Annotated in this window: 114 protein-coding genes (1 of these 114 running past the window's edge); 60 read left to right on the top strand and 54 right to left on the bottom strand. The window is 62.6% G+C overall.

From position 1 onward, the window contains the following. The 3 genes from FB009_RS18310 to FB009_RS18300 all read left to right on the top strand — a co-directional run. Positions 1–805: the 3' portion of a TRAP transporter large permease gene (locus tag FB009_RS18310; protein ID WP_011969451.1), read on the top strand. Its footprint begins 461 nt before the window's first position; only the last 805 of its 1266 coding nucleotides appear in the window; the start codon falls outside the window, past its left edge; its stop codon occupies positions 803–805. A 29-nt stretch (positions 806–834) separates the two neighbouring features. Beyond that, positions 835–1830 (top strand): TRAP transporter substrate-binding protein, encoded by a 996-nt coding sequence (locus FB009_RS18305; RefSeq protein ID WP_011969452.1) that lies wholly within the window; start codon positions 835–837, stop codon positions 1828–1830. A gap of 132 nt (positions 1831–1962) precedes the next feature. After that, on the top strand, positions 1963–3177 hold the full coding sequence (locus FB009_RS18300; RefSeq protein WP_018209517.1) for a TIGR03862 family flavoprotein: 1215 nt from the start codon (positions 1963–1965) through the stop codon (positions 3175–3177). Positions 3178–3193: 16 nt separating this feature from the next. Here the strand turns inward: FB009_RS18300 and FB009_RS18295 are convergent, their stop codons facing one another. The 4 genes from FB009_RS18295 to FB009_RS18280 all read right to left on the bottom strand — a co-directional run bounded on the left by FB009_RS18295 (position 3194) and on the right by FB009_RS18280 (position 7961). Further along, positions 3194–4222, bottom strand: coding sequence for an ABC transporter permease (locus FB009_RS18295; protein WP_011969454.1), 1029 nt, complete (start codon positions 4220–4222; stop codon positions 3194–3196). A gap of 1 nt (position 4223) precedes the next feature. Beyond that, entirely contained in the window at positions 4224–5804 is a 1581-nt protein-coding gene (locus FB009_RS18290; RefSeq protein WP_020493273.1) for a sugar ABC transporter ATP-binding protein, read from the bottom strand. 88 nt (positions 5805–5892) lie between these two features. Next, positions 5893–6894, bottom strand: coding sequence for a substrate-binding domain-containing protein (locus FB009_RS18285; protein ID WP_011969456.1), 1002 nt, complete (start codon positions 6892–6894; stop codon positions 5893–5895). Between the two features lie 80 nt (positions 6895–6974). After that, positions 6975–7961, bottom strand: coding sequence for an ABC transporter permease (locus FB009_RS18280; RefSeq protein ID WP_011969457.1), 987 nt, complete (start codon positions 7959–7961; stop codon positions 6975–6977). 369 nt (positions 7962–8330) lie between these two features. Here FB009_RS18280 and FB009_RS18275 point away from each other — a divergent pair, with 369 nt between their 5' ends. The 4 genes from FB009_RS18275 to dhaL (FB009_RS18260) all read left to right on the top strand — a co-directional run bounded on the left by FB009_RS18275 (position 8331) and on the right by dhaL (FB009_RS18260) (position 12920). After that, on the top strand, positions 8331–9323 hold the full coding sequence (locus tag FB009_RS18275; RefSeq protein ID WP_011969458.1) for a dihydroxyacetone kinase subunit DhaK: 993 nt from the start codon (positions 8331–8333) through the stop codon (positions 9321–9323). Positions 9324–9332: 9 nt separating this feature from the next. Next, positions 9333–9974 (top strand): dihydroxyacetone kinase subunit DhaL, encoded by a 642-nt coding sequence (gene dhaL / locus FB009_RS18270; protein WP_011969459.1) that lies wholly within the window; start codon positions 9333–9335, stop codon positions 9972–9974. A gap of 114 nt (positions 9975–10088) precedes the next feature. Further along, a complete protein-coding gene (locus tag FB009_RS18265) occupies positions 10089–12176 on the top strand; it encodes a bifunctional sugar-binding transcriptional regulator/dihydroxyacetone kinase subunit DhaK (RefSeq protein WP_011969460.1) in 2088 nt (695 codons plus the stop codon). A 105-nt stretch (positions 12177–12281) separates the two neighbouring features. Further along, positions 12282–12920 (top strand): dihydroxyacetone kinase subunit DhaL, encoded by a 639-nt coding sequence (dhaL, locus tag FB009_RS18260; protein WP_011969461.1) that lies wholly within the window; start codon positions 12282–12284, stop codon positions 12918–12920. A gap of 89 nt (positions 12921–13009) precedes the next feature. On the opposite strand, the gene FB009_RS18255 is transcribed toward dhaL (FB009_RS18260), so the two are convergent. Together FB009_RS18255 and FB009_RS18250 are read right to left on the bottom strand one after the other, a co-directional pair. Next, on the bottom strand, positions 13010–13237 hold the full coding sequence (locus FB009_RS18255) for a hypothetical protein (RefSeq protein ID WP_011969463.1): 228 nt from the start codon (positions 13235–13237) through the stop codon (positions 13010–13012). Positions 13238–13497: 260 nt separating this feature from the next. After that, positions 13498–14088 (bottom strand): hypothetical protein, encoded by a 591-nt coding sequence (locus FB009_RS18250; protein ID WP_011969464.1) that lies wholly within the window; start codon positions 14086–14088, stop codon positions 13498–13500. A 163-nt stretch (positions 14089–14251) separates the two neighbouring features. Between FB009_RS18250 and FB009_RS18245 the strand changes: the two genes are divergently transcribed. Then, positions 14252–14413 (top strand): Thivi_2564 family membrane protein, encoded by a 162-nt coding sequence (locus tag FB009_RS18245; RefSeq protein WP_011969465.1) that lies wholly within the window; start codon positions 14252–14254, stop codon positions 14411–14413. Positions 14414–14451: 38 nt separating this feature from the next. On the opposite strand, the gene FB009_RS18240 is transcribed toward FB009_RS18245, so the two are convergent. The 8 genes from FB009_RS18240 to FB009_RS32775 all read right to left on the bottom strand — a co-directional run bounded on the left by FB009_RS18240 (position 14452) and on the right by FB009_RS32775 (position 22676). Next, entirely contained in the window at positions 14452–16383 is a 1932-nt protein-coding gene (locus tag FB009_RS18240; RefSeq protein WP_011969466.1) for an adenylate/guanylate cyclase domain-containing protein, read from the bottom strand. Positions 16384–16616: 233 nt separating this feature from the next. Then, complete coding sequence (locus FB009_RS18235; protein WP_011969467.1) at positions 16617–17525, bottom strand: N-acetylneuraminate lyase; 909 nt, start codon at positions 17523–17525, stop codon at positions 16617–16619. A gap of 13 nt (positions 17526–17538) precedes the next feature. Continuing rightward, positions 17539–18474: a dihydrodipicolinate synthase family protein gene (locus FB009_RS18230; protein ID WP_018209515.1), complete on the bottom strand. Its 936-nt coding sequence runs from the start codon at positions 18472–18474 to the stop codon at positions 17539–17541. After that, a complete protein-coding gene (locus FB009_RS18225; RefSeq protein ID WP_011969469.1) occupies positions 18471–19751 on the bottom strand; it encodes a TRAP transporter large permease in 1281 nt (426 codons plus the stop codon). Before FB009_RS18225 ends, FB009_RS18230 begins: the two co-directional genes overlap by 4 nt. After that, complete coding sequence (locus FB009_RS18220) at positions 19751–20269, bottom strand: TRAP transporter small permease (RefSeq protein WP_011969470.1); 519 nt, start codon at positions 20267–20269, stop codon at positions 19751–19753. The genes FB009_RS18225 and FB009_RS18220 overlap by 1 nt, the downstream gene beginning before the upstream one ends. 93 nt (positions 20270–20362) lie before the next feature. Then, a complete protein-coding gene (locus tag FB009_RS18215) occupies positions 20363–21334 on the bottom strand; it encodes a sialic acid TRAP transporter substrate-binding protein SiaP (RefSeq protein ID WP_011969471.1) in 972 nt (323 codons plus the stop codon). A 126-nt stretch (positions 21335–21460) separates the two neighbouring features. Beyond that, positions 21461–22162, bottom strand: a complete 702-nt coding sequence (locus FB009_RS18210; protein WP_011969472.1) for a transcriptional regulator NanR — start codon at positions 22160–22162, stop codon at positions 21461–21463. A 154-nt stretch (positions 22163–22316) separates the two neighbouring features. Continuing rightward, positions 22317–22676, bottom strand: coding sequence for a DUF2188 domain-containing protein (locus FB009_RS32775; RefSeq protein WP_018010239.1), 360 nt, complete (start codon positions 22674–22676; stop codon positions 22317–22319). A 336-nt stretch (positions 22677–23012) separates the two neighbouring features. Between FB009_RS32775 and FB009_RS18200 the strand changes: the two genes are divergently transcribed. Both FB009_RS18200 and FB009_RS18195 read left to right on the top strand, forming a co-directional pair. Beyond that, the gene (locus FB009_RS18200; protein WP_011969474.1) at positions 23013–23996 is read left to right on the top strand and encodes a TAXI family TRAP transporter solute-binding subunit; all 984 of its coding nucleotides are present in this window, start codon (positions 23013–23015) and stop codon (positions 23994–23996) included. 212 nt (positions 23997–24208) lie between these two features. After that, complete coding sequence (locus FB009_RS18195; protein ID WP_011969475.1) at positions 24209–26722, top strand: TRAP transporter permease; 2514 nt, start codon at positions 24209–24211, stop codon at positions 26720–26722. 7 nt (positions 26723–26729) lie between these two features. On the opposite strand, the gene FB009_RS18190 is transcribed toward FB009_RS18195, so the two are convergent. After that, positions 26730–27725 (bottom strand): substrate-binding domain-containing protein, encoded by a 996-nt coding sequence (locus FB009_RS18190; protein WP_024312389.1) that lies wholly within the window; start codon positions 27723–27725, stop codon positions 26730–26732. 153 nt (positions 27726–27878) lie between these two features. On the opposite strand from FB009_RS18190, the gene FB009_RS18185 reads away from it, so the two are divergent. From FB009_RS18185 to FB009_RS18175, 3 genes are read left to right on the top strand one after another with little or no spacing between them, the layout of a single operon-like run. Continuing rightward, a complete protein-coding gene (locus FB009_RS18185) occupies positions 27879–29228 on the top strand; it encodes a uracil-xanthine permease family protein (RefSeq protein WP_011969477.1) in 1350 nt (449 codons plus the stop codon). 12 nt (positions 29229–29240) lie between these two features. Further along, entirely contained in the window at positions 29241–30641 is a 1401-nt protein-coding gene (locus FB009_RS18180) for an amidohydrolase family protein (protein ID WP_127581384.1), read from the top strand. After that, positions 30638–31345 (top strand): sulfite exporter TauE/SafE family protein, encoded by a 708-nt coding sequence (locus FB009_RS18175; RefSeq protein ID WP_011969479.1) that lies wholly within the window; start codon positions 30638–30640, stop codon positions 31343–31345. Before FB009_RS18180 ends, FB009_RS18175 begins: the two co-directional genes overlap by 4 nt. 20 nt (positions 31346–31365) lie before the next feature. Here the strand turns inward: FB009_RS18175 and FB009_RS18170 are convergent, their stop codons facing one another. Then, positions 31366–32445, bottom strand: coding sequence for an NAD/NADP-dependent octopine/nopaline dehydrogenase family protein (locus FB009_RS18170; RefSeq protein WP_145161871.1), 1080 nt, complete (start codon positions 32443–32445; stop codon positions 31366–31368). A gap of 155 nt (positions 32446–32600) precedes the next feature. Here FB009_RS18170 and FB009_RS18165 point away from each other — a divergent pair, with 155 nt between their 5' ends. From FB009_RS18165 to FB009_RS18130, 8 genes are all read left to right on the top strand, one after another. After that, entirely contained in the window at positions 32601–33641 is a 1041-nt protein-coding gene (locus FB009_RS18165) for a LysR family transcriptional regulator (protein ID WP_018209513.1), read from the top strand. Continuing rightward, the gene (locus FB009_RS18160; RefSeq protein WP_011969482.1) at positions 33638–34738 is read left to right on the top strand and encodes an extracellular solute-binding protein; all 1101 of its coding nucleotides are present in this window, start codon (positions 33638–33640) and stop codon (positions 34736–34738) included. Before FB009_RS18165 ends, FB009_RS18160 begins: the two co-directional genes overlap by 4 nt. Positions 34739–34869: 131 nt before the next feature. After that, positions 34870–35853 carry an ABC transporter permease gene (locus FB009_RS18155; RefSeq protein ID WP_011969483.1) on the top strand — a complete coding sequence of 328 codons (984 nt, stop codon included), beginning with the start codon at positions 34870–34872 and terminating at the stop codon, positions 35851–35853. A gap of 10 nt (positions 35854–35863) precedes the next feature. Further along, positions 35864–36655: an ABC transporter permease gene (locus tag FB009_RS18150; RefSeq protein ID WP_018209512.1), complete on the top strand. Its 792-nt coding sequence runs from the start codon at positions 35864–35866 to the stop codon at positions 36653–36655. 2 nt (positions 36656–36657) lie between these two features. Next, positions 36658–37728: an ABC transporter ATP-binding protein gene (locus FB009_RS18145; RefSeq protein WP_011969485.1), complete on the top strand. Its 1071-nt coding sequence runs from the start codon at positions 36658–36660 to the stop codon at positions 37726–37728. 78 nt (positions 37729–37806) lie between these two features. Next, entirely contained in the window at positions 37807–39273 is a 1467-nt protein-coding gene (locus FB009_RS18140; protein WP_011969486.1) for an NAD(P)-binding domain-containing protein, read from the top strand. A 36-nt stretch (positions 39274–39309) separates the two neighbouring features. Further along, on the top strand, positions 39310–39813 hold the full coding sequence (locus FB009_RS18135) for a CMD domain protein (protein ID WP_011969487.1): 504 nt from the start codon (positions 39310–39312) through the stop codon (positions 39811–39813). 1 nt (position 39814) lies between these two features. Then, positions 39815–40393 carry a peroxidase-related enzyme gene (locus FB009_RS18130; RefSeq protein WP_011969488.1) on the top strand — a complete coding sequence of 193 codons (579 nt, stop codon included), beginning with the start codon at positions 39815–39817 and terminating at the stop codon, positions 40391–40393. Between the two features lie 66 nt (positions 40394–40459). Here the strand turns inward: FB009_RS18130 and FB009_RS18125 are convergent, their stop codons facing one another. Both FB009_RS18125 and FB009_RS18120 read right to left on the bottom strand, forming a co-directional pair. Continuing rightward, positions 40460–41803, bottom strand: coding sequence for an aspartate aminotransferase family protein (locus tag FB009_RS18125; RefSeq protein ID WP_011969489.1), 1344 nt, complete (start codon positions 41801–41803; stop codon positions 40460–40462). Beyond that, positions 41800–42690 (bottom strand): MurR/RpiR family transcriptional regulator, encoded by an 891-nt coding sequence (locus tag FB009_RS18120; RefSeq protein ID WP_011969490.1) that lies wholly within the window; start codon positions 42688–42690, stop codon positions 41800–41802. The genes FB009_RS18125 and FB009_RS18120 overlap by 4 nt, the downstream gene beginning before the upstream one ends. A 90-nt stretch (positions 42691–42780) precedes the next feature. Here FB009_RS18120 and FB009_RS18115 point away from each other — a divergent pair, with 90 nt between their 5' ends. The 4 genes from FB009_RS18115 (at position 42781) to FB009_RS18100 (ending at position 44430) form a co-directional block, all read left to right on the top strand. Beyond that, positions 42781–43638 carry a BKACE family enzyme gene (locus FB009_RS18115; protein ID WP_011969491.1) on the top strand — a complete coding sequence of 286 codons (858 nt, stop codon included), beginning with the start codon at positions 42781–42783 and terminating at the stop codon, positions 43636–43638. A 164-nt stretch (positions 43639–43802) separates the two neighbouring features. Then, on the top strand, positions 43803–43988 hold the full coding sequence (locus FB009_RS18110) for a hypothetical protein (protein ID WP_018209511.1): 186 nt from the start codon (positions 43803–43805) through the stop codon (positions 43986–43988). Between the two features lie 13 nt (positions 43989–44001). Further along, the gene (locus FB009_RS18105; RefSeq protein WP_018209510.1) at positions 44002–44190 is read left to right on the top strand and encodes a hypothetical protein; all 189 of its coding nucleotides are present in this window, start codon (positions 44002–44004) and stop codon (positions 44188–44190) included. A 51-nt stretch (positions 44191–44241) separates the two neighbouring features. Then, positions 44242–44430, top strand: a complete 189-nt coding sequence (locus tag FB009_RS18100) for a hypothetical protein (RefSeq protein ID WP_011969493.1) — start codon at positions 44242–44244, stop codon at positions 44428–44430. 69 nt (positions 44431–44499) lie between these two features. Here the strand turns inward: FB009_RS18100 and FB009_RS18095 are convergent, their stop codons facing one another. The 11 genes from FB009_RS18095 to FB009_RS18045 form a co-directional block, all read right to left on the bottom strand. Further along, positions 44500–45708, bottom strand: a complete 1209-nt coding sequence (locus FB009_RS18095) for an MFS transporter (RefSeq protein WP_011969494.1) — start codon at positions 45706–45708, stop codon at positions 44500–44502. Positions 45709–45925: 217 nt separating this feature from the next. Next, the gene (locus FB009_RS18090) at positions 45926–46357 is read right to left on the bottom strand and encodes an OsmC family protein (RefSeq protein ID WP_011969495.1); all 432 of its coding nucleotides are present in this window, start codon (positions 46355–46357) and stop codon (positions 45926–45928) included. Positions 46358–46434: 77 nt separating this feature from the next. After that, positions 46435–47463 (bottom strand): trans-3-hydroxy-L-proline dehydratase, encoded by a 1029-nt coding sequence (locus FB009_RS18085; protein WP_011969496.1) that lies wholly within the window; start codon positions 47461–47463, stop codon positions 46435–46437. Between the two features lie 62 nt (positions 47464–47525). Next, positions 47526–49217 carry a cis-3-hydroxy-L-proline dehydratase gene (gene lhpI, locus FB009_RS18080; RefSeq protein WP_011969497.1) on the bottom strand — a complete coding sequence of 564 codons (1692 nt, stop codon included), beginning with the start codon at positions 49215–49217 and terminating at the stop codon, positions 47526–47528. Continuing rightward, on the bottom strand, positions 49214–50215 hold the full coding sequence (locus FB009_RS18075; RefSeq protein WP_011969498.1) for a 4-hydroxyproline epimerase: 1002 nt from the start codon (positions 50213–50215) through the stop codon (positions 49214–49216). The genes lhpI and FB009_RS18075 overlap by 4 nt, the downstream gene beginning before the upstream one ends. A 14-nt stretch (positions 50216–50229) precedes the next feature. Next, positions 50230–51471: an NAD(P)/FAD-dependent oxidoreductase gene (locus tag FB009_RS18070; protein WP_011969499.1), complete on the bottom strand. Its 1242-nt coding sequence runs from the start codon at positions 51469–51471 to the stop codon at positions 50230–50232. Beyond that, positions 51472–52194 (bottom strand): amino acid ABC transporter ATP-binding protein, encoded by a 723-nt coding sequence (locus FB009_RS18065; protein WP_011969500.1) that lies wholly within the window; start codon positions 52192–52194, stop codon positions 51472–51474. Beyond that, entirely contained in the window at positions 52187–52840 is a 654-nt protein-coding gene (locus FB009_RS18060; RefSeq protein WP_011969501.1) for an amino acid ABC transporter permease, read from the bottom strand. Before FB009_RS18060 ends, FB009_RS18065 begins: the two co-directional genes overlap by 8 nt. Positions 52841–52850: 10 nt before the next feature. Further along, positions 52851–53516: an amino acid ABC transporter permease gene (locus tag FB009_RS18055; RefSeq protein WP_010975155.1), complete on the bottom strand. Its 666-nt coding sequence runs from the start codon at positions 53514–53516 to the stop codon at positions 52851–52853. A 66-nt stretch (positions 53517–53582) separates the two neighbouring features. Further along, entirely contained in the window at positions 53583–54389 is an 807-nt protein-coding gene (locus FB009_RS18050) for an ABC transporter substrate-binding protein (protein WP_011969502.1), read from the bottom strand. Positions 54390–54572: 183 nt separating this feature from the next. Then, positions 54573–56090 carry an aldehyde dehydrogenase (NADP(+)) gene (locus FB009_RS18045; RefSeq protein ID WP_018209508.1) on the bottom strand — a complete coding sequence of 506 codons (1518 nt, stop codon included), beginning with the start codon at positions 56088–56090 and terminating at the stop codon, positions 54573–54575. Between the two features lie 315 nt (positions 56091–56405). Here FB009_RS18045 and FB009_RS18040 point away from each other — a divergent pair, with 315 nt between their 5' ends. The 3 genes from FB009_RS18040 (at position 56406) to FB009_RS18030 (ending at position 59062) form a co-directional block, all read left to right on the top strand. Next, the gene (locus tag FB009_RS18040; protein WP_011969504.1) at positions 56406–57443 is read left to right on the top strand and encodes an Ldh family oxidoreductase; all 1038 of its coding nucleotides are present in this window, start codon (positions 56406–56408) and stop codon (positions 57441–57443) included. 151 nt (positions 57444–57594) lie between these two features. Beyond that, positions 57595–57972 (top strand): YkvA family protein, encoded by a 378-nt coding sequence (locus FB009_RS18035; RefSeq protein ID WP_011969505.1) that lies wholly within the window; start codon positions 57595–57597, stop codon positions 57970–57972. Between the two features lie 97 nt (positions 57973–58069). Then, a complete protein-coding gene (locus FB009_RS18030) occupies positions 58070–59062 on the top strand; it encodes a C45 family autoproteolytic acyltransferase/hydolase (protein ID WP_024312247.1) in 993 nt (330 codons plus the stop codon). A gap of 185 nt (positions 59063–59247) precedes the next feature. On the opposite strand, the gene FB009_RS18025 is transcribed toward FB009_RS18030, so the two are convergent. The 3 genes from FB009_RS18025 to FB009_RS18015 form a co-directional block, all read right to left on the bottom strand. Next, positions 59248–60210: a dihydrodipicolinate synthase family protein gene (locus tag FB009_RS18025; RefSeq protein WP_011969507.1), complete on the bottom strand. Its 963-nt coding sequence runs from the start codon at positions 60208–60210 to the stop codon at positions 59248–59250. A 120-nt stretch (positions 60211–60330) separates the two neighbouring features. Further along, positions 60331–61041: a GntR family transcriptional regulator gene (locus tag FB009_RS18020; protein ID WP_011969508.1), complete on the bottom strand. Its 711-nt coding sequence runs from the start codon at positions 61039–61041 to the stop codon at positions 60331–60333. Positions 61042–61198: 157 nt separating this feature from the next. Continuing rightward, the gene (locus FB009_RS18015) at positions 61199–62251 is read right to left on the bottom strand and encodes an adenylate/guanylate cyclase domain-containing protein (RefSeq protein ID WP_024312246.1); all 1053 of its coding nucleotides are present in this window, start codon (positions 62249–62251) and stop codon (positions 61199–61201) included. 206 nt (positions 62252–62457) lie between these two features. Between FB009_RS18015 and FB009_RS18010 the strand changes: the two genes are divergently transcribed. The 5 genes from FB009_RS18010 (at position 62458) to FB009_RS17990 (ending at position 66479) form a co-directional block, all read left to right on the top strand. Further along, positions 62458–62907: an SRPBCC family protein gene (locus tag FB009_RS18010; RefSeq protein ID WP_127581390.1), complete on the top strand. Its 450-nt coding sequence runs from the start codon at positions 62458–62460 to the stop codon at positions 62905–62907. Positions 62908–63014: 107 nt separating this feature from the next. Further along, positions 63015–63563, top strand: coding sequence for a DUF1003 domain-containing protein (locus FB009_RS18005; protein ID WP_024312245.1), 549 nt, complete (start codon positions 63015–63017; stop codon positions 63561–63563). Between the two features lie 100 nt (positions 63564–63663). After that, the gene (locus FB009_RS18000; protein WP_011969512.1) at positions 63664–63939 is read left to right on the top strand and encodes a hypothetical protein; all 276 of its coding nucleotides are present in this window, start codon (positions 63664–63666) and stop codon (positions 63937–63939) included. 49 nt (positions 63940–63988) lie between these two features. Further along, a complete protein-coding gene (locus FB009_RS17995) occupies positions 63989–65053 on the top strand; it encodes a polysaccharide pyruvyl transferase family protein (RefSeq protein ID WP_101799260.1) in 1065 nt (354 codons plus the stop codon). Next, the gene (locus tag FB009_RS17990) at positions 65040–66479 is read left to right on the top strand and encodes a Coenzyme F420 hydrogenase/dehydrogenase, beta subunit C-terminal domain (protein WP_033043268.1); all 1440 of its coding nucleotides are present in this window, start codon (positions 65040–65042) and stop codon (positions 66477–66479) included. Before FB009_RS17995 ends, FB009_RS17990 begins: the two co-directional genes overlap by 14 nt. On the opposite strand, the gene FB009_RS17985 is transcribed toward FB009_RS17990, so the two are convergent. From FB009_RS17985 to FB009_RS17975, 3 genes are read right to left on the bottom strand one after another with little or no spacing between them, the layout of a single operon-like run. Next, entirely contained in the window at positions 66377–67354 is a 978-nt protein-coding gene (locus FB009_RS17985; protein WP_011969515.1) for a glycoside hydrolase 5 family protein, read from the bottom strand. The two genes, FB009_RS17990 and FB009_RS17985, sit on opposite strands and share 103 nt — an antisense overlap. Positions 67355–67395: 41 nt before the next feature. Then, a complete protein-coding gene (locus FB009_RS17980; RefSeq protein ID WP_011969516.1) occupies positions 67396–67992 on the bottom strand; it encodes a histidine phosphatase family protein in 597 nt (198 codons plus the stop codon). Further along, positions 67989–69092 carry an inositol-3-phosphate synthase gene (locus tag FB009_RS17975; protein WP_011969517.1) on the bottom strand — a complete coding sequence of 368 codons (1104 nt, stop codon included), beginning with the start codon at positions 69090–69092 and terminating at the stop codon, positions 67989–67991. Before FB009_RS17975 ends, FB009_RS17980 begins: the two co-directional genes overlap by 4 nt. A gap of 149 nt (positions 69093–69241) precedes the next feature. Here FB009_RS17975 and FB009_RS17970 point away from each other — a divergent pair, with 149 nt between their 5' ends. After that, positions 69242–70990 carry a hypothetical protein gene (locus FB009_RS17970; RefSeq protein ID WP_011969518.1) on the top strand — a complete coding sequence of 583 codons (1749 nt, stop codon included), beginning with the start codon at positions 69242–69244 and terminating at the stop codon, positions 70988–70990. A gap of 103 nt (positions 70991–71093) precedes the next feature. Here the strand turns inward: FB009_RS17970 and FB009_RS17965 are convergent, their stop codons facing one another. After that, complete coding sequence (locus FB009_RS17965; RefSeq protein WP_011969519.1) at positions 71094–72119, bottom strand: Gfo/Idh/MocA family protein; 1026 nt, start codon at positions 72117–72119, stop codon at positions 71094–71096. Continuing rightward, on the bottom strand, positions 72112–73104 hold the full coding sequence (locus FB009_RS17960) for an MDR/zinc-dependent alcohol dehydrogenase-like family protein (RefSeq protein WP_011969520.1): 993 nt from the start codon (positions 73102–73104) through the stop codon (positions 72112–72114). The genes FB009_RS17965 and FB009_RS17960 overlap by 8 nt, the downstream gene beginning before the upstream one ends. Before the next feature lie 331 nt (positions 73105–73435). Here FB009_RS17960 and FB009_RS17955 point away from each other — a divergent pair, with 331 nt between their 5' ends. The 8 genes from FB009_RS17955 to FB009_RS17920 are packed head-to-tail and all read left to right on the top strand — an operon-like array spanning position 73436 to position 81976. Continuing rightward, positions 73436–74542, top strand: coding sequence for an NAD-dependent epimerase/dehydratase family protein (locus tag FB009_RS17955; protein ID WP_011969521.1), 1107 nt, complete (start codon positions 73436–73438; stop codon positions 74540–74542). After that, on the top strand, positions 74539–75660 hold the full coding sequence (locus tag FB009_RS17950) for an NAD-dependent epimerase/dehydratase family protein (protein ID WP_011969522.1): 1122 nt from the start codon (positions 74539–74541) through the stop codon (positions 75658–75660). The genes FB009_RS17955 and FB009_RS17950 overlap by 4 nt, the downstream gene beginning before the upstream one ends. Next, the gene (locus FB009_RS17945) at positions 75657–76808 is read left to right on the top strand and encodes a glycosyltransferase family 4 protein (RefSeq protein WP_102046071.1); all 1152 of its coding nucleotides are present in this window, start codon (positions 75657–75659) and stop codon (positions 76806–76808) included. The genes FB009_RS17950 and FB009_RS17945 overlap by 4 nt, the downstream gene beginning before the upstream one ends. A 4-nt stretch (positions 76809–76812) precedes the next feature. After that, entirely contained in the window at positions 76813–77943 is a 1131-nt protein-coding gene (locus FB009_RS17940) for a CgeB family protein (protein ID WP_011969524.1), read from the top strand. Next, positions 77940–79025: a CgeB family protein gene (locus FB009_RS17935; RefSeq protein ID WP_011969525.1), complete on the top strand. Its 1086-nt coding sequence runs from the start codon at positions 77940–77942 to the stop codon at positions 79023–79025. The genes FB009_RS17940 and FB009_RS17935 overlap by 4 nt, the downstream gene beginning before the upstream one ends. Beyond that, on the top strand, positions 79022–80140 hold the full coding sequence (locus FB009_RS17930; protein ID WP_011969526.1) for a CgeB family protein: 1119 nt from the start codon (positions 79022–79024) through the stop codon (positions 80138–80140). The genes FB009_RS17935 and FB009_RS17930 overlap by 4 nt, the downstream gene beginning before the upstream one ends. Before the next feature lie 19 nt (positions 80141–80159). Continuing rightward, on the top strand, positions 80160–81200 hold the full coding sequence (locus FB009_RS17925; protein ID WP_011969527.1) for a UDP-glucuronic acid decarboxylase family protein: 1041 nt from the start codon (positions 80160–80162) through the stop codon (positions 81198–81200). Positions 81201–81202: 2 nt separating this feature from the next. Continuing rightward, entirely contained in the window at positions 81203–81976 is a 774-nt protein-coding gene (locus tag FB009_RS17920) for a TIGR04290 family methyltransferase (protein WP_011969528.1), read from the top strand. A gap of 32 nt (positions 81977–82008) precedes the next feature. Here the strand turns inward: FB009_RS17920 and FB009_RS17915 are convergent, their stop codons facing one another. Continuing rightward, on the bottom strand, positions 82009–82305 hold the full coding sequence (locus FB009_RS17915) for a Rossmann-fold NAD(P)-binding domain-containing protein (protein ID WP_018209503.1): 297 nt from the start codon (positions 82303–82305) through the stop codon (positions 82009–82011). Here FB009_RS17915 and FB009_RS33930 point away from each other — a divergent pair. Further along, complete coding sequence (locus FB009_RS33930) at positions 82222–82677, top strand: Gfo/Idh/MocA family protein (protein WP_408021738.1); 456 nt, start codon at positions 82222–82224, stop codon at positions 82675–82677. The two genes, FB009_RS17915 and FB009_RS33930, sit on opposite strands and share 84 nt — an antisense overlap. Before the next feature lie 167 nt (positions 82678–82844). On the opposite strand, the gene FB009_RS17910 is transcribed toward FB009_RS33930, so the two are convergent. The 6 genes from FB009_RS17910 to FB009_RS17885 form a co-directional block, all read right to left on the bottom strand. Further along, a complete protein-coding gene (locus FB009_RS17910) occupies positions 82845–83036 on the bottom strand; it encodes a hypothetical protein (RefSeq protein ID WP_050578898.1) in 192 nt (63 codons plus the stop codon). 56 nt (positions 83037–83092) lie between these two features. Beyond that, complete coding sequence (locus FB009_RS17905) at positions 83093–83437, bottom strand: hypothetical protein (RefSeq protein ID WP_011969530.1); 345 nt, start codon at positions 83435–83437, stop codon at positions 83093–83095. Positions 83438–83652: 215 nt separating this feature from the next. Then, positions 83653–84618: a DUF3618 domain-containing protein gene (locus FB009_RS17900; protein ID WP_011969531.1), complete on the bottom strand. Its 966-nt coding sequence runs from the start codon at positions 84616–84618 to the stop codon at positions 83653–83655. After that, a complete protein-coding gene (locus tag FB009_RS17895) occupies positions 84615–85034 on the bottom strand; it encodes a phage holin family protein (RefSeq protein ID WP_011969532.1) in 420 nt (139 codons plus the stop codon). Before FB009_RS17895 ends, FB009_RS17900 begins: the two co-directional genes overlap by 4 nt. Continuing rightward, the gene (locus FB009_RS17890) at positions 85027–85599 is read right to left on the bottom strand and encodes a hypothetical protein (protein ID WP_018209502.1); all 573 of its coding nucleotides are present in this window, start codon (positions 85597–85599) and stop codon (positions 85027–85029) included. The genes FB009_RS17895 and FB009_RS17890 overlap by 8 nt, the downstream gene beginning before the upstream one ends. A gap of 119 nt (positions 85600–85718) precedes the next feature. Further along, entirely contained in the window at positions 85719–85892 is a 174-nt protein-coding gene (locus FB009_RS17885; RefSeq protein WP_011969534.1) for a hypothetical protein, read from the bottom strand. A 162-nt stretch (positions 85893–86054) separates the two neighbouring features. Between FB009_RS17885 and FB009_RS17880 the strand changes: the two genes are divergently transcribed. After that, the gene (locus FB009_RS17880) at positions 86055–86750 is read left to right on the top strand and encodes a BON domain-containing protein (protein ID WP_011969535.1); all 696 of its coding nucleotides are present in this window, start codon (positions 86055–86057) and stop codon (positions 86748–86750) included. A 52-nt stretch (positions 86751–86802) separates the two neighbouring features. Here FB009_RS17880 and FB009_RS17875 read toward each other — a convergent pair whose 3' ends face one another. Beyond that, positions 86803–87306, bottom strand: a complete 504-nt coding sequence (locus FB009_RS17875; protein WP_011969536.1) for a DUF4142 domain-containing protein — start codon at positions 87304–87306, stop codon at positions 86803–86805. 178 nt (positions 87307–87484) lie between these two features. Here FB009_RS17875 and FB009_RS17870 point away from each other — a divergent pair, with 178 nt between their 5' ends. The 4 genes from FB009_RS17870 (at position 87485) to FB009_RS17855 (ending at position 90550) form a co-directional block, all read left to right on the top strand. Continuing rightward, positions 87485–87664 carry a hypothetical protein gene (locus tag FB009_RS17870; RefSeq protein WP_011969537.1) on the top strand — a complete coding sequence of 60 codons (180 nt, stop codon included), beginning with the start codon at positions 87485–87487 and terminating at the stop codon, positions 87662–87664. Positions 87665–87869: 205 nt separating this feature from the next. Continuing rightward, positions 87870–88271, top strand: coding sequence for a cupin domain-containing protein (locus FB009_RS17865; protein ID WP_011969538.1), 402 nt, complete (start codon positions 87870–87872; stop codon positions 88269–88271). A gap of 216 nt (positions 88272–88487) precedes the next feature. Continuing rightward, a complete protein-coding gene (locus tag FB009_RS17860) occupies positions 88488–89225 on the top strand; it encodes a response regulator (RefSeq protein ID WP_011969539.1) in 738 nt (245 codons plus the stop codon). Then, positions 89225–90550 carry an ATP-binding protein gene (locus FB009_RS17855; protein WP_011969540.1) on the top strand — a complete coding sequence of 442 codons (1326 nt, stop codon included), beginning with the start codon at positions 89225–89227 and terminating at the stop codon, positions 90548–90550. Before FB009_RS17860 ends, FB009_RS17855 begins: the two co-directional genes overlap by 1 nt. Positions 90551–90630: 80 nt before the next feature. On the opposite strand, the gene FB009_RS17850 is transcribed toward FB009_RS17855, so the two are convergent. The 3 genes from FB009_RS17850 to FB009_RS17840 all read right to left on the bottom strand — a co-directional run bounded on the left by FB009_RS17850 (position 90631) and on the right by FB009_RS17840 (position 93500). Next, positions 90631–91290 carry a VOC family protein gene (locus tag FB009_RS17850; RefSeq protein ID WP_011969541.1) on the bottom strand — a complete coding sequence of 220 codons (660 nt, stop codon included), beginning with the start codon at positions 91288–91290 and terminating at the stop codon, positions 90631–90633. A gap of 212 nt (positions 91291–91502) precedes the next feature. Further along, a complete protein-coding gene (locus FB009_RS17845) occupies positions 91503–92549 on the bottom strand; it encodes an alpha/beta fold hydrolase (RefSeq protein ID WP_127581749.1) in 1047 nt (348 codons plus the stop codon). A 276-nt stretch (positions 92550–92825) separates the two neighbouring features. After that, positions 92826–93500: a type 1 glutamine amidotransferase domain-containing protein gene (locus FB009_RS17840; protein ID WP_011969543.1), complete on the bottom strand. Its 675-nt coding sequence runs from the start codon at positions 93498–93500 to the stop codon at positions 92826–92828. Positions 93501–93696: 196 nt separating this feature from the next. Between FB009_RS17840 and FB009_RS17835 the strand changes: the two genes are divergently transcribed. From FB009_RS17835 to FB009_RS17825, 3 genes are all read left to right on the top strand, one after another. Beyond that, the gene (locus FB009_RS17835) at positions 93697–94644 is read left to right on the top strand and encodes a LysR family transcriptional regulator (RefSeq protein ID WP_011969544.1); all 948 of its coding nucleotides are present in this window, start codon (positions 93697–93699) and stop codon (positions 94642–94644) included. Positions 94645–94766: 122 nt separating this feature from the next. After that, positions 94767–95480, top strand: coding sequence for an SDR family NAD(P)-dependent oxidoreductase (locus tag FB009_RS17830; RefSeq protein ID WP_011969545.1), 714 nt, complete (start codon positions 94767–94769; stop codon positions 95478–95480). Between the two features lie 46 nt (positions 95481–95526). After that, positions 95527–95766, top strand: a complete 240-nt coding sequence (locus FB009_RS17825; RefSeq protein WP_011969546.1) for a tautomerase family protein — start codon at positions 95527–95529, stop codon at positions 95764–95766. Positions 95767–95812: 46 nt separating this feature from the next. On the opposite strand, the gene pqqE is transcribed toward FB009_RS17825, so the two are convergent. From pqqE to FB009_RS17795, 6 genes are all read right to left on the bottom strand, one after another. Then, positions 95813–96940: a pyrroloquinoline quinone biosynthesis protein PqqE gene (gene pqqE, locus FB009_RS17820; RefSeq protein WP_127581755.1), complete on the bottom strand. Its 1128-nt coding sequence runs from the start codon at positions 96938–96940 to the stop codon at positions 95813–95815. Further along, the gene (gene pqqD, locus FB009_RS17815; protein ID WP_011969548.1) at positions 96937–97233 is read right to left on the bottom strand and encodes a pyrroloquinoline quinone biosynthesis peptide chaperone PqqD; all 297 of its coding nucleotides are present in this window, start codon (positions 97231–97233) and stop codon (positions 96937–96939) included. Before pqqD ends, pqqE begins: the two co-directional genes overlap by 4 nt. After that, the gene (pqqC, locus tag FB009_RS17810; protein ID WP_011969549.1) at positions 97230–98000 is read right to left on the bottom strand and encodes a pyrroloquinoline-quinone synthase PqqC; all 771 of its coding nucleotides are present in this window, start codon (positions 97998–98000) and stop codon (positions 97230–97232) included. The genes pqqD and pqqC overlap by 4 nt, the downstream gene beginning before the upstream one ends. Then, on the bottom strand, positions 97997–98908 hold the full coding sequence (pqqB, locus tag FB009_RS17805; protein ID WP_011969550.1) for a pyrroloquinoline quinone biosynthesis protein PqqB: 912 nt from the start codon (positions 98906–98908) through the stop codon (positions 97997–97999). Before pqqB ends, pqqC begins: the two co-directional genes overlap by 4 nt. Positions 98909–98949: 41 nt before the next feature. Further along, positions 98950–99045, bottom strand: coding sequence for a pyrroloquinoline quinone precursor peptide PqqA (gene pqqA, locus FB009_RS17800; RefSeq protein ID WP_003528714.1), 96 nt, complete (start codon positions 99043–99045; stop codon positions 98950–98952). Between the two features lie 371 nt (positions 99046–99416). Then, complete coding sequence (locus FB009_RS17795) at positions 99417–100358, bottom strand: LysR family transcriptional regulator (RefSeq protein ID WP_011969551.1); 942 nt, start codon at positions 100356–100358, stop codon at positions 99417–99419. A gap of 101 nt (positions 100359–100459) precedes the next feature. Here FB009_RS17795 and FB009_RS17790 point away from each other — a divergent pair, with 101 nt between their 5' ends. Genes FB009_RS17790 through FB009_RS17750 form a run of 9 tightly spaced genes read left to right on the top strand, consistent with a single transcriptional unit; the run spans position 100460 to position 109672 of the window. After that, entirely contained in the window at positions 100460–101509 is a 1050-nt protein-coding gene (locus FB009_RS17790; protein ID WP_011969552.1) for a class 1 fructose-bisphosphatase, read from the top strand. A gap of 10 nt (positions 101510–101519) precedes the next feature. Then, positions 101520–102389, top strand: a complete 870-nt coding sequence (locus tag FB009_RS17785) for a phosphoribulokinase (protein WP_011969553.1) — start codon at positions 101520–101522, stop codon at positions 102387–102389. Positions 102390–102399: 10 nt separating this feature from the next. After that, a complete protein-coding gene (gene tkt / locus FB009_RS17780; RefSeq protein ID WP_011969554.1) occupies positions 102400–104487 on the top strand; it encodes a transketolase in 2088 nt (695 codons plus the stop codon). Positions 104488–104489: 2 nt separating this feature from the next. After that, positions 104490–105569, top strand: a complete 1080-nt coding sequence (gene fba, locus FB009_RS17775; RefSeq protein ID WP_011969555.1) for a class II fructose-bisphosphate aldolase — start codon at positions 104490–104492, stop codon at positions 105567–105569. Between the two features lie 30 nt (positions 105570–105599). Then, a complete protein-coding gene (locus FB009_RS17770) occupies positions 105600–107060 on the top strand; it encodes a form I ribulose bisphosphate carboxylase large subunit (RefSeq protein WP_011969556.1) in 1461 nt (486 codons plus the stop codon). Positions 107061–107083: 23 nt separating this feature from the next. Then, on the top strand, positions 107084–107473 hold the full coding sequence (locus FB009_RS17765; RefSeq protein WP_011969557.1) for a ribulose bisphosphate carboxylase small subunit: 390 nt from the start codon (positions 107084–107086) through the stop codon (positions 107471–107473). A gap of 10 nt (positions 107474–107483) precedes the next feature. Then, on the top strand, positions 107484–108419 hold the full coding sequence (gene cbbX / locus FB009_RS17760) for a CbbX protein (protein ID WP_011969558.1): 936 nt from the start codon (positions 107484–107486) through the stop codon (positions 108417–108419). Beyond that, positions 108416–109102, top strand: a complete 687-nt coding sequence (gene rpe, locus FB009_RS17755) for a ribulose-phosphate 3-epimerase (RefSeq protein WP_011969559.1) — start codon at positions 108416–108418, stop codon at positions 109100–109102. The genes cbbX and rpe overlap by 4 nt, the downstream gene beginning before the upstream one ends. A gap of 3 nt (positions 109103–109105) precedes the next feature. Next, on the top strand, positions 109106–109672 hold the full coding sequence (locus FB009_RS17750; RefSeq protein WP_127581758.1) for a thioredoxin family protein: 567 nt from the start codon (positions 109106–109108) through the stop codon (positions 109670–109672). Positions 109673–109967 lie beyond the last annotated feature (295 nt).

The following is a 109967-nucleotide window of genomic DNA, read 5'->3' as shown; positions in this document are numbered from 1 at the left end:
CGTCGTCTACAGCGTGCTGGCGCAGGTTCCGGTCAGCGATATGCTGGCCGCCGGAATTGTGCCCGGCGTCCTGCTGACGGTAGCATTCTGCCTCGTCATCGCGGCGATGGGACTCGTCTACAACTATCCGCGCGGCGAACGTATGAAGCTCAAGGATCGTGTCCGGATCGTGCTGGACGCGTTGCCGACGCTTCTCATACCCTTCGTCATCGTCGGCTCCGTTCTGTCCGGCCTTGCCAATGCGACGGAGGCCGCTGCGGTCGGAGCGGTCGCAGCAGTGCTCGTCGGCCGCTTCTGGATCGGCGAACTCAGATTCGCCGACCTTCCGCGGATGATGCTGCGGGCCGGCATCTACTCGGCGGTGGTCCTCTTCCTCGTGGCGGCGGCCGCGGTCTTTTCCTGGGTACTCGTCTACGGAATGGTGCCGCAGCAGGTAGCCGGCTGGGTCCAGACCGTCGCATCGGATCCGGTCACCTTCATGCTGCTCGTCAATATCATCCTGCTCATCATCGGCACGGTGATCGACGGCGCGCCCGGTCTCATCATGACGGTGCCCATCCTCCTGCCGATCGCCACCGAGGTTTACGGCATCGACCCCATCCATTTCGGCGTCGTCGTCGTCGTCAACCTCGTTCTCGGCTTCCTCTCGCCGCCCGTCGGACTTTGCTTCTTCGTCGCCGCAGCGGTCACCGGTGCCAAGCCCGGCAAGATGTTCCTGGTCACACTGCCGTTCTTCTTCGTTTCCTGCCTAATGCTCGTGCTTCTCTCGCTCATTCCGTCACTTTCCACCTTCTTCGTCCGGTAAATCAAAACGAACCAACCAGAGGATCTTCCATGACAGTTTCCCGCAGAACTTTCCTTGGCGGCATCGCCGCCGGCACAGCACTCTCGCTCGCTACGCCATCGCTCGTTCGCGCACAGGAAACGCGTACGCTTCGCCTTGGTATCGTCACGCCGCCCGGGCACCCGTGGAACAACGCCGCTCTCAAGGTGGGTGAAGGTCTCAAGGCTGAAACGAACGGCCGCCTTTCGCTCTCGGTCTTCCCCGCCGGCCAGCTCGGAAACGAAGCGGCCATGCTGCAGCAGATGCAGAGCGGCGCGCTCGATCTCGGCTGGATCATGACCGCCGAACTCGGCTCGCGCATTCCGGCGATCGCCGCGATCAACGCGCCCTGGGTGGTGGATTCGACCGCCAAGGTCGCAAAACTCGTACGCGAGCCGCTCGCTATGAAGCTCCTCGATGTTCTGCCGGCCGAGACCGGCACGGTCGGCCTTGCATGGGGCATAACCACCATGCGCGTCGTCTTCTCGGCCAGGGAGATCGCCGGCCTTGACGACATCAACGGTATGAAGTTGCGCATCAATACGACGCCGGCCTACCGGGATTTCTACCAGCTCCTCGGCGCCGCACCGACGCCCATCCCGACACCTGCGGTTTTCGACGCTATGTCGAACGGCCAGGTGGACGGTCTGGAGGCGGACCTCGACTTCTCCTGGAACCAGCGCTTCGACAAGGTTTCGAAGACCATGCTGAAGATGAATGCCATCTTCATGCCCTGCGTCGCGCTTGCCTCGGGCCGCGCCTGGCAGACCCTTTCCGCCGCCGACCGCGAAATCATCACGCGTCTCACCAAGGCAGCCCTTGATGAACAGATCGATGCAACGGTCGCCAACGAGCCGGCGCTCCTCGAAAAATTTGCCGGGGCAGGCATTCCGATCAAGGATATCACCGTCGCCGACGCCAGCCGCATCATCGCTGAATACGACAAGATCTGGCTGCCGAAGGCACCGGTTCTCGCCGAGTTGCGCAAAGTCGGCGCAACCCTCTGACTTTTCGATCAGTTCAGCGCCAGCCGGCTACGGCTCTCCGTGGCCGGCTGTATTTTATCTGCTTGCACCTTATCGTCGCACGCGCCAAGAGTGCCCGTGATCAAGAGTGCCCGTGATCATTGGACGTAGCGGATGCAGAGTAGTGAAATTGCGATTATCGGCGGCGGCCCCGCCGGCCTGATGGCGGCGGAAATCCTGTCACGCTCCGGCCACGCGGTGACGATCTACGAGGCGATGCCGAGCGCGGCGCGCAAATTCCTGCTCGCGGGCAAGTCCGGCCTCAACATCACGCACTCCGAACACAGCAAGGCTTTTATGCAGCGGTTCGCCGATGCGTCCGCAAGGCTGCAACCGGCGCTCGACGCTTTTGCTCCGAAAGACGTTCGCGCCTGGGCGGATGAACTTGGCGCGGAAACGTTTGTCGGCTCCTCCGGGCGCGTCTTTCCGAGAGCCATGAAGGCTTCGCCGCTGCTGCGCGCATGGCTTCGGCGGCTGGAGGCGCAAGGCGTCCGGCTCCTCACCCGCCATCGCTGGTCGGGCTTTGCCGAGGACGGTTATGTTTTCGACACGCCGGAGGGCAGGACGCTCGTGCGTTGCGACGCGGCTCTCATGGCGCTCGGCGGCGCGAGTTGGCCCCGGCTCGGATCCGACGCTGCCTGGGTGCCCCTGCTGCGGGCAAGAGGCGTACCGATCAGGGATCTCCGCCCCGCCAATTGCGGGTTCGACGTCGCATGGAGCGGGGCCTTCCGTGAGCGTTTTGCCGGTCAGGCGCTGAAAGCAGTTACCGCCACATCCGGCGCCGGGACCATCCCGGGTGAATTCGTGATGAGCCGCCACGGCATCGAAGGCAGCCTCGTCTATGCCCACGCGGCTTGCCTGCGCGACCGGCTGGAGCAGGACGGAAAAGCCTCCCTCATGCTCGACCTTGCGCCAGGCAGAACGGCCGAAAGGCTCGCGCGGGATCTCGCCCGGCAGGATCGCAAGGCGAGCCTCTCCAACCGCCTGCGTAAGGGCGCCGGGCTCGACGGTGTGAAGGCGGCATTGCTGCGCGAGCTCTCGCAGGAGGCAACCAGGATAGCTCCGGAGCAACTTGCTGCACTTATCAAGGCCTTGCCCGTTCCAGTGCTTGCGGCGCGGCCGATCGCGGAGGCGATCTCGTCGGCCGGCGGTGTCCGCCTGGACGGCGTCGATGAACGCTATATGGTGAAGGCCGTACCCGGCCTCTTCGTCGCCGGCGAGATGCTCGACTGGGAAGCGCCAACGGGCGGCTATCTCCTTACAGCTTGCTTTGCCACGGGTCGCGCGGCCGCGCGGGGCGTGAAGGCATGGCTGGACGCCCGTCCGTGACGCTGCCGGTCAGTTCTCAGCTTTTCGGCCTGATGGAGAACATGGCACCGGCTGCCAAAATGAAGAGCCCTATGATCGCGAGTTGAAGGGTGCTTGGGATGCCGACGAGGATCAGCACGTTGTTGACGAGCGTGATTAGCAACACGCCGAGCAACGTTCCAAGCACCGTACCCGAGCCCCCGGTTATGCGCGCGCCACCGAGGATGACCGCAGCGATGACGTCCAGTTCCGACCCCGCCAGATCGAACGGATTTGCGAGGCGATTGCTCGAAACGTGCATGATGCCAGCAATTCCAGCCAGTAGGCCTGCATAGGCGAAGACGAACACATGCACGGTGCGCAGATTGTATCCGAGCCGCGAGGCGATGCCGGCGTTTCCCCCCACCGCATAGAGCGCCCGACCGATCAGGGTGCGGTTGAGGATGTACCAGGTGACGGATGCGGCGACGACCAGAACGAGGAAATAGGCCGGCAATGTCGCAACCGCACCATTCGCTCCTTCATATCGCAGAAGCGCAAGCTTCCCGAACGCGTCCATGGACTCGGGAATGTTCATGAACAGCGCGGTTCCGATGAACGTCAGCAGGAAGCCGCGGATCGCATATTGCGTGCCGATCGTCACGATCAGCGAAGGCGCCTGCAATGCGTGGACCAGCAAGCCGTTGCAGATGCCGAGGATGGCGCCGCTGGCGGCGGCGATGCCGAGAATGGGCCAGATGGACAGATCCGGCGCGTAATTCGTGACCAGCATGGTGATCACATACATCACGAGTGCGGCAATGGCGGTAAAGGACACATCGAGCCCGCCGGATGCCAGAACCACGAGAACGCCAAGCGCGAAAAGGCCGCGCACCACGGTGGAGCGCGCCATATCGAACAGGTTGGACACCTGCCAGAACCCGGGATTGATCGTGCCCACGACGATGCAGAGGATGACGACCAGAAGGAAGGTGACGGCCGGAGGATGGCGGATGAACCAGCGCATGATCCGGATTGCGGCGGGGACATCCCGCATTCCCGCGACGGTCGCTGCGGCATTGGCCATGTTATTGAACTCCTTGGCCGGCTTCGGCCATCATCGATTTGTAGATTACGTCTTCCTCAAGCCCTTCAGCCGTGAAGACATCGGCGACCCGGCCCTTGCGCATGACCATGACGCGATCGCAGTTCTGTAGGAGCTCGGGCAGGTCGTCGCTGATGATAATGACGCTCATCCCATCTCCGGCAAGACGCTGGATGATGCGAAAAATCGTGTCCTTCGACCCGACATCGACACCGACGGTCGGGCCGTGCAGGATGAGCAGGCTCGGCTCGATGGTCAGCCAGCGGCCGATCAGAACCCTCTGCTGGTTGCCCCCCGAGAGAGACGTGACGGGATTGTCGATATCCGGCGTCGCGACCTGCAGATCGTCGACGGTCTTCTGCGCCAGTGCCCTCGCCCGGCGGCTGTCCAGCAGACCGAATGCGCCCCGGAGCCGGTCGAGGACCGCCATGACGATGTTTTCGCGGATGGATTTTCCAAGAAAAAGCCCTTCCGACAGGCGATCCTCCGGGACATAGCCGATGCCGGCCGCAATTGCCGAGGCCGGAGAAGACAGGTCTGCCGCTTTGCCGCCCATCAGGACGGAGCCGCGCCGCGCCGGTTCTACGCCGGCCAGCGAAAGCGCAAGCTCGTTCCGCCCGGAATCCAGCAGTCCCGTGATCCCGAATATCTCGCCCTTGGCAACCGCGAAGCTGACATTGTCGAAGCCGCTCCCCCCGAGTTGCTCGACCGAAAGCAGCGTCTCGTCCCCGTGCGCGTCGACGCGATAACGCGTCTCGTCCAACTTCTTGCCCGTCATCCAGAAGCCAAGTTCGCTCTTCGATTGGGTGGAAACGTCGCATTCGGCGACCTTGAGGCCGTCGCGCATGATGATTGCCTGCCCACCGATGGCCTTGCACTCGTCGAGCTTGTGCGTCACGAAAAGGACCGACACGCCTTTGGCATGCAGGCCGTGAACGACGCGAATGAGGTTATCAACTTCGCGCCGCGTCAATGCGGTCGTCGGCTCATCCATAATGACCAGACCGGCATCGGAAGCGATAGCGCGAGCAATGGCAATGAGCTGACGCGTCGCGATGGGTAGTTCTTCGACCGGCGTCGAAAGAAAGGCGGGCTCCGTCGGCAGGCCGACCTCCTTCAGCGCACGGATCGACGTTTCCCGCAGAACCTTGAGATCGAGACGACGCGCAAGCCTGCCGTTGGAGGCGACCAGCTGCTGAGTCAGCGCGACGTTTTCCTCTACACTCAGATTGGGAAGAAGCGACAAATCCTGATAAACCGTCTCGATTCCTGCCGCCAAGGCGCCGATCGGCGTCAGGCCTTCGGTTTTCTTGCCATTGATCGCAAGCTCACCGCCATCGGCCGGCTGGGCGCCCGAGATGATCTTGATGAGCGTGCTCTTTCCGCATCCATTCTCGCCCATGAGATGGTAGGTACGGCCGCGTTCTATCGTGAAGCTCACGCCCTTGAGAGCGCGAACGCCGCCGAAGCGCTTCTCGAGGTTGCGAACTTCCAGGAAGGGCGTCCCACCGCCCTGCGCCTCGACAGAGGGCATCTTTTGCTCGGCAATGATAGTCGACTGCATTGGCATGATCCGGAGTTACGGTCTGTCGCCGGCAGGGCCATCCCTGCCGGCGGAAGCGGCTGCAGCCGCGGATCCGTTCGACGTGTGATCAGAACGGATACTGGCTGTAGTTGGACTTATCGACGTCAACCCAGGCTTCGCCGACGACGATGATGCCTTCGCCGGGACCCTGCTTCACGGACACCTTGTTGTAGCCCGGGACTCCGAGATCCATACCATCGGTGATTTCCTTGCCCTCGATCACGAGCTGAGCAACCTTGTTCATCACATAACCCGCATCCTTCGGGTCCCAGAAGGAAATGCTCTGGACCGCACCGGATTCGAGGTACTTGGCGGTGTCCTTCGGCAGCCCGAGGCCGACGACGCAAACCTTCCCCACAAGGCCGGCTTCCTCGACGGCGCGGCCGATTCCGATGACGTCAATGGCCGAACCGCCCTGGAAGCCTTTGATGTCAGGATACTTGCGAAGGATCTCGCGCGCCTTTTCGTAGGCCTTGTTGGCGTCGTTGAAGGACTCGTTCTTCTCGGAGACGAGTTCCATTTCCGGATATTTCTTGGCGTTCTCCGCGCCGCCGTCAGCCCATTGTACGTGCGTCAGGCTGCCGAGCGACCCGACGAATGACGTCCACTTGCCGGACTTGCCCATGCACTCGGCCAGTTTCTCGTTGAAGCGCGCGCCGAAGACCTTGTTGTCGAAGGCTTCGATATCGACCTGCGTATTCTTCAAGCTGTCGGCTTCGTGCGTGACGATCTTGATGCCGCGGTTCATCGCGCGCTTGAAGACGCCTTCGAGAGCAGAGGGGTCCATCGGCACGACAGCGATGGCGCTGACATTCTTCGCGACGAGGTCTTCTATGAGGCGCAGCTGCTGGGCGGCGTCCGCCTTGGCGGGACCGATCTGGCTCGTCGAAACGCCCGTATTGTCCTTGCCGTAGGCAACAACGCCTTCCTCCATGCGCGTGAACCAGTTTTCGCCGGTCACCTTGACGACCGTCACGACCGGGGGCGCATCCTGCGCGACGGCAATCTGGGCAGCGCAAAGCGCACCCAAAGCGACCGTGCAGGTAGCAATCTTCTTGTAGACAGACATGAGTGTCTCCTCATCACTTGTTGTTTGCCCGACCAAAAACTGACGGCGGGGGGCATTGCGCCGATCTTGGGACCTCGCGATCAACGACGAGGCGAAATAAATGCGCGCAGATCGACACGCGACGTCGCCAGGAACACGATCAGGAGCAGGCCCCAGGCGCAGTCGCGGAAGAAATTCGAGATATCGAGGAAATTGAACAGGCTCGACAGCATCTGGAGTGCCGTAGCGGAAAGGACGACGCAGACCGTCCGCCCGTATCCGCCATCGGGGCGCACACCTGCCATGACGACGATCAGAATGGCGATGAGGACGTAGGAGCTGCCATAGTCCCATTTCACGCTTGATGTGCGCGCGGCGATGATGATCCCGGCGACGGAAGCAAGCACCCCGCAGACGGTATAGGTCAGAAGAAGTATCCGGCGCTGGGGGATGCCGGCGTAACGTGCAGCCTTGGCATTGCTGCCCATCAGATAGAGCTTGAAACCGAAGGGCGTGTAACGCAGCACCACGCCGATCAGAACCGCGATGGCGACGAAGAGCGTGAAGCACATCGGCAAGCCGAGCACCGGGGTGTTGCCGAAATTGTCGAGCGGCTCGATGTAACCGAGCGTGATCGCCGAGCCGTTTGTGAACGCGACGGCGAGTCCCGTGAAAAACAGCTGTGTGCCAAGCGTGGCGATAATCGGCGTAAGCCCTGCAAACGCGATCAATGCGCCATTCAGCATGCCGCCGGCGAGACCGATCAGCAGTGCAATCAACGCAAATAGCCACGAAAAGGCGAGAGGGACTTCGTCGACTGAAACCCAGTCGCGCATCAGCAGGTAGGAACCCACGCCGGCGAGGTTGGCGAGAGCAATGCCCGAAAGATCGATGCCGCCGTTTCCCGCAATCATGGCGAGCATCACGCCGAGAGCCAGCAGGGCAAGCTCCGGCACCTGCGCGGACATCGACTGGAAATTGTAGAGGCTGAGAAAGGTGTCACCGGCGAAAACGACCGCCAGCGCGACCACCAGGACATTGGTCGCCACAAGGAAGTTGAATTGCCGGTCGGCGAACACGCTCTTCATATCAGCCTCTCCAAACCCATTACCGGGACACTCAGCGCCCCACCGGCTTAAGCCGCTCCTGACCGCACGCTTTCACCCGCCCAAAGGAGCACGGCCGACAAGCCCCGGAAAACATAGAGGAATCGCGGTCAGTAACCGCCTTCTCCCTCCGAAATTTTTGGGCAATCTATCGTGAATGTTGACATTTGTCGAGCCATGTTTGAATTATGTAGAAAATTGACGCTCTGGAGTGAGCGAATGCGCACCGGGGGGACGTTTTTGAGTAAGGGGCCGCCAGCCGCAGATCCGGGTCTGCACCGGAGACGTCGTTAGATTCAACGTGCTGTTGCGCTGGCGCAAATCGCCAGCCACGGACAAAAGAGGACTTCCATGCAAAGGTTCATCAACAATCCGGACGAGGTCGTCGAAGACACCGTCAAGGGCTTCGTCAAGGCGCATGCCGATATCGTCCGCCTCGGCGAAAATCCCCGCGTCATCGTTGCCAAGAATGCACCGGTCGCCGGCAAGGTGGGCGTCGTGACGGGCGGCGGCTCCGGCCACGAGCCTGCCTTCATCGGCTATACCGGGAGAAACATGCTGGACGCAGTCGCCGTAGGCGAGCTCTTCTCTTCGCCTACGGCCAAGAGCTTCCACGACGCCATGCGCGAAGCGAACGGCGGCGAGGGCGTCGTCTGCCTCTACGGCAATTACGCCGGCGACAACATGAATGTGAAGATGGCCGTGAAGCTCGCGGCCAAGGAGGGCATCGAAATCGCGACGGTGGTCGCCAATGACGACGTCTGCTCTGCGCCGCCCGAAGAGCGCGAAAAACGCCGCGGCGTTGCAGGGGAAATCTTCATGTGGAAAATCGGCGGGGCCAAGGCAGCGGCGGGAGCACCCCTCGAAGAGGTCCGTGCGACTGCCCAGAAGGCGATCGACAATTGCCGCTCGATCGGCGTCGGGCTTGGTCCCTGCACCCTTCCCGCCGTCGGCCATCCCAACTTCCGGATCGAACCGGGCACGATGGAGGTCGGCATCGGCCATCACGGCGAGCCTGGCCTGCGCGTCGAGGCGCTGAAGACCGCGGACGAGGTCGCCAAGGACATGTGCAAGATCGTGTTGGATGATCATGGCCTGCCGGACGGCACGGAGGTGGCGGTGCTCGTCTCCGGCCTTGGGGCAACGCCGCTCAACGAGCTCTACATTCTCAACGATACGATCGAGCGCGAGATCAGAGCCCGTGGCCTAAAAATTTACCGGACCTATGTCGGCAACTACTTCACCTCGCTCGAAATGGTCGGGGCGACACTGACGGTGATGGCGCTCGACGACGAACTCAAGGCGCTCCTCGATGTCGAGGTCCGCTGCACCGCTGTTTTCTGAGGAAGTGCCATGCAGACGTTTGAAAATGCAAAAGCCGGCGATATCGTCCAGGCCCTCGCCGAACGGATCATCGAAAACCGTGCTTATCTGAGTGAGATCGACGGCAAGATCGGTGACGGCGATCACGGCGTAAACATGGCCAAGGGCTTCGGCCTTGCCGCGGAACGACTGAAGGACAAGGACGCCTCGCTTGCAGAGGCGCTCGAAACGCTCGGCACCGTGCTGATGACGGAGATCGGCGGCTCGATGGGCCCGCTCTACGGCGTGATGTTCACCGAGTTCGCCGAGAAGATCGAGGCGGTCGACGCGATCGATGCGACCGCCTATAGCCGCATGCTTCACGCCGGACTGGAAGGCATCCAATCCATCGGCTCCGCGAAAGTCGGCGACAAGACACTGCTCGACAGTTTCGTGCCGGCCGTCGAAGCTTTCGACGCGGCGATCGCCGCCGGCAGGTCTTTCGCCGAAGCGCTCGAAGCGCTCACAGCGGCAGCGGAAGCCGGGCGTGATTCGACCCGCGATCTGGTTGCAAAGATAGGCAGGGCGAGCCGCCTGGGCGAACGCTCCCTCGGCGTGCTCGACGCGGGCGCGACCTCCTGTGCGATTATCCTGAGGGAGTTGTCGGGAGGGGCCCGCGCCCGGCTCCGCTGACGCCCCCAGGGCGAATTCCCCTACAGGGCAGCATCGGCGCAATTCCCGCCCCATTGCAAAAGCACGGCGTTGCTTCCATCCTCGCGGCCGAAACAAGGGGAAGTACACGACTGCATGACGATGAAGACACCCTCACCGCGCAAAGGCGGAGCCAACCGAGGCGGCACGATGGACGGCTCGGACGCGATCCCCTTGCGTTACGGTGACGATCCTTATGTCTGGGCCTGCTGGCTTTATTACGAAGACGGCATGACGCAAAGCGAGATCGCGGAGGCGATGGGTGTGTCGCGCGCGACGGTCAACAGCTATCTGGCCGACGCCCGTGAAAAGGGCATCGTCAACATTTCGATCGAGCCGGCGCGCCTGGCGTCGCTCACGGTCGCACAGGAACTGAAGCGGCATTTCGGCCTGACCGATTGCCTCGTGGTTCCGAGCGACGACAATGCGCGTCCGCTGATCGATCGCCTCGGGGCGGCAGGAGCGCAGGCGCTGCCGAAGCTCCTGAAATCCGGCGACACGCTTGCCGTCGCCTGGGGCCGCACCGTTCTTTCGGTTGGCGAACACGCCGGAATCACGTCTCTTCAGGACATGACCGTGGTTCAGGCGACAGGAGGCACCACGGCGTCCTTTCCGTATACGCCGGAACTTTGCGCCTCTGCCGTGGCGCGGGCAATCGCCGCCCGCTGCGTCAATATCACCGCGCCGGCTGTGGTCAGGTCGCCCGAGCTCCTGCAGATGCTTCTGGACGAACCCCTTGTGCGGGAACAGTTTGCGACCTTGGCGCGGTCAAACCGGGTGCTCTTCGGCATATCGTCGCTTAGGCCGAATTCCACCATCCACACCAGCGGCTTCTTCGAATCGGTTTCGTTACAGGACTATCTCGCGGCCGGCGCGGTCGGCGTCGTCGCCGGCCGCTTCATCGACGAGCGCGGCCGCCCGGTTGCGGGGCCGCTCGACCACCGGACGGTGGGCATCTCCCTTGACCTGCTTCGCAGGATCGGCACGCGCATCGCAGTGGCCGGCGGCTTTGACAAGGTTCCGGCGCTGCTGGCGGCGTTGCGCGGTGGCTATGTCAACGTGCTGATCACGGACGCTGCGACAGGTCACGGTATCTTGCGCGCAGACGGCGGCACGGCACTCGACAGCAGGCTTTCGCACCGTCCAAAACTCGTGCAGACGCTGAGCACCTACCGCAGCCATGTCAAGAAATTCCTCAACAATCCGAACGAGGTTGTCGAAGAGATGCTCGACGGCGTCGTCAAAGCGCACGAGAAATATCTTAAGCCGATCAACGGATCGCATCGAGCGCTCGCCGCTCGCAGCGGGCCGCGGCCGGAAAAGGTCGGCCTCGTCATCGGCGGAGGCACGGGTCACGAACCGTGCTTCCTCGGCTATGTAGGCAAGGGTCTTGCCGATGCGGTTGCCGTCGGTAACATCTTTTCCTCGCCGCCGCCCGATCCGATCGTACAATGCGCCGAAGCAGCGTCCGGTGGAGCAGGTGTGCTCTTCGTCTACGGCAATTACGCCGGCGACGTGATGAATTTCGAGATGGCCGCCGAGATCGCCGAAGAAAAAGGCATTCGCGTGCAGACCGTCCTGACGACCGACGACATTGCATCCTCGCCGATCGAGGACCGCGAAGGCCGACGCGGCGTCGCCGGCAACTTCTTCATCTTCAAGATCGCCGGCGCGGCTTGCGACCGTGGTCTTTCGCTGGAAGCCTGCGCGGCGGTTACGCGCAAGGCGAACCTGCGCACCTACACGATGGGGGTCGCGCTCGAGCCCGGCGCAATGCCGCAGACGCGCCGGCACAATTTCGAGATAGGCCCGGAAGACATGGAGGTCGGTATGGGAATCCACGGCGAGCCGGGCGTGACACGCGAGCGCATCAGATCGGCGGACGAGATAACCGACAGCGTCATGGACCGCGTCTTCAACGAGATGAAGGCAGCACCCGGCGACCGCGTTGCCGTGCTCGTCAATTCCTTTGGAGCGACGCCCCTGATGGAACTCTACATCCTGTTTCGGCGGGTTCAGCAGCGCCTGGCGGCAAAAGACATTCTGATCGAAGCCAATTGGATCGGACACTACTGCACCTCGCTGGATATGGTCGGTGCTTCGATCACCATCCTCCATCTCGATCAGGAGCTGTCAGAACTGCTTCATCACCCTTGCGAAACGGCATTCCTGAAGATCAACTAGGGCGTTTCCGGAGAAAATGTGTAACGGTCCCCCGTGCAAGTCATAAAGGGCTGGAGCGCTGCAGATGGTAGAGTTTCTAGGCGCCAAGGGCCGCGGGAGGAAATGATGTCGGAAATCGCGGTGCGCCGCCTGATCGAAATGTTTGACGCGATCTCCAGTGACATCGGGGCGGAGAGAGATCGCCTGTCTGAGCTTGACGGCGCGATCGGCGACGCCGATCACGGGATCACCATGGCGATCGGCTTTTCTGCCGTGACCAGCGAACTTGCGAGAACGGATGCAAGCAGCGCCGAGCTGAGCAGCGTCATGACGGCGGCCGCAAGCGCATTCCTGAATGCCGTTGGCGCTTCCACGGGTCCGCTTTACGCCACGGCCTTCCGCCGGGCGGCGCAGGCTCTGGAAGGATGCGATGCGCTGGATCTCGGGACTTGCGCCCTTCTTGTCCAGTCGATCGCATCCGGCATCCGCGAGCGGGGCAAAGGCCAGCGAGGCGACAAGACCATGCTCGACGTCTGGCTTCCGGCCGCCGACGCTGCTGCGCAGGCGATCGCTGCCGGCAAGCCCGCCGATGCGTTCTGGGCGGACGTCACAGCGGCTGCCCAAAACGGCGCCAACGCGACACGTTCCATGGTTGCGACAAAAGGCCGTGCGGCCCGGCTTGGAGAACGCTCGCTCGGCCACATGGACCCCGGCGCCGCCTCGGCCGTCCTGATCATCGGCGCCATGGCGCGAACTCTGCGGTAGAGCGAAAGCCTCGCGGGAATACTCTTCCCGCGGCCAGGGACTCGCCTCTGCCGCACCTCGCGGCCACAGCGGCCGGTAAATCTGACGCGCTACCCCGCCTCGGGCGCAGCCGGCCCATCACCCGCTGTCAGCATCTGCATCAGCGCAAGTTCGCTCCTTACGCCTTTCTGGTAGAGGTGAAACAGCATTTTACCAACTTCCGCACCGTGTTCGCTGTCCGGCTCCAATTCCCTGAAGGAGCAGGCATAGGCATGAACGCGTCGCAACATCGAGATTTCGTCGTCGCCCATGGCGATATCCGAGAAGCGCAACCACATTTCCTTTGACCCTCCGATCAAAGCAGGTTTGTTGATGATCTGACATCATATTGGTGCGGATGTCGCGCAAATCCAGAGGCCGCGACATTCTTCTGAGGAGGCATTCATGTCACGGCGCACCAACCGTTTCAAGGATGCTGAAGCGCCCTCTGCTTTTCACAGAGCCAGAGCAAGTCCTTGGGCTGAAAAGACCCCTTCGCGCCGCAGACGCGGCGCTGCTTCATCCTGTGACGAACACAGAGATGCCCCCGATACGCGACCTAAAGCTCGAAAGGGTCGTTGGCGCTCTTTTTGTCCGGCGCGGCCTCGAATGGGTCCTTGGGCGATTGGGGCGTGCTGCGTGCCGAGGCGGCAGCATTGACTGACTCCTGACAATTGATCATTTCAGTGACTGCACGTGCCGAACCCTTAAGGCCAAGGGCCGCTACCTCGCGACCGTTGAAGGTCGCGCGCATTCCTAGCTTCCGGCTGAACTCCTCGGCGAAGTTCGTGTCGGTGGTAGAAACCGACAGGAAGTTGATGCCGCCAAAATCGATCCCCTGGGCAGTGGCGTTCCAGACGGGATTTCTGTCGAACTGGATTTGGACCGGGTAATCCTTGCCCACCTCGAGAGACTTCCAGTCGCTGTTTCCGAGTGCCAGGTAGATCTTCGTCTGGCTTTGGAAGAAATTGAAGCCCAGGCGGAGGATGGTGCCGTCCTCATACATCGTCGAGATGAAACAACCATTGCCAGTGGAAGGATCTATCAGGACGCTCCACCCGCTGACATCTTTCCAGGGAATGGTTTGCGCAGCACAAACCGGTGCCGTCAACAACAGACCGCCGAATATTAACGCCGATGCGCCCCTCATGCATCTCTCCCTCTGGTTGCAGAGGTTACGATAGGCAACGAGAGGAAAAAGGCAACCGTCCTAAGACCACGACAAGGCTACGTTTTTTTCGCCTTCCACTTGTCTTTTGACCTGCCTCCTATAGTTGAAGTGCAGACAACGCCTCCGCGAAAGGACAAAAGACATGTCGGTATTGATCAGCATCCTGATCACCTTCCTCGTCGTCATTCTGGTTCTCTATCTCGTCAACCGCCTTTCCCTCGATGCGCGCACCAAGCAGATCGTTCAGGCGATCGTGATCATCATCGGCATATTGTCGCTGCTGCGGTATCTCGCGGTGTTCTGACGCGTGCGACAGCAAAAACGCGGACGCCGGAGCAAGTGTTACAGACTGTTGGCCGTCTGAATGCGTGCTTGAGGGGGCGGCTGAACGAAGCCACTGGTAACGTCCGGAGCGTTTGCCTCGGAAAGCTGCGACAGGAATTGCTCCATGAGCGCGGTGTCGCCGAACCGGCGCAGGGCGCGCTCGCTGGCCAGGGAAAATTCGGGATCTGCTTCGGTCAGCCGCGCCATGGTGCGCTGCGCCCCCTGGGCGTCTCCACGCTGGCTCAGGACGGCCGTCTGGATCAGCAGGCAATCCGGTTCGCGCGGCGCCCGGATCAGGCATTCGCGCAAGACCTCATCGGCTTCATCGAGGCGGCCGGCAGCATAAAGCGCCTGGCCGTACACATAGGTATAGTATTCCGGCGCCATCGGATGCAGCCGCCGGGCCCGCTCGGCGTTTTGCACAGCCTCGTCATAGCTGCCGAATCTGACCTGCGCCTTGGCCAGTGCCATGAGGCTGTCCGGATCGTTGGGATTGAGCTCGACCGCGCGTTGTGCCGCCTGCATGGCGCCGGGATAGTCCCCGGTGGCCGAGAGGCCGAAGCTGAGCACCTGGTACCCGACTGCGAGGTTCGGATCGAGGCGGACGGCCTGCCGCGACTCGCTAAGCCCTGTTTCCACATCGGTCACGGTCGCCCGGCCGGTGAGGTTCTGCACGAAGTCTACGATGTAGGTCATTCCGAGACTGGCGCGCGCTGCGGCATAGCCAGGATCGAGTTCGAGTGCCCTATGAAGCAACGCACGAGAAGCGATCAGCGCCTCGGCGTCTTTCGAACCATGCTTGTAACGGTTACGCGCCTGCAGGACGAGATCGTAGGCTTGAAGGTTCTCGGTGGGCTGTTCCGCCGCGTTCGATACTTCCGACTCGCGCACATAGGAAACGAGATGCGACACGATCTCGGCCGTCAGCTCGGTCTGGACCGAGAAAATGTCCTCGACCCGGCGGTCGTAACTGCGCGACCACAGATGCGCACCGCTGCGCGCATCGATCAACTGCGCCACGACGCGGAGCTGGTCTCCGGCGCGCCGGGCACTGCCTTCCACCACATAGCCGGCGCCAAGCCTTTCGCCGATCCGGCGAATGTCCTCGGCCTGGCCGCGAAGGGCGAAGGTGGAATTGCGGGCGATCACCTGAAGCTCGCGATTTCTCGCGAGATTGGCGATTATGTCTTCCGTAAGCCCATCGGCGAAATAGGCCTGATCGGCGCCGCCGCTCATATCATCGAACGGCAGAACCGCGACCGTCGGCCTTGCATCGGCAAGCTCCGCACCGGTCAGACGTCCGAAGCTATCGACCATGTCCGCGCCGATCGCTCTCACCGCAGGCGCCTGGGTGGCAGCGGCGATAAGGACAAATGCTGCGGCTCCGATAGCATAGGGCAAGGCGGCGCGGCGCCCGCGAGCCGTCCGTCCAAACCAGCCGCTGGGGCTTTCCTCATCCGCCCCAAGCCGCACGGCATAGACGGCGAGCGGCTCGGGAATGTTCTTCGCCTGCCTTCGCCCGATGCTGTAGAAGAGCTTGCTTCGGTTCCGGTCAGCGCTGCGAACCACGGCTTCGCTCACAAAAATGCCGCCGGGCTCGGCCATGGCTTCTAGCCGCGACGCGACATTCACGCCGTCGCCGAACATGTCGCCATCGACTTCAATGACGTCACCGAGATTGATGCCGAGGCGCATGTCGAAGGGCCGATCCGCAAATCCGTTCTGGATCTCGATTGCGGCGTCAAGGGCCTCGTTGACGCTCGGAAACGTCGCGAGAAAACCATCGCCCGTGGTCTTGAATGTTCGGCCGCCGTGCTTCTCGACCGCAGGTGTGATCAGCGCGCTGAAAACCTCCCGCAATGCGGAATAGGTCGAGGACTCGTCCTCGGACATCAGCCGGGTATAGCCGACGATGTCGCCTGCTACGATTGCTGCGAGTTTGCGTTCCATCACGAGCCTCGACAGTCTTCACGCGCATCTTTATGGGACCGAACCCGCCCGTCCACTCAAAACTCCGTGTCCGAACGTCGCCTGAGCCCATCCTGGAGATCGACGCGTGCGCTCCCGATTGCCGCTGACGAAAAACTGTACGAAGGCCGTGAGAGGAATGCGAAGAAGGCAGGATGCGAACGGACTGACCCATGCTGCACATGGATTGCGGCCTTTGGGTGGCACAGTTCACATCAGCCGGTCAGCCCGCTCGCAGCCCTGCCGCTTTCACGCCAGGCGAGGACAGGCGCCAAGGCTTCGCGAAGTGCTGCGAGATCCGCCTCTTCGACCTTGCGGAAGGGGCGCCGCGATCGACCGGACGCAATGCCCATAATGCCGAGCAACGCCTTCGACCCCGGCATGACACCGACCTTGATCAGCACCTGGATCACGCGGTTCGCCATGGCCTGCAGCTGCCGCGCCTCCACTATCCGCCCCGCCGCTGCACAGGCCCTGAGCGAGACAAACACATCGCCCATGAAGTTATAGGTTGTGCCGATCGCGCCCTGTGCGCCCATAGCGAAGCCGGCGAGGCACATTTCGTCGTAACCGTTATAGACGATTGCATCAGGGGCAGCATTCCGGAGACGTTCGAGCTGGAACATGTCGCTCGACGTGTGCTTGATTCCGATGATGTTGGGATGCGAGAGAAGCTCGACCAGTTCGGGCAAAGTGAAGCCGCTCGTGCGGGCCGGGAAATTATAGACGATGAGAGGCAAGGCGGAAGCGTCTGCCAGCTCGCGGTAATGCGCCATGACCTCGGGGCGGGAAAAATCGTAATAGAAGGGCGGGATTGCCGAGATCGCCTGATAGCCGGATTTGGCCGCGTGCTGCGATAGGCTGAGCGCATCTTTCGTCGCGATCGTGCCTATGTGAGCGATCAGCTTCAGACGGCCGGCGCCCGCGGCCGCGACGTCGGAAAGATAGTCGGCCCGCTCGTCGAGCGACTGCAGCATCGCTTCGCCCGAGCTGCCGCCGACATAGACCCCATCTATGCCCAGGCCGACCTGGAAATCGACGAGTGCTCCGACGGCCTGCCGGTCGATGGCTTCGTCTTCAGAGAACGGGGTGAGGAGGGCTGAAAAGATCCCTTCGAGTTGCATCGTTTTGTCGCTTTCACTGGTTCATGGAAAAAAGTTCGGGCAATTGCCGGCGGGCGGCGCCGCCAAGCTCGGCAACCGCTTCCTCGGGGGCGCAACTGTAGGGCCAGAGCAGGTGTGGCCCCATGGAACACCAGCGGCCGGCTGCAGCCAGCGCCTTGTCGAGCGCGGCATTCGACAGGCCATAGCGTACTGCAAGCGGCAGGACCTGCTCGTTCATGAAGGCGATGACGCGCGACTCGAACGCCAGGGCGCCCGCCGGGTCTTCGCGAAGCTGACGCCACCAGCCGACAGCGCCGGCGGGGCTCAGACAGGCGACATTCGAATAGGAGCCCCGGCCGCCGGCGAGGCAGCCGCTGGCCATGAAATGCCCGGGAATAAAGACGGAAAAGTCCGGAAGTTTGCGCCGAAGTTCCTCGTACCAGAATTCATCACCGCCCGGCAGCTTGGCGCCGATGAGCGTAGGGATCGCAGTCCTGAGCTTTGCGATCTCGCCGTGGCTCAGCCGGCGCTTGGCATGGGGCGGATTATAGAGGACCAGCGGAACCTCGGGCGCCGTTGCCGCCATTCCGGCCAGAAAGGCCTCCGCCTCTTCGTAGCTCGGCGCCCACCAGTCGGGCAAAGTGACCTGAGCGGCGTCGGGACGCAGAGACGCGATGCGGGCCAGCCGTTCGCGCGCAACTCGGGCATTCGAATGCGAAACGCCGATCTGGAAGGGCAGAGCGACGAGACGGCAGAACTCGGCGACCAATTGGCTCAGCCGATCGAATTCCTGCTCGGTCTGGCTGTGGAACTCGCCGGCGGTGCCGTTTGTGTATATGCCCTCGAGCCCGCTTTCATGAAGTGTGGATAGCTGCTCGTGCAAGGCGGACCATTCAATCTCCCCGCGTCGGTCGATCGGCAGGAGCACCGCTCCCCAGATGCCTTCAGGCCGTTTGGCGCAGATGCTCATCGGGCAGCTCCGAGCATCTGGTCGGGTATGAAGGTGACGAGCGCGGGGAACAGGGTGATCAGTACCAGGACGAGGACGAGCGGAACGAGCAGAGGCAGGATGCCGCGTGCAAGCAGGCCGAAGGGAATATCGGCGACCTTGGACACGACGAAAAGCGCCACACCCATAGGCGGCGTCAGAATGCCGATCATCAGGTTGAACACGACCATGACACCGAAATGGACGGGATCCACCCCGAACTGAAGCGCGGTCGGCACCAGTACCGGCACGATGAGAAGCAGGATGGCGAGCGCCTCTATGAAGGTTCCGAGCGCGAGAAGCATGAGATTGACCAGGATCAGAAAGGTCAACGGGTCATCGGCATACGCAAGGAAGAACGCGGCGACGTGCTGAGGCACCTGCTCCCGTGCGATCACATAGCCGAACAGCGACACCCCCATGATGAGGAGGCCGACGGCGGCCGTATGGCTGACGGTCTCACGCAAGACAATCACCAGTTTGGCGAAGGTAATTTCACGGTAGACCACGACCCCGAGGAAGAGAGCATAGCTGGCTGCAACCACCGCGGCCTCGGTCGGCGAGAATATCCCCGCAAAGATGCCGCCGATAATGATGAACGGGGTAATGAGCGGAAGCAGCGCACGCCAGAAGGTGGACCAGATCCGGCGAAGGCTGGAGCGCTCTTCGGTCGGGTAGTTCCGGCGCCAGGCGATCACATAAACCATGACCATCAGCGAGATTGCGCAGAGGAGGCCCGGCACGATGCCGCCCAGGAAAAGGCCGCCTATCGAGGTATTGGCGATCACCCCATAAACCACGAGGGGAATGGAGGGTGGAATCAGCGGACCTATGATCGCCGATGCGGCGGTCACCGAACCGGAAAACTGCTCGTCATAGCCGGCGTCACGCATCGCCTTGATCTCAAGCTGGCCGAGGCCCGCCGCATCGGCGACTGCCGAACCGGACATGCCGGAGAACATTACGCTCGCCATGATGTTTACATGGCCGAGCCCGCCCCTGACATGCCCGACCAGAGCCTTGGCGAAGGCGAATATGCGCTCGGTCACGCCCGAAAGATTCATCAATTGCGCGGTGAGAATGAAGAAGGGAACGGCAAGCAGCGGAAAACTGTTGAGGCCGGCAATCATGCGCTGGCCGGCAAAGTTCAGGCCCGTTCCCTGCCAGAGCATATAGGCAAGCGCCGCCACGATCAGCGTAAAGCCGACCGGCATACCGGCGACCAGAAGGGCAAACCAGCCCCCAAAGAGCGTCGTCATCAGAGATACCTTTCGGATGGGGCATCGACGGCCGGGCGGCCGCTGTCGAATAGCAGCCGCACATCCCGCGCCATGACAAGCAGTATCCGGATAGCAGCCAGCAGCCCGAAGACTGGCAAGGCGCCGTAAAGCCACGATTCCGGCACGCCGATGGCGATCGACATGACCTTGTGGGCACGCATGGCGCCGAAGATGCCGTAGTAAACGAGGACGAGCAGCGCGGCGAGCACCACGAGATCCAGAACGAGCCGCAGAAGCAGTTGTACGCGCTCCGGGAGCATACGCGGCACGATATCCATGGTGATGTGCGTCCGTGAGGTGACGCCCTCGGCGGCCCCGAGCGCCACGAGCCACACGAAGGCATAACGCGCAGCTTCCTCCGTCCAGAACATCGGATCACGGAAGACGAAGCGGGTGACGATCTGCAGCGCAATCACAACGAAGGCGAAGACCAGAAGGATCGCAGCCAATGTCTCTTCGATGTGGGCAAGGCTCCGCCGGCGGCTTGAAGCAGCCATTGTTGAACTCCCTGGAATGGAGAAGGCGTGGCGACCAGCCGCGCCTGCGGGGTGGCTGGCTACAGGTCGGCCCCGACCTGTAGCCGTCGCTATTTATCGGAGATCGAGCAGCGTCTGTACCGTGCCCGCGCCGAACCTCGCATCGAGATCGGCATAGACGGGCTTCATCGCCTCCTGGAAAGCTGCCTTGTCGGGTTCGACCACGGTGATTCCGCGCTCACGAAAATCGCTGACGAGACTCGTTTCCTTATTGGCAACCAGCTTGTCGTTGAGGGCCCCGCCAGCCTCGAATGCCTCCATGACGAGTTTCTGATCGGAGGGATCAAGCGCATTCCACGTATCCTCCGACATGAGGACGACCTGGTCCTGCACCAGATGCCCGGTCAACGAAACATGGGTCTGCACCTCGGTGAATTTCATCGAGTCGATGATCGGCAGCGGGTTTTCCTGACCATCCACCTGATTGGTCTGGAGCGCCAGATAGACTTCGGCGAACGCGACCGGGGTCGGGCTCGCGCCCATTGCCTTCGCCCAGGTCAGAAGCGGCGCGGAATTCGGTACGCGCAGCTTCATGCCGTTGAAATCCGCAGGCTTTTCGATGGGCTTCTTTGCCGTCGTGTGCCGCGTTCCGAAATACCAGGAGTCGACCATGCGCCACTTGTGCTCGGTTCGCAATTCGTCGACGATCCCCTTGCCCCAGTCCGAGGCGATGATCTTTTGAAGATGCTCGAAGTCGCCGACGACATAGGCAGTACTCGCCAACACGGCCCGGGGAACCCAGGCATCCATGCCCCCGAATGGATTGAGCGTGAAGTCGAGTTCGCCGAGTGTCACCTGCTCCATCATCTCGGTAAAGGTGCCGAGTTGCGAATTGGGGAAGATTTCCAGCGTCAGCCGACCGCCGGACTTTTCCTTGATGATGCGCGCGGCCTCGGTGACACCCTCGAATTGCGGGTCCCCGGCCGTGCCTTGCATCCCCAGGCGCAGCGTGCGCGCCTCTTGAGCCATGGCTTGCGAAGCCATGAGCAGCCCCGCAAGCGCGAGCGAAATCAATCCTTTTTTCATCGACTACTCCTCCCTTTATAGGCCTCCCGCATCGGCCCGAAATCGGTTTCGATTTTCGCGAAGCACGATGCGTCGGTTCAAATGGATTAAAGCGCCTGCCGCACGTCCATTCGCAGGCACGGCGCTCTAAGGGTTCGTTTGCCTGTATTTGCGCGCGGCACTCTCCAGGTGCTCACGCATGACACGTCCGGCATGCTCCGGATCGCGTGCTCGGATCGCCTCCACGATCGCCACGTGCTCGTCGAAACTCTCTCTGTTCGAAATCTCCGGTTTGGTCGGCAGCGGCCTTTGGCCGATCAGCCAGTCGACAAACGCGTCGTGTACCGCGACGAAAATCGGGTTCGAAACCATCTGGGTCAGCGTGCGGTGGAAGGCGACGTCGGTTGCGGCAAAGGCGCGAGCCTTGCCGATCGCAGCCTCGTTGCGAGCAAGCGCCGCGTCGATCGCCGCAATCTGCTCCGCCGTGGCATACGCCGCCAGATGCCGCGCGCAGCCCTCCTCGAGAAACAAGCGCGCCTGTTCGAAGTTCGCCACACCCTCCGGGCGTCCGAGAAGCATGCGCGCAGCACCCGCAAGCGAAGTCAGGAAATGGTCCGGCGTCGGGCGCGTGACTTTGGCGCGCTCGCCGGTGCTGATCTTCACGAGCCCCATGCGCTCCAGCGCATACAGCGCTTCGCGGATCGAGGGGCGCCCGACGCCGAACAGCTCCATCAGATCCCGCTCGGAGGGAAGGGTGGAATCGAGAGGATAGATCTCGTCGCGGATCATCTCCTCCAGCTTCAACCGGACTTCATCAGAAAGCTTCTTGCGGACTGCGAGTGTGCTCATGGTATAATTGTTAAGCTGTTATACCAGCGAGAGTCAAGAGGGCATCGGGCCGCGCTTATTGACCGAGCACGCGGAGAGTGGCGCTCGGCATCAACGGCGCACGTCTTCCACTCAGCGGCTCGCGAATAGCTCCTTGGGCAAGGCGCCGCGAGCTTCAATGCCGACGAACAAAATATCCGATCGCGAGGCCGAGGCCGGCGAGTAACAAAAAAGTCTGGAGGGAGCTGCGAGGTTCGGCGGCGCTTGGGCGCTCCCCGACATTCCTCTCTTCCGGCGTATCAACGACCTTGGTGTGCGGACGATCGAAGCCGGACGCAACCTGCTCATGCCACCGGCCGTCGGTATCCTGAAACTCGATCTCCTCGGTCGAGCCGGGAAGCTCATGATGGCGCGCGGCGATCTCGGCTGCAGCCAGAGCATCGGCGTGAGTGGCGAAAGCTTCGGAAAAGACGTCGTCCACTTTGTAAGCCCAGCCCCCGTCGTGCTCTACAATTTCATATCGTATTGTTGCCATGGCGGTGCTCCCGTTAGATGGGAGGAAACATCCTGACATGGCCTTGGTTCCCCCAACGCCGCATTCCGGCGGACCGATTATGGGAGATTGCCCCGGAAATTCGCCACGGCTATCGAGAGAATGCCACCGATCGGCTGACATCCGGCAACACGCCGATTTACGCAAATACCCCCCTTGCTTGATAAAGCGCAACGATCGTAACATGCGCGCACGTGCCCTTCTGCGTGTAATGCAAACTGCCGCTGCGACCTTTACGCGTCCGATAAGGCGCGTGGCACTGCAAACACAAAATTCGGAACGGCTGCAGCGGCACGCGAGATACCAAGGGAGAAATAGATGAGACATGAACGGATTACGTTGCGAGGAGCGCAGATCGCCGCCCTCTCGGCTGCGATGTTTTTTTCGGGCAGCGCGGTGGCGCAGCAGAAATTCGTGACGATCGGCACTGGCGGCGTCACCGGCGTCTATTATGCAGCGGGCGGCGCCATCTGCCGGCTCCTGAACAAGGACCGCAAGACGCACGGAATTCGCTGTTCGGTCGAATCCACCGGTGGATCGGCGTTCAACGTGAATACGATCAAGGAAGGCGAGCTCGATTTCGGCACGACACAGTCCGACGTCCAGTACAACGCCATGAAGGGCGAGGAATCGTTCAAGGAAGGCGGCGCGCATACCGACCTCAGAGCGGTATTCTCGATCCATCCCGAACCATTCACCGTACTGGCTCATCCGAATGCCGGCGTGACCAGGTTCGAGGATTTCAAGGGCAAGCGCTTCAATGTGGGCAATCCGGGCTCCGGCACGCGCGCTTCGATGGAACGTCTGCTCGGCGCGATGGGCTGGACGCTGGCCGACTTCTCCCTCGCATCCGAGCTCAAGGCCGATGAGCACGGGCCGGCGCTTTGCGACGGCAAGATCGACGGCTTTTTCTACGGCGTCGGACATCCCTCGGCCAATATCCAGGATCCGACGACCACATGCGGCGCAAAGCTGGTGCCGCTGACCGGCGAAGTCGTCGACAAACTGGTCGCCGAAAACCCCTATTATGCAAAGGCGACCATTCCCGGCGGCCTCTACAACGGCAATCCGGAAGACACGGAAACGTTTGGCGTTCTTGCCACGCTGGTCACATCGGCCAATGTACCGGAAGAGAGCGTTTACGAACTCACGAAAGCGGTTTTCGAGAACTTCGACGAGTTCAAGTCGCTGCACCCGGCCTTCGCCAATCTCGATCCCGCCAAGATGATCAAGGATGGCCTCTCGGCGCCGCTGCACCCCGGCGCGGAAAGATACTACAAGGAAAAGGGCTGGCTGAAGTGAGCCTCGCCAGCTAATGGCTTAAGCCACACCCGTCCGGGCGAAAACCGGTAAACAGGTCCCTGGACGTTATTCTACCGGCGGGCAGAGCGCTGTCCGCCGGCAACATTCAATGTGGGGAGGGTGCCACGAGCGAGCTTCAAGAACGAAAGGTCGATGTCGACCTCGAGCAGCTGGTTGCCGAAGCGGATACCGGCGGACGCAACGCCAAGGGGTTGACGGGGCTGATATTGCTCTGCACCGCTGTCGCCTGGTCGCTGTTCCAGCTCTGGTACGCGTCCCCACTGCCCTTCGTCTTCGGTTTCGGCATCCTGAACGATACCGAAGCCCGCGCCATCCATCTCGGTTTTGCGCTGTTCCTGACCTTTCTTGCCTACCCCGCACTGAGAAGCTCGCCGCGTGACCGGGTGCCGCTCGCCGACTGGGTGCTGGCGGCACTCGGCGCCTTTGCGGGCGCCTACCTGTTCATCTTCTACGGCGATCTGGCCGGACGACCGGGCCAACCTTCGACACTCGATCTCGTCACCGGCACCATCGGCATCCTGCTCCTGCTGGAGGCCACGCGTCGCGCGCTCGGCCTGCCAATGGTGATCGTCGCCGGCGTCTTCATCTTCTACACCTTTGCCGGCCAGTACATGCCGGACGTTATCCAGCATCGCGGCGCCTCCCTGGTGAAATTCATCAATCACCAATGGCTGACGACGGAGGGCGTGTTCGGCATTGCGCTCGGCGTTTCGACGAGCTTCGTCTTCCTCTTTGTCCTGTTCGGAACGCTGCTCGAGAAGGCGGGGGCCGGCAACTGGATGATGCAGATTTCCATCGCATTGCTCGGACACCTGCGCGGCGGCCCCGCCAAGGTGGCCGTTGTCTCCTCGGCCCTGAACGGCGTCGTCTCCGGCTCGTCGGTGTCCAATGTCGTCTCTGGCGGCATCTTTACCATTCCACTGATGAAACGCACCGGGCTTTCCGGCGTAAAGGCCGGCGCGATCGAGGCCAGCGCCTCGATAAACGGTCAGATCATGCCGCCGGTCATGGGCGCCGCCGCATTTCTCATGGTCGAATATGTTGGAATCCCCTATTCGGAGATCGTCAAGCACGCGTTGCTGCCGGCCGTCTTCTCCTACATCGCGCTTCTCTACATGGTGCATCTGGAGTCCGTTAAGCTCGACATGCAACCGATCCCCCAGCGTCCGACTCCGGCGCGCGAGCGGTGGATCCGCATGGGCCTAGGGCTCACCGGCAGCGTCCTTGCAGTCTGCCTTCTCTATTACGGGATCCTCGGCATACGGGCGGCCTTCGGGGCAAACGCACCCTTGCTGCTCGCAATCGGAGGCGCGGCGCTTTACATCGCAACGATCTGGTATTCGTCGCGCTATCCCGATCTGGAGCTCGACGACCCCAACGCGCCGATACTGGAGCTGCCGCGGGCATGGGACGTAACGCGAACCGGCCTCGACTTCCTCATTCCGATCGCCGTCCTGCTCTGGTGCCTCATGGTCGAGCAGCTCTCGCCCGGGCTTTCCGCCTTTTGGGCCACCGTGACGATCCTCGCCATCGTCGCCACCCGCAAGCCGCTGATGGCGATCTTCCGCAAGGAGGATTTCGCAAGCTCCGTCGGCGCCGCTGCATGGGACCTCGTAGACGGCCTGGCGCTTGGCGCGCGCAACATGATCGGCATCGCCGTCGCCACGGCGACTGCCGGCATCGTCGTCGGGACGATCACGCTGACAGGCCTCGGCCTGATGATGACCGAGCTGGTCGAATTCATCTCCGGCGGCAACGTCATCATGATGCTTATTCTCATCGCCGCAATCAGCCTTGTGCTGGGCATGGGGATTCCCACCACCGCCAACTACATTCTGGTAGCCACCCTGATGGCGCCGGTCGTCGTCGAGCTCGGCTCGCAGGCGGGCCTCGCCATTCCGCTGATCGCGGTGCATCTCTTCGTCTTCTATTTCGGCATCATGGCCGATATCACGCCGCCGGTGGGGCTGGCCTCATTTGCCGCAGCTGCAATTTCCAAGGAAGACCCCATCGCGACCGGTTTCCAGGGCGCGCTCTATTCGCTGCGCACCGCGATCCTGCCGTTCGTCTTCATATTCAATCCGGCGATCCTGCTGATCGGCGTCGATACCTGGGCGCACACGATCTGGGTTGCCGCCATCTCGCTCGCCGCTATCCTGCTCTTCTCGGCCGCGACGATGAACTGGTTCGTGACGAAGAGCCGCTTGTGGGAGAGCGCGGTCCTGCTTCTCGCCTGCTTCTCGCTGTTCCGGCCGGACTGGTGGGTCAATCAGATCTCGCCGCCTTACGAGGAATTGCCGGCTTCCGAGTTCCTGAGGACGGTGCAGGAGGCTCCCGCAAAAGCTCGAATCAACTTCGTGGTTCAAGGCATCGACCTTATGGGTGACGACGTTCGCAAGACCGTCAACGTGCCGCTCGGCGAACCCGGCGAACCGCTGCAGCGTCTGCGGGCGATCGGCCTCACGGTCACACCGGCGGGCGACAGTTTGATGATCAGCAATGTCGCCTTCGGATCCTATGCCAAGCGCATCGGTCTCGATGTCGGCTATGACGTCGTCGCAGTGCTGAAGAAGGCCGATCAACCCTCGACCGCTATCCCGGTGAGCATCGCGCTGATTCTGACTGCAGGCATTGCCGGCCTGCAGTTCGCACGCAAGAGGGCCGATCGCAGCGGAGCCAGCCTGCGGGGAACCGCACGCAAATAAACGGCAGTCATGTCGCCGAGGATTCGCGCACGACCAGTAGCGGCGGTGCGATCGGGCGCCGCTCGGGATCCTTGCCTTCCATCACGGCGATCAGCAGGTCGATTGCCGCTTCCGCGACCTGATCAAGATGCAGGTTGACGGCAGTCATTTGCGGCACTGAGAGCTTTGCCCGCATTCCGTCATATCGGGTCGCGAGACGCAGCCCGAGAGGAACGGAACGGTTGAGCGACCGGGCAGCAGTGAGAACGCCCGTTGCGAATGCGTCGACCGGGACACACAGCGCATCGATATCCGGATTGCCTCGCAGGAGCGTTTCGGCAATGGCTGCCGCCTCACCTTCGCCACCGCTTTCGTTGACGCGCAACGCGACGGGCGTATAGCCGTTCTCCGCCGCGAAAGCCGCGTAGACGGCTTCGGTTTCGATGTAGGAATTTCGCCGTTGTTCGCCGGTGATCAGGCCGACGCGACGGTTATTCGCACCAAGATGCTCCAGCATCAGCCGGGCCGTCGCCGTGCTTTGGATATCGACTGACGGGATGTCGTCCCGCCCCGGCGCTCTGCCGATCGAGACAACGGGAACGCCGCGGGCGGAGAAGAATTCCAGCAGCCTGTCGTCGGACGTGGGTTCGACTATAATGGCACCATCGACCTCCAGCGCGTCAAGGTTGGAGTCCGGCTCCAGAGGCGGCACCAGGCAGAGGGCGAGATGCCGCGAAAGGGCCGTCACGGCGGCCGCGGCGGCGATCTCCATCAGGAAGCCCAGCCTGGCAGGACCGGCCGCGATCGCAAAGGGCATCGACGATGCAAGGGCGATGATCCCTGCCCCGCCGGTTCTGAGCCTGCGGGCCCGCGGATTGGCCCGGTAACCCATTTTGTCCGCCAGCGCCACGATCCTGGCTTTCGTCTCCGGGTCGACATAGCGCCGTCCGCTGAAGGCGTGGGAAACCGTGGTCGGCGATACGCCTGCCGCCCGCGCCAGCTCAACGATTGTGGATCTTGCCATCATTCACCTCGACTCTGCACCGCCCGGATCGTGGCACCCGCGCGCGAATATAGCAAATCGATTTGCCAAACGCGACAAATGTGCTATTGCTTACTATGCAAAACGATTTGCATAGCCGGCGGGAGAGAGGCTGGCGTGGAGGAGATCAATCAAATGACCGGGAAAAAAATCGATTCTATCGACCCGACAGACCAAGCGCTGCCACCACGCAGCCTGATCCTGTTCGGTCTGCAGCATGTGCTGGTAATGGCGGCGTCACCGATAACCGCCGTGTTTCTCGTAAGCAAGGCGCTCGGGTTTTCCGATGCGCTTACGGTATCGCTGATCAGCGCGACATTTCTGATCTGTGGTTTGGGGACAATCCTGCAGAGCTTCGGCCCGGCGGGTTTCGGTGCGCGACTGCCCTTTATCATGGTGCCGGGCGGGGCGCCGATTGCGATCTTTCTCGCTATCGCCCAGCAAACCGACATACAGACGGCAGTCGGCGCGGTGATCCTCACGGCCGGCTTCTATTTCCTGGCGCTGCCGGTATTCCGGCGGCTGCTGCGCTATTTTCCGCCCATCGTGGTCGGCACAATGCTCCTGCTCGTGTCGGTGAACCTCGTTCGCATCTACGGCGGTACGATCACCGGGAAACAGGGGAGCGAGGGTTTTGCCGATCCGATGAATGTCGGGCTTGCCCTTGCGACGATCGCCCTGACGGTGATCTTCGCCAGGATTTTTACAGGCACGTTTCAGCGGATTTCGGTGATGCTCGGGCTCATAGCAGGTTCGATGATCGCCTTTGGAGCCGGCTATATGGACCTCTCCGGCATCTTCGACGGACCGGTCATTGCCGTGCCCGCGCTTCTTCCGTTCGGGATGCCGAAGTTCGACATCTTTGCCGCCCTCCCGCTCATCGTGTTTTCCATCATATCGATGGCCGAAGCGACGGGCCAGACCATCGCCACTGCCGAGATCGTCGGGCGTCGCGGCGATGCGCACGCAATCGTGCCAGCGACCATCCGCGGCGATGCCGTCGCCTCGCTTGTGGGCGGCCTGTTCGGAACATCGCTGATCATCACCAGCGGCGAAAACGTCGGCATTGTCCGGGCGACCAACGTGAAGTCGCGTTACGTCACCGCAATGGCTGGCGTGATCCTGGTCCTCATTGCCCTGCTTGCGCCGGTCGGTCGGCTGGCCAATGCCCTGCCCGGCCCTGTCGTCGGCGGAACCGCGGTGATCGTGTTCTCGATCATCGGCGTCATCGGGATCGATCTCCTGCGTCGCGTGGACCTGCGCGAGCATGGCCCGATGTTCACACTGGCGGCGGCACTATCCATGGGCCTGCTGCCTATCCTTGTTCCTGGCGTCTACAGCCAGTTTCCGCAGTGGAGCCAGATGATCCTCGCCAATGGCCTTGCCGCCGGCACGATCACGGCCGTGATCGTCAACGCTTTCTTCCAACACATGCCCTCCGGCTCGGCTCAAAAGGCCGCCGCCGGCGTCGAGGCTGAAATTTAAGGGAATGCAGAAGTGACGGATTTGCGCGACAGGTTTCTGGGCAACGGTGATTTCCTGCTTCACCCCGGCAAGGTCCTCTTGCCGGAAGGCCCTCGATCCGGAATCGGGATAGTGGTCCGCAAGGGGCGCTTCTCGGAAATCGGTGCCGCAGGACTTGTCGGCAGCCGGAATCCCGACCTGAGGCCGATAGAGTTGCCGCATCATCTTGTGATGCCAGGCTTCATCGACACCCATACCCATCTGACCCAGTCCCTGGGGAAGTCGCTCGTCTTCGGCGAGCCGTCCGAGATCTTTCGCCGTATCTGGGTGCCGCTCGAAGGCAGTCTGGATGAACGGATGGTCTATCTTTCGGCAAAGCTGGCGGCGCTTGAATGCCTGCGCGGCGGCTTTACCGCCGCAGTCGATGCGGGCACGCGTTCCGCGGGCCACATGGACGCGCTGATACGGGCGGCGCGTGAAACCGGCTTGCGTAGCGTCATAGGACTTATCTGCAACGATCTCGGCGGAGCCGCGGTGGTCCCCGACCGCACGACGATCCTCAGGAATGCGGCCGGACATCTGGCCGCATTCGAGGGCGATTCGCTCGTACATCCCTCACTCGCCATTTCCATTCCCGAGGCGGCCAGCGACCACATGCTGGCTGACGTCTCCAGCATGGCGCGGGAAGCGGGTGTCATATTCCAGACCCATGTCAACGAACACCTCGTCGCAGTCGAGCGCTCGCTGGTTGCAAACGGCCGCCGTCCGCTGGAGCATCTCGCTCATCTCGGGTCACTCGGCCCGCATGTGCTGATCGCCCATTCCACGCTGGTGACACCGCACGAACTGAACCTGTTGCGCCACAGCGATACGGCGGTCGCATACAATCCGGTGGCGAGCTTGTGGAAAGGCAATGCCATCGCACCCGCGCTGCAAATGGCCGCACTCGGGATCCGCTTCGGACTGGGAACCGACGGCACCCGCGCAGACGGTTTCCGCCTCATGGATGCCGCCGAGGGCCTGCAGCGCGCCGGCTTCGGGCTTGCGACGGGCGACTCTTCCTGTGGAGGCGGCTGGCTCTGGATCGACCGGGCAACAGCCCAGGCGGCGGATGCCGCAGGTCTTGGCTGCGTGACCGGCGCGATCCGCGAGGGGCTTGCGGCCGATTTCCTCCTGGTGGATCTCGACCGTCCCGAATTCACGCCCTCCCACGATCTCATGTGGGAACTCGTGCGCTACGGCAACCGCGACCAGATCGACGCCGTCTTCACCGCCGGAATGCTTCGCCTCTGGCAAGGCTGGCCGGTCCAATGGGATGCACGCGCGCTTCTTGCCGAGGTGCGCGAGGTCACGGCCGATGCCATAGCAAGGGCGCCGATCCAGCGCGTACACAAGCCATCGGCGGAGCACCGGGCGCTGGGGCATTTCGCATGACACTCAGCCTTTTTGCGATTTTGAGCGCGGTCACATTGGTCTCGGCATTTATCCAGGGTGCTCTCGGCATCGGCTTCGCGCTCATCGTGGCGCCGGTCGTCGGCATCCTGCAGCCCGATCTCCTGCCGGTGACGCTGCTTCTCTTGATGCTGCCTCTCAATCTCCACGTCGCCTGGCGCGAGCGGTCGGCCGTCGATTGGTCCGGCGCGAAATGGATCAGCCTCGGCAGGTTCGCCGGCACCTTTGCCGGCGTGTGGCTGCTCGCCGCCTTGTCGAGCCAGCAGCTCGACCTTGCCGTCGGCTGGTTTACGGTCATTGCCGCCGCCGCAGCGCTTTTCGCCCCCCCCTTTGCGCCCGGTCGACCGAGCGCGCTCGGTGTCGGCTTGTTCACCGGCGTAACCGAAACGGCGACCGGCATCGGCGGGCCACCGCTCGCTCTCCTCTACCAGCACGCCAAGGGCCCGATACTCCGGGCGACCGTGGCGGTGTGTTTCTTCGTGGGGGAAATCATGTCGCTGGTCATACTCGCCATTGCCGGCCGCATCGGAGCGGACCAGCTTCTGGCCGCTCTCTACCTCGCACCGGCGGTCCTCCTCGGAAGCGCCCTGTCACGCCTGACGCACGACCATATTCGCGGCCGCGGCCTGCGCTTGGGCGTGCTTATCTTCGCGCTGGCCAGCGGAGCGTTTCTGATCGTGCGGTAGACGGAGCAGGACTCTTGCGGTCAGGCCGTGAAGCCGCGGTCGCAAAGTTCCCTGAGCGCGCCGGGAGACAGTCTTTCGAGCGCCAGATCCGGCAACAGATTGTTGTCGGCGGCAAGGTCGCGGCTCATCGCGGCCGAAAACAGGCTCGTTCCCGCCTCATGGAGAATTGCCGGATGGCCGGCGATCCGCCCGAGCAGACTGGTAGGAACGAGCCCGAAAGGCACGTCCTCATAGATGTATCGGCTGTCGGCCGTAGCCGGGCCGAAGCCGCCCCGGCCTTCGAGGTGCATCTGCTGGTTCATCTCCGAGACCGAACCGATCGGCACATGGAAGGACAAGGAGAAGTGCTCGCGCACGGTCCGTACCGACAGTCCGAAGCTTTCGGCGATTTTGAGCCGCTCCGCGTCGAGCGCTTCGATCAGCTGCCCGACGGCCGGGGTCACGTGCTCGCCCTGCCCCCATTTCTCGCCCTTCTCCATCCGCGTCAGGTTGAGTAGCGCGATGCCAAGATGGTTTTGCGGGTTGAGATTGGAAAGCGCGATCGCCAGAAGCCCGTCGCGCTCGACGAATCGGTCGCCGAAAAGCTCGCTGCAGAGCGCCTCGCCCTCGGCCGCAGCAGCTTTCGGCAGGGTGGCGACATCGACCTTCTGACGGACCGTGTTGACGGATACGCTTACGCCATCCGGCTGCTGGCGGCCGGTCAGAAGCGTTGTACCCCAGACGATGATCGGCAGCGAAACGCCGCGCTCGGCGAGCCTCTTTGAGAGATAAAGCGCGCCGAATGAGCTGTGCGAACTGACGATGACGGGCTGGCCCGGCTTCAGGTGCGGCAGCGCCGCATCGAATGCCATTCGATGGCCGTTCGCCGGCAGAGCAATGACGACCGCATCGACATCGGCGACCGCCTCGCGGCCATCGCGAGCTATCGCAACCGGGCCGGAAAACTCGACGGCGCCCGTCGCGGTCAGCGGCTCTCCCTCGGCCAGTTTACGCGTGCGCGCACCCGAGGGAGACCAAAGGACCGGGTGATGACCCGCTTCCGCGAGGAAAGCCGCCATGCCGAAGGCGATCGCCCCGGCGCCGAGAATACCAATACGCATCGTTGTCGTTCTTCCTTTCGTCCATCGGGCCAGAATCCGGGCGCCTCAAACCACATATTTTTCAATGCCTATCACCGAAAAGAAAAATTGTCCTTTGTCACTGGCGCTCAAGATACGTTTTATGCAGTATGACAGAGTTATGATGCAATGGGCGCATGATCATCATGGAGATACGGGAGCTCGAGGCGTTTCTTGCAGTGATGTCGGCAGGCAGCATCACTGGCGCCGCCCGGCTGCTCGATCGTTCCCAGTCCCAGGTCACGCGCCTCATCCAGGATCTTGAGACTTCCGTCGGATTCGCGCTCTTCGATCGCAACGGCCCGAAGATCGCTCCCAGCGAAAAAGGGATAGCATTCCACGCGGAAGCCGAACGCTTCCTCAGCGGCATCGGCCATTTGCGGGAGCGGGCAAGGACGATCGCCGAAAAGGAGCCGCAGCCGATCGAGATCGTAGCGATCGCGGCTTTCGCGAGCGGCATCATCCCCATGGCGCTGGCGGCGTTGCCGGAAAGGCTCTTGCCGCGAAAGGTCCATCTGCGCAGCCTGCCGGCAGAGGCAGCGGTTCAATCTGTTCTGGCCCGCACGGCGGATTTCTGCGTCACGTCGCTGCCGGCCGACCAGCCAGGGCTGGAGGTACACGGTGTATTTCAGGCACCTTGCGTCGCCGCGGTGGCGCCGGACGACCCCCTCACTGCCCGCGAGGTGATTTCGATCGCCGACCTTGCCGGACGCAATATCATTACGATGGCCAATCCGTTCCGGCTGCGAAGCCGCGTAGACAAGGCTCTGGAGGCGGCCAACATCCGCCCGGCCAGGATCATCGCGACCAGCGTTTCGGTCAATGCGGTAAGGATTGCGTCGACGGGGCTCGGCGTTGCGATCGTCGAGCCCGCGACGGCCTATGGCTTGAAGCTGACCGACGTCACGATCCGGCCGCTCGACGTCGACATCCCCTTCCTTTGGGCGATCCTTTCCGCCGCTGCACGCCCGTTGTCCGACAGCTCGCGCGAACTGATTCAGGCGATCATCCGGGTCTCTTCAGCCTGCATACCGGGATTTACAGCTCACGACCCGCGCCACGCCAATCGCGCTGCTGAAATGATGTTGGGAGAAGACCAGACAGATCGAGACGCGCGCTGGCGCGACTATCCGTTGCATAACAACAAAACGCAGAACCAAAAGAGGAGAATGACATGAAAGACTTCATCGCAAGCCGCCGTTCCACGCTGAAGCTTCTGGCTGCCGGGACCGGCGTACTGGCAGCGCCGGCGATCATCCGCCCGGCATTCGCCCAGTCCAAGGTCGTGAACATCACCACCTATGACAAGTTCGTTCCGCAGTCCTTCATCGACGCGTTCCAGAAGGAGACGGGGATCGAAGTGCGCATTCGCCTCACCGACGACCAGGGCAAGCAGTATAACGTGCTCTCCGCCGAAGGCGCGACGCCTTCATCGGACATCGTCACGGTCACCGGTCACCGCCTGTCGCAGTTCATCGGCTCCAACCTGCTTTCGCCGCTCGACACCGGCCGGCTGAAGAACTGGGGCAATCTCGCTCCCGCATACAAGGGCGCACCGCAGCTGACCGTCGACGGTTCGGTCTACGGGGTGCCGCTGCTTGCCGGTTTCGAAGGCCTTGCCCGCAATACGGACTATACCAAGGCCTCCGACAGCTGGGCCATCATGTTCGACAAGGAATACAAGGGCCTGACGTCTTATATCATTTCCGATTTCCTCCAGATCACCATGCGCTATCAGGGTAATGACGGCGACTTCGTCACATATGAAGGCAAGCCGGAGGAGGCGCAGGCCGCAACCAACAAGGCACGCGACTACCTGATCCAGAACAAGGACATGGTCCGCAAGTACTACGACGCCGGCTCCGAGGTGCAGCAGATGTTCGTCAACGAGGACATCTATGTCGCCCACAGCTGGTCCGGCCCCGCGGCAAAGCTGATCATGGACGGACATCCGATCGAGATATCGGTTCCGAAGGAGGGGACCTATGGCTTCCTCTACTCCTTCAACGTGGTGAAGAACGGACCGAATACGGATGCGGCTTATACATTCCTCGACGCCATCCTCTCCTCTCCGGAAATCGGGGCAGCGATGAGCCGTCAGTCGGGCTTCGCCTCCGCATTCGGCGGCGTGGACAAGGTGCTGAACGACAAGGAGCGTGCTGCCATGGCCCTGCCGCAGGAACAGACCGAGCGCATCCAGTTCTTCAGCTCCGTCAACCGCGACATGAAAAACGAGATGGTCGACAAGGCAGTCGCCGAGATCAAGGCAGCCTGACCCATCGTCTCGGACCCGAAGGACACGGCCGGCGCCACTGCATGTTTCCTTGCGTCGAATCCGATGCAGGAACAAAGACATGCGGCAGGCGACGGCCGTGAAAAGGAGCTTCTTTTGAGCCTGGAACCACAATGGTAGATACGACGACAATACGCACCCGAACCGCCGAACCCCTGCGGGTGCCCCGATATGCCGGCTGGATCGGCAAGACCGTCGGTTCGGGTCTCTATCGCCATACCATCGGCCGGCTTGCCGACAGCCGCCCTGTTCGCCTGGCGCTGCTTGCCGGCGTCCCCCTCTTCTGGATCGCAGCGCTGCACATCGGCCCAATCTTCCAGATGGGGCGGATCAGCTTCATGGCAGACTATCCGCCATCGCCGGATGGAGGCTCCGCCTACACGCTGGCCAATTACAAGCTGTTCTTCTCCGACCAGCTATACTTCGTGCCCTTCCTCCGCAGCCTCGTCTTCGCGGCAGTCGTCACGCTCTCGACGCTGGTGGTCGTCTATCCGGTCGCATATTATGTCGCGAAGATCGTCCAGCCGAAGAACCGTGTGCGTGCCCTGCTGCTTCTCTTGATTCCGTTCTGGGCGGGAGAGCTCATCCGCACCTTTTCGGTCATCATGCTCCTGGCCAATCGCGGCGCGGTCAACGTCGCGCTGCGCGAACTCGGCTTCATCGATCGGCCCATCCCGATGCTCTACACCTCCTTCTCTCTGAGCTTCGGCGTCATCTATCTGCTGGCACTCTATATGCTGCTGCCGCTCTATTCGGCGATCGAGAAGATACCGACGCAGCTCGTTCACGCGGCGGCCGACCTCGGGGCCAGCCCCTTTCAGCGCTTCCGCCGCGTGATCCTGCCGCTGTCGAAGGACGGCATCGTCTCTGGCTGCAGTCTCGTATACCTGACCTCGGTCGGCGTTTTTGCGGCACCGCTCCTGCTTGGCGGCCCGAATACCGTCATTTTCCCCGAGGTGATCGCGACCCTCTTTCACTCCTCGAACGACAAATGGCCCGAAGGCGCCGCCTTCTCCATGCTGCTGCTCGCGGTTTCGCTAACCACCGTCGGCCTGTTCATGCGGGTGATCGGCGGCCGGTCCGTCCGGCTGATGTGAGGAGGTAATGATGCGACCCTATTTCGCCGATCTCCCCAAGACCGCGCTCGGCGCTGCCTACTGGCTGTTTGCGGTCTATCTCCTGCTACCTTTGGCGCTGATGACCGCCATGAGCTTCAAGGATGCGAGCTTCATCGCCTTTCCGATCACGGACTGGACGCTCAACTGGTATGCCCAGGTGCTTCAGGACAAGCAGTTCATCGAGGCCTCGCTCTATTCGATCGGGATCGCGCTGGCCACGACCGCTGCGGCAACCGTCATAGGCGTCTGGATTGCGCTTCTGGTCACGACAGAAGGCATATGGGGCAAGGCGATCATCTTCGCGCTCGCATGCCTGCCCGCAGTCGTTCCTGGCCTCATCAACGCCATCTCCATGCGGATCTTCATCCGCACCGTTGACATCCCGACCGGCACGACGGCGATCATCCTGTCGCATTCCGTCCACGCGGTGCCTTTCGTGGTCATCATGGTGCTCACGCGACTGCGGTCCATGCCGGCCAATCTGGTCGACGCCGCTCGCGACCTCGGTGCCGATCCCTTCGTGGCCTTTCTCAGGGTCACGATCCCCTACCTGATGCCGGCGCTCCTCGGCGGCATGATCTTCTGTGTGCTCACCAGCATAGACGATTTCGTCCGTACCTTCTTTCTCGGCGGCTACAAGCCCACGCTGCCTATGCTCATCTTCGCAAAGGTACAGGGCGGCATGTCGCCGGAAATCAATGCCATGGCAACGATCGTGCTGATCGTGACCGCCGCTGTCGGCCTCTATGCCGAGCGCCTCACCCGCCGTTCAAGGAACTGACGATGCAGCCTGTGGTCCAATTCGAAAACGTCAACAAATATTATGGCGCCCTGCCCGCGGTCGATGGGCTGAACCTCGCCATAGAACCCGGCCAGTTCGTGACGCTGCTCGGCCCTTCCGGGTGCGGTAAGTCGACCACGCTCAGGATGCTCGGCGGTTTCGAGCAGCCCTCCTCAGGCGAGATCTATCTCGAGGGCAAGGCAATCTCGCATCTGCCGCCGAACAGGCGCAACGTCAACATCGTCTTCCAGGACTATGCTCTCTTTCCGCATCTCAATGTCGGCCGCAACATCGCCTTCGGACTGGAACTGAAGGGACTGTCTTCCGACGCCATCCACAAGCGGACGATGGAACTGCTCGCCCTCGTCAAGCTCGAGGATTTCGCCGGCCGCATGCCCGACCAGCTTTCGGGCGGTCAAAGGCAGCGTGTTGCTCTGATGCGCGCTCTTGCTCCCGACCCGAACGTGCTTCTGCTAGACGAACCCCTGTCGGCGCTCGACGCCAAGCTGCGCCAGCAGATGCAGATCGAACTGAAGACCATTCAGCGAACCACCGGCAAGACCTTCATCTTCGTGACTCATGATCAGGAGGAAGCGCTGACCATGTCCGACGTCATCGTGGTGATGAATAAAGGCCGGATCGAGCAGATGGGGGACCCCAACGAGCTCTACTCGCGGCCACGCAGCCGCTTCGTCGCCAATTTCATCGGCCAGAGCAATTTCCTCGAAGGCAAGGCACTCTCGGTAGATGGTACGGTCGCAACGATCGACTGGAACGGAACCGCTATCCGCGCCGATGTCAACGGAACGCAGCCTGCCAAGGATAGCCCGACGACCGTCGCGCTGCGTCCAGAGGCACTCTACTGCCTGGCGGAGCAGCCGCAGGACCGATTCGCCTTGAAAGGCCGTATCGTCCAGCGCGTCTTCAAGGGCGCCCATACCGCGCTCACCGTCGATCTCGAAAACGGAGCGCAGCTCCACCTGCAGCTCGACCCCGTGGCGCTGTCGCACATCGGGACGGACGAGATTTGGGTGGGCTGGCGCGAGCGTGATGCGGTGGTTCTGGCCGACTGACACCTGATTAGAGCGGATCATTTTGAGGGGCGGCGGCGAAGGCGGCCCCAAAACGGAATTTCTGGAGCAAAGACTATTATGGCGAACGAACGGAACGTGCGGCTCGCGGAACTGAATGCGAGGGTCAAACAGGACCTCGACTATCTGAATTATCCTGCCGCCAACTGGTCGAAGCCGGTCACGATGGCTGATGGCCAGCCCGTAAGCGACGTCGTCATTATCGGCGGCGGAATGTGCGGTATGGTCGCATGGCTGGCCCTGACCCGCGCCGGCATTGCCAACCTCCGGATTGTCGACCGGGCCCGAAAGGGCCAGGAAGGCCCCTGGGTCACCTTTGCCCGCATGGAAACCCTGCGCTCGCCGAAGAACCTCCTTGGTCCCGCGCTCGGCATCGCCTCGCTCACCTTCCGGGCCTGGTATACGGCGCTCCATGGCGAAGCGGCGTGGGAAACGCTGTTCCGCATTCCCCGACCGATGTGGATGGATTACCTGAACTGGTACCGCGAGGTCCTTTCCATTCCCGTCGAGAACGACACGGATGTCACCCGTATCCGCCCACGCGATGACGGGCTCGTCGAATTGGAGATCGCCGGCGGCAACCAGCCTTCCATCATCACCCGCAAGCTGGTCATGGCGACCGGCCGCGAGGGCCTGGGCGAGCCGGTCATTCCGGATTTCGTCAAGGGCATGAAACGCCACACGTCCTGGGCGCATTCCGCCGACCCCATCGATTTCGACGCGCTCAAGGGCAAACGCGTCGTCGTCATCGGCGTCGGCGCTTCCGCCGTCGACAACGCGGCCGAAGCGCTTGAGTCCGGTGCAGGCGAGGTACGCCTGCTCGCGCGCCGCAAGGAGATGCCGACTATCAACAAGCTGATGGGCATCGGGTCATACGGGGTGACAGCCGGCTTCGCCAGGATCGACCCGGAGTGGCGCTGGCGGATCATGGACTATTCGGTAAAGCAGCAGACGCCGGCTCCCCACAATTCGACCCTGCGCGTCAGCCGCCACCCCAACGCTTTCTTTCATTTCGACTGCTCGATCCGTTCGATGCGCGAGGAAGGCGGCGAGGTGGTGCTCACCACGACCAAGGGCCGCGTCTTCCGGACCGACTTCGTCATCCTCGGAACCGGCTTCACGGTCGACCCGCTCAGCCGCGATGAGCTCGCGCCCTATCAGGACAGGATCGCCTGCTGGGAAGACCGCTACACGCCCCCGGCGGGCGAGGAGAATGCCGGCCTCGGACGCTTCCCCTGGCTCGATGACGATTTCTCCTTCACGGAGAAGGAGCCCGGCACCGCGCCCTGGCTCAAGGACATTCACTGCTTCAACTACGGCGCCTCGATCAGCATCGGCAAGGTGAGCGGCGATATTCCGGCGATCAGCGAGGGCGCGCTCTGGCTTGCGCGCGGGATCGCCGCCTCGCTCTTCATCCGCGACGTCGATTACCACTGGGAAGCGCTGCTCGCCTACGAAAAGCCGGAACTCGATGGTTCGGAGTGGACGGATGCTGATGCCCCGCAGCCCACGCACCGAACCGCCTGATTTTTTCGTCGAGTATTGCCAAACGGAAGGATTGCCATGACCGTTTCCACGAAAGTCGATGTGATCGACGCAGTTCTCGGCCTGGATTCGTCCTCGCCCGTTCATGCGCTGCGCGAGCGGCGCGCCAAGCTCAAGCATTTCACGCAGACGAGCTATGAAGCCGCCTTTACCCCCTCGGATCCGGGAAACTTTTCTTTTGCCATGCGGGCGGCCCTGGCGGCGCGCATGGCTGGCCTTTGGAGATCGGCTGAGCTCCAGGCGCACTACAAGGAGCTGCTGGAAGAGAGGGGATCGACACCCGGCCTCCAGGCGATTGCCGATCCGGGTGTAGTACCCGAGGGCGACGAACGGCTCGCAACGATCCTTGCACATGTGGACCTGGTGACGCTCAAGCCCAGGGAAGCGACGCGCGCGAACATCGAAGCGCTCTACGCCGTCGGGCTCGACGACCGCGATATCGTGACCCTCGCAGGTCTCATCGCCTTCGTGAACTATCAGGTGCTGGTCGTGGCCGGTGTTAAAATGCTGAGGGACAACTGACATGTCGGAGGCCGTACACGAATTCACCCTCGAACCGCTCGACTGGCAACCCTATGTCAGGCCCGTGAAGCTCGACGAGGCAACGACCGAACAGCTCGAAGCCCTGAAGGTGACACCCTCCAACACCAAGGTTTCGAATTATGTCCTGGTGCTGGCCAATGAAGCGGAGATGCTCGCCGAGCGCACGCCGCTTTTCAACGACATCATGTACAGCGAAGGCGGCCTGTCGCGTGGGGGCCGCGAAATTGGCGCCCTGGCGGCCTCCTTCGTCAACCGCTGCATCTACTGCGCCTCGGTGCATGCCAACCGCTATATCCAGCTCGAAAAGCGCCCGGAAGTGGTCGACGAGATCTACAGGCGCGGACTAGACGCGGATCTGCCGGATTTCGAGCAGGCACTGTTCAATTTCGGCGCCGACCTGACCGCGCATCCGGACAATGTCGGCGTCTACCAGTTCTACCATCTTCGCGAAATCGGCCTCGACGATCTGGAGATCCTCGACCTGATCCATTCGATCGCGATTTTCGGCTGGGCGAACCGCCTGATGCATACGCTGGGCGAACCCCACCTGAAGGCGTGAGATCACGCCTTCAATCGCCCGGCGACAGACCGGGCCGAGGCCGGAACGCGCGCACTTCATCCCGCTCTAACCGGCGGCTCGTGAGAGTGAGGCTATGGCTGCATCCACGGCATCGCCGAGGCGCTCGACGATCTGGTCGACATCTTCACGGGTAAGGATAAAGGGCGGGGCCAGGAGAACGTGGTCCCCCCGCTGCCCGTCGATCGTGCCGCCCATCGGATAAACCATCAGACCTCGTGCCATGGCTTCCTTCTTGATCCGTCCATTGAGCTTCAGTCCGGGGTCGAATGGAAATTTCACCGCCCTGTCGGCGACAAGCTCGATGGCACGGAAGAGACCTCGGCCTCGGATGTCGCCGACATGGTGGTGGTTGCCGAGCCGCTCGACGAGGCATGTCTCAAGATAGTCGCCCATCGTGACGACGTTCTGGAGCAACCCGTCCCGGCGGATGATCTCCTGGACGGCGAGGCCTGCCGCCGCAGCCATCGGATGCGCCATATAGGTGTGCCCATGCTGGAAGAAGCCGGATCCTTCGGCGAAAGCCTGGAAAATTGCGGACGACAGCAACACAGCGCCGACGGGCTGATAACCGCCGCCGAGGCCCTTGGCGATGGTCATGAGATCCGGAACGACGCCGTCCTGCTCGCAGGCATGCAGCGTGCCGGTGCGCCCCATGCCGCACATGACCTCGTCAAGGATCAGCAGGACGCCGTATTTGTCGCAGATCGCCCGGACGCGCTTCAGATAGTCGGCGACCGGCGGCACTGCTCCTGCGGTCGCGCCCACGACGGTTTCGGCGACGAACGCGATCACCTGATCGGCACCGAGCTCCAGGATCTTCGCTTCCAGCTGTCCCGCCGCACGCGCGGCATAATCCGCGTCGCTTTCGCCGCTTTGCTGCAGCCTGTAGGCAAAGCACGGATCGATATGGTGGGTTTCGACGAGCAGCGGCCGGAATTGAGCACGCCGCCATTCGTTGCCCCCGGCGGCCAATGCGCCAAGAGTATTGCCGTGATAGCTCTGACGTCGGGCAATGATATGCCGGCGCTGCGGCTCGCCCTTCTCCACGAAATACTGCCGCGCCATCTTCAATGCCGCTTCGATGGCTTCCGATCCGCCGCTCACCAGATAGACATGATCGAGCCCATCGGGCGCATCGGCGACGAGCCGGTCGGCAAGCCGTTCCGCGGCCTCCGTGGTAAAGAAGCCGGTATGCGCATAGGCCATGCGGTCGAGCTGCGCATGGAGCGCTGCAAGCACATCGGGATGGGCGTGGCCGAGGCAGGAGACGGCCGCTCCGCCGGACGCATCGATATAGGCCCTGCCTTCGGCGTCGAAGAGCCGGACGCCTTCGCCACGGACGGCGACGGGCAGCTTCGCATGAATGGCACGGTGTAGAAGATGGGTCATGACGCTCTCTTGGAGTTGCGGGTTTGGAGGTGGGTATCGAGTGCGGCCAGTTGCCCGTCGAAGCGTTTCAGCGCTTGGAGCGCCGCTTCGCCGCCCCGCCCGGCGACGAGGGCGCCGAGCACTTCGGCGATCGCGAAGGCAGGCGTCATGGCGTGCAGGAAGGAGGGGCTTTCGGTCGGCACGATGATTATCGCTTCGGCGATCTGCGCAAGCGGGGCCACTTCGCTGTCCGTCACTGCGACGATGGGAACGCCGCTGGCCCGGGCGTATTCGGCAAGTTCGATCGTCGCCCGTGTATAGGGCAGAACGCTGGCAACGAGCAGAACGTCTGCGGCCCCCGCACGCCCGATGGCATCTGCGCCGGTTCCGGCGATGCCGTCGAGGATCACCGACTTTTCTCCGACCAGCGAGAGAATATAGTGGACCTGCCAGGCGACCGCATGGCTGGAGCGTAACCCGAGGCAGTAGACCCGCCGGGCTCCCGCAAGCCGCGTTGCAGCCTCCACGATACGGTCGAGCGACGCCGGCTCCGAAAGCCGTGAAATCTGCTTTCCGATCGAGCCCAGCATATCGGCCGCAAGCGCATGATCACCCTTGAGCTTTTGGCTCCGTGCCTGCTCGCCGGCCCTTTCGGCGAAGCCGCTGTCGCCCTCCCGGAGGGCTTCGGCATAGCGGTCACGGAGTTCGTCATAGCCGTCGAAGCCGAGATGTTTGGCAAGGCGCGTCATCGACGCGGGCTGCACCCCCGCCCGGCGCGCCTGTTCGCGCATGGAGAGAAGAGCCACCTCGCGGGGATGGTCGACGACATAGCGCGCCGCCGTCTGCAACTGCGTGGAAAGGCCGTCAAAGGCGGTGATGATCCTGTCGCTGAGCGGTCCCTTGTCCATGCCTCATTCTACAACGCGACATGGCGATTGCAACATATGTTTCAGTATGCAAGATTATGAATCATCTAAATCAAATCCTCGGGGTATGCGATGTCCGTCGACGCTTTGCAAGGGGTCTCGATCACGGTCGCGCCCAACGGGGGGCGCCGGACGAAGGCCGATCATCCCGCCATTCCGCTGACACCGGAGGAGCTTGCGCGGACTGCGCGCGACTGCCTGGAAGCCGGCGCCGCGATGATTCATGTGCATGTGCGTAAGGCGGACGGAAGCCATCTTCTCGATGCGGAGGCCTATCGTGCCGCCATAACCGCGATCCGCAAGGCTGTAGGCAAGCGGTTGGTGATCCAGATGACCAGCGAGGCGCTGGGCATCTATTCGCCGGCCGAACAGATTGCAGTCGTGAGGTCGGTTCGCCCCCAGGCCGCTTCGCTTGCGCTCAGGGAGCTGGTGCCGGACGAGGCGCACGAGGCGGCTTTTGCCGATCTCCTGTCCTGGGCGGCGCGGCAGGAGGTCATGCCGCAGATCATTCTCTACAGTCCTGAGGAAGCGGTACGTCTGGCCGACATGCGCCGCCGGGGCCTGCTCTCCCGCGACGACATTCCGGTGCTCTATGTGCTTGGCCGCTACACGCCGGGACAGACGTCCCTTCCTCGTGACCTGCTGACCTTTCTGGCGCCGGAGATGCCCGTTTTCGCCCACTGGAGTGTATGCGCGTTCGGCCGCCATGAAGCGGCCTGCGTAACCGCCGCGGCGCTCGCCGGCGGACATGTCCGCGTCGGTTTCGAGAACAATCTCCGGCTTCCGGACGGCACGCCCTCCGGTTCGAACGCGGATCTCGTTCGCGCCGTTACGGCAGTACTTCGCCCCCTTTCGATTCCGTTGATCGACGGGCCGGCGCTTGCGGACATGCTCTCCCGCATCGGCGCCGCGGGCATGCACAGAGACTGATTCCTTCATTCCGTGGCCCGTAGCCGGAACCGGTTAACGCCGGTTTCGTTCTCCCATTATCAGAGCAATTCCAGGAAGTCTGTGTAGCGGTTTCCCTCCGGGATTGCGGAAGCAAGAACATTTCCGCTGTTCGGAGAAAAGGCGGGAATGTCCGGGAGAGCATCATGGTGACCCATGACAACAGCAACATGCCCGAAAGGCGCGCCACCGCCGCATTTCCGATAGGCCTCATACTGCTGGCGATCTGCGCCATCTTCGCCTACCTGGCGATTGGCGGAGCACTGCTGGAAAGCGAAACGGAAACGGTCGTCTACACGCCACCGGCCGCAGACGCGCCTGAGCCTCGTTGAAGGGAGACCCTCAATGATACCCGACCCAATCGGCCCCGGCCCCGGGCCGGGGATAATTCCGCCGAATCCGGTTCCTCCGCTCGGCATTCCAGACCCGCCACCGAACGAGCCGCAACCCGACAAAGGCCCCGACGACGAGCCGCAGAAGCCGCCGGACGAGGAGGAGGAACAGGCGGCGGCACGCGTTCTGCGCGAAGCTTGACTCTTGCCGATCGGAATGAGAACATACAGTGAACATTCTGGAGATTCTCTCATGACGCATGCAGAGGAAGTCATCGAACGAGCCATGGCCGCGGTCGCTCAAGCGCGACGTCGCCGGGAGCGCGAGCAGGAATGGCGCAGGCAGACTTTCGGACGAATTCAGGTCGGCATGCCGCTCCCGCCCTTGAAGCGCGGTGGCGTGCAGCTTTCGCTGCAGCTCGAGCGTCCGAATGCACGATGACACCGGCGACCGGGACGGTCCGGCCGAGGCGGACGAGGAAATCCGTGGCACGGTTTCCCTCTGGCCGGTTCAAGCGGCCGCCGCTGCCGGCCGTCGTTTGGGGAAAGGCTTGAAGGTCAGCGCGATCAGGAAAGCACCGATGCCGATGCCCCAGGCGCCGATATAGAGCCAACCGTAGCTGGCGAAAACATCGTAGATCACGCCTCCGGCAACCGGGCCGATCGCCATGCCGAGGCTGCCGGCCATTGCCGTGCCGCCGATTACGGTGCCCATCATACGCAGCGGGAAGTTTTCTCGGGCGATCACCGCGTAAAGCGGCATGACGCCTGCATAGATAAAGCCGAACAAGGCAGCCACTGCATAAAAAGCGCCGAGGTCGCGCACGAAGAAATAGGCGAGCGCGCCGAAAGCCTGCAGCAGCAGACCCGATACGAGAATACGCTTCGCGCCGTAGCGGTCTCCGAGGATGCCGAAGGCAACACGGCCGCCCATCCCCGCCAGCCCCTCGAGGCTGTAGATGGAAACCGCGGCCATCATCGGGATACCGCAGCTCACGGCATAGCTCACGGTGTGGAAAATCGGGCCCGAATGGGTGGCGCAGCAGAAGAAGTTCGTCAGCAGCAAGATGACGAATTGCGGCGATCGCAAGGCCTGGCCAAGCGACATGTCCGGTTGTCCCTCGCTTGCAGGGCCGGCATTCGGATCTTCCAGGACCGGCGGGCGACGCAGCAGCATCGCGGCTGGAATCATCGTGACGGCGGCAATGGCGGCTATGATCTGCAGCGATGTGCGCCAGTCGTAGATCGTTATCAGCCAGCCGGCCAGCGGAGACATGGTCATGGGCGCCATCCCCATGCCGGCCGATACCAGCGATACGGCAAGGCTCCGATGCGTATCGAACCAGCCCGTAACGCAAGCCATCATCGGCGCGAATATCGCCGCGCAGGCACCGCCGACGAAAACGCCGAAGATGAGCTGAAATGCGATGAGCGAGGTCACGAAACTCGAAAGAGCCAGGCTGGAAGCAAGGAGCGCCGATCCGATGAGCACGACCGGGCGCGGCCCCCAGCGATCCGAGGCGCTACCCCAGACCATGCTTGCGAGCGCCATGGCAAGGAAACCCACGGTCATGGCGCTCGAGATGCCGGTCACCGACCATCCGGTATCGCGCGAGATGGGGACGAGGAAAACCGGCAAGGAAAACATGGCACCGATTGCAATACACCCCAGCAGGCCGCCTGCAGCAACGATCACCCAGCGATAATGCGAACTGATCATTTTCATGTCTCCGCTCTGGCGATCCGGCGTGGCATCTTTCAGCCCAACGCCAGGCTTGCCGGGTCAAAACAAGGCATTCTCCCGTCTGCGGCTATGCCGCGCCTACAATAGGACGAGCGGCGTCTCGGTACGCCGACATGGGGGTGAAAAGATTTCTGCAGGATATAGCGCGTCGTGTGCAATCGAGTTCAGGCGGATGAGAGGCCGGTGCGCCCTCTCAGCCCGCCATGATCGATGTATCGACGACCTCGAAATCATGCGTGATGGTCGCCGTCTTTGCGAGCATAGCCGACGCCGAGCAGTATTTTTCGATGGACAGGGCAACCGCGCGCTCGACCTTCTTGGCGGCAAGGCCACGGCCTTTGACGATGAAATGCATGTGAATGCGGGTGAAAACGCGCGGGTCCTGCTCCGCGCGGTCTGCGTCCAACTCGACGACGCAATCCTCGATTGCCTCGCGGCCCTTTTCGAGGATGTGGACCACGTCGAAAGCCGAGCAACCGCCGGTGCCGATCAGCACCATTTCCATGGGGCTCGGCCCCGGTGTGGGGCCGTCCGGGCCGGTGGCCGTGCCGAGCACGACCTTGTGCCCGCTGCCGGATTCGCCGACGAAGGTCCTGCCTTCGACCCATTTGATGCGTGCCTTCATCCGATTCTCCCTCCTGAACCGCATTCATCATAATGCGTGTGAGACAAAACGCGCACATTTTCCGCAGAGCCGTCCGCTCAGCGCGCACCCCATGTATCGCTCAGCCGATAGCCCTCCGGCCATGGGTCCGAGGGGTCTAGCATGTGCTGATGGGTGCCGGTGATCCAGCCGCGCCCCGAGATTTCCGGCAGCACCGCGGGGCGGCCGCCGACCTCTGTCGTGCCCAGGATCCGGCCGGAGAAGGTCGACCCTATCAGGGATACCGCCGTCAGACGGTCCGAGAGCCCCATTTCGCCGCGCGCATGCAGGACGGCCATGCGCGCCGAGAGCGCCGTGCCGGTCGGCGAACGGTCGACCTTTCCAGGCTGGATCGCGACCGCCGCGCCTGCCCGCAGACCTTCCGCCGTCCGTTCGACTGGACCGGCGAAGAGGCAGAAGGAAAAATGCCGCCAGTCGGGGTTTTCAGGGTGGTGAAAGCCAAGCTGGGCGTTGGCCGCGTTGGTGATCCTCACGCCAAGCCGGGCGATGTCATGCGCCTCGTCGGGCTTCAGAGAGAAGCCCATCGCGGCAGCATCCAGGACGACGAAGCTGTCGCCACCATAGGCGGCGTCTACGGTGAGCGTACCCAGACCTTCGACCTCCAGCTTCGCGTCCAGCCGGTCGGCAAAGCTCGGCAGGTTCTGCACGAAGATGCGCTCGGCCTTGCCGTCGCGGCACTCCGCACGCACACGGACGAGGCCGCCGGGTGCCTCTAGCGTGATCTCCGTCACCGGCTCCTTCATCGGCAGGATGCCGCTGTCGAGCAGCACGGTGGAAACGCAGATCGAATTCGATCCCGACATGGGTGGCGTATCTTCCGGCTCCATGATGATGAAGGCCGCATCGGCCTCCGGGTTCTTCGGCGGCACCAGCAGATTGACGTGGCGGAAGACGCCGCCGCGCGGCTCGTTCAGGACGAAATTGCGCAGGGTCTGGTCGCCCGCGATCCAGCGGCTCTGTTCCCAGATCGTATCGCCCGGCGGCGGCGTGACGCCGCCAACGATCACGTCGCCCACCTCTCCCTCGGCATGGGCGGAGATGACATGAATGGTCTTGGTACTACGCATCGAAAACTCCTCGAATCGATAAGCGAGCGCGGCTGCGGGTGAAAACCCGCTTATTATCCGCCCTATGAAAGCCAATCCGGCAAACGCGGCGCAACGCGCCCGGTCAAGGCCACCGCGACGCAATCGGCAAGGCTGCCGAAACGCACCGCACGGCCGGACAGCCCGGGGCCATAATGGGCGTATTTGCCGGAATTGGTCATCACGGCACGGGTACGCGCGGGGAAAACCGGCTCTGAAATGGAGCACCAGCAGAGATCGGGCAGCACCTGCACGCCGCTTTCTTCGAGCCGCGTCAGCGTGCCTTCGTGTTGCGCCTTTGCGATAACTTCGTGTCCCGCCGTGACGATCACGGCGACATCCGGGTGCCGTCTGCGGCCGTCCAGCGCATCGGCGAGCGCCCGACATTCGGTAAGGGAGGCGTGCGGGCTGCCGATGGCCACCAGTTCCACCTCCTCCGGCCCCCCATTCAGGGCCGACCAGGCCGCTATCATCTCGGCACGCTTTATGGCCAGGCGGTCGGCGCCCTCGGCTGCCGCACCGTCCGCTTCCGGCGTCACGCCTTCGACATGCAGCATAGGTGCTGCCGAAGTGGTGCCGAAGGCGGCACAAAGCGCCTTGAGGTCGTCACGCGAGGGCCGCGCCGGAGCAAGCCCGCACAGGAGTGGAATGCGGTCGGGCGCCGCGCGCCCGGCAAGATAGCCGATCAGCGGCCAGAAGGCATCGTCCACACCATCGGGCAGTTCCACGTCGATGACCCGCCGGGCCCTGCGATGTGCGTCGAGATAGACGCCGGAGAGCGGCGCGCGCCCGGTGAGCGCGATGCAGAGATCGAGGAAATCGGGATGCTTCGCCGTTCGCGCACCGAGAACGCTGTTGGCGAAGATCACCGCATTGGATTCCGCCCAGGCGATCGCTTCGCCCGGTACCGGCGCGCTGTCGAGCAGATAGGGGGAACAGGTGAAGGTCGGTCGGCAGCCCATGCGGACATAGGCATCGGCGAGCCGCGCCGCGGGACCTCCGAACGACTCCGGCACGCCCTGCGTCCGCCAATTATCGCGATCGACCGAAATGGCATTCATCGTCGTCGGCACCCGGACCTTAGCTCCCATATCGGCCATCTTCTCGGCAAAGGTCAGATTGGCGGGGCTCGCATAGATGCAGCCGTCGATATGGGCCTGCACCACGTCCACAAGGCCTTGCGCCCCCTGCTGCGCCGCCATGGCCGTTATGATGCGCATGGCCTGTTGCACCACGACCCCGTCTTCCCCGTCCAGCATGGAACGATCGGCCTCGGTAAGGCCGAGCGCCGCCGTCGCCGGTGGAACGACGGGGAGTGTCAGCCCCTCTGCCTCTATCGCCGTGCTGCCGATCCGCGCCGTCTTCGCTCCGGCAAGCGCCGCAAAAGCCTCCGGTCCAAGGCGCAGCACCGGCAGCGGCTTGCCGAACATCTCGAAGGCGACCAGCGCGCCGAGCGTCAGCACGTCCTCCGGTTGGGAAAATACGAGGGCAGCGGGACCGCGGCCGGTCAGCAGGAGGTCGAGCAGCACGCCCGAACCCGTGCAGGAGCCGCGGCTCGAGGGCATCATCAGGATGGCACCGGTGAGCGAGACGCCATGCTGCGGGTGGTGCACGTCGATCACGCAGCCGGTATCGGGATCGACCCCGCCCCAGAAGCTCAGGGCCTCCGCCATATGGATGACGGGACCTTCGGCCGAACCCTGAAGGATGCTGCGGGCGCGCTCGAGGGCGCTCATTTTACGACGAAGCCATGGGCGAAGGGGTCGCGGTCATCGATAAAAATGGTGTTGATGCCGGTCATCCTTGCCCAGCCGGCAATCGATGGGATGATCGCATCGCGATCCGCGACCTTCGCGGCCGCCTCGACGCGTCCCTTGAAGAGCGATCCGATGATCGACTCGTGAACGAATTCGTCGCCCACCTTCAGCTTTCCCTTGGCGGCGAGCTGCGCCATGCGGGCCGAGGTGCCCGTTCCGCAGGGCGAGCGATCGATGGCCTTCTCGCCGTAGAACACCGCGTTGCGGGCGTGTGCCTCGGATTGCGTCGGCTTTCCGGTCCACTGGATATGGCTCAAGCCCCGGATCTCCGGGTGCTCGGGATGGACGAACTCGTATTTTTCGTTCAGCGCGGCACGCAGCTTCGGGCTCCAGCCCACCAGTTCCCCCGCCGTATGATCGGCCATGTCGCGGAAGTTTTTCTGCGGCTCGACGATGGCGTAGAAATTGCCGCCATAGGCAACGTCCACCACGATTTCGCCCAGGCCCTCGACCTCGGCCGTCAGCCCTTCGGCATAAAGGAAGCCGGGAACATTGGTGAGGCGCACTTCCTCGACGAAGCGGCCTTCCTGGCGGTAGGTGATGTCCACCTTGCCGGCGGGGGCATCGATGGAGAGCCTGCCGGGCTCACGCGGTGTGATCAGGCCGTTCTCGATCCCCATGGTGATGGTGCCGATGGTACCATGGCCGCACATGGGCAGGCAGCCGGAGGTCTCGATGAAGAGCACCGCGACGTCGCAATCGGGCCGCGTCGGCGGATAGAGAATGGAGCCCGACATCATGTCGTGACCGCGCGGCTCAAACATGAGGCCGGTGCGGATCCAGTCGAATTCCTTGAGGAAATGCGCGCGCTTTTCCAGCATGTTCGCGCCTTCCAGGCGCGGCCCCCCGCCAGAGACGAGGCGGACGGGATTTCCGCAGGTGTGGCCGTCTATGCAGGAGAAGGTGTGGGTGGCCATGATCGAAACCTCTGTCAGAAGCGTTGCGGCGAAAAGGATGCAATGTCGATGGCCGGTTGCCGGCCGGTCAGGAGATCGGCGACGATCCTTGCGGTGCCCGCCGATTGGGTCAATCCGAGATGGCCGTGGCCGAAAGCGTAGACAACCCGAGGCGTAGCGACGGCGCGGCCGATCGCGGGCAGGCTGTCGGGCAGCGAGGGGCGGAAGCCCATCCACTGTACCCCGCCTTCCGGCTTCAGCCCCGGCAGGAAGCCCTGCGCTTTCTTCAGCATCGCTTCCGATCGGTGGAAGTTCGGCGGTAGATCGAGCCCCCCGAGTTCGACCGCGCCACCGACGCGAATGCCGGTCGACAGCCGGGTCACCACGAAACCATGGCCCCCGAAGGTGATCTGAGTACGCAGGTCGAAAGCGCCGGCGGGGAGCGTCGTATTGTAGCCGCGTTCGGTTTCGAGCGGAATGCTCTCGCCGATAGTCCGGGCGATCCGGTGCGAGAAAGCGCCGGCCGATAGCACCACCTGTGCCGCCCGCTGAATCTCGCCGTCGGTGGTCAGGACGTCCACTCCGCCGTCTACCGGCCTCAGGGCCGTAACCTCCGCTCGCTGGACTTTCCCGCCGATCGTCCGGAAGTGATCGGCCAGCGCAAGCGTATAGAGCTTCGGATCGGCGATCGAGTACCAGCCGGGTGTGAAGGTGCCATGGGTGAAGCGGGCGGCAAGGCCCGGCTGGATCCCGCTCATCGCAGCAGCGTCGAGATGATGGAACTCGATACCGTGATCCTCCCGCGCCTTCCACCCGGCAAGCGAGGCCTTGAATTCCGCCTCGCCCTCATAGACCTGGAGGTTGCCCTCCTTGCGCAGCATGGACGCCGTTCCGGTTTCCTTGAGAAAGGGTTCGAGTTCCGCCTTCGAAAGGTCCATCAGCGCTGTCTGCGCCGCGGTCGAATGCGCCACGCGTCCCGGCTGACACGCGCGCCAGAAGCGGAACATCCATGGCGCGATCTTCAGCGCGTAGGCGGGCGGCACTGTCAGGGGCCCAAGCGGATCCAGGAGCCATTTCGGCGCTTTTCTCAGGATGCCCGGCGAAGCGAGCGGCAATATATCGGTGAAGGCGAAGGCCCCGGCATTGCCCGCGGAGGCCCCGGCCGCCGGACCCTCGCGGTCCAGCACGGTGACGGACAGGCCGCGGCCAACGGCGGCAATTGCAGCCGAAAGGCCTACGACCCCGGCACCGATAACAATGACGTCCGGTTCGGCCATCTAACGCACGCTCGCCAGAAACTTTTGCGTCTCGGCGTTTTGCGGCATCGCGAAGATCTGGTCAGGCGTGCCGATCTCGGCCATGACCCCCTGATGGAAAAACGCCACGCGATCCGACACATCGCGGGCGAAGGCCATTTCATGCGTGACGCAGATCATCGTCATTCCCTCTTCCGCGAGCATCTTCAGCGTGTCGAGCACCTCGCCGACCAGCATCGGGTCGAGAGCCGAGGTCACTTCGTCGAACAGCATATATTCCGGCGACATGGCGAGCGCCCGGGCAATCGCCATGCGCTGCTGCTGGCCGCCCGACATGCGGTTCGGATAGACCTTGAGTTTCTCGGCCAAGCCCACATGGGTCAACTGCTTTACCGCGATCTCCTCGGCCTTGTCCTTCGCCAGGCCAAGCACCTTTCTCGGGGCGAGCATGACGTTTTCGAGCACCGTCAGATGCGGGAATGCGTTCCACTGCTGAAACACGATCCCCACTTTGCGGCGCAGCTTGTTGAGATCGGTGCCCTTGGCGTGGACATCGGTTCCGTCGATCCGGATCCTGCCGGAGTCGATCGGCTCCAGGCCGTTGATGCAGGTGAGCAGTGTCGATTTCCCAGAACCGGAGCCGCCGATGATGGTGACCACTTCGCCCTTGTCGACAGTGAGGTTGATGCCCTTGAGAACCTCCAGCGAACTGAACGATTTACGGACGTTTTCGATCTCAATCATTGGGGGACCACCGTTTTTCGAGATACCCGCCAAACCGGGCGACGGGGAAGCTGAGGAGGAAGTAGATGGCGCCGCAGATCAGCAGGATGAAGAGCGGCTCCTGCAGCCGGGTGACGAGAATCTGCGAAGCGCGCAGAAGCTCGACCAGACCGAGCCAGAGCACCAAAGCGGAATCCTTCATCACGCCCAGCGTCAGGCCGATCCACGACGGAAGCGATACCCGGGTTGCAAGCGGCGCCACGATATAGCGCATATCCTGCCACCAGGTCATGCCGAGGGAGCGCGCCGCACGGCGGGTCGTCACCGGCACGGAGGAAATGCCGCCGCGCACGATCTCAGCACAAAATGCCGCCGTATAGAGCGACAACACCACGCCGGAGGTGGTGAAGGCACCCCAGCCAAGCTTTACGATGGACTGAAACGCACTGCCGAGCACGAGCTGGATCAGCAGCGGCACCGAGCGGAACACGTCGAGCAGCAAAGTCAGCGGCGCGGCCCAGTAGGGCCCGAGCTGGAATCGTATCACTCCAAAAAGAATGCCGAGCAGGGTGCCGGCGGTAACGGCCACGGCGGTTACCGCAAGCGTCATCCCTGCGCCTTGCGCAAGGAAGGCGAGATCGTTCCAGGTGAGCGCAGTATTAAACATCTCTCACCTCTCAGTAACGGAACATGCGCCAGGCGAAAGCCCGGGCAGCGAGCGTGACGGCCTTGGCGATCAGGTAATAGATCACCGCGGCGAGCGCGAAGAATTCGAAGGTTCGGAAGGAGCGGGCATTCAGCTCCTGCGTGATTCCGGCGAGATCGGTGTTCATGCCGACGGTGACGCCGAGCGACGTCATCAGGATCGCCCAGACCATCTGGTTGGTCGCAGGCAGGAAAGCGACGCGCAGCATCTGCGGCAGAACGATCAGTCGGAATGCCTGCAGGGAGGTCATGCCGAGCGACCGGCCGGCGCGGGCCTGCGTGTCCGGAATGGCCTTCAACGCACCACGGAAATTCTCGGCCAGATAGCCGGCATTGTTGAAAGCGATCCCGACCAGGAGTGCCGTGTAGGGGCTCAGGTGAATGCCGAAATTGCCAAGGCCGAAATGGGCCATGTAGATCTGGAACAGCGCCGGCGTGTTCCGCGCGACCTCGACCCAGGTCGTGGCGATGCCGCCTAGGATACGGCTGCCGGACAGGCGGAACACCGTGAGCGCGATTGCGCAGGCGACGCCGATGACCATCGACAGCACCGCGACCTGCAGCGTCACCACCGCGCCGTCGAGCATCTGCGGCAGTGCCCTCAGCGCCTGGTTCCAATGGAAGGTGTAATTGAACATTCCCGTCTCACCCCTCGGAATGCAGCGACGGTGCGGGTTGCCCCGCACCGTCAGACGATCCTCGGATCAGCGGTAAACGCCGTTCACCGCGAGCGACGGAGCCTCGCCACCGACCCACTTCTCGTAGAGTTCGGCATAGCGGCCGGTGCGGACCTGCTGATTAACGAACAGGTTGAGGTAATTGATGAAGCCGTATTCCTCACGATTGGTGAAGAGGGCCACGTAATCGATATCGAAGGGCGCCTTGTCGACCACGGAGATACCGGGAAACTTGCCGCCCTTGACGTTGGACTGCGCGACGGTCGAAGTGGAGACGGTGGCGTCGAGCTGGCCCTGGCTCAGCGCCAGGAAGACGTCGGCCTGCGTCTGATAGGGGCGGAACTCGCCCTCGCCCCAGGCCTTGACCTGGTTTTCAAGTGCGATGGCTTCATAGGTGCCGGCGGTGGCGCCGACGACCTTGCCCTTCATGTCTTCGAAGGACTTGATCCCGGACTTCTCGTTGGCGGTTACCGCCATTTCGAAGGCGAAGTAGGGAACGGTCATGCCTACGGTCTTGGCACGCTCAAGCGTATCGGAGGTGGAAGCGACACCGACGTCGACACGGCCGGACATCAGCGCCGGGATACGCTCGGGAAACGGCGTCTCGACGATCTCGGCAGTGACGCCGAGCGCCTTGGCCAGATCGTTGCAATAATCCACGTCGAAGCCGATCGGCTCGTTGTTCTCGTCGCGCGAGCCCATCGGCGGGAAATCGAGCACCACGGCGCAACGCAGCGTTCCGGAAGCGATGATGTCGTCCAGCTTGTCGGCATGAGCGGGGCTCGTCAGAGCGGTGGCGGCAACGAGGCCGAAGGCGAGGATCGAGGTCTTCATTATTGTTCTCTCCCTGAGTTGTCAGCCGGTGTGACGGCGCGCGCACTATTCCGCGTCGGAGAGCACAAATCAATTCAAAAATACAACTAGTATACAAAACGTATATAACGGGCCGCCTTTCGCAATGGAAAGGGGCTTTCCCTTGTGGAAAAGCCCCTTTTATTGCGCGAACGGCAAGCTGAATCAGGCGAGGAAGTCCTCGGGCAGCAGGTCTTCCGGCATGTTCTGGTAAGCCACAGGGCGCAGGAAACGTCGAATCGACATCGTCCCGACGCTGGTTGCGCCAAAATTGGTCGAGGCCGGATACGGGCCTCCATGCACCATGGAGTCGACGACTTCGACGCCTGTCGGGAAGCCGTTGACCAGGACCCGGCCGGCTTTCCGTTCGAGCACGGGGCGCAACCGGCGCGCGGTTTCCAGATCGCCCGCATCCATATGAATGGTCGCGGTCAGCTGGCCGGCGAAGCCACGTGCGAGCTCTTCCATCTCGGCCGGCGATCCGACCCGGACCACCAGGCCGAGCGGGCCGAACACTTCTTCGCCGAGCGCGTGGTCGGAGAGGAACTGCTCACCCGTCGTCTCGAAGAGATTGGGGGACGCATCACGGCCGGACGACTCGGTTGCAAGCAGCGGCTTTACGGCGTTGCGCGTCGCGAACCGTTCCTGACCGTCGCGGTAGGCCTTGGCGATCCCGTCGGTCAGCATGGTTTGCGGCGCCACCTTGGCAAGCGCCTCGGCGGCGGTGGTGGTGAAGCGGTCCGCGTCGGTTCCTTCGATGACGACAGCTATTCCCGGATTGGTGCAGAACTGCCCGGCTCCCATGGTGAGCGACCCGGCCCATCCCTGCCCCAAAGCTTCGGCCCGCGCCTTCAAGGCTTCCGGAAGCAGGAACATCGGATTGACCGAGCCGAGCTCGCCGAAGAACGGGATCGGCTCGGGACGCGCGGCGCAAAGATCGAACAGTGCACGTCCGCCGGCGAGCGAGCCGGTGAAGCCGACGGCCTTGATATTCGGATGCTGAACCAGAGCGTGACCGACATCGCGGCTGCCGCCCTGGATTAGCGAGAACACGCCGGGATGAACCCCCGTCTTGCGAATTGCGGCGTCGATCGCCTCAGCCACGATCTCACCGGTGCCGGGATGCGCCGAATGACCCTTTACCACGACGGGGCAACCCGCTGCGAGCGCCGCCGCGGTATCGCCGCCGGCGGTCGAAAAAGCCAGCGGGAAATTCGAGGCACCGAAGACGGCAACCGGGCCGACCGGGCGCTGGATCAACCGGATCTCCTGACGTGGCGCCGGCTGGCGGTCAGGCAGCGCGGCATCGACGCGGCGATCGAGATAATCACCCTTTTCGATATGATCGGCGAAAAGCCGGAGTTGTCCGGTGGTGCGGCCCCTTTCGCCATTGAGCCTTGCCTCCGGCAGCCCTGTTTCCTGGCTGCCGATGTCGGTTATAGCTTCCGCACGGGCCTCGATCTCGTCGGCGATGGCGCGCAGGAAGGCGGCGCGCTCTTTGCGCGAGGAATAGCCATAGCTCCAGAAAGCCTCTTCGGCAGCGTCACAGGCCCGGTTTACCAGCTCCACGGTGCCTACGGCAAAATCATGCGCCGGGCCGTGCGCCGGAGCTGAAGCGAAGGTGCCGGCTCCGTCGAGCCATTCGCCCGCGACGAGGTGTTTTCCTTTGGGGGTGAAAACCATCTGAACTTCCTTTCTCTGAAACGCGGCGATCTCGTTCGATTCGGTACAAGATCAGAAGACGCGTCGAATCTGCTGCCCAGCGCCTCTTATCAGATGCGCAAAGATCGCTCTATGTTTTAAAGGCGTTGCATGCCTTGCCCTTCGGTCGGGTACGATCAAAGGAAACATGCAGACCCGGCAGAAAATCGCATACACTCGCATTTCCGCAACCGGATGCTTCGGAACGCGAATTGCACTTGCCGGAGCTTTGTATACTCTATGTATGCAGAACATCAACCGCCTGCCCTGCGTAAGGCATACCACGAGAGAGACGACATGAGCGAGACAACCACCCTGACGACCACCGCGCTTCACGAGCGCGTCGAGGCGATCTTCCGGAAGGGCGGCCTTAACGTGGTACAGGCGGGCGCTCTCGCCCGGGTGATCGTTGCCGGCGAGCGGGATGCCTGCAAGTCGCACGGTATCTACCGGATCGAAGGCGCGCTGCGCACGGTGAAGGCCGGCAAGGTTAAGCCGGACGCGATACCGGAAATCATCGCGCAGGAGGCCTCGGCGATCGTCAAGGTGAACGCCGGAGGCGGCTTCGCCAATCCCGCCTTCGAGCTCGGCCTGCCGGTACTCGCCGAGCGCGCTCGTACGCAGGGCATCGCGGCGCTCGCCATCAACGACTGCACGCATTTTTCCGCGCTTTGGCCGGAAGCGGAGGCGCTCACGGGAGAAGGGCTTGCCGGCCTCGTCATGTGCCCGAGCTATGCGACGGTCGCGCCGACCGGCGGCAACAAGCCGCTTCTTGGCACCAATCCTTTCGCCTTCGGCTGGCCCCGCGCCGGCAGACCACCCTACGTCTTCGACTTTGCAACCTCCGTCGCGGCGCGCGGCGAGATCGAGCTGCACCGCCGCGCCGGCAAGGCTCTGCCCGACGGCTGGGCGATCGATGCTAAGGGCAATCCCACGACCGACCCCGAGGCCGCGCTCGCGGGTGCCATGCTGCCCTTCGGCGGACACAAGGGCTCGGCTATCGGTACGATGATCGAACTCCTGGCGGGAATCATGATCGGCGACCTGACGAGCCCCGAAGTGCTCGACTATCTCGGAACCACCACGCTCGCGCCGTTCCACGGCGAATTGATCATCGCCTTCTCGCCGGAGGCTTTCGCCGCAGGCCGACCAGGAGACCCCTTTGCCCGCGCCGAGATGTTGTTCGAGGCGATTGTCGGCCAGGGCGCCCGCCTGCCTTCGCAACGCCGCTTCGCTGCGCGCGCGAAGTCGGAGGCCGAAGGCATCACCCTGACCGCAGCCGAAGTCGAGCAACTCGATCGGCTCCTTACGCTCGGGCTCGACGCCGTGGCGTAATGCAGGCACGATGAAACTCCTTCCTCCCTCGTCACTGTGCCTGTAACGGGGACGAGGGAGGGCCGCGTCTGCGGTGCGGAAATCTATCTCCAGCCCAATGACCTGGCCGACTGAATTCCTGTGAAAAGCGCGGAAACGCAGGACAACAGACATGAACCGGCTGGATCGGGCACGCCGATGGGCAAGAGACATCAAGCGGGACGTTATCGTGCTGTGGCTGGCGGCGCGTGACAGCCGTGTACCATGGTATGCGAAACTGGCGGCTGGGGCGATTGCTGCCTATGCACTGTCCCCGGTCGATCTGATCCCGGACTTCATCCCGATCCTCGGATATCTCGACGATCTCGTCATCGTCCCCTTGGGCATCATCGCGGTGCTCAGGCTCATCCCGACCGACGTTCTCGCGGAGCTGCGCATCGAAGCGCTGAAACAGGTCGAGCGCCCGGTCAGCAGAGCCGGGATGGCTGCGGTGATATCGATCTGGCTTATCTTTGTAGCGCTGATCTCCTGGATGGCGCTTGCACCCTGAAGGGGAAAGGCACCTTGGAGGCAGAACGGCCAAAGGGTGGCGATCGACAGTGTCGGCGTTGCCACGCAAGCGGTTCCGTTCTTATACTCCTCGTGTCATGTACAAGACATTCGTCGCAGCGCGAGAGGACCGGCCCGGAGAAGCTTGGCTCTCCAGGTTTGCGGCCGGGCGAGCCGAGGCGGAGAGGTGGTATTTCGGGCAGGCGCCAATGGCGGCGAGCCCAAGTGCCAAGGAGTGTCGTGCCGCTTTGATGCAGCACATGCCTGAGCTCGTCCCTCACTACGAAAGCGCCTGTGATCTCGTCGGAGATGATGAGATCGCTCATCGGCTGCTCAGCCACTACCGTCCCGCGCCGGAGCGCTATGGCTGCAGTCAGTCTGTCTGGCTCGGAAAGGAAGGCCCGGCGCTGATCCGCAACTTCGACTACCCACCGGATATCGTCTCTGACCGCTTCGAGATGACCGATTGGTCTGGCGTGAAGGTGATCGCGAAGATGCAGCGGCCCTGGGGAGGTTGCGTGGACGGGCTGAATGAGGAGGGACTGGCCGCAAGCGTGACTCTCGGGGGTGGCCGCTCTCAGGGTCTCGGCTTCTCGATCATTCTTGTGATGCGCTATTTGCTTGAAAATTTTCGTGAGGTCGGCGAGGCGGTGAAGGCGCTTTGCCGAATACCCGTGGCGCTCGCACAGAATGTCACGGTGCTGGATCGTGCTGGCAGCTACGCAACGCTGTTTCTTGGTCCGGGGCAGCGGCCGGTCATCACGCGCCTGAAGGCATGCACGAACCATCAGCGGGGCGGAAGACCCTCATCGTCTTCTTTGGCGCGACAGCAATTTGTTCTGCAAGCACTGGAAGACCCATCGATGTCGCTCGAGAAGCTGACCGACCGCTTTCTCCAGCCGCCGCTCTATTCCATGCGTCTTCCCCAACCGACCCTGTACACGGCTGTCTACCGACCTGCGGAAGGGCGGGTGGATTACATCTGGCCAGGGAACCACTGGTCGCAAGGTTTCGACGGCTTTGAGACAGGCGAGTACACCCATCGCTATGGATCATCGGGCGGCCCGCTGGCCGAAAGTCCGGCATCTTAGAGCATTTCCGCTTTCTCCGATCCGGAAACTCTCCAACCCCTTGTTTTGTGCAATTCCGGACGAAAAACCGCTGCGCACTTTTCTGGAATTGCTCGAGATCGCGATGCGTGAGACGCGGTATCATCCCGCTCCACGGAGAAAGGCACGCCCGACCGGGGTGCCCTTCTCCATTCTTTATCGCCTGATCATGCGCGGTATTTCTCGACGGCGCCCGGAAGCTTGCACCATTCGGCATACCAGGTGTTGAAGAGCCTGAACTGCGCCTCGACGTAGCCACGCTGGCTTTCGGTCAGGGCATCGGTCTCGTTGAAATGGAGCGTGTACTCCTTGTCTCCCTTCAGCACCATCATGTGCTTGAAGTAGAGAACGAGGTCCGGCCCTTCGTCGAAGGAGGAAAGCACGGCAAGCGCCTGCTCCAGCTCCTGCGCCCGCTGGCGCGCATCCACATCGCCCGCAGCTGCCGCCTGCGAGAGATTGCAGAGATGGATCACTTCCTTCGGCAGGACGTTGCCGATGCCGGTGATGGCACCGGTCGCGCCGCAGTTCACGAACCCATGGAAGACGGCCGTATCGACGCCGATCATCAGCGAGACGCCGTCGTCGCGGCTGGTAATGTTCTCGGCGGCATAACGCATGTCGGCGTTGCCGCCGAACTCCTTGAACCCGACCAGGTTCGGATGCTCTGCGCGCAGCGCGAAGAACAGGTCGGCGCGGGTCGCGAATCCGTAATAGGGGCTGTTGTAGATAACCGCCGGCAGGTCCGGCGCGGCAGTCAGGATCGCCTTGAAGTGTGCCTTCTGGGCGACGATCGAAGGGCCGCGCGAAAGCACCCGTGGGATCACCATCAGCCCCTGCGCGCCGACCTTCTGGGCATGCGCCGCATGCGCGACCGCCGCGGCGGTGTTGACGGCCCCGGTGCCAACGATGACGGGGATGCCGGCCTTGGTCAGACGCTCCACGCCTTCCATGCGCTGCGCGTCGGTCAGGAGCGGCCAGTCGCCCATCGAACCGCAATAGACGACTGCCGACATGCCGTCGGCAATCAACGCTTTGCCCTTGCGGACCAGAGCGTCGAAATCGGGCGTGCGGTCTTCCTTGCAAGGTGTCATCAGGGCGGGGATTACGCCCGAGAATATCTTGGCCTTCATTTCAAACTCCTATTGGCCTGACGGATGGCAGAGACGTGAGCCGAGATCGGCGCCTTCGTCCGTGCTTCGACAATGAAAATACCACTTGTATTTTATTTGTCGACAAAAATCGCTCTAAGCTCACAGGGCAATTTCCAGCCGGTCTTTGCGGGCGAAAAGCTTCTGAATCTGCTCGACGATCTGCTCGGCGTGGGTTCGCGCCAGCCGATCCGCGGCCTCGACATCCCGCGCTGCGATGACCGCGATCATGTCCTCATGCTCGTCGACGAAACGCTGCGGCAGCCGATCGTCGTAGGACTGGTAATAGAGCCTGAGGATTCGCCGTCCCTCGTCGAGGAGCCTGTTGAACAGGCCAGTGAAATAGGGGTTGCGGCCGGCCTCGGCGATGGCGGAATGGAAGGCGGCGTTGGTGGCGATCATTGCCAGCGCATCCTGCGCCTGAACGGCTGCAGCAAATTCCGCCTGACGGGCACGGATCACCTCCAGATCCTCCTGACGGTGGTGTTCGGCCGCCAGACGCGTCGTCACACGGTACATCAGCACCAGTGCGTCGAAGAAGGTATGCAGGTTCAGGAAATCGATGTTCGACACCATGGTCGACCTGTTGGGCAGCGTAGCGATCAGCCCCTCGCCGGCCAGCCGCACCAGCGCTTCGCGGATCGGCGTCCGCGACATCTTGAACCTCTCGGCAAGCTGTACCTCGTCAATCGGGCTGCCGGGCGGCAGAACCAGATCGAGGATTTCGTCACGCAGCAGGTCATAGACCATCTTCACGCCGGAACCGCGCTTGCGCTCGGGAGCTGAACTGGCGTCTGAATCCTTGTCGGTCATGCGGCCTCCTTCTTGTCGACAAAAGAAATACTTGTACGAACCGACCAGATCAACCGACTCTCCCATGTTTCGCGGATTCGAATAGGTTTTACCGATAAAAACTCAGAATCCGGCTTCTCCGAGGACATGGGCTGAGAATCCAGCAGCTGGCGTTTCCTCAGGCATCCGGCAGGGTAAAAACGGTGCAGGGCGCTGCGATGCCGCGAAGCGCGTGTTTCCCGAGAGACACCAAGGGCGTCTCGGTTTCTGCGGCAATTGCGCCGGAAATCAGCACCGAGCGCCCGAGCGGCCGGCACAGTCCTTCCAGCCGGCTCACCAGGTTTACAGCCGGTCCTATGGCGGTGAAGTCCAGCCGGTCGATCGACCCGACATTACCCCACAATATCTCGCCGAGATGCAGCGCCGCACCGAAGCGAAGTGGCGGCAGTTCCTGCTCCTGACGCAAGCTGCCGAGATGCGCCATGCCCGCACGGGCGGCAACGACCGCGCGCAGCGCCTGCTCGCATGCCTCCGCCGGCGCACCCGTAACCGGAAAGATTGCCAGCACGCCATCGCCGATAAACTTGAGCACCTCGCCGCCGAACGCATGAACCGCTCCTGCAACGCGGTCGAACCAGGCATTGAGCGCCGCGATCACGCGCGCCGGTTCGTTCTCCTCGGAAAGGGCGGTGAAGTTGCGCAAATCGGCATAGAGGAGGGCAGCGCGAATGCTCTCACCAGTGCCCCGGCTGAGCGCGCCGGCCTGCACGCGGGCGGCACTGCGGCGGCCGAGATAGGCCTCGAGCAGGGCTGCGCGCGTCGCCCGCTCCCCGAGGACAGCCAAGGGCGCGGCGGCAAAGCGCGCAATCTGACGCAGCCGCGCGACTTCGGCGGGATCGAACGGCCGCATCCCGGCCCAGCCGATGATCACCTTCTCCGACCGACCGACGATATCCTCCTGCACCGGACCAAGCCCAGCCAGCCAATCGGCGGCACTGTCGACCGGCCCTTCGGCAAAGCCGAGCGCCTCGATGACCGCCCCGTTCTCCGCCCGCCAGAGCCAGGTGCGCTGCGCGATAATGGGATGCCGCACCGCCAGCGTCAGAGCACCGCCTGCCAGCGGCAGTCCGTCGGCAAGCAGCCGATTTCCAAGCTCTGCCAGGAACGCGTCGGGGCCGGACGAGGTGCCTGCCTCATCCAGAAGCCATTCGAGAGGTGCGGGCAGGTCCATGCTGCGATCATAGTGCAGTTTCTGAAAAAGTGCGAAACGGTTTCCCTGCAAAAGCGCGTCCTTTCGAAGGACGGATCGTTCGGTGCCACAGCCCGGCTTGACAGGCAGTGGCGCAGCGGACCTGGCCGGGATATCATCGACCCGTTCTGATCAGGCGTCCGGGACCTTCACAGCCGGTGCGCCATGGCAAGCCGAAGGGGAGTCCGATGCAAGAAACCCTCGTCGTCCGCCGCGAGACGCATGTCTCGGCGCCGCCCGCCGCGGTTTTCGCCCTGCTCACGGATCCGGAAAAGATCCTGCGATGGATGGGAACGGAGGCCGAGGTCGAGCCGAAGTCGGGCGGGCTCTATCTCGTCAATGTGACCGGAGCTCGATTCGCCCGAGGCTCCTTTCGCGAGGTGGTCCCGGTACATCGCCTGGCTTACAGCTTCGGCTGGGACGGCAGCGATGTCGTGCCGCCGGGTTCGAGCCTGGTGGAGATCGACCTGGTCGAAGAGGCGGACGGAACGCTGGTGCGCTTGACCCATTCGGGTCTTCCCGATGCGGAGCAATGTGCCGGCCACGCGGAAGGCTGGGCCCATTACCTCGATCGCTTGTCAGCGGCGGCGGCCGGACGTGATCCCGGGCCCGATCCGTGGCACGGCCGTACAGGATAAGGCTCGCGAACCGCTGCCTCTTCACTTCTTCGCGCGGAACTTTGCAGAGCCTGATGTGTTTGCCGGTTGCCGTTCGTGCAAGGGCGGCTCACAAGGCGTCGCGAGTGATGATATCGACAGGGAAAAGCGCTGAGCAACGGTCCGCCGCTCGAACCATGCCGAGACTCGAGCGCAACATAAGCGCCATCCTGAAGCGGCGCGAGGAGGAAGAGCGCGGGCGCCACGCGCATGACAGGCTCGCTCAGGCGATCACGACGTTTGCGGGATCCATGACTTTCGTCTGCCTGCACGTCCTGGTGTTCGGCGCCTGGATCGCAGCAAATCTCGGGCTGGTTCCAAACGTACCGGTGTTCGATCCGACCTTTGCAATCCTCGCCATGATCGCTTCGGTCGAGGCGATCTTCATCTCCACCTTCGTTCTGATCAGCCAGAACCGGATGGCCGAAAAGGACGACGAGCGTTCCGATCTCAATCTGCAGATATCACTCCTTGCAGAGCAGGAGGCGACCCAGTTGCTCACGCTGCTTCGCGAGATTGCCGGTCGGCTGGGCGTGAAGGTGGACGGCGAGGAGGATATCCGTGAACTCTCAAAGGAAGTCACGCCCGAAGAGATCCTCAATCGGCTGGAAGACCAGAAGGTCCGGTCGGGCGAATAGCTTGTCGCCGCGTCAAGGAAAGCTGCGGAAGCCCGCCCCCGAGGAACAATTGCCGCCTGCACGCTATTAGATCACGATGCCGACAGCGAAGGAGACCGAGATGGAGGAGTCACAAGCTATTTCCCGTCCGCAACGCCCGTCCGACTATTCTGGCCGCCAAATGGACTGCGTCGCCGCTTTGCGGCCGGCCGTTTCAGATCTTGCGGCGACGTCCCAGGAGAGCATCGTGGCGGCGATGAGCGGGGAACTGACCGACGAGCTGCTTGCGCTCGCCAAACGGGCGGAACGGGCCGGCTGGACGTTCGATGAGGCATCGGCTGCAATCCAGGAACTTGCGCGCGAATATGAGGGCGCCAAAGGAACGATCTTCGACTGAACCCGGTTGATCTGCCGACCTGCTTCCCATGACCAGGAGATAAGGGCCTTTGGCGAAACTCGGCGTTTTGACCTTTCACCGATGTATCAACTACGGATCGTTCTGGCAGACGCGATGTCTCGTGCATGGCCTTCGGTCGCTTGGCACGGACCCCGTCATCCTGGATCATCAGTCCACCCGTGTGACACGGGCCGAGTGGCGCTGCGCGATGCAGCCGCTCCTGCCCGCGAGAACCGCACGCCCGGATATTCCACTCTACGCTTCGAAGATCAGAAAGTTTCAAAGCGCGCTGGCCTCATTGCCGACCAGCGCGTCCTTCGCGCTTGACGATCCAGCCGGCGCCGAAGAATGCGATATCCTGGTCGTCGGCAGCGACGAGGTCTGGAACTTCCGGCATCCCTGGTACGGCGGCTGTTCACTTTTTTATGGGGAAGGTCTCGCCGCTAAGAAGAAAGTTTCCTACGCCGCGACCTTTGGAAATCACCCGGCAGCGAACGGCCTTGAACCCTACTGGGCCGAACGGCTGCGGAACTTCGATGGGATCTCCGTGCGCGACGAGAATTCAAGGGCGATCATCGAAAAGGAAGTGGGGCGCGAGGCGATACTCGTCCTCGATCCGTGCCTGCAATTCCCCGAAACGATTTCCTTTGGCCCGAATGCTTCCGCTCCGCGTCCCTATATGGCCGTCTACGGCCATTCGTTTCCCTCATGGTTCCAGAACGCGGTACGCCTATGGGCCGGGGCGCGCTCGCTACCGCTGGTCAGCGTAGGATATCGCAATGAATGGGCGGACGAACAGTGGCTCGATGCCGGCCCCTACGAGTTTGCGGCCTGGATGGCCGGTGCGGAGGCCGTCGCGACGAATTTCTTTCATGGCTGCGTATTCTCCCTGCTGAATTCCAAGCCCTTCGTCACGGCTCTCTCCGACTATCGCTCCAACAAGATCGCCGATCTTGCACGCACGGCCGGCGCCGAACGGCACGTGATGTCGCAGGAGACGCGACCGGCCGAATACGAGGCGGTCCTGGCAGAAGGCCTGGATCCGGCCATCATTCACCGGCTTGCCGAACTTCGTCGCCAATCACGGATCTATCTCACAGATGTCCTCGCCTGAACGCACAGCATCGGCCTCGGTCAGCCCAATGCTCTCGCCCCAGCGAATGGTGAAATCGGGCCTTTGCATCGGCTGCGGCACGTGCATGGCGGAGTCGGGCGACGGCGCTGCGATGCATCTGGACCGGTACGGCCAGCTCAAGCCGGACAGATCAAATAATCCGGCAGGATTTGCCGAATTGTGCCCCTTTTCGCCCCACGCCCGAAGCGAAGATCAAATCGCTCTGGCTCGTTTCGGATCGGCGCGATTTTACGATTCCCGGATCGGGCGCTTCGAGGCTGCCTATGTCGGGCATGTCCTCGAGGGCAGCTTCCGAGTGGACGGCAGTTCAGGCGGCATGGCCAGTTGGACGGCCGCGGAGCTTTTGAGAAGAAAGCTTGTCGACGCCGTTGCGCATGTCGTTCCGCGCGAGGGAGACGGTGAACGTCTGTTCCGATATCAGCTCTCGCGGACCGCGGAAGACCTGCGCAAGGGCGCCAAGTCGCGCTACCATCCGGTGGAGCTATCCGGAGTCGTCGCCGAGATGAAGCGCCACCCGGGCCGCTATGCGGTCGTCGGCATCCCCTGCTTCATCAAGGCGCTCCATCTCCTGAGCCTTCAGGACCCGGCGCTCAGGGAGCGACTTGCTTTCACGCTCGGTCTCTTCTGCGGGCACATGAAAAGCACGCGCTTCGTGGAGAGTTTCGCCTGGCAGATGGGCACGGACATGAACGCCGTCGCGGGCGTCGACTACCGGCTGAAGGACCCCCGGAGACCGGCCAACTGGTACACCGCCCATCTGCGGCTCAAGGATGGAAGCACCAGAAGCAAGGACTGGTGGCATCTGGTCGACGGCGACTGGGGAGCCGGGTTCTTCCAGAATTCCGCATGCAATTTCTGCGACGACGTGGTTGCCGAAACTGCCGATATTTCCTTCGGCGACGCCTGGGTAGAACCTTATTCCTCCGATGGACTCGGAACGAATGTCGTCATCGTTCGCTCACCGCTCCTGCAGGCGCTCGTTGCCGATGCGGTCAAAGAGGGAAGGCTCGAGCTTCGCGAGGTCGACAGCGACTTCATCGTCGAGACGCAGGCAGCCGGCTTCCGGCAACGCCGCGAGGGGCTTGCCTTCCGGCTTGCCTGGCCGCGTTCCGGCGTACAGCCTAGAAAGCGCGTTGCGCCGGCGTGGAAGGGTTTGCCCGCACGGCGGATGCTTGTCTACGGATTGCGCAGCGCGATCAGCGCTGCCAGCCACCGCGTCTTCTGGTTCGCCAGGACCATGAAAATACCTGCCGCCTATATTCACTGGGCATCGGCGATGCTCGCGCTCTACCAGGGTGTGACCTATTCACGCGGCTGGATCGGCAAGCTCGTCGATGGCGTCTCGATGCGCGGGCGCAAGCGTTCGAAGGACGAGGGTTCGAAGGACGAGGGGGCGGGCGCATAGCGCGCGGTCATCTCGGCGCAGAATTCCGCGAATTCATCCGGAACGAGCGGCGCACTCGTATGGTGGGGTGCAAGTCCCCGGTGCTCCGGCGTAAAGCAGAAAGTGACGGTCACATCGAAGTCTTCGAGAGCCTCCATCTGCCGATCGAACCAGTCGAGCGCGTTCGGACGGAAGCGGTCGGCCCAGGAGAGCCCGGTCCGCAGATAAGTTACTCCGAGGCGCTTCATCCAGGCGACCGCGTCGTCAAGGCGCGGGTCCTCGAAATGGAACCACTGCACGAGCCCGATATCCGGCGTGTGCCGGGCAAACTCATCGAGCGCCAATTTTGGCGAGCCGTCCTCGCGCAGCAGACCCATGTAAAAGTGCCGGTAGTAAGATGAGCCTTCGGCCTCCCTGTGTCGCGTTGTCGCCGGCCAGGCCCGCGGCAGGTCATAGAGACTGTACCATTGGATCCGCTCCGCGCGGCCCTTGAGCAGTTCCGCGGTTTTCTTAAGCCCCCAAAGCTGCACTTCCTCCGCGCCGAAGGTAGAGACGCCGACCTCGCTGACCCAGACCGGCAGCTCGGTAACGCTGCGCAGCTCCTCGAGCTTCTGCGGCCATTCGTGGATTTGCCAGAGGTTCCAGTCGAGCGGGAAACCGTGGGCGGCAACGGCATCGAGATGGTCGAGCACGCCCTGGGACTTCATCAGGGCGAGGAAATTCGGATCGATCGGCGAAATCCCGCCCAGCACCCGCGTTAGCCCGGGATTGACCTCCCGGATCGCATTTGCCGCCAGCTTCGCCATATGGGCAAAGCGGCTCCAGTCCGGATCGATTTCCGGATCCCAATGCGACTTGTTGTTCGGCTCATTCCAGATCATGGCGGCTTCGATCATCAGTACCTCCGATTTGCCGAGAAGATGCGCCGGAAGGCCGGCTACACGTATTCGTTCAGCGTCAGGATTTTTGCGCCCCAGTCGCCCATCGCGACTACCGAAATCGAGGCCGGCGCAATGTCGAAGCGCGGCCAGGCGTCAGCCGAGAGGCCGAGGACATGACAAACCACGGTCTTGATGACGTCCGCGTGGCTCACGAGGACGATCTTCTCCTGCCCGTGCCGCTGTGCCAGGGCAGCGACAAGTCCCACTGCCCTGCTTTGCACGTCGAGCATCGTCTCCCCGCCGGGCGCGCGAACGAGGCTTCGCACGGCGTTCCAACGTCGCCAATGCGGATCCTCGTCGAGAACGTCGAAGGTCTTGCCAGACCATTCTCCGAAATCCACCTCGTCGAGCGCCTCTGTCGTCAGGACCTCCGAGACGTCGGATACGGCGGCGATCGCCTCGGCCGTTTGCTGCGTGCGCTTGCGCGGGCTCGCGTAAATCGCCCTTATGCCTTGGCCGGAAAGGCGCGCCGAAAGCCGCTGGGCCTGCTCCCTCCCGGCGGCACCGAGCGGCACGTCGCCGGTCCGACCGGCGAGGTAGCAGCCGACGTTATCATGGGCGGCATGCCGCACCAGAAGGAAAGTCGTCGTCACTCGGCCGCCCCCAGGAGTGCGCCGGTCTCGCCTGCGATGAATTCCTCCAGCCGCCTGCGCGCCTCCGCATCGGTAAATTGCTGCGGTGGCGACTTCATGAAATAGCTCGAAGGAGCAATGAGCGGCCCGGCAATGCCGCGGTCGATTGCGAGCTTGGCGCAGCGAACAGCATCGATCACGACACCCGCCGAGTTCGGCGAATCCCACACTTCGAGCTTCAGCTCGACATTGAGGGGAACGTTGCCGAATGTCGTGCCCTCGACGCGAATATAGGCGAACTTGCGGTCGGCGAGCCACGGAACGTGATCACTCGGACCCACATGAATGTCTCCGGCCGCGAGCGGAATGTCCATCTGGCTGACCACAGATTGGGTCTTGGATATTTTCTTCGATTCGAGCCGTTCCCGCTCGAGCATATTGAGAAAGTCGGTATTGCCGCCAAAGTTGAGCTGGTACGTCCTGTCGATACGCACCCCCCGATCGCGGAAGAGATTGGCAAGCAGCCGGTGCACGATGGTCGCACCGACCTGGCTCTTTATATCGTCACCGATGAGCGGCAGCCCGCGCTCGGCAAATTTCCGCTGCCACGATTTGTCCGAGGCAATGAAAACGGGAATGCAGTTGACGAAACCGCAGCCGGCCGCGAGCGCCTGCTCCGCATACCAGCGCGTGGCGACTTCGGAACCGACGGGAAGATAGGAGACGAGAACGTCCGTTTCGGTCTGCCGCAGTACGTCCGCGACATCAGCGGCAGGCACGTCGGATTCTTCGATCTCCTCGCGCAGATAGCGGCCGATACCGTCGAGCGTTCTGCCACGCTGAACGACCACGCCCGTCGACGGTGCATTCGCGAAACGAAACGTGTTGTTGGGAGCGGCGTAGATCGCTTCCGCGACATCGCGCCCGACCTTCGACGCGGCAACGTCGAAGGCGGCGGAGATCTCGATATCGCCGACGTGGTACCCGCCGAGATTGGCATGCATCAGTCCCGGAACCGGCTCGTCCTCCTTCGCGTCGCGATAGAATGTCAGCCCTTGAACGAGCGAGGATGCGCAATTCCCGATACCGACCAAGCCGACGCGAATGGATTTCGATCCCATCTTTCCACTACTCCTGCGCAGTATCTACAATGCTCGCCAAACCCGCGCGCGACCGTTTGGTTCCTTCTTCTTTCTCCCGTTTCTCGGGTGAAGCGGATCGAATTCAGCTTCAGCGCGTTGAAGGGCGGACAGGAAGAGAGCGAAACTCCATGCTCGTATACGGTGATGCAAAGCGCCTCGAGCGCGCCGACGAATTGTCAGCCTCGATCGCGTCGCGGCTGCGCAGGATCGAAGATCAGCCCCCAGGTATCGAGCGGCACACCGAACTCGTTGCGATCCTGCTCAAAGCCGGAGAACTGGTGCAGGGGCTTTCGGATGCGGAGTTCAAACAGGCGAGAGCCGACGAGATCTCCGCCTCCCGTGAGGCTGGCGAGCGTCTCCTCCTCGACCTTGCGATGCTCGTCGCCCGTTCCTGGCAACGGGGGTTCACGGAGCGGGTTAGCGTACCGGCCCATGTCGCGAACCTGCTCGCGACCATCAGCGCGCCGATCTCCCTCGGTATCCGGGAACCGGAAGGCTATGCCTTTTACGCTCTCTACCCCGAGAGCTATCTGGAGGCCGCGCGAGAGTCCGGTCTGGGCTCCGATGCCGTGGTAATCGGTCTGCGGAGCATCGGAACCACTCTTTCCGCCATTGTCGCCGCCGCCCTGCATGCAGCGCCGCCGCTGACGCTGCGTCCCAAGGGAGATCCGTTTCGAAGGCAGCTTGCAATCGCCCCGCAGCTTGCCGGACGGCTGCTGCGCAACCCGGCAGCGGGTTTCGCTATTGTCGACGAAGGGCCCGGCCTTTCCGGCAGCTCGTTCGGATGCGTAGCCGATTGGCTCGAGGATCATGGCGTCGCCGCCACGCGCATTCACTTCTTCCCAAGCCACAAGGGCGACCTTGGACCGCAATCCTGCGGCCGCCATCGCAGACGCTGGGCGACGAGCCCCCGCCATGTCGTGGACGTCGACGATCTCCTGATCAAGCCGGCCGGCTCTCCGCGCCACCTCGCCGAGTGGGTCGGCCGCCTCGTTGGACCGCTTGAGCGGCCGCTCGAGGATATCTCCGCGGGCGGATGGCGAAAGGCGCTCCCCGGTGATTGCAGGCCTCCAGTCGATATCAGGTTCGAACGAAAGAAGTTCCTCGCGCGCACCGCCGACGGAGCGTGGCTCGTCAAGTTCGCCGGGCTCGCCGACGTCGGACAGCGCAAACTCGTCAGGGCGCGCCTTCTCGCCGACGCAGGCTTCGCACCCCCGGTCGCCGGACTGTGCCACGGCTTCCTGGTTCAGAAATGGGTCGCAGCGAGACCTATGGCCCCTTCGGAATTGCGCCACCCGGCCTTCATAGCGCATCTCGGTCGCTATCTGGCCTTCCGGGCACGAAGCCTGCCGCCGCCAAAGACGCAAGGGGCGTCCATCGCCCAGCTTTGCGAAATAGCTTCGGTCAACACCGAAGAGGGACTGGGGTCAGCGGCCGCGTCACGCCTCAAAAGCCGGCTCCGAAATGCGGAGCGCTTTCATGCGGCGATCCTGCCGGTCGATACCGACAATCGGCTCCATAGCTGGGAATGGCTGGGCGAAGGAGCACGGCAGTTCCTCAAGGCGGACGCACTCGATCACAGCGGCGGCCATGATCTCGTCGGCAGTCAGGACATCGGCTGGGACATCGCGGGGGCGCGCATCGAACTCGGCCTCACGCGAGACGAGCAGGCCGAACTGAGAGCGGCCGTATCCGAAAACGGCTGGCGCCCTCCCGACGCTGAGCTGCAGGAGATTTTCGACCTCTGCTATGCCGCTTTCCAGTTCGGCCTGTGGGCTTCCGCAAAGTCCGCTGCAGCCCCGGAGGAAGTTCACCGGCTGGAGACAGCCGCTGCGCGTTACGGCAGCCTCCTTAGGAACGCGACCGAGGGCTTTTAGGGCCGCGACCCGCCAGTCAAGTACCGGCAACCGCCTCTGCCCGGGCCCGGGGAGGTGCCGGGCTCACAGGCGTTTCGCCCAACATTGCGGTCACGCTGCATCGCTATCGGTCGTATATCCTGTCCAGCACGTCCGCCACTGCAACGAGGTAGTCGTTTTCGGGGTCGAAGCGCTCTCCTGCCGCGAGGCGTTCCGCCCAGGCGGCGGCCGCTCGTCCGCCCCAGTTGTCGGGAGGAAGCGCCAGCACCTCCCGTTGCGTGCTGCGATAGCGTTCGGCGGAAAAATCGAGATAGGATCCGTTGATGTTCCTCAGGCTGGCACCGCCTTCCGTGCCGTAGAAATCGGCGCTGATCACCGCATCGCACCCCGCCTGCAGATGCCATGAGCATGCCATTCGGGCGACGACGCCGTTTGCGAGCTCAAGCGTGGCAATGGCGTAGTCCTCGACTTCGTCGCCGTCACGGCGAATGGGAAGGCCCTTGGCAAAGAGCCTGCTTTGCACCCCCACGACGTCCGGGAACCCGAGGACCCAAAGAAGCAGATCCACGAGGTGAACGCCGAGGTCTATGACGCAGCCGCCGCCGGAAAGCGCCTTGTCGTAGAACCAGGGCTTGCTCGGGCCGTAGGCGTTGTGAAAGGTGAGATCGACGGCGAAGACGGTCCCGAGTTCACCCGATGCGATCAGATCACGGATTTGTCGCATGCCCTCGGTGTAGCGATAGGAAAGATCGACGTTCAACAGCCTGTCGACGTGCCGGGCGGTTTCGACCACGGCCGCGGTCTCGTCGCGCGTTCGTCCGAGCGGCTTTTGGCAGAAAACCGCCACGCCCTGCTCCAGAGCCACGATCGACTGAGCGGCGTGGAGAGCGCTCGGCGAGGCGATGACGATGCCGTCGAGCGCTTGGTCGAGCAGCGCCTCGAGCGAGTTCACGATCGAGGCTTCCGGCGTCAGCTCGCGCGCCGCCGCAGCCATTTCCGGCGACGGATCGAAGATCGCGACGGTTTCGACGGATCCGGTTTCGACGACCGCTTTCATTCGGTGGAAGCCTATTCTTCCCACGCCGAGAAAGCCCACGCGGGGGCGGGTGGCCATCTTCGGTTTCGTTGAAAGCTGCATTGCGTCACTCATGGCAGATCACCAGTGCTTTGATGAAACCTTCCGGCCGGTCGCGAGTCATGTCGAGCGCTGCACCGAGCTCTTCGAGCGGGAACCGATGGGTGTAGAGCCGCGCGGGAGAAATGCGCCCGGCTGCCGTCGCCTCGATCGCCTCTCTCATGCCGCGCATATAGACTGCAGGATCGCGCTCATGCGCGTTGATCACGTCGAGCCCGCGCCAGTTCCAGAGCTGCATGTTCACCTGTCGCGGGCTGTCCTGATGATAACCTGCAATCACAAGCCTGCCGCGCTCCCTCGTCAGTTCGCCGGCAAGATCGAGCGGCCACTGCTTTCCGACCGCCTCGATGACGCAATCGCAGAAGCGCCCGTCGGTCAGCTGCTTCACCTCTTCGATGATCCGCCAATGATCGTCCATGGGGATCACGTCGCTCGCACCCGCCTGCTTGGCCGCGGCGAGTGATGACGGCCTGCGCGATATTGCGATCACCCGCGCCCCGGCAGCGCTCACGAGCTCGGTCAGAAGAACTCCGAGAAAGCCTATGCCGATGATCGCCACGGTTTCTCCCGGCGTTATCGCGCTTCGGCGTAAGATGTTGAAGGCACATCCGAGCGGCTCGCCGGGAAAGGGCTGATCCGCAAGGGACGCCGGCAGGCGCGCAATCGCGCTCTGATCGGCGATGTCATGCGTGGCATAGGCGTTGTAGGAGAGTGCCGCGACGCGGTCGCCCGGCGAGAAACCATGCACGCCCTCGCCAACGGCGTCGATAACACCCCAGCCTTCATGTCCGAGCGCCCCCGGCTCCGTCGGAAACCGCATCCATTCCGGGCCTGCCCAGGGAACGAGATTGGAGGCGCAGACGCCGCAGCCTTCAAGCCGGATGCGGACCTGGCCGCGCCCGGGCTGCGGCAAGGGCAACCTCTCGATGCGCACCGTGCCCGGCCCGGTGACGATGGCGGCGGACATCGTGTCCGTCCGCTGAGACATCCTGATATTCATGTGAATTCCCTCCTCGGTGGAGACCTGTCCTGCAGCTCGAAAACGGTGTCACTTTGCCCGGCGGACCCGCCCCTGCCCGCCCAAAGCAAAGCTTTGAGCAATGTTCATGAGCCTTCGCCCTTAACTTGATGTTGCAGCTTTTGTTCCTGATGCGCGCAGTTCGCGTGGAACACTCCCGCGAAAGAGAGGTTTGTACCTTGGCATGGGTGACGCTCGGCGGGGGATCAAAGAAGAACATCAAAGAAGAAGAAGTCAAAGAAGAAGGAACATTTGCGACGCAGGTTTGTTGGAGGTTTGTCTCTATCTCTGATTGGTCATCATCAGGTGCAATATGACAAAAGTACTTGTTACCGGCGGCTGCGGTTTCATTGGCCGGCATGTGGTCGAAGAGCTTCTCTCTGGGAACTACGAGTTGCGCATCCTCGATGCGCTGAACGAACAGGTCCATGCGGACGCCCAGATCACCCTGCCACCGGAAGTAGATATGCGGCGCGCCGATATATGCGACGCTGACGCGGTGAAGAGCGCACTGAAGGACGTCGATCACGTCATTCATCTCGCTGCGGAGGTCGGCGTCGGCCAATCCATGTACGAGATCTCCCGCTATGTGGGCGTGAACGACCTGGGCACCGCCGTCCTGCTCGAGGCGATGATCGGCATGCCGATCCGGCGGATCGTCGTCGCCTCTTCCATGAGCGTTTACGGCGAGGGCTTGTACGAGACTGCGGCCGGGGAACGCCGCGCGCATATCCGGCGGTCTCCCGCCGAGATCAAGACGGGTGCGTGGAACCCGTCCGGCCCCGATGGCGAGAGCCTGAAGCCGATCGCGACGGACGAGAACAAGCCGGTCGATCTTGCCTCCATCTACGCACTCACGAAATATGCGCAGGAGCGTCAGGTCCTTATATTCGGTGAAGCCTATGGCATGGACGCGGTGGCGCTTCGGCTTTTCAACGTCTACGGCGCCGGTCAGGCACTCTCCAATCCCTATACCGGAGTGCTTGCCAACTTCGCCTCTCGACTTGCCAACGGGCAGGCGCCGATGGTCTTTGAGGACGGCCGTCAGAAGCGCGACTTCGTCCATGTTCGCGACGTCGCGCGCGCTTTCCGGCTTGCGCTCGAACAGCCGCACGCCGCGGGCCACGTCATCAATATCGGCAGCGGGCACGCTTACGCGATCGCTGACATCGCCTCGCTGCTTGCCGATGCGATGGGCGTGCCGGAGATCGGGCCGGAGATCATGCACAAGGCTCGTTCAGGAGATATCCGCAATTGCTTCGCGGATATTTCCAAGGCGCGCGACCTCCTCGGCTTCGAGCCGGCGCACCGGCTTGAAGATTCGCTCGCGGATTTCGCCCAATGGGTCCGCAGTGCCGGCGCGATCGACCGCGGCGCCGAGATGAAGCGCCACTTGGAAGCACGGGGGCTGGTTCTATGAGCGGCCGGACCGTCGAAAAAAGTCGGCATCTGGCGACGCCTGCGCTCTCCGGAAAGGCGGGGCCGATCCTTGTCGTTGGAGGCAGCGGCTTCGTCGGGAGCAATCTCGCCGACAGCTTTCTCCGTGACGGCGAGCACGTGATCGTTCTCGACAATCTCAGCCGCCCGGGCGTCGAGAGAAACCTCGAATGGCTGGTGGAGAGCCACGGGCGCGCCGTCGAGGCCGTCACCGCCGACATCCGCGATCTCGCCGCAATCCAACCTGCCTTCAGGAATGCCAAGGCCGTATTCCATTTTGCGGCTCAGACGGCGGTGACCACAAGTCTCCAGCAGCCGACCGAGGATTTCGAGACGAATGCGCGTGGCACGCTCAACGTGCTCGAAGCCGCACGTCTGGCTGGGCGCAGCTCGCCCGTGATCTTCGCCAGCACCAACAAGGTCTATGGCGCGCTCGAGCACATGGAAATGAGAGACGTGCAGGGCCGCTACATGCCGGTCGACGAGGCGACGCGCGCGCATGGCGTCGGCGAGGCGCAACCGCTCGATTTCTGCACGCCCTATGGCTGTTCGAAGGGCGTTGCCGATCAGTATGTGCTGGACTATGCCCGCTCCTTTGGCTTGCCGACCGCCGTTCTCAGAATGAGTTGCGTCTATGGCCCGAGGCAGTTCGGCACAGAGGATCAGGGCTGGGTAGCGCACTTCCTCATACGGGCGCTCGCCGGCGAGCCGATCTCGATCTATGGCGACGGCAAGCAGGTCCGCGACATCCTCCATGTCACCGATGCGGTCGCCGCTTATAGAGCGGTTCTTAAAGCGATCGACGGTCTGAAGGGTCGCGCTTTCAATTTGGGAGGCGGACCCGACAATGCCGTCAGCATTGTCGAGGTGCTGAACGAGATCGAGATCTTGACGGGCCGTCGGCTCTCTACCGGGAAAAGCGACTGGCGCGCCGGCGACCAGCTGTATTTTGTGGCCGATACGCGCGCGATCGCCGATGCGGTCGGCTGGAGGGCGGGAATGGCTTGGCGCGAGGGGCTGCGCAATCTTTACGCCTGGCTTGTCGAAGATCGGGTCGGCGTCGGAAATATCCGGCGTCAACAGCGGAGGGTCCCTGCATGAGCGTCCATGCCCTTTCCGGCTCAAGACAAGAGGTCCGCCACGACGCCCCGAGCCCGTTGCCGCGGCGGATATTGATGACCGTCGATGCGGTGGGCGGTGTCTGGCGCTATGCGGTGGATCTCGCCGAAGCCATGCGCCGTTCCGGCGTCGAGACGCTGATCGTCGGCTTCGGCCCGGCCCCTTCCCCCGAGCAACGGCGCGAGGCGGAGAGCATCGGCCGGCTCGAATGGTCGGATCAGCCGCTCGACTGGATGGTGGAAGATGAAAGTGAACTCTGCGGCGTTCCGGACCTCTTGTCCGAACTGGCGCTCAAGCACTCCGTCGATCTCATGCACCTCAACCTGCCTTCCCAGGCTTCGGGAATAACGGCTGAGATTCCCGTCGTCACCGTTTCGCATTCCTGCGTAGCCACCTGGTTCGAGGCGGTGCGCGGATCCGGCTTGCCAACCGGCTGGTGCTGGCAGAAGCGATTGAACCGAATTGGATTCGACCGCGCCGACCTGGTGCTTGCCCCGAGCCGGAGTCATGCCATGGCGGTGACGCGTTGTTACGGTCCGGTTCGCGATCTCGCGGTCGTCTACAATGCGAGCCGGAACGCATCCTCCATCTCCGCCAAGGAGAACTTTGCTTTTGCGGCCGGGCGCTGGTGGGACGAAGGCAAGAATGGAGCCGTACTGGACAGGGCGGCCGCCGATATAGGCTGGCCGGTCGTCATGGCCGGTGCCTGTGACGGCCCCAACGGGCAACGCCTGGCGATTGCGCATGCCGATCACAAGGGCGAACTCAGTCACGACAGGGCGATTTCGCTGATGTCGAGGGCGGCGATCGTCGTTTCCCCTTCGGTCTACGAACCATTCGGTCTGGTGGCGCTGGAGGCAGCACGCGCCGGTGCGGCATTGGTTCTCGCCGACATCGAAACCTATCGCGAGCTCTGGGAGGGCAGCGCTCTTTTCGCCGATGCCGAGGATCCCGCCGCCTTCGCCGGGGCCGTCAACCGGCTTGCGGAGGATGCGGGGTTCAGGGCCGAGCTCGGCCGGCGAGCGCAGTCGCGCGCGGCCGACTTCACCCTTGAGGCCCAGCGCGAGGCGATATTCGCCGCCTATAGGCGCGTGATGCGCGGGGAAAATCGACTGACGGCAGCGGAGTGAGCGGATGCGATTTCTTTTCTACACCCACTCATTGATTTCCGATTGGAACCACGGCAATGCGCATTTTCTGCGCGGTGTCATGCGTGAAATCACACGCCGCGGCCATCTGGCCGTGGCGCTTGAGCCGGGCGATTCCTGGAGCCGCCGCAATCTGATTGCCGATCAGGGCATCGGACCGATCGCCGCCTTTCGCAAACACTTTCCCGATTTGCAGGTCGCGATCTACGAGTCCGATTTCGACCATGAAGCGGCAGTCGCCGAGGCTGACATCGTCATTGTCCATGAGTGGACCGATCCCGCTCTGATCGCCGAACTCGGCCGCATCCGCCTGAAGGGTGGACGCTTCACGCTGGCGTTCCACGACACACATCACCGCGCCGTCAGCGCCAAACGGGACATCGCCAGGCTGGACCTTTCCGGTTACGACTTCGTTCTGGCTTTCGGTGAGGCGCTGCGCGAGCGCTATCTGCAGGCGGGATGGGGAAGGCACGTCCATACCTGGCATGAGGCTGCCGACACTTCGCTGTTCCATCCGATGCCGGAGGTGGAAAAGCGTGGCGAGCTCATCTGGATCGGCAATTGGGGCGATGACGAACGCAGCAGCGAAATCATGTCCTTCCTCGTCGAACCGGCAAAAAAGCTGAAACTGAGGGCGACGGTCCGAGGCGTAAGATATCCCGACACGGCGCTCAGGGCCTTGCGCGCCGCCGAAATCGACTATGGCGGCTGGCTCGCGAACGCAGCCGTCCCGCGGGCCTTCGCGGAGCACCGGGTCACCATGCACATTCCGCGCCGACCCTACGTGGAGGCACTCCCGGGCATACCCACGATCCGCGTTTTCGAGGCTCTTTCCTGCGGGATTCCGCTGGTCTCGGCACCATGGACGGATGCCGAAGGGCTATTCCGGCCCGGCAAGGATTTCTGCATCGCCAGGGACGGCAAAGAGATGGCGCGACTTCTGCGTCAACTTCTCGCGGAACCAGCCTTCGCAACGGAGATGGCCGCTTCCGGACTGGAGACCGTCCGAGCACGCCACACATGCGGCCATCGCGTCGACGAGCTTCTCTCCATTCTGGCCGCCTACATGCCGCACAGCAACGTGGAACGCACAGTCACCGAGGAGGTCCAGCTATGAAACTGGCATTTTACGGATCGAGCCTCGTTTCGGCCTACTGGAACGGCGCGGCCACCTACTATCGCGGCCTGCTCCGTGCTCTCGCGCAACGGGGCTATCAGATCACCTTCTATGAGCCTGATGTCTACGACCGGCAAATGCACCGCGACATCGATCCGCCCTTCTGGTGCAAGGTCGTCGTCTACGAAGGGACCATTGAAGGTCTGAAAAGCGTCGCCGGGAAAGCCGGTGAGGCCGACATCGTCGTCAAGGCGAGCGGAGTGGGCTTTGAGGACGAGTTACTGCTCGCCGAGGTCATGGCGGCGGCGGATCCAGCGGCATTGAAGATCTTCTGGGACGTCGATGCACCTGCCACGCTGGCCGATCTCAGGGCCGCGCCCGACCACCCGCTTCGTCGCGCGCTTCCCTCTCTGGATCTCGTTCTGACCTATGGCGGCGGCGATCCCGTGGTCGGCGCCTATCGGGCTCTCGGTGCCCGCGAATGCGTTCCGATCTACAATGCCGTCGATCCCGAGACGCATTATCCGGTTTCGCCGGACCCGCGCTTTAACGCGGATCTCGCCTTCCTCGGCAATCGCCTGCCGGACCGGGAGGAGCGGGTGGAAGCCTTCTTCCTCGAGCCGGCGCAAAAGCTCTGGCAGCGGCGTTTCCTGCTTGGCGGAGCGGGTTGGCATGACAAATCCCTGTCCCCGAACGTCGCCTATATCGGTCATGTCCCGACGGCGGACCACAATGCCTTCAACACGACACCGACTGCCGTATTGAACATTTCGCGCTCCAGCATGGCCGATAACGGCTTTTCGCCGGCAACCCGCGTATTCGAGGCGGCCGGCGCCGGTGCCTGCCTGATCACCGACTACTGGGAGGGGATCGAACTTTTCCTGAAGCCCGGAGAAGAAGTGCTGGTCGCCAGAGACGGCCGCGACGTCGCCGAGCTGATGCAGAAACTGACCAGCGCTAACGCCAGGGAGATCGGCGAGCGCGCGCTGCGCCGCGTGCTGGCCGAGCACACCTATGCGCATCGTGCCGCAGAAGTGGACCGCATCTTGCGCCAGGCGCGCCGGATGGAGGCTGCCGAATGAAGCGCCCACTCGACATCGTCATCCTCGGTCTCTCGCTGTCCTCGTCGTGGGGCAACGGCCACGCGACGACATACCGGGCTTTGCTTCGTGCCGTTAACGCCGCCGGCCACAAGGTGACGTTTCTCGAACGGGACGTGCCGTGGTATGCGGACAATCGCGATCTCGCCGTGCCGGACTTCTGCGATCTGGTGCTCTATGACGACACGGACGAACTCACACAGCGGCATGCGCGAAAGCTCGCCGATGCGGATGCCGTCGTCGTCGGCTCCTACGTGCCGGATGGCGTGGACGTCATCGACGCTGTCGCGGATCTGGTACCGAAGCGCCTGTGCTTCTACGACATCGACACGCCCGTGACGCTCGCCAAGCTCGAACGCGGCGACGAGGAATATCTCGCCCGAAGGCAGGTGGCGTTCTTCGACATCTACTTTTCCTTCTCAGGCGGCAAGACGCTCGACAGGCTGCGTGACGAGTTCGCGGCACGGCGGCCGGTGCCTCTTTATTGTGCCGTCGACCTCGAAGCCTACCGCAACACAGGCGCACCGACGAAGTGGGATCTCGGCTACCTCGGCACCTTCAGCCCCGACAGGCAGCCGGTGCTCGAACGCCTGTTGATCGAGCCGGCGCGCCGCCTGCCGCACATGCGCTTCGCCGTCGCCGGGCCGAGCTACCCTTCCGACATCCACTGGCCGCCGAACGTGGAGCGCATAGAGCATCTGCCGCCCGGCGAACATGCTGAATTCTACAGCCGCCAGCGCTTTACGCTGAACGTGACGCGCGCCGACATGGTCGCGGCCGGCTGGTCGCCGAGCGTCCGCCTCTTCGAGGCCGCAGCATGCCGCACGCCGATCGTCAGCGACTGGTGGGAGGGCATCGAGAATTTCTTCCCGCCTGGCGAAGCCGTGGTCATTGCACAGAGCAGCAGCGATGTCGTCACGGCATTGACGAGCCCCGATGAAGCCCAACGCGAAGCACTTGCCGATTGCGCTTATCGACGCGTCGCCGCCGAGCACAGTTCCGCCGCGCGCGCACGCAGCTTCGTCGAGGCACTCGAAAGCGTCGCCGCCAGAACGGATCTCGCAACCCAGCGTGTCGAGCGGCGGCTTCCGGTTTAACCCAAAAGGAGAACGGCCGATGGCTAAAAGAAACAAAGCAAGCCGAGGAAAGATCATCCTGGTTGCCGGCGGCGCCGGCTTTGTCGGATCGCACCTTTGTTCCGCACTTCTCGGCGCCGGCAACCGGGTGATCTGCCTCGACAGCTATCTAACCGGCTCCCCTGCCAACCTCACCGGTCTGCAGAACGACCCCTATTTCGCGATGGTTGAACAGGACGTCTGCGACGAAATCGACATCGATGAACCGGTCGATCAGATCTATAATCTTGCCTGCCCCGCATCGCCGCCCGCCTATCAGGCCGATCCCATCCACACGATGATGACCAGCGTGACCGGGACAGGGAACCTCCTGCGGCTTGCGGAAAGGCACGGAGCCACGCTTCTCCAGGCCTCCACAAGCGAGATCTACGGCGATCCCGAGGAGCACCCGCAGCAGGAGAATTATTGGGGCCACGTCAACTGCACGGGTCCGCGGGCCTGCTACGACGAGGGCAAGCGCGCGGCAGAGGCTCTGTGCTTCGACAGTCTGAGAGGGGGAAGCGTCGATGCGCGGGTCGCCCGCATCTTCAACACCTACGGCCCGCATATGCGCCCCAATGACGGCCGGATCGTTTCGAACTTCATCGTCCAGGCGCTGAAGAACGAGCCGCTCACGGTCTATGGCAGCGGTGAGCAGACGCGCTCCTTTTGCTACGTATCCGATCTCGTGGACGGGCTGATCCGGCTGATGAACCGTGAGGAGAACCCTGCGGTGCCGGTAAACCTCGGCAATCCGGGCGAATTCACCGTCATCGAACTGGCGGAGCTGGTCCTCTCCAGAATCGAGACAACCTCGACGATCGTCCATGAGCCGCTGCCGGCGGACGATCCGCAGCGTCGCCGGCCGGATATCGCGCGCGCCAGGAAGCTTCTCGGCTGGGAGCCCAAAGTCCCCCTGGAGGAAGGGCTGACGCATACGATCGCCTGGTTCCAGAGCGCCCTTGGCAGCAGCCGCCCCGAACGCAGGACCGGCCGCACCCGTCGCCAGCCGCAACTTGCCGCCGTCACGCAGGATCTGTGATCATGGTTCAGCAGATGAGAGACCGGACGAACATCGCGCACGAAATCGCGGCGCTCGGTCCGTGGTTCCACAATATGCGGATCGGGGGCATCGAGACGGCGCCCGATCATTTCCTCGGCGACTATCCCGCGGTAAAGTGGAAAGCCTTCAGACATGTCGTGCCGGAGGACCTCGAAGGAAGGAGCGTCCTCGATATCGGCTGCAATGCGGGGTTCTACGCGCAGGAGATGAAACGCCGCAATGCAGGGCGTGTGCTCGGCATCGACTCGGATCCCCATTATCTGCGGCAGGCGAAATTCGCCGCAGAGCAGGCCGGGGTCGAAATCGAATTCAGGCTGATGTCGGTCTATGATGCCGCGCGGCTGCGGGAGAAGTTCGATCTCGTCATTTTCATGGGCGTCCTGTACCACCTTCGCCACCCGCTGCTGGCGCTCGACCTTCTCTACGAGCACGTCGTCGGAGACCAGATGCTTTTCCAGTGCATGCAGCGTGGCTCGGACGCCGTGGCAAGCCTCGAAGGCGATTATGAGTTCGGCGAATGGGGGATTTTCGACCGGCCCGACTATCCGAAGCTGTTCTTCGTCGAACATCGTTTCGCCGATGATCCCACCAACTGGTTCATTCCGAACCGGGCCGGCGTCGAGGCAATGCTTCGAAGCGCGGGCTTCGTCATCGAAGCCAATCCCGAGCGGGAGGTCTATCTCCTGCGGCGCGGAAAGCGTCCCTATCTGGACGAGCCCACTCTCAGTGTTCTCGGGGGGCCGGCAGGTCTCTAAATCGGAGCACTTTGCCATACGGGCCTGGGAGATCAGGGCTGAAGACCGAAAAACTCCCGGATTGCACCCACTTGGTAGTCGAGCATGTGTCGACCCTCCTGAATGGGATGGCCCAGTTTCTCCGCCTCCATCAGCAGACGGGTTCTCGCAGGTTTCATAATCGCCTCGCACACCAGTGCACCTCGCGAAAGGCTGGCCAGATCGAAGGGAAGACCGTCGGAGGGCGACATGCCCGCTGAGGTGGCATTGATCGCGAGATCATCGCCGATGGATGGCGGGCTCACAATGATGGGGATAGCGGCATAGGCCGCCGCCAGACGCTCCCGCAAGCGCTCAGCGCGCGCTTTATCGACATCCCAGACCTGTCATCCTTCGTCGGCGGCAGGCTGCTGGACGACGATGCTAATGTTCTGATGCGTTTCGGCGGCGGCGTTAAGGGCATGCTTTGGGTGTCGCAAGTCGCACCCGGGAACGAGAATGCTCTTCTAATACGCATTTTCGGCAGCGAGGGCGGCGTCGAATGGGCGCAAGAGGAAACCAATCACTTGCGCTTCTCGCGCTCGGCGAGCCTGAGCGAATCATTACGCGGGCAAGCGGGGCCGTCGGACGCGACGGGCATTACGCGACACGGGTTCCGCCCGGCCATCCTGAGGGTTGGATCGAAGGCTTCGCGCAAATTTACAGCGATGCGGCTGAGGTGATTGCAGCTCACAATGAACGCCGCGCGCCAGACCCCGGGGCGTGCCTCTTGCCGACTGTTCACGATGGCATTGATGGAATGCGCTTTATCCTCGCGTCCGTGCAATCCCATCAAACCGGACGATGGCTGCGGACGGAAGGGCGCGCGCTCACCACCTGCCCGCCGGCCTTATCCGAAGCGGCGAAGCTGGGCCGCTTCCTTCTCGAGCAGGTCGGCCACCTCCTGAAGCGTCATATGCGTAACGCAGAGATGAATCGCGCATTCGAGAAAGCGCGTCGATGAGCGCCGTAAATACAAGGCTTCCTCCCTGGCGGCCAATTCCGATAAAGGATCTTTCGGTGGGCGTCGACGTTCGGGCATCTGGAGGCTCCTTCGATTCGCTAGTTCGAGAACTCGGTCGGCTGCTGAACACGCATTCACGGCGAGAACAGGCCGCCGGCGTAGATAAGGGCGCCCAACAGGATGGCCCCACCTATGATCGCCAGGCTCATTCCGAGCCTTTGCTTGTTCGCCTCGGCGGTCTCCGCCGCTGAAAGCGGTCGCATCGCATCATTGTACTCGGTTGCGGTGTCGGCCGGCCTCCCTTCCGCTTGCCCCACCCGGGCCGTTCGGATCGCGTCCTCGCCGGGAGGAGTTCCCGCAGCCTCGGCGTCGGTTTCCAGTGGCGCCGCAGCGGGGTCGAATCCGCGCCTTTTGTCTCCCGTTCTCCCATGCTGGATATCGCCACGCACCTGTGCGGGATTGCTTGCCGGATTCGCCATGATCGCTCCTTTCCGCTCCGCGACTCAACCGGCGTTCGCGGTATTTGTTCCAAGCTCCTCCGCAGTGTCAGGATGCGGCCAATCTCCGCCAGGCGTGCGCTGGAGACCCCCCGAGATCCCTCGGGTGGCGGGGGTCCTTCTCTCCATACCTGTGCTTGTCACAAGTCGCCGCGACGGCCCGCGGCGCATCGTGATTCCGCAAGGCGGGCGGTCAATTACTCTTGAACTGGCCGCTGCAGCCGGTCCTTGGCGGCGTCATGGGCTTCCAGGACCGCTTCGCCGGCCTTGTCCAGAATTTCCTGCCCGGCTTCCATCGCTTGCGCGACGCCGGCATTCGCTCTTGCCGAGATGTTTGACCGCATATCTTCCGCCATGCCGCCCATGGCCGCGTCTTCGGCTTCGCTATGGGGCAATGCGGCGCCTATGGCCGCGCCAGCAGCGAAGGCAAGCGCACCTCCGACGAGCGGCTGGTCGCGGAAGTGCCTGAGTATGGCCGCGTTCAGCTGCGCACCCTGTTCTTCCAGCGACCGCCCGGCACCTTGCATGCTATCGGCGAAAGATCTGCCGGCTCCTGTTACGGAGGCGGACATCCGACCCGCCGCAGCGCTCACCTGTCTCCATGTCCTGGACGCCCAGCCGGATGCCTCATCGAACAAGGCGCCCGTCTCGTCCCGTATATCTTCGATCTGCTTGCCCGCCGCGTCGGCAAAGCCGCGATAGACCTTTCCGGCGGGATCGATGAAATGGCCGGCGCGCCGGCCCGCATCGTCGGTCAAGGCACGAAATCGGCTGCCGCTCTCATCCGTGAAGTGGCTGTACCTTTCGCCGAAGCTCGACTCCACCGGACCCACGCGCCTCACGGAGCCTCTCACCGGTGCAAGCGGATAATCGTCGTCCTGCTCTTCGTGTCGTGGCGCACGGGATGCCGGGTTGGCGATCAGCCAAGCCAGGCTGACGCCCATCAAGGCAACCGGGATCGGGTTCGACTTGAGCGCCACCCCGAGATTGCTGAGATATTCGGACCCGCCGCTCGTTTTGGCATATTCGAGCAGCTCATCCATCAACTCTCCCGGCGACATGCGCTCCTGAATTTCATGGAGTTTTTCTTCAATTCGCTGGCGATCGGCCTCAATCTCGCGCTGCAGTTCGGCAGCGGAGTGCGTATGTGCGGAATCGTTCATTGCAGTCTCTCCTTCACCACGTTGGCGTCGCGCTGCAGGGAGGCGGCCGTCCTGTCGAATTTGATGCTGCCTCCCTTGAGTGCCGAGAGGCCGCGTGAAATCATAATCCAGGCAAGCAAGGCGACAACCACGCCGACGATCGCCGCCGACAAGGCATCGGCATTCGCTTCGCTCATGCCTTGGGCCACGAGAAACGCGCCCAAGCCTTGAACAACGGCACTAAGCAGGACGCCGACCGCGCCGATGGCAAAGATCAAGCCCACGAGCAATGTCTCGAAGCTGCCGACGGCACGATTCAAATTCTCGGACGCCTCGGCCTTTGCGAGGTCGATTTCCTTCCGGAAAAGTCCGGATATGTCCGCCACCAGGCCGGTCATCAGCTCCGACAGGGGGCGCTCGTCCCGATGATTAGCCATTATAGGGTTCCTTTTCGCTGGTTTGACGGTTTCCTCCCGAAGCATCCTGTCCGTTCCGGCGCGGAGGTGACGCGGTGAGGAACCGACTTGCGGCCAGTCCTGCGATTGCAGCCATGCCGAGGAAGGCAAGCGGCTGCTTGCGGCCGAAATCTTCGACCATCCCGGCGATCTCGCCGAGGTTGCGGCCCTCAGCCTTGCGCGCGAAGCCGTGGAGCGACGTGCCGATCTGCTTGGCATAGCGGCCGATGGCCCGCTGATCCGACTGTTCGAGTTCGCTTCCGACCTTCTCGAGGGCTGCCGCAACGCCTTCCAACTGGCGTGCAGCGACGTTTTTTTCGTCCTCAACAGCGCGGCTGATGGCTGCCTTTGCCTGCTCAGTCTGTTCGCCCGCGAACTGCTTAAACTCGTTGACATCTTCGCGGACGGCATTTTGAAGATTGCGGTCTGCCGAATCCCGGCCGATATCGCCGGTCTGCACGCCGCTTACGCGCTCGATGCCCTGCGCGGCCGTCAGAGGCCTGCCCAGTGGATCGCCCGACCCGCGGCCTGTTGTGTCATTGGTCATGTTAGGTTCCTCCCAAGATTAACGGGAATCGTTATTGTGTACGCAATCAAACGAGCTATTTAGAACCTTGTTCCCTGCAATGACGCAGGCGGGCCGTTGCCGAGCCGACAGCCGTCGGATTAGCGGGTCCGGTTCTCCGGGGACTGCTCGTAAAGTTCTTCGACCTTTCGCTTTTGCGCTTGTCTTTCAGCCCGCGAGAGCGGCCTCTGCCTCAAAATGGCATAGGCGACGGCAGCACCGAGGATGAAGGCACCGCCGCCTGTGACAAAAAGCCAGAAATAGTTCGTCAGCATCGTCGTATCTCCTTGCCAGAGCCAACCGGCTCGGCCGCCGAAGGTTCCAGACGAGCCCGTTTCTCACCTTTCCTTCGTCTTGGGCGAAGCTTGCATTGCACCGGAACCGAGCGTCTGCTCGCCGGTTTGACCGATGTCAGCCACCGAGCAAAGGAGAACCTCATGGCCGGAAAAAAGAGCTGGAGCCGCGACGTCTATGAACACTATCCGGAATCGGATCGGCGCTGGCGTGCCCGCTCGTACGAGGACGAGAGGCGTCGCGATCCTGCCGAGGGTTCGCGGCTCGTGGGGGACGAGAACTCAGAGTATTTCCCAGGTGCCGAACCCGGTCGCGCCGGCGCGTTTCGCGGCACAGGAAAAACCCATAGCCGTTGGAACGGAGAACGCGACTATGGCCCGGATACCTTCGGCGGCGGGGGCTACCACGGCGACGACGATTACGGCCACCGATATCGCCATGGCGGCAGGGGCATCGAGGGGCGCGGCTTTCTCGAACGCGCCAGTGACGAAGTCTCGTCCTGGTTTGGCGACGAGGACGCCGAACGCAGACGCATGCAGGACCAGCATCGTGGCAAGGGCCCCAAAGGCTACACCCGTTCCGACACCCGCATTCAGGAAGATGTCAGTGATCGGTTGAGCGACGAGGGGATGCTCGATGCTTCCGGCATAGCCGTCTCGGTCGCAAATGGAGAAGTTCAATTGAGCGGGTTGGTCGATTCGAAGTGGGCCAAACGCCGCGCCGAGAACTGCGCCGACGCCGTCTCCGGCGTGAAACATGTTCAGAACAATCTCCGCGTCCGACCGTCGGGAGGCGCCCCCGGCTGGAATGCCGGGAACACCGACCGCAACATTGCTTGAACGCACAAGATCGTGGGCCGTCGCCTTGGTCACATCCCTGCAAGCTTCCCGGTTACGGAGATGTAATCGACTGAACCTGGAGCAAATGCGTTCTGACGGTCGGATATGCGGATTCGGCAAACGTTTTCAGGGCCCCGGCCTCGCCTCGCTCAGCATAGGTCTTGAGAAGTTCCAGCGCATCCTCATGCGCAGTAACCTGCGACGACAGATAAGCCGGATCGAAGGTCGCGCCGTTTAGCGCCTGCAAGGCAGCAAGCCTCTCCTGCCCGGCCTTGTCGAGCGACTGAGAAAGCTCCACGCCGTCCTTCCGTGCTGCTTCGGCCAGTTCCTTGCCGGCACGCGCATGATCAGCGAGCATCCGCTCGGCGAACTCCAGCACCTGGCGTCCCTCGCCCCGCTGCCGCGCCAGTTCCGCCGATTTCAGCTCGAAAAGGTTCGACATCGACATTTTCCGCGCGAACTCCTGAGGCTCCGTTGGCTTTGTCTGAGCGCTGACCGCCTGAATCGAGACGAAGCACAGCATAATTGCTGCAAGGGTGATGTTGACTGTTCTCATTGGGGCACCTCCGGAACCGCTCTAACCTCCGGGCTCGCTCATCGTTCCGCAGTTCCGGTGGAGCACGGACGGCCGCAGGCCGGTCTAAGGAACTTTCTTGGGGCCGGTCTGGTTGTATCAACCGAGAGGCCGCGCAACGGCCTATGGGAGCGGTCACCCCGCGTGACCGACTAAGCTTATGCAAACGGCACTGTTCATCGCGATCCCGGCCCTGCCGCTCGGAACGGCGCTCCTGCTTCTCTGGTTCGGTCCGCTCTGGCGCCAGCAAGCGGCCCCATGGAACCGCTCGTCGATCTGGTGCCACGGATCACCCGTTCTGGACCGGCAAGGCCCTTGGCGAACACTCGATCCTACCTGAGCACGCGTCGGGACGAAAAGGGCGAGCGCTTCATGGTGCATTCGGCTTGATGGACGCCCCTTGACCAGCTCGCGCCAACGCTGCCCTGACACAGGCCGTTACAAAAATCCCATCCAGCGCACACATCGCCAATACATGCCGGCGGTTCAATGGTCGCACTGGCAACGAGGACGAGCCTCAGCCGATCGTGGAAAGGGATACCTCAATGAAAACGTCTCGGATCTTGGCAGCCGCGCTGCTGGCCGTTGGAAGCGGATTAGCGCTGCATGCGGCCAATGCGCAACAGGCGGGATTGCATCGCACCGATCTCCTGCAGCAGGATATCGGCCTGCCCGGGCGAGAGGCAATTCAGGTGCGCGTCGACTTCGACGGCGGTGCGGTTTCCATCAAGCACTCCCATCCGGGCGAAGAGGTGGCCTATGTGCTGGAAGGCTCGCTGGAATATCAGCTCGAGGGGAGAGCCCCGGTCACGCTAAACGCCGGCGAGGCCCTGTTCATTCCGGCCGGTGTGGCTCATGTCGCCAGAAATGTCGGTAGCGGTAAGGCGTCGGAACTGGCGACCTATATCGTGGAAAAGGGATCTCCGCTCGTGGTTCCAGCTGAGTGAGCGTCAGAGATTTACCCCTTGGCTTTAGTTTCGACATCGCGCTCTGTTGAATTGCGAACATGGTCCGGCGGCGGTGCCGCATGGTAGCGCCGGGCCTGTTGACCGCCGACTTGCGGCCGCGTTCCGGTTCTTGCTCGTGCACGATCCGGCGAGTACAGCTACCAAGGCATTTTCGTTTCGATTTAAAATGGCAGTCACAGGGGTTGGAGATCGCGCGTGGAGCATATCGATCACATCTTGATCGTTGATGACGATCGGGAGATCCGGGAACTTGTATCGGCTTACCTGAAGAAGAACGGCCTGCGGGCGACCGCCGTGGCCGACGGGCGTCAGATGCGGACGTTCCTCGAGGCAAATACGGTCGATCTGATCGTGCTCGACATCATGATGCCGGGCGATGACGGCCTCGTGTTGAGCCGCGAACTGCGTGTCGGCCGGCACAAGGCGACGCCGATCGTCATGCTGACCGCCCGCTCCGACGAGATGGATCGCATCATCGGGCTGGAAATGGGCGCCGACGACTATCTCGTCAAACCATTCTCGGCGCGCGAACTGCTGGCCCGCATAAAGGCAGTCCTGCGGCGCGCGCGCATGCTGCCTGCAAATCTGCAGGTCTCGGAGGCAGGTCAGCTGTTGCGTTTCGGCCAATGGAGGCTTGATACGACGGCGCGGCATCTTGTCGACGAAGACGGTACCGCAATAGCGCTCAGCGGCGCGGAATACCGGCTGCTGCGCGTCTTCGTCGATCACCCGCAGCGCGTCCTCAACCGCGATCAGCTCCTCAACCTCACGCAGGGGCGCGAGGCCGAACTCTTCGACCGCTCCATCGATCTCCTGGTGAGCCGGGTGCGTCAGCGGCTCGGCGACGATGCCCGCGAGCCGACCTATATCAAGACGGTCCGGAGCGAGGGTTACGTTCTTTCTATGCCGGTCGAGATCGTGGAACCTCGCTGATGGTGCGCCGAACGGGCCTTGGAGTTAACCTGTGGCCGCACACGCTCAGGGCGCGGCTTTTCGTCATCCTCCTCGCCGGGCTGACGATTGCACATGCGATGTCGTTTGCTGTGCTGTTTTCGGAACGCTACATTGCCGCCAGATCGGTGATGTTCAACACGCTTGAGACCGACATTGCGACGTCGATCGCCATCCTCGACCGGCTCCCCGCGGCCGAACGCGCCAGCTGGCTGGACCGGCTCGCTCGCGGATCATACCGGTTCGTTCTGGGGCCGGGCATTCCCGGTGATCCGGTGCTCACCCGGGCCGACGCCGAAGTCGCCGACAAGGTTCGGGCTGCGATAGGCGCGCAATACCCCATTGAGCTTGAATCGGTTCCCGGCGGCATTCGCCGCCTTCAGGCGCATCTTCGCCTGAGCGACGGCGAGCCCCTGACGATCGACGTGACGCCAAGAGGGGTCATGCCGGTTGCCGACTGGTTGCCTTTCGTTCTCGTCGCTCAGCTTTCCCTCCTGGTCCTGTGCAGCTGGCTTGCTGTGCGCCAGGCGACCCGTCCTCTTGCCGACCTCGCTAGGGCCGCCGACACGCTCGACCCGAACAGCAAGACGCCGCGTCTCAGCGAGACCGGCCCGAGGGAAGTCGCCTATGCGGCGACGGCGTTCAATGCGATGCGGGATCGGATAGCGCAGTATCTGGAGGAGCGGGTCCAGATACTGGCCGCGATTTCGCACGATCTGCAGACACCGATCACGCGCATGAAACTGCGCGCGGAAATGGCGGACGATTCCATCGAAAGGGACAAGCTGATCAGGGATCTCGAAGAGGTTGAACGTCTCGTGAAGGAAGGTGTCGCCTATGCGCGCAGCGCCCACGGCAAGGACGAAAAAGCATCGCGCATCGATCTCGCCTCCTTCGTCCAGAGTCTTGCCTATGATTATCAGGATACAGGCAAAGCGGTCACCGTGGGGGAATTGGGAGATGGCACAATCGTGACGAGGCCGCACGCCTTGAGACGCATTCTCACCAACCTGGTCGACAATGCGCTGAAGTTCGGCGGCAGTGCCGAGATTGAACTTCAGCGCCGCGCCGACGGCACTGTGCTCATAAAGGTGTCAGATCGAGGTCCCGGCATTCCGGAAGACCAGCTGGATGCGGTATTGCAGCCCTTCTTTCGCTTGGAGCAATCACGCAACCGCGATACGGGCGGGACCGGGCTCGGTCTTGCCATTGCCCAACAGCTGGCGATCGTCATCGGTGCTTCCTTGACCTTGCGCAATCGCGACGGCGGCGGCCTTGCGGCGGAGCTCGCCATCGGAGCTGCCTGAGGAATGGTCGACGGCGCCATACAGAGAAGCGGGGCGGCGCCTGCCGCCCCGCTTTGTTGCGTCGATCCGGGCTGCATGGCTCAGGATGGCCGGGGCTCCCCGGATTGCTCCCGGACAATGTAATCTGCGTACCAGACGGGCCAGTCCTCGTCCCTGTGTCCGAGTTGCTTTTCATACTCGCCGTGAGCCGCCTCCGCACGGCGGAATGCGCTTGCCAGATCAGCGGCGGAGCTGAACGTCGTGGCACTGGCGTCGACGCGGCCTGGTAGTCGCGTGGTGACCTCCTGAAGCAGCCAGCCGTTACCGTCAGGATCGCGGAAGGAAGCGTAGGAACGATAGCTGCGGCGTTCTGGGTCAGGGCCGCCAACCCTGAGCCGTCCGAACAGGTAAGGCTCGTCCTTGCCGGCATGCACATCGCCGGCGTGGAACACTTCGCTGATATCGACACCGCGACCCCGCAACGCCTCGCGGGCGGCCTCGATGTCGGAAACGATCAGGTACAGTCCCTGCGCGGAACCCGGTTCCGCATCGGTCACATGCTTCCCGAAGATGACCGAGGCTCCGGATCCAGGCGGAGTGAACTGGATCACGCGGTAGTCATCGGGTCCGGCGAAGTCGGCGTCGAGCCGCCAGCCGAGGCTCGTATAGAATTCCTTTGCGCGGTCGATATCCGACACGGGCACGACGACAATTTCGAGCTTCATATCGACGGGCGCGTTTCTGGTGCTGTCAGCGGTCATTTTTCTCTCCTTGTATCAGGAGGCGCAGGGCGCCTTTTGTCTCTCGATTGACGATGAAGGACGGGCACGTTTCCCGTTTCGTCCGACTGTCGAGAGACATATGCCGTCCCGCACATGTATGGGATATTTCGCAACAGGGCGAAATTGTAAGCCAATGCTCACAGACCACGGGACGAATACGGTCTGATACAAAGGCATTGCTCCGCGGGCGGTCAGAGTCGATCGGCGTCCACGACCGCCTGGGCGAAAGCCTGTGGCGCTTCCTGTGGCAGGTTGTGACCGATGCCGCCGGTGATCAAACGATGCTCGTACTTGCCGGAGAACTTTTTGGCATAGGCCGCCGGATCCGGATGCGGCGCTCCATTGGCATCGCCCTCGAGCGTGATCGTCGGCACGGTTATCACCGGCAAGCTGGCGAGCCGATCCTCCAGCTCGTCAAATTCGCGCTCGCCATCGGCAAGACTGATCCGCCAGCGGTAATTGTGGATCGTGATATCGACATGGTCCGGGTTCTCAAGGGCCGCCGCGCTGCGCGCGAAGGTCGCGTCGTCGAACTCCCACTTTGGGGAAGCAAGCTGCCAGATGAGCCGCGCGAAGTCATTCCGGTGCTGTTCGTACCCGGCCCGGCCGCGTTCCGTGGCGAAGTAGAACTGATACCACCAGGCGAGCTCTGCTTTGGGCGGCAGCGGCATCCTGTTGGCCTCGCGGCTGCCGATCAGATAACCGCTCACGGAAACCATCGCCTTGCAGCGCTCCGGCCAGAGTGCGGCGATGATGTTCGCGGTTCGCGCACCCCAATCGCAGCCGGCGACGACGGCCTTGTCGAGACCAAGCGCGTCCATGAGGGCCACGATATCCGCGGCTATCGCCGCCTGCTGGCCGTTGCGGGGCGTGTCTGCCGAAAGAAAGCGCGTCGTGCCGTAGCCGCGCAGATAGGGAACAATGACCCGATAGCCCGCCTTTGCAAGCAGAGGCGCCACATCGACATAGGTGTGAATGTCATAGGGCCATCCGTGGAGCAGGATGACGACGGGTGCGTCGCGCCTGCCCGCCTCGGCATATCCAATGTTGAGGACACCCGCATTGACCTGTTTGATCTCCGCGAAGGATGTATTCGTCCCCGGCGCTGTCGCCGGAATGGACGTCCCCCTCGCCGATTCTGCGAGGGCAGCGCGCCCCATGCCTAACTGTGCTGCAGCGACTGCCAATGCCGCCACTCGCATGAACCGCCGCCGCGGCAGATTGAATTCGCCTGTCATCGATCTTCTCCGGATTGTGTGAACCACAGTCGCGGACATGCGATGCTCATGTATCCCGATTGTGAAGCCGTCGAACCGCAATTGAATGCGCGTGTAAGGTTCACAGCGGCAGATACAATAGGTTACGTTTCGCTTGCCTGGCCGCACGGCACGGGCGCACTCCCGGGAGCATACCCGGCGGATGGTTCGAGGTGTTTCCGGAGCGCATGCGACCGGGATCGGCAAACCGGTTTTCTCAGGTCACTTATGTCGCAGGGCTCAAGGCCGCGGCAAGGCCTACTGCAGGAGCTTCAGCAACTCCATGGCAGCCGACGTAGACGAAGACGGGTTCTGGCCGGTGACCAGCTTGCCGTCCACGATCGTGAAGTCCGCCCAATCCTCCGCCTTCTCGTAGCGCCCACCGAGGCGCTTCAATTCGTCCTCGACGAGGAACGGCACGACATCCGTCAGTTGAACGGCCTCCTCCTCGGAATTGGTGAAGCCGGTGACGCGCCTTCCCTTGACGATGGGCTCGCCGTGATGCGTGACCCGCGTCAGGACGGCCGGGCCATGGCAGACGGCCGCGACCGGTTTGCCCGCATCGTAGAAGCCTTCGATGAGGGCGATCGAATTCCTGTCTTCGACGAGGTCCCACATAGGCCCGTGTCCGCCCGGATAGAACACCGCGTCGTAGCCCTCCTGTCTGACGTCACCGAGCTTCAGTGTGTTTGCCAATCTGTCCCGCGCGGCGGGGTCGTCCCTGAAGCGCTCCATCGCCGCAGTCTGGCTCGCTGGCTCGTCGCTTTTCGGATCGATCGGCGGCTGCCCGCCCTTCGGTGATGCCAGCGTGACCTCTGCCCCCGCGTCCTTGAACACGTAATAGGGTGCAGCGAATTCCTCCAGCCAGAATCCGGTCGGCTTGCCTGTATCGCCGAGCCGGTCATGCGAAGTCAGAACCATCAGGATTTTCATGGTCATTCTCCTCCGTTGCGGCGTTTCCAGATGCAGGATCGCCGGGGTTGCCAGCCTATTCTCCGGCCGTGGCCGGATATTGGCGAGGCTCCCGTGGGATTACCTTCGCTTCGGCCATGCGCCATTATTGCGAGCTGCCGTCTTCGGGTGAATACTCGTTCAAAGGCAATCACTATCCCGAGGAGCGGCAGAATAAATGGACCGCATTGATGCAATGAAAGTCTTCGTCGCTGCGATCGACGAGGGTAGCCTCGCCGGCGCGGCCCGCCGCCTCAAACGATCGCCGACGGCGGTGAGCCGTGCCCTGAGCTTCCTGGAGGCGCATGTAGGGGTTGAACTCCTGCACCGTACGACCCGCACCCTCAAGCTGAGCGAAGCAGGCCAGCGCTATGCGGCCGCCTGCCGCCGGGTGCTGACTGACCTGGAAGAAGCGGACATGCTTGCAGGGGGCGAGAGTTCCGCCCCCCGCGGAATTTTGACGATCTCTGCACCACCGATCCTCGGAGAGGAAATACTCAGGCCGATGCTTGACGACTTCCTCGATCTCTACCCGACCGTCTCTGCCCGGCTTCTTCTGCTCGACCGATTCGTAAACCTGGTGGACGAAGGTGTGGATGTTGCACTCCGCATCGGCCATCTGGCGGATTCGTCGCTCATTTCCACCCGGCTCGGGGGAGATGTCAGGCGCGTCGTTGTCGCCTCGCCTGGCTATCTTGCCAATCACCCCCGCATCGAAGAACCGGCGGACCTGGCCAAACATCAGATCCTGGCATTTACCAATTTCGGTCTTGAGTCCTGGAGCTTTACACCGGCAATGGGCTCGTCCATTCCGAGGACGGTACAGTTCACGCCGAGATGCATCGTCAACAGCGTGCGCGCCGCCGCCGCTTCGGCAGCTGCCGGACGCGGTCTGACCCGGCTTTATTCCTATCATGTCGCGGAATATGTGAGGGACGGGCGCCTCGAGATCGTGCTTGCCGGCGCGGAACACCCGCCCCTGCCGGCACATCTTCTGGCACCGCAGGGCCGAATGTCAGTGCCGAAGGTCCGCGCCTTTGTCGACTTCGCCGCGCCGCGCCTACGCTCTGAATTCGCGCGCATGGCAGCGGAGGCGGGCAAGCCGATTATACCGCAGGTCGGATGAGTGTCCGTCAATCTGCGGCAATTCTCCCACAGTCTGCACTGATCTAATTTCGAATGCACCGACGCCGAGGGCGGAGGGCGGACGCAGAAAGCGGCCGCTGCGATTGAGAGAGGATCATTCCAATGAGTAACGAACAGAAAGTCGTCATCGTCACCGGCGCCTCGCAAGGGATCGGCGCCGGATTGGTCCGCGCCTATCGAGACCGGAACTACCGCGTCGTCGCGACCTCGAGATCCATCAAGCCGAGCGGCGACCCGGATATCCATACGGTCGCTGGCGACATCAGCAAGCCGGAAACCGCCGAGCGGATCGTGCGCGAGGGGATCGAGCACTTCGGCCGCATCGACTCTCTGGTGAACAATGCCGGCGTTTTCCTCGCCAAGCCGTTCATCGAGATGACTCAGGAGGACTACGAGCATAATCTCGGGGTGAACGTGGCCGGGTTCTTCCACATCACCCAGCGCGCAGCCGTGGAAATGCTGAAGCAGGGCTCAGGTCATATCGTCAGCATCACCACCAGTCTGGTCGACCAGCCGATGGTCGGTATGCCCTCCGCACTTGCCTCTCTGACGAAGGGTGGCCTGAACGCGGTAACCCGTTCGCTGGCGATGGAATTTTCCAGGAGTGGTGTTCGCGTCAATGCCGTTTCTCCGGGTGTAATCAAGACGCCCATGCATCCGATCGAGACGCATTCGGCTTTGGCCGCACTGCACCCGGTTGGCAGGATGGGCGATATCAGCGACGTCGTGGGTGCCGTCCTCTATCTCGAAAATGCAGGATTCATCACCGGCGAGATCCTCCACGTCGACGGCGGCCAGAACGCCGGACGCTGGTAACCGGCATATCCGCAACACACGAACGAGACTCGCAAAGGAAACTGTAATGCCTATCGTCACCGTACAAGTTACCCGTGAAGGAAGCGCGCCCGGCCGCAATTCGGTCACCGCCGAGGAAAAGGCAGCCATCATCAAGGGCGTCAGCGAAGTGCTTCTGGATGTCCTGAAAAAGCCGTTGGAATCCACCTATGTGGTGATCGAAGAGGTCGATCTCGACAACTGGGGCTGGGGAGGCCTTCCGACAGTGCAATACCGCCGGCAACGTGTCGAGGCGGCTAAATCCTGAAGCCTGATCGCTTCACCGCCCGGTGGAGCGATCCAGCTGTTTTCGGCTACGCCCGACCACGATAATTTGTGGTGGTGGTCGATGGAGCCGCGAGCTGCTCGACTTCCCGCGTCAGGCGATCACGAAGCGGCGATCGGATGCAAACCGGGTCTGTCGCACTGGCATTGCCGGCAAGCGTCATCGCCTGACAGCGACAGCCGCCGAAATCCACCTTCTTGCGGTCGCAGTTCCGACAGAGCTCCGGCATCCAGTCCTCGCCCCGATAGGCGTTGAATGCGTCGCTATCGTACCAGATCTTCGAAAGGGCGCTGTCGCGCACGTTTTCGAAGGAGAGGCTCGGAATGGTTTCCGCGGCATGGCATGGCAGCACCCGCCCGGATGGCGTGATGTTCAGGCCCACCCTTCCCCATCCGCCCATGCAGGCTTTCGGATACTTGGAATAATAATCGGCCGGCACATAGTCGATCACCAGAATGCCCTGATAGGCTTCGCGCGCTTCGGCGACGGTTCGGGTGGCGCGTTCGACCTGCTCACGCGTCGGCATGAGGAGTTCCTTGTTCCGCTCGGCCCAGCCGTGGAACTGTACGGTCGCGATCTCGACCCGCCGCGCCTTCAGCAGAAACGCAAGCTCGATGATTTCGTCGATTTCGCCCATGTTCTGCCTGTGACAGACGGCGTTCAACGTCAGCGGAATAGCAGCATTCGTTGCCCAGCCGGCAACAGCCATCTTCCGTTCATAACCGCCCCGGTACCCACCGATCCGATCGGCGCTTTCGGGCGAGACCCCCTGAATGGAAAGCTGGATGTGGTCGAGCCCCGCCTCGGCGAGGCTGTTCATCCTTGCCTCTGTCAATCCCACGCCAGAGGTGATCAGATTGGTGTAAAGACCAAGCGACCCCGCCGCCTGCGTCAAGTCCACGAGATCTCTGCGCGATGCCGGCTCCCCGCCGGACAAATGCAGATGCAGGACCCCGAGATCGGCGGCTTGCGCGAAGACGTCTACCCATTCGTCGGTCGACAATTCTTCCTTGGCTTGCGTCAGTGCGATGGGATTGGAGCAATAGGGGCAGGCGAGCGGACAACGATGGGTCAGTTCCGCCAGCATGGCCATCGGCGGAGGCACGCGTGGTGCCGCGACAACGGCGTCGGCTGGGCGGGCGATTGTGTCGCTCATTGGACGATCTCCAGCATGCGGCGGACGGAAAGCTCCTGCACGAACGCCGTGACGTCTCCGGCGATCTCTGCGACCGGGGCGTCGAACTTCTCGGCAAAGCCGGCGGCGATATCATCAAGGGTCCTCTCGCCGTCAAGCGCCTGGACGATTGCGACGGCTATATCGTCCACCGCCATTGCCCGTTCCGGGGCAAGGAGCACCGTCTGGCCGCGAACCGTATCCTCGTGCAGCCTAACCCCTCGCGCCAGCTTGACGACGCTCGATCCTGAAATCATAGGCTGATCGGCCGTCATTCCGCTGCCTCCCGCGCTCTCGGCTCCCGCACGACCCCTTCCGTGCCATCCCAGCCTCCCGGTGGAATGCGCCCCGGCGAGACGTAAGCCGAATAAAGCGCGTCGAGCTGGGACCAAAGAACATCCGTCTTGAACGCAAGCGCCGCAGCGGCGGCATCCTGTTTTTCGCGCGTGTCGGCACGGTCGAGGACAAAAGCCAGTCCGAATTCGACGTCCCGGGGCGCCTCAGCCAGTCTCTGGCGGAAATAGGCCAGTGCCGACTCGTCGGCGAAGGCGTAATGCTCCAGCAGACCGGCAATGCGCTCCGAGTGGATCCTGGGCGCGAAAAGCTCCGTCAGGGAGGATGCAACCGCCTCGAGAAGCGGCTTCTCACGCACGAAGGACACATAGGCATCCACGGCAAACCGGGTCGACGGCAGGACGCCTTTGGTCGATGCGACGTAAGTCGGATCTAGCCCGACCGCCTCGGCAAGACGCAGCCAGCGACGGATGCCGCCGCCCTCTTCGACGTCGCCGTCGTGATCTTCGATGCGGGAGCGCCAGGCGCGGCGCAGATCGGGATCATCGCAACGCGACATGAAGGCCGCATCTTTCATGGGAATGCGGCTTTGATAATAGTAACGGTTGATCACCCAGGCGCGGACCTGTGTCGTCGTGCAGCCGCCGCTATGAAGCATGGCATGAAACGGATGCTTGTCGTGGTAGCGCTGCTTGCCGATCTCCAGCAGACGGGCATGGAAAGCTTGTCTGTCATCTGCCGTCGTCACAGCCGGACCTCCATTCCGTCGTAGCCGATCTCGAAGCCCTGTGCCTCGACGCGCTCGCGCTCGCTGCCGGCCCGCCAGATCGGGTTGGTGTTGTTGATATGGACATAGATCTTTCTGCGGATGTTCAAGGTACCGAGTGCATCGAGGCTGCCGCCTTCGCCGTCGATGGGCATGTGGCCCATGCGACGGCCGGTCTTGCGGCCCATACCGGTTTGAATCATCTCGTCGTCACTGTAGAGCGTACCATCGAAGAACACTGCATCGGCATTTCGCAGGCGCGCGGCGAGCGCATCCGTCATCACGGCGCAACCGGGAACGTAGTAAACGCGCTTGCCTGCAGCGGCCAATTCGACGCCGACCGTATGCTCGCCCTCAAGGCCCAGGTCCGGCTCGCCATTCTCGAGAAAGAGCGGCACTTTCCCAGGGACGGCGAAGAGCCGTGCTCCGAGCCCTTGGAGCGGCGAGAACGTCTCCTCGATCTCGATGGTCCTTTTCGAAACCAGTTCCGGGTCGAGGACCTGAAAGACCGGATTGTCGGCGACGATTCTGCCGACTGCGCCGGTCGAAAACAAGGCGAATGCCTGCTTCTCCCGCAGGACGAGAAGTCCTGCCAGATGATCGATGTCGCCATTCGTCAACACTACGCTTTCGATAGGGCTGTGGCGCAGACGGCGCGGCTGCAGCGGGCGATTGGCGTGAATTTGCTGGCGGATGTCCGGGGAGGCATTGAACACGGCCCAGGCCTCGCCATCGAGGCTCACTGCAAGCGAGGACTGGGTCTGTGGTTTGAGACCGGAGCCCGGGTCGCGCGCCATCGCGCAGTTGGGACAGCCGCAATTCCATTGAGGGAGACCGCCGCCGGCGGCGGCCCCCAAGACAAGTATTCGAAGATCGGGCGTTTTGTTCACCGGAATACCTGATGCTTTACCGATCCTCGTCGCGCTGGCCGTTAGAAGAGGATCGGTTCATCCCCGTCCGCAGGAGCGTAGCGGGTAATTTCCATAGCGCAGCTGACTTCGATAAATTTTGGTTTATGCCAGGCCATAATTCCTCCATTCGCCCTTGGGGGTCGTTGTGCTCGCTCCCGTTCCAGCAGGCGCCCTTACCGTCGGGGGCGGGCATGAACCAAACAGGGCTTTTGTCGGCCCATGCTTGGGTGACACGTCCGGACCGGCATTTCGCTGTTCCGGCAGAGCCCGGCGGCGCCGTAGCCGGGCTTTCAGGCATCGTGCAATCTCCTCTTGGGGTCCATGGTAGCAAGCCGGGCAGCACCCCACAATTACGACCTAGGTGTTGGTCGCGGTCCTCCCGGCCGCACCCCGTCCAACTCCTGAATACCGATCGGGTTCACACGCTCGAGCGGATACGCGCTGACATCATCGTGATCGGGAGCCTTCCCCGTCCAAATGGAAGGCGCTAGCCGAACGCGTTGGCCGGGTATGGCTTGCTGACAACGGGCAGATAGCGAGCGCCCGACGACAGCACGAATTGTTCGAAAGCCTGCATTGCCGGTGTGGCCGCACGGTCCAGGCGTGAAACCGTGAACCATTGCCGGCGTATAGGCGTGTCGATGACGTCGAGTATTACCAGCCGTCCGAGCTTCACCTCCTGCTCGATCGTGTGGGCCGAGATGAAGGCAATCCCAAGACCGGCAATGACCGCTTGCTTGATCGTCTCGTTCGAAGCGATCTCGGTTCCGAGTTCCTCCAGTTCGTGCGGGGTATCGCTCAGAAAGATCTCGAGCGAAATACGTGTCCCCGATCCTTTTTCACGCACCAGGAACTGCTCCCGCGCGATCCGCTCCCGCGAAATCTCCAGCACGCCTGCGAGCGGGTGTCCGGCGGGTGCTATGAAGACCAGAGGATGATCGCCGAATACCTGCGCGCGCACCTCGAAATCACGCGGCGGCCGCCCCATCAGCGCGATGTCGATCTCGTGGTCCCGCAGCTTGGCTATGATCTCGGCGCGGTTGCCGATGAATAGATTTATCTCGACGGCTGGAACCTGGTCGCGGAAAGCGGCGATCAGTTGCGGCGCGAAATACTTGCCGGTCGACACGACCCCGAGGCGCAAACGTCCGGTTCTGAGCCCACTGATGGCACCGATCGAATCCTCAAGGGCGGCCAGGCTGTCCTCAACCGCGCGTGCCGCCTCAAGAAAGGCAAGGCCATAGGCCGTCGGCACCATGCCGCCGCGCGTCCGGTCGAAGAGTGCAACGCCGGTGTCCCGTTCGAGATGCTGAATCTGCAGGGTGAGCGCCGGTCCGGTCAATCCAAGTGCTTCGGCGGCAAGGTTGATCTTTCCCAACCGGCAGACGGCTTCAACGGTACGGAGCTGGCGGAGGGACACGTTGCGCATGAAGTCACAAGTAAATAAAAATTACTTATGAAGTCAAATGAATAAATTTTACAAACTCGCCTTTTGCGCCATCCTTTCCCGGACATCGTGGAGGAGACATCATGTCAGGCGCAACTTTAGAGGCATACCTTGCTTCATGCACGACCCATGGCGACGAGCTCTCACGGGACGTCGCCGCCGTGATCCAGAGACTGGCAAAGGCTGCCCTCGACATTCGCAAACTCGTTAATCAGGGAGCGCTCGGCACCGTCTTCAATGGAATGCATAGCGGCAGCAACACGGATGGCGATGTTCAGAAGGACCTGGACATCCTGTGCGACGACCAGTTCCTCTCGTGTCTGCAAGGCGCCCCGGTCGCATGCTACGCCTCGGAAGAACTCGAAAATCCAGTTCTGCTCGATCCGGCTGCACGCCTCGCTGTTGCCATCGATCCGCTCGACGGCTCATCGAACATCGACAACAACATCTCCATCGGAACGATATTTTCCGTGCTTCCCGCCGCCAAGGGGCCGGACGTTGACCCCTCCCAGTCCTTCCTGCAACCCGGAAACCGGCAACTGGCGGCGGGCTTCTTCGTTTACGGGCCGCAAACCGCTCTTGTGCTTTCGCTCGGTAGAGGCACGGAGATTTTCATCTTCTCCAGTCGGCTCGGATGTTTTGTCGATGCGTACAAATCGGTCGGCATTCCGGATCGCGCGAACGAATTCGCCATTAACATGTCCAACTACCGCCATTGGGAAGAAGCGATCCGGCTCTATGTCGACGACTGCCTGGCCGGCTCCGAGGGGCCGCGGGAGCGGGACTTCAACATGCGCTGGATTGCCTCGCTCGTCGCCGAAGCCTATCGGATCCTCGTCCGCGGCGGGATCTTCCTCTACCCCGCCGACAGCCGCAAGGGCTACAGCCATGGCCGGATACGGCTGGTCTACGAGGCCAACCCGATCGCCTTCATCGTAGAGAATGCGGGCGGCTCGGCCACGACATCCGTCGACCGCATACTCGATCTCGTTCCAGAAAGCCTGCACCAGCGCGTGCCGCTGGTTTTCGGTTCACGCCGCGAGGTGGCGCGCATCACCCGTTATCACGTCGATCCGAACATGATCGGCGAACGCGCTCCGCTCTTCGGCAAGCGCGGTTTGTTCCGGGCCTGAGGAGGGCAATATGTCGGCCAAATACCCAATCATCTCCATCACAGGTTCGTCCGGCGCCGGCACCACGACCGTCAAGGACACGTTCGAGAAGATATTCAAGCGCGAAAACATCTCGGCATCCTTTATCGAGGGCGATGCCTTCCACCGCTACGACCGAGAAACCATGCGCAGCAAGATCGCGGAGGAAAAAGCCCGAGGCGTCGACTTCACGCATTTCTCCGCCGAGGCGAACGAACTGGAGATCCTCGAAAGCGTCTTTGCCGAGTACGGCAGGCGTGGCGTCGGGCGCACCCGTCACTATGTGCACGACGATGCCGAGGCAGTGAAATTCGGTTCGGACCCCGGCACGTTCACGGATTGGGAAGAGTTCAGAGACAGCGATCTCCTCTTCTATGAAGGCCTGCATGGCTGCGCCGTCACCGACACCATCAACCTCGCCCAGCATTGCGATCTGAAGATCGGAGTGGTCCCCGTGATCAATCTCGAATGGATCCAGAAGATCCATAGAGACAAGGCTACCCGCGGTTATTCCACCGAGGCCGTGACCGACACCATCCTGCGGCGCATGCCCGACTATGTGCACTACATCTGCCCGCAGTTCTCCCTGACGGACATCAACTTCCAACGCGTACCGATCGTCGACACATCCAATCCCTTCATCGCCCGCTGGATCCCGACGCCGGCCGAATCCATCCTGGTCATCCGTTTTGCCAAGCCGCAAAGCATCGATTTCCCCTACCTGCTGTCGATGCTGCACAACAGCTACATGTCGCGCGCCAATTCCATCGTGGTGCCGGGCGACAAGCTCGATCTAGCCATGCAGCTGATCTTCACCCCGCTCATTCACAAGCTGCTCGAGCGCAAGCACCGCATGTCGTGAGGAGGACATCATGAATGTTTCGCAGCAGATCGAACCCCGCGCCGCCGCCTCGGAGCGCAACATGGCCGACGCCATCCGGTTTCTTTCCATGGATGCCGTCGAGAAGGCCAATTCCGGTCATCCGGGCATGCCGATGGGCATGGCGGACGCGGTTACCGTGCTCTTCAACCGCTTCATCAGAATCGATCCGTCGCTCCCCGACTGGCCCGACCGCGACCGTTTCGTGCTTTCGGCCGGCCATGGCTCGATGCTGCTCTATTCCCTCCATCACCTCATCGGCTTTGCGGACATGCCGATGGCCGAGCTTTCGTCCTTCCGGCAACTCGGCTCGAAAACGGCCGGCCATCCCGAATACGGCCATGCCCTCGGCATCGAGACCACCACCGGCCCGCTGGGCCAGGGGATCTCGACCGCTGTCGGGATGGCGATGGCCGAACAGATGATGGCCTCCCGGTTCGGCAGTGCTCTGTGCAACCACTTCACCTATGTCGTAGCCGGCGACGGCTGCCTTCAGGAAGGCATCAGCCACGAGGCTATCGACCTTGCCGGACATTTAAAGCTGCGCAAGCTGGTCGTGCTGTGGGACGACAACCGAATATCGATCGACGGATCGACGGATCTCTCTACCTCGATGAACCAGCTCGCGCGTTTCCGCGCCGCCAGCTGGGACGCCCAAGCCGTCGATGGCCACGACCCGGAAGCGGTTGCGAAAGCCCTGGAAAGAGCACGCCGGACCCGCAAGCCGTCGCTGATCGCCTGCCGCACCCGGATCGGCAAGGGTGCAGCCAGCATGGAAGGCTCGCACAAAACCCACGGCGCGGCGCTCGGCGACAAGGAAATCGCAGCCACACGCGAAAAACTTGGCTGGCCGCATCCGCCCTTCTTCGTTCCGCCTGAGATAAGGGCTGCCTGGGCAAAGGTGGCGGCTCGAGGTCGCACGGCTCGCGAGGCCTGGGATATCCGCCTCGACGCCTCGCGCTCGAAAAAGCGCTACGAGCAGACCATAAGGCGGCAGTTTGACGGCGAACTCGGCGATCTGCTTGCAAAATTCCGGAGCGCGCATCGCACAAGGGCTACGAAAGTTGCGACGCGTCAGGCCTCGCAGATGGCGCTGGAGGTCATAAACGGCGCGACCGCTTTGACGATCGGCGGCTCGGCCGACCTGACCGGCTCCAACCTGACGATGACCTCGCAGACCCAGCCCATCTCGCCGGGCAATTTCAAGGGCCGTTATCTGCATTACGGCATCCGCGAGCACGGCATGGCGGCCGCTATGAACGGCATCGCGCTTCATGGCGGCTTCATCCCCTATGGCGGCACTTTCCTGGTCTTCTCCGACTATGCCCGCGGTGCGATGCGCCTCTCGGCCCTGATGGGCCTGCCCGTCATTTACGTGCTGACGCATGATTCCATCGGGCTCGGCGAGGACGGACCGACCCACCAGCCGGTCGAGCATCTGGCCATGCTGCGCGCCACGCCCAACCTCAACGTTTTCCGGCCGGCCGACATCATCGAGACGGCAGAATGCTGGGAGATCGCGCTTGGCGAGAAGAATACGCCGAGCGTCCTCGCCCTTTCGCGTCAGGCCCTGCCGATGCTGCGCCGGACGGAAGGCAACGAGAACCAGTCGGCGCTCGGGGCGTATGTTCTGAGGGAAGCGCGCGGCAACCGGGACATCACGATCCTTGCCACGGGATCCGAAGTCGAGATCGCCGTCGCTGCCGCCGAGCGCCTGCAGGCCGAGGAAGGCATCGCGGCGGCAGTGGTCTCCATGCCCTGCTGGGAGAAGTTCGAGGTTCAGGACCTTGCCTATCGGAGGAAGGTCCTCGGCGACGCGCCCCGCATCGCCATCGAGGCGGCGGGCCGGCTCGGCTGGGACCGATGGATGGGGCCGGACGGTGCCTTCGTCGGCATGACCGGCTTTGGTGCCTCGGCACCGGCAGGCGACCTCTACCGGCATTTCGGCATTACCGCCGACCATGTCGTCGCAGAAGCCCTGGAGCTTCTCCGCCGCGCATACTCGGAAACTCTGCCCATAGGTGCCCGGATCGGTCCGCACCCATCCGCACACACCGTCAGATCATCGCAGGAGGCATGACAATGGCCCGCATCACGCTCCGCCAATTGCTCGATCACGCCGCCGAACGCAGCTATGGCGTGCCGGCATTCAACATCAACAACATGGAACAGGGGCTGGCGATCATGGAGGCGGCACGCGCCTGCGATGCGCCTGTGATCCTTCAGGTCTCGCGCGGCGCCCGTTCCTACGCCAACGACATCATGCTTGCCAAGATGATGGAAGCGCTCGAAGTGATGTATCCGGACATCCCGCTCTGCATCCATCAGGATCACGGCAACAATGTCGCGACCTGCCTCACCGCGATCCAGCACGGCTTCACCTCCGTGATGATGGACGGTTCGCTGAAGGAGGATGCGAAGACGCCTGCAGACTACGCCTATAACGCCATGATCACGACGGAAGTGAGCCGCCTCGCGCACATGGTCGGCGCCTCGGTCGAAGGCGAACTCGGCTGCCTCGGATCGCTTGAGACCGGCCATGGCGAGGCGGAGGACGGTCACGGCTTCGAAGGCGCGCTCGACCGTTCGCAACTCCTGACCGATCCGGACGAAGCCGCTCGCTTCGTCGCCGAAACCGGGGTCGATGCGCTGGCGGTCGCAATCGGCACCTCGCACGGCGCCTATAAGTTCACCCGCAAGCCGACCGGCGAAGTTCTCGCCATGGACGTGATCGAAAAGATTCATGAGCGCCTGCCGGATACGCATATCGTCATGCACGGCTCCTCCTCCGTGCCGCAGGAATGGCAGGACGTCTTCAATGCTCATGGCGGTGAAATGCGGGAGACATACGGCGTGCCGGTCGAAGAGATCGTACGGGGCATTCGCTTCGGCGTGCGAAAGGTCAATATCGACACGGATCTGCGCCTGGCGGCGGCCGCCGCCTTTCGCCGCGTCGCCGACACGAGCCGCACCGAATTCGACCCGCGCAAGTTTTTGAAACCCGCCATGGACGCAATGTCGGCGGTCTGCAAGGCCCGGTTCGAGGCCTTCGGCACGGCCGGAAACGCGTCCCGCATCAAGGTCGTGCCTATGGCGGAGATGGCTCGCCGCTATGCAAGCGGCTCCCTGAAACCCCAGGCGAAGCGGGCTGAAGCCGCCTGACCACTTCCATTCAGAGAAAGGAACCCTGTTATGAACGCTGATGCAAAGACAGAGATCAAGGGCCGGGAACGCTATAAGGCCGGCGTGCTTAAATACGCGCAGATGGGCTACTGGAACGGAGACTACGAACCGAAGGACACCGATCTGATCGCACTCTTCCGGATCACGCCGCAGGATGGCGTCGATCCGATCGAAGCGGCCGCCGCCGTTGCCGGCGAAAGTTCGACAGCCACCTGGACCGTCGTCTGGACGGATCGCCTCACGGCTTGCGATCAATATCGCGCCAAGGCTTACCGGGTGGATCCGGTACCGGGAACGCCAGGCCAATATTTCTGCTACGTCGCCTACGATCTGATCCTGTTCGAGGAAGGGTCGATCGCCAACCTGACCGCGTCCATCATCGGCAACGTCTTCTCGTTCAAGCCGCTGAAGGCGGCAAGACTCGAGGACATGCGCCTGCCCGTCGCCTATGTGAAGACCTTCAAGGGTCCACCGACGGGCATCGTGGTCGAGCGTGAGCGGCTGGACAAGTTCGGCAAACCGTTGCTCGGCGCCACGACCAAGCCGAAGCTCGGGCTTTCGGGAAAGAATTACGGCCGCGTCGTCTATGAGGGCCTGAAGGGCGGTCTCGACTTCATGAAGGACGACGAGAACATCAATTCGCAGCCCTTCATGCATTGGCGCGACCGGTACCTTTACTGCATGGAGGCCGTCAACCACGCCTCGGCCGTCACCGGCGAGGTCAAGGGGCACTACCTCAACGTCACCGCCGGCACCATGGAGGAAATGTACCGGCGTGCCGAATTCGCAAAGGAGCTCGGCTCCGTCATCGTTATGGTCGATCTCATCATCGGCTGGACTGCAATTCAGTCGATGTCGGAATGGTGCCGGCAGAATGACATGATCCTGCACATGCACCGGGCCGGTCACGGCACCTATACGCGGCAGAAGAACCACGGCATTTCGTTCCGCGTCATCGCCAAATGGCTGCGGCTCGCCGGCGTCGATCACCTTCATGCGGGCACGGCCGTCGGCAAGCTCGAAGGCGACCCGTTGACTGTGCAGGGTTACTACAATGTCTGCCGCGAAATGAAGAACGCGGTCGATCTTCCGCGCGGCCTCTTCTTCGAGCAGGACTGGGCCGATCTCAAGAAGGTCTTGCCGGTGGCGTCGGGCGGTATCCATGCTGGCCAGATGCACCAGCTGCTGGACCTTTTCGGCGACGACGTCGTGCTGCAGTTCGGCGGCGGCACGATCGGGCATCCCATGGGCATCCAGGCAGGGGCCACCGCTAACCGGGTTGCGCTGGAAGCCATGGTGCTAGCTCGAAACGAGGGCCGCGACATAGCCCATGAAGGCCCTGAGATCCTGCGGGCGGCAGCCAAATGGTGCAAGCCGCTGGAAGCGGCCCTCGATACCTGGGGCAATATCAGCTTCAACTACACCCCGACCGACACGTCGGATTTCGTGCCGAGCGTAACCGCGGCCTGACGGTAAAGAAGAGGAGAGACGACATGCGTATCACCCAGGGATGCTTCTCGTTCCTGCCGGACCTGACGGACGAGCAGATAACGGCTCAGGTGGAATATTGCCTCGGAAGGGGCTGGGCTATCGGCGTCGAATACACCGACGACCCGCATCCCCGTAACACCTATTGGGAAATGTGGGGCAATCCGATGTTCGACCTGAGGGACGCAAAAGGCGTGATGATGGAGGTGGAGGATTGCCGCAAGGCTCATCCCCAGGACTATATCCGACTGAACGCCTTCGATTCCAGCCGCGGCCTTGAGACGGTGACGATGTCCTTCATCGTCAACCGTCCCGAGAACGAACCGAGCCTCAGGATGACCCGAACGGAGAGCGACGGCCGCAGCCAGCACTATACGTGGGAAACACAGCGATAGGAGGCACGACATGCTGATGCCGGATGCTCCAACAACTACCGAAAGCCTGCCGACTTCGGTCGACCTCGCTGAGGAATACCAAGCCTCCGGCGTCGCCGAGATCCTCGACGAACTGGACCGGGAACTCGTAGGATTGAAACCCGTCAAGCAGCGCATCCGCGAGACGGCTGCCCTGCTTCTGGTCGAGCGGGCTCGCCGGGCAATGGGCCTCAGCCATGAGCCGCCATCGCTGCATATGAGCTTCACGGGCAATCCCGGAACCGGCAAGACCACCGTGGCGCTGCGCATGGCCAACCTGCTGCACAGGCTCGGCTACATCCGCAAGGGCCATCTGGTTTCGGTGACCCGGGATGATCTGGTCGGCCAGTATATCGGCCACACCGCACCCAAGACCAAGGAGATCCTCAAGAAGGCGATGGGGGGCGTGCTGTTCATCGACGAGGCCTATTACCTCTACCGCCCGGACAATGAACGCGACTACGGGCAGGAAGCGATCGAGATCCTTCTGCAGGTCATGGAGAACAATCGCGACGACCTGGTCGTCATTCTTGCCGGCTACGCCGATCGCATGGATCGGTTCTTCGAGAGCAATCCGGGTTTCCGCTCGCGCATCGCGCACCACATCGATTTCCCCGACTATGATAACGGCGAACTGCTTTCCATCGCCGAAAGCATGCTCAGCCGTCAGGGATATCGTTTCGATGCCAAGGCGTCGGCGGTGATGGGCGATTACATCGAACGCCGCCGGTGCCAGCCGCATTTCGCCAATGCGCGCTCCATCCGCAACGCGCTCGACCGCGCCCGGCTGCGACAGGCAAACCGCCTCTTCGAGGAAAGCGCCGGACCCGTCGACGCCGAGCAACTTTCGACCATCACCGCTCGGGACATTTCGGCAAGCCGCGTGTTCGCCGCCGGGGAGCCCAGCCATAAGGAGACAACGCCATGAATGAGACGACCATCATAGCCCCTTCGGTTCTGTCGGCCGACTTCTCGCGGCTCGGCGAAGAGGTCGAAGCGGTGTGCCGGGCCGGTGCGGACTGGATTCATCTCGACGTCATGGACGGGCATTTCGTGCCCAACATCACCTTCGGCCCGCCGGTCATCAAGGCACTGCGGGACCGCACGGACAAGGTGTTCGACTGCCATCTGATGATCGCACCGCCCACACCCTATCTCGGTGCTTTCGCCTGCGCCGGATGCGATATCATCACCGTGCACGCGGAAGCGACCACGCATCTCGATCGAACGCTGCAGGCCATCCGCGATGTCGGCTGCAAGGCGGGCGTATCCCTCAACCCTTCGACGCCCGAAAGCGTGATCGAATACGTGCTGGACCGGCTGGACCTCGTCCTCCTGATGACGGTCAATCCGGGTTTCGGGGGTCAGGATTTCATTCCGGCCGTAATCGAGAAGGTGCGGCGCGTGAAGTCGCTGATCGGCAATCGTCCGATCCACATCGAGATCGACGGAGGCGTGACGCCGGAAACCGCGCCGCTGGTTGCCGCGGCCGGTGCGGATGTGCTCGTTGCCGGCTCGGCGGTTTTCAAGGGAGGCAGCGAGGAGCACTACGCCAGGAACATCACAGCCATTCGCGCCGCCTCGGACGGCGCCATCAGGAAAGCAGCCTAAGCCATGGCCGCTACACCACCCCTTTGCGAATTCGGCCGGCCGGCGATCGATGCCAGGCTTCCGGGCGTCGATGGCTCCTCGCACTCCATATTCGATCAGGCCGGCCCGAAGGGGCTCGTGCTTGCCTTCATCTGCAATCACTGCCCCTACGTCAAAGCAGTCATTGCCCGGATCGTCCGGGACGCGAGCGACCTTAGGGCTCATGGCGTCGGCTTTGTGGCGATCAACTCCAACGACTCCGGCAACTATCCGCAGGACTCGTTCGAGAACATGAAGCGTTTCGCTTCGCAGAACGCCCTCCCCTTTCCCTATCTCCACGACGAAGACCAATCCGTCGCCAAAGCCTACGGCGCCGTCTGCACACCCGACTTCTTCGGTTTCAACAAGGATATGAGATTGCAATATCGCGGTCGGCTGGACGCTTCGCGCAAGGAAATCGGCCCTGCCGATCTGAGACGCGACCTGTACGAAGCCATGGTCATGGTGGCGATGTTCGGCAAGGGACCGGCGGAGCAGCAGCCCTCCATAGGCTGTACCATCAAGTGGAAGGTTTCGGCGTTTCAGGTTTGACCTGATTCGTTCGCCGTTGCGCCGTAAGACGACGTTCGCTTGCAGACATGCGGGGCGCGCGCCATCTTTCACCCACTGCACGGCTCTTGAGACGTCTCAAGGGACTGCAGGTTCTCCTCCGTCCCTCATTTCTGTGCTCGTCACGGAAATCCAGCAGCGCCGCATCTGCGGTGCGGGGAGAGTGTGCCCAAGGACTTGGCCTGGCTGGCAACTGTGTTTGTCAGGTGGTTCGTCGGAAGGTTGTTTTGTCCCTGATGATGGCGTTTGCGATGGCGAGCAATTTGCGGGCAAGCGC

The sequence above is a fragment of the Sinorhizobium medicae genome, from assembly GCF_007827695.1.
GTDB classification, from domain to species: domain Bacteria; phylum Pseudomonadota; class Alphaproteobacteria; order Rhizobiales; family Rhizobiaceae; genus Sinorhizobium; species Sinorhizobium medicae.
The sequence above is the reverse complement of the archived record's forward strand: the minus strand, read 5'-3'. Positions and strand labels throughout refer to the sequence as shown.

What these genes read in the sequence shown, in the direction of transcription:
- FB009_RS18305 (WP_011969452.1), top strand. Translation starts at nt 835, where the DNA reads ATGACAGTTTCCCGCAGAACTTTCCTTGGCGGCATCGCCGCCGGCACA.
- FB009_RS18300 (WP_018209517.1), top strand. Translation starts at nt 1,963, where the DNA reads ATGCAGAGTAGTGAAATTGCGATTATCGGCGGCGGCCCCGCCGGCCTG.
- FB009_RS18295 (WP_011969454.1), bottom strand. Translation starts at nt 4,222, where the DNA reads ATGGCCAATGCCGCAGCGACCGTCGCGGGAATGCGGGATGTCCCCGCC.
- FB009_RS18290 (WP_020493273.1), bottom strand. Translation starts at nt 5,804, where the DNA reads ATGCAGTCGACTATCATTGCCGAGCAAAAGATGCCCTCTGTCGAGGCG.
- FB009_RS18285 (WP_011969456.1), bottom strand. Translation starts at nt 6,894, where the DNA reads ATGTCTGTCTACAAGAAGATTGCTACCTGCACGGTCGCTTTGGGTGCG.
- FB009_RS18280 (WP_011969457.1), bottom strand. Translation starts at nt 7,961, where the DNA reads ATGAAGAGCGTGTTCGCCGACCGGCAATTCAACTTCCTTGTGGCGACC.
- FB009_RS18275 (WP_011969458.1), top strand. Translation starts at nt 8,331, where the DNA reads ATGCAAAGGTTCATCAACAATCCGGACGAGGTCGTCGAAGACACCGTC.
- dhaL (WP_011969459.1), top strand. Translation starts at nt 9,333, where the DNA reads ATGCAGACGTTTGAAAATGCAAAAGCCGGCGATATCGTCCAGGCCCTC.
- FB009_RS18265 (WP_011969460.1), top strand. Translation starts at nt 10,089, where the DNA reads ATGACGATGAAGACACCCTCACCGCGCAAAGGCGGAGCCAACCGAGGC.
- dhaL (WP_011969461.1), top strand. Translation starts at nt 12,282, where the DNA reads ATGTCGGAAATCGCGGTGCGCCGCCTGATCGAAATGTTTGACGCGATC.
- FB009_RS18255 (WP_011969463.1), bottom strand. Translation starts at nt 13,237, where the DNA reads ATGTGGTTGCGCTTCTCGGATATCGCCATGGGCGACGACGAAATCTCG.
- FB009_RS18250 (WP_011969464.1), bottom strand. Translation starts at nt 14,088, where the DNA reads ATGAGGGGCGCATCGGCGTTAATATTCGGCGGTCTGTTGTTGACGGCA.
- FB009_RS18245 (WP_011969465.1), top strand. Translation starts at nt 14,252, where the DNA reads ATGTCGGTATTGATCAGCATCCTGATCACCTTCCTCGTCGTCATTCTG.
- FB009_RS18240 (WP_011969466.1), bottom strand. Translation starts at nt 16,383, where the DNA reads ATGGAACGCAAACTCGCAGCAATCGTAGCAGGCGACATCGTCGGCTAT.
- FB009_RS18235 (WP_011969467.1), bottom strand. Translation starts at nt 17,525, where the DNA reads ATGCAACTCGAAGGGATCTTTTCAGCCCTCCTCACCCCGTTCTCTGAA.
- FB009_RS18230 (WP_018209515.1), bottom strand. Translation starts at nt 18,474, where the DNA reads ATGAGCATCTGCGCCAAACGGCCTGAAGGCATCTGGGGAGCGGTGCTC.
- FB009_RS18225 (WP_011969469.1), bottom strand. Translation starts at nt 19,751, where the DNA reads ATGACGACGCTCTTTGGGGGCTGGTTTGCCCTTCTGGTCGCCGGTATG.
- FB009_RS18220 (WP_011969470.1), bottom strand. Translation starts at nt 20,269, where the DNA reads ATGGCTGCTTCAAGCCGCCGGCGGAGCCTTGCCCACATCGAAGAGACA.
- FB009_RS18215 (WP_011969471.1), bottom strand. Translation starts at nt 21,334, where the DNA reads ATGAAAAAAGGATTGATTTCGCTCGCGCTTGCGGGGCTGCTCATGGCT.
- FB009_RS18210 (WP_011969472.1), bottom strand. Translation starts at nt 22,162, where the DNA reads ATGAGCACACTCGCAGTCCGCAAGAAGCTTTCTGATGAAGTCCGGTTG.
- FB009_RS32775 (WP_018010239.1), bottom strand. Translation starts at nt 22,676, where the DNA reads ATGGCAACAATACGATATGAAATTGTAGAGCACGACGGGGGCTGGGCT.
- FB009_RS18200 (WP_011969474.1), top strand. Translation starts at nt 23,013, where the DNA reads ATGAGACATGAACGGATTACGTTGCGAGGAGCGCAGATCGCCGCCCTC.
- FB009_RS18190 (WP_024312389.1), bottom strand. Translation starts at nt 27,725, where the DNA reads ATGGCAAGATCCACAATCGTTGAGCTGGCGCGGGCGGCAGGCGTATCG.
- FB009_RS18185 (WP_011969477.1), top strand. Translation starts at nt 27,879, where the DNA reads ATGACCGGGAAAAAAATCGATTCTATCGACCCGACAGACCAAGCGCTG.
- FB009_RS18175 (WP_011969479.1), top strand. Translation starts at nt 30,638, where the DNA reads ATGACACTCAGCCTTTTTGCGATTTTGAGCGCGGTCACATTGGTCTCG.
- FB009_RS18170 (WP_145161871.1), bottom strand. Translation starts at nt 32,445, where the DNA reads ATGCGTATTGGTATTCTCGGCGCCGGGGCGATCGCCTTCGGCATGGCG.
- FB009_RS18165 (WP_018209513.1), top strand. Translation starts at nt 32,601, where the DNA reads ATGATCATCATGGAGATACGGGAGCTCGAGGCGTTTCTTGCAGTGATG.
- FB009_RS18160 (WP_011969482.1), top strand. Translation starts at nt 33,638, where the DNA reads ATGAAAGACTTCATCGCAAGCCGCCGTTCCACGCTGAAGCTTCTGGCT.
- FB009_RS18155 (WP_011969483.1), top strand. Translation starts at nt 34,870, where the DNA reads ATGGTAGATACGACGACAATACGCACCCGAACCGCCGAACCCCTGCGG.
- FB009_RS18150 (WP_018209512.1), top strand. Translation starts at nt 35,864, where the DNA reads ATGCGACCCTATTTCGCCGATCTCCCCAAGACCGCGCTCGGCGCTGCC.
- FB009_RS18145 (WP_011969485.1), top strand. Translation starts at nt 36,658, where the DNA reads ATGCAGCCTGTGGTCCAATTCGAAAACGTCAACAAATATTATGGCGCC.
- FB009_RS18140 (WP_011969486.1), top strand. Translation starts at nt 37,807, where the DNA reads ATGGCGAACGAACGGAACGTGCGGCTCGCGGAACTGAATGCGAGGGTC.
- FB009_RS18135 (WP_011969487.1), top strand. Translation starts at nt 39,310, where the DNA reads ATGACCGTTTCCACGAAAGTCGATGTGATCGACGCAGTTCTCGGCCTG.
- FB009_RS18130 (WP_011969488.1), top strand. Translation starts at nt 39,815, where the DNA reads ATGTCGGAGGCCGTACACGAATTCACCCTCGAACCGCTCGACTGGCAA.
- FB009_RS18125 (WP_011969489.1), bottom strand. Translation starts at nt 41,803, where the DNA reads ATGACCCATCTTCTACACCGTGCCATTCATGCGAAGCTGCCCGTCGCC.
- FB009_RS18120 (WP_011969490.1), bottom strand. Translation starts at nt 42,690, where the DNA reads ATGGACAAGGGACCGCTCAGCGACAGGATCATCACCGCCTTTGACGGC.
- FB009_RS18115 (WP_011969491.1), top strand. Translation starts at nt 42,781, where the DNA reads ATGTCCGTCGACGCTTTGCAAGGGGTCTCGATCACGGTCGCGCCCAAC.
- FB009_RS18110 (WP_018209511.1), top strand. Translation starts at nt 43,803, where the DNA reads ATGGTGACCCATGACAACAGCAACATGCCCGAAAGGCGCGCCACCGCC.
- FB009_RS18105 (WP_018209510.1), top strand. Translation starts at nt 44,002, where the DNA reads ATGATACCCGACCCAATCGGCCCCGGCCCCGGGCCGGGGATAATTCCG.
- FB009_RS18100 (WP_011969493.1), top strand. Translation starts at nt 44,242, where the DNA reads ATGACGCATGCAGAGGAAGTCATCGAACGAGCCATGGCCGCGGTCGCT.
- FB009_RS18095 (WP_011969494.1), bottom strand. Translation starts at nt 45,708, where the DNA reads ATGATCAGTTCGCATTATCGCTGGGTGATCGTTGCTGCAGGCGGCCTG.
- FB009_RS18090 (WP_011969495.1), bottom strand. Translation starts at nt 46,357, where the DNA reads ATGAAGGCACGCATCAAATGGGTCGAAGGCAGGACCTTCGTCGGCGAA.
- FB009_RS18085 (WP_011969496.1), bottom strand. Translation starts at nt 47,463, where the DNA reads ATGCGTAGTACCAAGACCATTCATGTCATCTCCGCCCATGCCGAGGGA.
- lhpI (WP_011969497.1), bottom strand. Translation starts at nt 49,217, where the DNA reads ATGAGCGCCCTCGAGCGCGCCCGCAGCATCCTTCAGGGTTCGGCCGAA.
- FB009_RS18075 (WP_011969498.1), bottom strand. Translation starts at nt 50,215, where the DNA reads ATGGCCACCCACACCTTCTCCTGCATAGACGGCCACACCTGCGGAAAT.
- FB009_RS18070 (WP_011969499.1), bottom strand. Translation starts at nt 51,471, where the DNA reads ATGGCCGAACCGGACGTCATTGTTATCGGTGCCGGGGTCGTAGGCCTT.
- FB009_RS18065 (WP_011969500.1), bottom strand. Translation starts at nt 52,194, where the DNA reads ATGATTGAGATCGAAAACGTCCGTAAATCGTTCAGTTCGCTGGAGGTT.
- FB009_RS18060 (WP_011969501.1), bottom strand. Translation starts at nt 52,840, where the DNA reads ATGTTTAATACTGCGCTCACCTGGAACGATCTCGCCTTCCTTGCGCAA.
- FB009_RS18055 (WP_010975155.1), bottom strand. Translation starts at nt 53,516, where the DNA reads ATGTTCAATTACACCTTCCATTGGAACCAGGCGCTGAGGGCACTGCCG.
- FB009_RS18050 (WP_011969502.1), bottom strand. Translation starts at nt 54,389, where the DNA reads ATGAAGACCTCGATCCTCGCCTTCGGCCTCGTTGCCGCCACCGCTCTG.
- FB009_RS18045 (WP_018209508.1), bottom strand. Translation starts at nt 56,090, where the DNA reads ATGGTTTTCACCCCCAAAGGAAAACACCTCGTCGCGGGCGAATGGCTC.
- FB009_RS18040 (WP_011969504.1), top strand. Translation starts at nt 56,406, where the DNA reads ATGAGCGAGACAACCACCCTGACGACCACCGCGCTTCACGAGCGCGTC.
- FB009_RS18035 (WP_011969505.1), top strand. Translation starts at nt 57,595, where the DNA reads ATGAACCGGCTGGATCGGGCACGCCGATGGGCAAGAGACATCAAGCGG.
- FB009_RS18030 (WP_024312247.1), top strand. Translation starts at nt 58,070, where the DNA reads ATGTACAAGACATTCGTCGCAGCGCGAGAGGACCGGCCCGGAGAAGCT.
- FB009_RS18025 (WP_011969507.1), bottom strand. Translation starts at nt 60,210, where the DNA reads ATGAAGGCCAAGATATTCTCGGGCGTAATCCCCGCCCTGATGACACCT.
- FB009_RS18020 (WP_011969508.1), bottom strand. Translation starts at nt 61,041, where the DNA reads ATGACCGACAAGGATTCAGACGCCAGTTCAGCTCCCGAGCGCAAGCGC.
- FB009_RS18015 (WP_024312246.1), bottom strand. Translation starts at nt 62,251, where the DNA reads ATGGACCTGCCCGCACCTCTCGAATGGCTTCTGGATGAGGCAGGCACC.
- FB009_RS18010 (WP_127581390.1), top strand. Translation starts at nt 62,458, where the DNA reads ATGCAAGAAACCCTCGTCGTCCGCCGCGAGACGCATGTCTCGGCGCCG.
- FB009_RS18005 (WP_024312245.1), top strand. Translation starts at nt 63,015, where the DNA reads ATGATATCGACAGGGAAAAGCGCTGAGCAACGGTCCGCCGCTCGAACC.
- FB009_RS18000 (WP_011969512.1), top strand. Translation starts at nt 63,664, where the DNA reads ATGGAGGAGTCACAAGCTATTTCCCGTCCGCAACGCCCGTCCGACTAT.
- FB009_RS17990 (WP_033043268.1), top strand. Translation starts at nt 65,040, where the DNA reads ATGTCCTCGCCTGAACGCACAGCATCGGCCTCGGTCAGCCCAATGCTC.
- FB009_RS17985 (WP_011969515.1), bottom strand. Translation starts at nt 67,354, where the DNA reads ATGATCGAAGCCGCCATGATCTGGAATGAGCCGAACAACAAGTCGCAT.
- FB009_RS17975 (WP_011969517.1), bottom strand. Translation starts at nt 69,092, where the DNA reads ATGGGATCGAAATCCATTCGCGTCGGCTTGGTCGGTATCGGGAATTGC.
- FB009_RS17970 (WP_011969518.1), top strand. Translation starts at nt 69,242, where the DNA reads ATGCTCGTATACGGTGATGCAAAGCGCCTCGAGCGCGCCGACGAATTG.
- FB009_RS17965 (WP_011969519.1), bottom strand. Translation starts at nt 72,119, where the DNA reads ATGAGTGACGCAATGCAGCTTTCAACGAAACCGAAGATGGCCACCCGC.
- FB009_RS17960 (WP_011969520.1), bottom strand. Translation starts at nt 73,104, where the DNA reads ATGAATATCAGGATGTCTCAGCGGACGGACACGATGTCCGCCGCCATC.
- FB009_RS17955 (WP_011969521.1), top strand. Translation starts at nt 73,436, where the DNA reads ATGACAAAAGTACTTGTTACCGGCGGCTGCGGTTTCATTGGCCGGCAT.
- FB009_RS17950 (WP_011969522.1), top strand. Translation starts at nt 74,539, where the DNA reads ATGAGCGGCCGGACCGTCGAAAAAAGTCGGCATCTGGCGACGCCTGCG.
- FB009_RS17945 (WP_102046071.1), top strand. Translation starts at nt 75,657, where the DNA reads ATGAGCGTCCATGCCCTTTCCGGCTCAAGACAAGAGGTCCGCCACGAC.
- FB009_RS17940 (WP_011969524.1), top strand. Translation starts at nt 76,813, where the DNA reads ATGCGATTTCTTTTCTACACCCACTCATTGATTTCCGATTGGAACCAC.
- FB009_RS17935 (WP_011969525.1), top strand. Translation starts at nt 77,940, where the DNA reads ATGAAACTGGCATTTTACGGATCGAGCCTCGTTTCGGCCTACTGGAAC.
- FB009_RS17930 (WP_011969526.1), top strand. Translation starts at nt 79,022, where the DNA reads ATGAAGCGCCCACTCGACATCGTCATCCTCGGTCTCTCGCTGTCCTCG.
- FB009_RS17925 (WP_011969527.1), top strand. Translation starts at nt 80,160, where the DNA reads ATGGCTAAAAGAAACAAAGCAAGCCGAGGAAAGATCATCCTGGTTGCC.
- FB009_RS17920 (WP_011969528.1), top strand. Translation starts at nt 81,203, where the DNA reads ATGGTTCAGCAGATGAGAGACCGGACGAACATCGCGCACGAAATCGCG.
- FB009_RS17910 (WP_050578898.1), bottom strand. Translation starts at nt 83,036, where the DNA reads ATGCCCGAACGTCGACGCCCACCGAAAGATCCTTTATCGGAATTGGCC.
- FB009_RS17905 (WP_011969530.1), bottom strand. Translation starts at nt 83,437, where the DNA reads ATGGCGAATCCGGCAAGCAATCCCGCACAGGTGCGTGGCGATATCCAG.
- FB009_RS17900 (WP_011969531.1), bottom strand. Translation starts at nt 84,618, where the DNA reads ATGAACGATTCCGCACATACGCACTCCGCTGCCGAACTGCAGCGCGAG.
- FB009_RS17895 (WP_011969532.1), bottom strand. Translation starts at nt 85,034, where the DNA reads ATGGCTAATCATCGGGACGAGCGCCCCCTGTCGGAGCTGATGACCGGC.
- FB009_RS17890 (WP_018209502.1), bottom strand. Translation starts at nt 85,599, where the DNA reads ATGACCAATGACACAACAGGCCGCGGGTCGGGCGATCCACTGGGCAGG.
- FB009_RS17885 (WP_011969534.1), bottom strand. Translation starts at nt 85,892, where the DNA reads ATGCTGACGAACTATTTCTGGCTTTTTGTCACAGGCGGCGGTGCCTTC.
- FB009_RS17880 (WP_011969535.1), top strand. Translation starts at nt 86,055, where the DNA reads ATGGCCGGAAAAAAGAGCTGGAGCCGCGACGTCTATGAACACTATCCG.
- FB009_RS17875 (WP_011969536.1), bottom strand. Translation starts at nt 87,306, where the DNA reads ATGAGAACAGTCAACATCACCCTTGCAGCAATTATGCTGTGCTTCGTC.
- FB009_RS17870 (WP_011969537.1), top strand. Translation starts at nt 87,485, where the DNA reads ATGCAAACGGCACTGTTCATCGCGATCCCGGCCCTGCCGCTCGGAACG.
- FB009_RS17865 (WP_011969538.1), top strand. Translation starts at nt 87,870, where the DNA reads ATGAAAACGTCTCGGATCTTGGCAGCCGCGCTGCTGGCCGTTGGAAGC.
- FB009_RS17855 (WP_011969540.1), top strand. Translation starts at nt 89,225, where the DNA reads ATGGTGCGCCGAACGGGCCTTGGAGTTAACCTGTGGCCGCACACGCTC.
- FB009_RS17850 (WP_011969541.1), bottom strand. Translation starts at nt 91,290, where the DNA reads ATGACCGCTGACAGCACCAGAAACGCGCCCGTCGATATGAAGCTCGAA.
- FB009_RS17845 (WP_127581749.1), bottom strand. Translation starts at nt 92,549, where the DNA reads ATGACAGGCGAATTCAATCTGCCGCGGCGGCGGTTCATGCGAGTGGCG.
- FB009_RS17840 (WP_011969543.1), bottom strand. Translation starts at nt 93,500, where the DNA reads ATGAAAATCCTGATGGTTCTGACTTCGCATGACCGGCTCGGCGATACA.
- FB009_RS17835 (WP_011969544.1), top strand. Translation starts at nt 93,697, where the DNA reads ATGGACCGCATTGATGCAATGAAAGTCTTCGTCGCTGCGATCGACGAG.
- FB009_RS17830 (WP_011969545.1), top strand. Translation starts at nt 94,767, where the DNA reads ATGAGTAACGAACAGAAAGTCGTCATCGTCACCGGCGCCTCGCAAGGG.
- FB009_RS17825 (WP_011969546.1), top strand. Translation starts at nt 95,527, where the DNA reads ATGCCTATCGTCACCGTACAAGTTACCCGTGAAGGAAGCGCGCCCGGC.
- pqqE (WP_127581755.1), bottom strand. Translation starts at nt 96,940, where the DNA reads ATGAGCGACACAATCGCCCGCCCAGCCGACGCCGTTGTCGCGGCACCA.
- pqqD (WP_011969548.1), bottom strand. Translation starts at nt 97,233, where the DNA reads ATGACGGCCGATCAGCCTATGATTTCAGGATCGAGCGTCGTCAAGCTG.
- pqqA (WP_003528714.1), bottom strand. Translation starts at nt 99,045, where the DNA reads ATGGCCTGGCATAAACCAAAATTTATCGAAGTCAGCTGCGCTATGGAA.
- FB009_RS17795 (WP_011969551.1), bottom strand. Translation starts at nt 100,358, where the DNA reads ATGCGCAACGTGTCCCTCCGCCAGCTCCGTACCGTTGAAGCCGTCTGC.
- FB009_RS17790 (WP_011969552.1), top strand. Translation starts at nt 100,460, where the DNA reads ATGTCAGGCGCAACTTTAGAGGCATACCTTGCTTCATGCACGACCCAT.
- FB009_RS17785 (WP_011969553.1), top strand. Translation starts at nt 101,520, where the DNA reads ATGTCGGCCAAATACCCAATCATCTCCATCACAGGTTCGTCCGGCGCC.
- tkt (WP_011969554.1), top strand. Translation starts at nt 102,400, where the DNA reads ATGAATGTTTCGCAGCAGATCGAACCCCGCGCCGCCGCCTCGGAGCGC.
- fba (WP_011969555.1), top strand. Translation starts at nt 104,490, where the DNA reads ATGGCCCGCATCACGCTCCGCCAATTGCTCGATCACGCCGCCGAACGC.
- FB009_RS17770 (WP_011969556.1), top strand. Translation starts at nt 105,600, where the DNA reads ATGAACGCTGATGCAAAGACAGAGATCAAGGGCCGGGAACGCTATAAG.
- FB009_RS17765 (WP_011969557.1), top strand. Translation starts at nt 107,084, where the DNA reads ATGCGTATCACCCAGGGATGCTTCTCGTTCCTGCCGGACCTGACGGAC.
- cbbX (WP_011969558.1), top strand. Translation starts at nt 107,484, where the DNA reads ATGCTGATGCCGGATGCTCCAACAACTACCGAAAGCCTGCCGACTTCG.
- rpe (WP_011969559.1), top strand. Translation starts at nt 108,416, where the DNA reads ATGAATGAGACGACCATCATAGCCCCTTCGGTTCTGTCGGCCGACTTC.
- FB009_RS17750 (WP_127581758.1), top strand. Translation starts at nt 109,106, where the DNA reads ATGGCCGCTACACCACCCCTTTGCGAATTCGGCCGGCCGGCGATCGAT.